We start from the raw sequence: 113,606 nt of genomic DNA on the forward strand, positions 1-113,606 counted from the left end.
AATCGAGATCCCCGAAGGACAGGGGCTCAAGGCGCGCCTGAGCCGCCGGACGCGAATCGGCCTCTGCCTGCGGCATGGTCAGGGTCCAGGCGAAAAGGCATGCGAGAACGGCTCGCCCGGCATGCCTCATTGCCCCGCTTCGGTCGCCACGAGCTGCCAGTTGGGATCGCGGCTGCCGAGCTGGCGGGCGAAGGTCCACACGTCGGTGACCTCGGCGACCTGATCGGGGCTTCCGTCCACGACCGCGCCGGACCCGTCGCGGGTCACCGTGATCAGCTGCGAGACGAAGCGCACGACGATCTGGGCCGTCTTGCCGTAGACCTCGGCTCCGGCCATTTCGGCCTTGTCGATGGACACGAAGGTTGTTTCCACACGCTCGCCGCGCTGCTCGCGCTCGGTGATGGCGCGCTCGAACCCCTCATAGACGTCCCGGGAGAGGAGGTCCTTGAGAGTCTTGCGGTCTCCGGTCGCAAAGCCCGTGACGATCATCTCGTAGGCGGCCTTGGCTCCCTCCAGGAAGCCGGCCGGGTCGAATCCGGGCTCGGCGCGGGCGATGCTGTCGAGGGCCGTGGCCATGGGGGTGCCGGGCTCGGCGAAGCCCTTCCAGCGCTCCGTGGTCTGGATCTCGGCCGCGGGTCGGGTCCCGTTGGGGCCCGGGAGATGCACCACATTGTGATCGGCCTCGGCCGGCGGATTGCCCGGACGCAGGGGCGCATCGCGGCGAGACAGCGGATCGAAGGGCGGCTGCTCGTTGCCGGTCTTCTGCCCCAACACCGATCGAAGGCGCCAGATCACGAAGATGGCGAGAACGATGAAAATAAGGGTCGTGATGTCGAAGGAATCCTGCATCGTCGATCCGTTGTCAGCCTGCCGGGACCCGGCTGGCGCCGGGCGTGACCCCGCGGTGAAAGGAGGGTTCCTTTGCATATGGGGTCCAGGGGTCGTAACATCCACCTCTCCCCGCGACAAGCACAAGGAGGCTCGCAAATCTTGCCTCCCGTGCACGGAACTGATAGCGCGAGGATCCGTGGCCCGCTGCCGATCAGGTGCCTTCATGATGTGAAGCGCCCCGTCCGGGTCGACCGATTGACCTCTCTTCGGAGCATGAAACCATGGCCGATAATCCGGCAAACAACGGAGCGCCCGGCGGTATGCCCGCGCTGAACGCCCTTGCGCAGTACTGCAAGGATTTCTCGTTCGAGAATCCCAATGCCCCCCGTTCGCTGCAGCAGCAATCCGAAGGTCCGCAGATCAACCTGCAGGTCAACGTGAATGCCAAACAGCTGGCCGAGGCCGATTTCGAGGTGGACCTCACCCTCGAAGGCAATGCCAAGGCCGGCAACGACGTGCTGTTCGCCTTCGAGCTCACCTATTCCGGCGTGTTCCGCGTGCAGAACATTCCGCAGGATCAGCTGCATCCGGTGGTGATGATCGAATGCCCGCGCCTGCTGTTCCCCTTCGCCCGTCAGATCGTGGCGGACGCGGTGCGCAACGGCGGCTTCCCGCCCCTGTACATCGACCCGATCGACTTCGTGGCACTCTACCGCCAGCGCGCCAGCGAGCTTCAGTCTCAGCCGGGCGGTCAGACCCTGTCGTAAGACGATCAAGCTTTTTCAAACCATGAAGGGCGGAGCGGGCGACGGCTCCGCCTTTTGTTTTGCCCGCGACGTCAGGAAGCGTCCGGCCCAGCCTCGCCGATATAGTCGCGCCAGACCGCGTTCGCGCCGAGCTGCTCGATGAAGGCCGCATGCGCGGCGCGTTCCGCATCGGTCAGACGCGTCATCATGGGGCGGGGTTTGACTTCGCGCCGGCTCGCCGCAGCCAGGCGGACGGCGTTGCCGCCGCCTTTCGCAGGCTGGGCGCTAAGATCGAAACCGACCTGTCGGCCGCCGATCAGCTCGATATAGACTTCGGCCAGAATTTCGGCGTCGAGCAGCGCCCCGTGTTTGGTGCGCTTGGAATTGTCGATGCCGTAGCGCGAGCAGAGCGCGTCGAGATTGTTCGCGGCACCCGGATGCTTGCGCCGGGCCATGGTGAGGGTATCGACCACATCCGCGAGATCGATGGCGGGATGGCCGGTGCGGGCAAATTCCGCATTGATGAAGCCGATATCGAAAGCCGCGTTGTGGATCACGAGCCGCGCATCGCGGATGAAGTCGTAAAACTCCTCTACGACGGCCGCGAAGACCCGCTTGTCGGCCAGGAAGTCGTCGCTCAATCCGTGCACCGCGAAGGCGCCCGGAGAGACCGGATATTCCGGATTGATATAGACGTGGTAGTTCTTGCCCGTCGGGATATGGTTGAGGAGCTCGACGCAGCCGATTTCGATGATCCGGTCGCCCTTGGCATGATCGGTGCCGGTGGTTTCGGTATCGAGAACGATCTCTCTCAGCATCGTCAAACACTCTTCCTCGGGTTCCGGCGGCCGGGACGTCCCGCCAGACACGCCATGATGGACCTCACCTGGGCCTCCGCGGAAGCGAAGCCCCGACTCGTATCGACAAGAAAATGCGCCCGGGCGCGCTTGGCCGCATCCGGCATCTGCTTAGCCAGGATCGCGTTAAAGGTCTCTTCCGTCATGCCGGGCCGCGCCATCACCCGCGCATGCTGCACATCGGGAGGCGCGGTCACGACGAGAACGGCGTCGCAGCGGTCCTCCCCGCCCGTTTCGAGAAGAAGCGGGATGTCGAGCACGGCGAAAGGCGCGGTCGCGGACACTCTCCTCAGGAAATTTTCCTCCTCCTCCCGCACGAGCGGATGCACGATGCTCTCCAGCCGCTTCAATTTTTCCGCGTCGTTGATCACGGCCTGACCGAGCTTGCGGCGATCCACCGCACCGCCGGCGACCGTGCCCGGAAAGGCGTCCTCGATCAGGGGCGCGGCGCGCCCGCGATAGAGCGCGTGGACGGCCGCGTCCGCATCGTGCACGGGAACGCCGAGACGCCGGAAGAGAGCGGCGGTAGCCGATTTTCCCATGCCGATGGAGCCCGTCAGTCCGAGCACGAAGGTCATCGTCCGGCCTCGAGATCGGCGACGATCCTGGCGCGCAGGTCCGGCGTGACTTCGGGCCGGATTCCGAACCAGCGCTCGAAGCCCGGCGCCGCCTGGTGCAGCAGCATGCCGAGCCCGTCGACGGTCCGCAGGCCTTCGGCCTCGGCAGCCGCGAGCAGCGGCGTGCGCAAGGGGACATAGACGATGTCCGTGACGACGGCGCCGCGCGGCGCCTTGGCGAGATCGAGCATGAGCGCTGGCTGTCCCGCCATGCCGAGGGACGTGGTATTGACGATGAGCGCCGCTTCGGGAAGCGCGCGATCGAGATTCTCCCAGGCGAGGGCCTCGAGCCTCGCCGAGCCGTAGCGCTCGAAATCGCGCACGAGATCCTGGGATTTCGAGAGCGTGCGGTTGGCGACGAGGATCCGCTTCACCGGACGATCCTGCAGGCCTGCGACGACGCCGCGCGCCGCTCCTCCCGCGCCGAGAACCAGCACGGTATCCACATTTTTCTCCCAGCCTGTCCCCAGGCTCAGGTCGAGATTGGCCATGAAGCCGAGCACATCCGTGTTGTCGCCCCACACGATGCCGTTCTCGACCCAGAGCGTGTTGACCGCCCCCAGGCGCTCGGCCCGCTCCGTTCTGCGCATGACACCCGCGAAGGCGGCTTCCTTGTGCGGGATCGTGACGTTGCCACCGGCAAAACCCTGACCCGGAAAGCTTTTCAGAAAAGCCCCGAAATCCACAGGCTCAACATCGATGCGCTCGTAGGAGCCGCTCAACCCGTATCGTTCCAGCCAGAAGCCGTGAATGAGCGGGGAGCGGGAATGCTTGATCGGGTGGCCGACGATGAAGGCCTTCGTCATGATGGTGGAATCCTAAAGTGCGAGGCATCCGAGGCGGCGCAACGCCGACAGGAGCGGGAGCAGGGGAAGCCCCAGAATGGTGGAGTGATCGCCCTCCACGGAATCGAACAGATGAACGCCGAGGCCTTCGTAGCGATAGACGCCGACGCTGCGGAGCACGGCCGGGTCGGCGAGTTCCAGATAAAGGTCGATCACCTCGCTCGTGAGCGGCCGCATGGTGAGAGTCGCGGTGGCGACGAAACTTTCCACCACGGCGCCGCCGATGGCGAGCGCCCCCGCCGAATGAAGCGCATGGCTCTTCCCGGACAGGGCCTGCAACTGGTCCTTGGCGGCCTCGCGGTCCGCCACCTTGTGAAACACGGCCCCACCGCAGGCGAGAACCTGATCGGCGCCGAGAACGATCCGCTGAGGGTGACGGCGGCTGACCGCCAGGGCCTTCTCGGCGGCGAGCCGGCCCGCGAGGGCGGGCGGCTCGAGCCCTTCGCCTCCGGCGGCCTCCTCGATCCGGCGTTCGTCCACGTCCGGGGCTTGCGTTTCGACCGAGAGCCCGGCGCTCACGAGGAGCGCGAGCCGCGTTGCGCTCGTGGAGGCGAGAAGCAGGTTGTCCGGTGCGGTCCAGAGCGCGGGCATCGGTCTATTCCACGATGAATTTCATGCGGTGGTCGCGGTACAGATCGATGATCGCGGCCGCCGTCTCCTCGATGGAGCGGCGCGTCACGTCGATCACCGGCCAGCCGTGGCGGGCGAACAATCGCCGCGAGGCCGCGATTTCCTCCGCCACGGAATCGCGATCCACATAGGACGTGTCGTCGTCCGCCTTCAGGCTGAGCAGGCGATTCTGCCGGATCTGCACGATGCGTTCCGGCGTCGCCACGAGACCGACCACCAGCGATTTCCTCGCCTCCTGGAGCTTGGGCGGCAGGGGCATGCCCGGAACGAGGGGAAAATTGGCGGTCTTCAGTCCGCGGTTGGCGAGATAGACCGCCGTCGGCGTCTTCGAGGTGCGGCTCACGCCCATGAGGATCACATCGGCCTCGTCCAGATCGTCGGGCAGGTGCCCGTCATCGTGGAGGAGGGTGAAGTTCATGGCATCGATGCGCTTGAAATATTCCGCGTTCAGCATGTGCTGGGCGCCCGGCCGGGCGGTGGAATGCGTTCCCAGATAGGACGAGATCATCTGGTGCACGGGCTCGAGCACCGAGAGATAGGGAGAGCCCGTGGCGCGGCAGACCTCTTCCAGGCGGCTCGTCAGGTCGCTGTCCACAAGGGTGTAGAGCACGATCCCGGGCGCAGTTTCGATCTCGGTGAGCACGCGTTCGAGCTGCGTGGTGGAGCGCACCAGCGGATAGACATGCTCGATGGCGGCCACGCCTTCGTATTGCGCCACGACCGCGCGGGCCACGGTGATCAGGGTCTCGCCGGTGGAATCGGAGACGAGATGGAGGTGGAAGTAGCTGCGTCCCGGCAAAGCGGATCCCCCGGAAGAAGGAGTCGATAAATGTGGATAGAACGGCTCCTTCCCGAGGTCCAGGGCAGGGCCCCTGTGATTTGCCGCGATGGCCATCAACAGGGCAGCTCGATGTGCGAGTCTGGAATCCCTCGTTTGGGAGAATCCGGCACGAATCACTCGGGATCGGGCCGTTAACGTTCCGTTCAAATTCCTTAACGGGCTGTTAAGGTTTAAGAATTCGGAAAGGATTGAGGCGACCCTGCCTCATCCGTTAATGAATGGTTAACGGGCCGGCCCGTGTGGAAGGGTTGTGGACGGGGTTGCGGCTTTGCGATTCACGGCCCAAGAGAAACATCAGATTCTTAGATTCAAAGATTATTCTTATTAGAGAGGGCCTGTGAGCGAGCGTCCCACCAAAGCGATCCTGCGCGTGCTGAACGGAGAACCGGTCTGGCCTCTGCCGATCTGGATCATGCGCCAGGCCGGCCGCTATCTGCCGGAATATCGGGAGACCCGGAAGCAGGCGGGCTCCTTTCTCGATCTCTGCTATACGCCGAGGCTTGCCGAGGAAGTGACCCTTCAGCCCATCCGGCGGTTCGGCTTCGACGCCTCGATCCTGTTCTCCGACATCCTGGTCATTCCCCATGCGCTGGGCCAGGACGTGCGCTTCGTCGAGAACGAAGGGCCCAAGCTCGATCCGGTCACGTCGGAGAAGGATTTTGCGAGGCTTTCCGAGGAGCTGCCGCTGGAGCGCCTCGATCCGGTCTTCGAGACCCTGGATCGGCTGAGCAAGAGCCTGCCGAAGGAAACCACCCTTCTCGGCTTCTGCGGCGCGCCCTGGACCGTGGCGAGCTACATGATCGCCGGCAAGGGCACGCCCGACCAGGCGCCGGCCCGCCTGACCGCCTATCGCGACCCGGCCTTCATGGACCGGCTCATCGAGAAGCTGGTGCGGGCCTCCACCGCCTATCTCATCCGCCAGATCGATGCGGGGGCGGAAGCGGTGCAGATCTTCGAGAGTTTCGGCGCGGCGCTTCCGCCGGCTCTCTTCGACCGGCTGTCGCTCGATCCGATCCGCCGCATGGTGGAAGGCCTGAAGGCTGCCCGTCCCCAGGCCAAGGCCATCGTGTTCGTGCGCGGCGGGGGCGCCAATCTCCATCGCTTCGCCTCGGCCGGGATCGGGGATGCGCTGGCCCTCGACTGGACGCTCGATCCGGCTCTGGTGCTCCCCACGCTGCCGGGCACCGTCCCGACCCAGGGCAATCTCGATCCGCTCGCGCTGATCGCCGGCGGAACCCCGATGGAGCAGGGGATCGACCATATCCTGAAAAGCGTGCGGGGTCGTCCGCACATCTTCAATCTCGGCCACGGGATTCTGCCGGAGACGCCGATCGCCCATGTCGAGCAGATGATCGCCCGCGTTCGAGGAGCCTGAAAAGAATGCTGTATCTCTGGCTGAAAGCGTTTCACGTCATCGCCGTCATCGCCTGGATGGCGGGCATGCTCTACCTGCCGCGCCTCTTCGTCTATCACTGCGATGCGCCGAAGGGCTCGATCCAGTCCGAGACCTTCAAGATCATGGAGCGCAGGCTTCTGAAGGCGATCATCAATCCGGCCATGATGGTGACCTGGGTGCTCGGTCTCTATCTCGTCTGGGACGGCGGCTGGTACACATCCGGCTGGCTGCACGCGAAGGTTCTTCTCGTGCTGATCCTCTCCGGCCTGCACGGGGTCTATGTGCGGCGCCTCAAGGATTTCGCCGCCGACAAGAACACCAGGCCTGCGAAATATTATCGCATCCTCAACGAGGTGCCGACCGTCCTGCTGATCGGCATCGTGATCCTCGTGATCGTGAAGCCGTTCTGAGGTTCCCGAACGCGATGCCCGGCTCCGGGCCGGGCATCCGGGTCCGATGGCTCGACGGCTCCGCTTGAGGGGAGAACCGAAACTTTTTCTCGGAAAATGATCCTGTACGAGGGAGAAGCCTTTCGTATGGGAAACCCTCCCGAAAGGGTTATTCAAACAGCACTTGAGAAAAGCCGCGAAGGCGGATATAAAGAAAGCCCCTTCCATAAAAGACAGGTTGCGCTGCACGGGCCCCCCGGGCTCTCTCAAGTCACCTCTAGTGATCTGGGCGGCCCTGTCGAACGTTCCCCCGATCTCCCCCCCGCGTCCAGTCAACCTGCCCGCGAATTTTACTCCGAGAGTGTTCCCCGATGAGGGAAATCAAACTTCAAGATCTCAAGTCCAAGACGCCGACCGAACTCATTGCCTTCGCCGAGGAGCTCGAGGTCGAGAACGCCAGCACCATGCGCAAGCAGGAGCTCATGTTCGCCATCCTCAAGCAGCTTGCCGCGCGCGAGGTGGAGATCATCGGAGCAGGCGTCGTCGAGGTGCTGCAGGACGGCTTCGGCTTCCTCCGCTCGGCCGATTCGAATTACCTGCCGGGGCCGGACGACATCTATGTCTCCCCGAGCCAGATCCGCCGCTTCGGCCTGCGCACCGGCGACACGGTGGATGGCCCGATCCGCGGCCCGAAGGAGGGCGAGCGCTATTTCGCCCTTCTGAAGGTCAACACCATCAATTTCGAGGATCCTGAGAAGATCCGGCACAAGGTTCACTTCGACAACCTGACGCCGCTCTTCCCGCAGGAGCGCTTCAAGCTCGAGCTCGAGGATCCGACCCGCAAGGATTACTCGCCGCGCATCATCGACATCGTGTCGCCGATCGGCAAGGGCCAGCGCGCATTGATCGTCGCCCCGCCGCGCACCGGTAAGACGGTGCTCATGCAGAACGTGGCGCAGTCGATCACCACGAATCACCCCGAGTGCTACCTCATCGTGCTGCTCATCGACGAGCGTCCGGAGGAAGTGACCGACATGCAGCGCTCCGTGAAGGGCGAGGTCGTGGCCTCCACCTTCGACGAGCCGGCGACCCGACACGTGCAGGTCGCCGAGATGGTGATCGAGAAGGCCAAGCGCCTCGTGGAGCACGGCCGCGACGTGGTCATCCTGCTGGATTCGATCACGCGTCTGGGCCGCGCCTACAACACGGTGGTGCCGTCCTCCGGCAAGGTGCTCACCGGCGGTGTGGACGCCAACGCGCTCCAGCGTCCGAAGCGCTTCTTCGGTGCCGCGCGCAACATCGAGGAGGGCGGTTCGCTCACCATCATCGCGACCGCGCTGATCGATACCGGTTCGCGCATGGACGAGGTGATCTTCGAAGAGTTCAAGGGCACCGGCAACTCGGAAATCATCCTGGACCGCAAGGTCGCCGACAAGCGCACCTTCCCGGCCATCGACATCACCCGCTCCGGCACCCGCAAGGAAGAGCTGCTGGTTCCGAGCGACACGCTCAAGAAGATGTACGTGCTGCGCCGCATCCTCAACCCGATGGGCACGGTGGACGCCATCGAGTTCCTGCTCGACAAGCTGCGTCAGACCAAGTCGAACCAGGACTTCTTCGACTCGATGAACACCTGAGGCGCACCGCCCGTTTACGACAACCCAGCCCCATCCTCGTCAGTGAGGGTGGGGTTTTTCGTTATGCGTCACCCATAAGGCGTTTCCTCTCGTCCGACACCGAATTCCCTCAGATCGCCCGCATCAGCCAGAGGACGAGAAGAGTCAGAGCGGCCGAGATCAGAAGCGAGCCCAGGCAGCCGACCCGGTTCGAAAAGAAGAAGAACATCGATAGCCCCGTCCGCGTTCGGGCCGGTTACAGCCCCAGCATCTCCCGCACCTGATCGCCCAAGGCCTCGGGCGTCTCGACCGGGAGCGAGCAGCGCGTGCCGGCACAGACGAGCGCCCGGGCCTGGTTTTGGGATGCGACGAGGGCTCTCGCCGGATGATCCTCGTCCAGGGTGTCGCCGGGCCGCAGCCACCGCACGCTGCGGTCGAGATAGGGCACGCGCAGGGCAGCCGCTCGAAGCGGTTCCGGGTCGTCGCCCGCGACGAGGATGCTCAACCCCCTCAGATGCAGGTCGAGGGCGTTGAGAATGGAGGTGTGGCCGAGCGGGGACGCGCGGGCGATCCCGACGAGCCTTGCGAGGATCTCGTCCGCCTGCCGATGATCGCTCGGCTCTTCGGTGATCTGTGAAAGCCGCACGAGCGCCTCCGCGAATACGCCGTTGGCATTCGGCACCGCCTCGTCGTGGGTGGGCTGAGGCCTGACCACGAGGGGATCGGCTCCCTTGGCCGTCATGGCGAGGCAGCCGGTCTGCCCGGTCATGAAGTCGTCCAGGAGGACTTCGCGCCAGGTTCGGGCGTCGGTCAGGTAGGCGTCGTCGTTCGTCGCCTCGTAAAGGGCGAGGGCCGCCCGCATCATGGCGGCGTGGTCCAGGGCGAAGCCTGGAAAGACGAGCGAATCGGCGCGCCAGGAATGGCCGAGCCGCCCGTCCCGGTTCATGGAACCATGGATGAAGCGATAGGCGCGCTGCGCCAAGGCGATCCAGTCCGGCCTCTCCAGCAGGGGAGCCGCCCGCGCGAGGCTCGCCATCATGAGCCCGTTCCAGTCCGCCAGGATCTTGTCGTCGAGCCCGGGCCTGATCCGGGTCGCCCGCCGCTCCAGAAGCTTTTCGCGCATGGCGGCGAGCCGCTGCTCCACCGGAGGAGGGGCTTCGCCGGTAATCAACCGGTTCGGGATGTTGAGGCCCTCGAAATTTCCCTCCCTGGTGATGTCGTAGACCTTGGCGAAGAAGGCGGCGTCTTCCTCGCCCAAGACCTCGCGGATCTCGTCGAGGCTCCAGACGTAGAAGCGGCCTTCTTCGCCTTCCGAGTCGGCATCGAGGCTCGCGGCGAAGGCGCCCTCGGGCGTCACCATCTCCCGTTCGAGCCAGGCGACAATTCCCTCGGCCGCGTCCTTGTAGAGCGCGCGGCCGGTTTGCGCGTAGGCGAGCGCGTAGAGTTCCAGGAGCTGCGCGTTGTCGTAGAGCATCTTCTCGAAATGCGGCACCATCCAGCGCTCATCCACCGCGTAGCGCGCGAAGCCTCCGCCGAGATGATCGCGGATGCCGCCGAGCGCCATCTGCTCCATGGTGAGGAGAAAGCGGCGGCGTGCCTCCCCGTCGCCGGTGCGCCGGGCATGGCGAAGGAGATATTCGAGAATCGGCGGGTTGGGGAATTTCGGTGCGCCCTGAAGTCCGCCATGCTCCGTATCGATCAGCTCCGTCAGCCTGCGGCCCAACTGGTCGAGATCGGCGAGGCTCAAGCTTCCACCGTCGGATTCCGCCCCTTTGGACAGGTGTTCCCTCAGGACGTCCCGGTTCTTGAGGATACGGTCCGGCTCGGCGTGGTAGAGGCGGCTGATCTCCCGCAGGATCGGGACGAAGCCGGGGCGGCCGAAGTGCGGCTCCTTCGGGAAATAGGTGCCGCCCCAGAAGGGCTCGGCCTGCGGGGTCAGGAACATGGTCAGGGGCCAGCCGCCCTGTTCGCCCAGGAGGTGGAGGGCGCTCATATAGACATGGTCCACATCCGGGCGCTCCTCCCGGTCGACCTTGATATTCACGTAGAGCTCGTTCATCACCGCCGCCACGTCCGGGTCCTCGAAGCTCTCGTGGGCCATCACGTGGCACCAATGGCAGGCGGCATAGCCGACGGAGAGCAGGATAGGCCTGCCGAGCCTTTGGGCCTCGGCCAAGGCGTCGGGTCCCCATTCCCACCAATGGACAGGATTGGACTTGTGCTGCAGGAGGTAGGGCGAACTGGCATTCCTGAGGCGGTTCATGGATCCTGCTCCGATAGGGTGGGGCTCATGCGAAGATTGAAGCGGACCGATTCCGATCGGACCCGTTCCTGATTCGCGCCGCCCATTGCCGTGTCACATGTTCAAGTCTCTCATGGTGCCGGAGGTCCATGCCCATGCGTTCGGATGATACCATCTTCGCCACCGCTTCCGGCCACGGCCGTGCGGCCGTCTGCATCGTCCGGATCAGCGGGCCGCAGAGCCGGACGATTCTCGAGATGCTGGGCAGGAACGTGCCGGAGCCCCGTCATGCCGCGGTGCGGGTTCTCAGAGACCCCGCTTCGGGCGAGCCCCTCGATCAGGCCCTGGTGCTCTGGATGCCGGGGCCGCGGAGCTTCACCGGCGAGGATCAGGCGGAACTCCATATCCATGGCGGCTTGGCCACCCGCGCGGCGGTCCTGAAGGCGCTCGGTGCGGTCCCGGAATGCCGGCCGGCCGAGGCGGGCGAGTTCACCCGCCGGGCCTTCCTCAACGGGCGGATGGACCTGTCCCAGGTAGAGGGCCTCGCCGATGTGATCGATGCGGAAACAGAGGCCCAGCGCCGCCAGGCCATGCTCCAGCTCGAAGGCCGCCTCGGCGATGCCGCGGAGGGATGGCGCGAAGGGACCCTGCAGGCTCTTGCGCTTCTCGAAGCGAGCCTCGATTTTTCCGACGAGGGCGACGTTCCGGAGGATCTGGAAGCCGACATCCTGAATCGGCTCGATCGTCTCGGGGGCGAGATCGGCCGGGCGCTCGCGAACCGCAGCGGCGAGCGTCTGCGCGAGGGTTTTACCGTCGTGCTCGCCGGCCCGCCCAATGCGGGAAAATCCACCCTGCTCAACGCGCTCGCCCGGAGGGATGTGGCCATCGTGTCCCCGATTGCCGGGACGACCCGCGACGTCATCGAGGTGCATTGCGATCTGGGCGGCCTGCCCGTGATCATCGTGGATACGGCGGGCCTGCGCGAGAGTGGCGATATGATCGAGCAGGAGGGCGTCTCCCGTGCCCGCGCTCGGGCCCAGGACGCGGATCTCGTGCTCTGGCTGGTGCCGCCGGAAGGCCAGGAGACGGGAGCTCCGCCGGCGCGTCGGCTACTCAAGGTCGGCACCAAGGCCGATCTGAACCGCAGCGGTCGCGGGTGCGATCTTCTGATTGCGGCCTCGACGGGGGAAGGCCTCCCCGGCCTGATCGCCGCCCTCGAGCAGGAAGCGGAGGCGGCTTTAGGCCAGGGTGACGCGATCTTAACCCGCGAGCGTCATCGTAAGGCTCTGGAACGAGCCCATCGTTCCCTGGCCGCGGGACGGGAGCTCCTCGCCGGCCACGGTCCGCTCGAACTGGCCGCCGAGGAAGTCCGTCTCGCCGCGCGCGCCATCGGCGAGATCACGGGACGGGTCGATGTGGAGGATGTGCTGGATCGGCTGTTCTCCAGCTTCTGCATCGGCAAATGAGCCGGTCCGGTCACGAGCGGGCAGAACTGCGGAAGTTTCTTCGAAAGGCTGTTCACGAATCGGTGCAATGATGCTGAATCCATGTTGCATAGGCTGTGGGAATCGTGTGCAGAACGTGGGGTCCCGGCGGATGTTTCACGTGAAACATTTTGCCCTTTTGACCTCTCTGCTCCGAAGACCTAAAGCATCGTTCGCAGCAGTGAATGCCGATTCCACGGTCGATCCGCCGCCTCCTTCAGGAAGGCCCCATCGGATGGACAGAAAACCCGGTGCGCTTTTATCGGCGTAGCGCTTCGGCCCGCATTGCAGCGAGACCCAAGGCATGGAGATCAGATTCCGTGAGTCAGCTTTCAGCGCATGACATGTTCGATGTGGTCGTGGTCGGTGGCGGTCATGCGGGCGCCGAGGCAGCCGCCGCGTCCGCGCGGATGGGTGCGCGCACGGCCCTCGTGACCCATAAGCTTGCGACCGTCGGCGCGATGTCCTGCAATCCGGCGATCGGCGGGCTCGGCAAGGGCCACCTGGTCCGCGAAATCGACGCCCTCGACGGCGTCATGGGCCGCATGGCCGACAGGGCGGGAATTCAGTTCCGTCTGCTGAATCGTCGCAAGGGCCCGGCCGTGCGCGGTCCCCGCACCCAGGCCGACCGCAAGATCTATGCGCGGGCCATCCAGGCCGAGCTGCTCCAGACCGCCAATCTCACCATTGTCGAAGGGGAGGCGGACGATCTCCTCGTGCAGGAAGGGCATATTGCCGGGCTTCTCCTGGCTGACGGGCGGCGGCTCGCGGCGGGCGCCCTGGTCATCACCACGGGCACCTTCCTGTCGGGACTGATTCATATCGGCGAGAAGAAGATCCCGGCGGGACGTATGGGCGAGCGCCCTTCCTTGGGTCTCCCGAAGACCTTCGCGCGGCTCGGCTTTACCCTCGGACGTCTCAAGACGGGCACGCCGCCGCGCCTCGACGGGCGCACCATCGACTGGGCCGGGGTGGACAAGCAGGCGGCGGACGACGATCCGGTGCCCTTCTCTCTCCTGACCGACAGGATCAGGACCCCGCAGATCGAATGCGGCATCACCCGCACGACGGCCAGGGTTCACGAACTGATCCGGGGCAACCTGCACCGTTCGGCGATGTATTCCGGCGATATTCAAGGCACGGGTCCGCGCTATTGCCCGTCCATCGAGGACAAGGTGGTGCGGTTCGGCGACCGGGACGGACATCAGATCTTCCTGGAGCCCGAGGGCCTCGACGACTTCACTGTCTATCCCAACGGCATTTCGACCTCACTTCCCGAGGACGTGCAGCTCGAATTCCTGAAGCATATTCCAGGGCTCGAGAAAGTGCGGATGCTCCAACCCGCTTACGCGATCGAATATGATTATGTGGATCCCCGTAACCTGACGGCCGGGCTTGAGACCAAGGCCGTGATGGGTCTCTTCCTGGCCGGGCAGATCAACGGGACCACCGGCTACGAGGAAGCCGGCGCCCAAGGCCTCGTTGCGGGAATTAACGCCGCCCGGCGCGCAGCAGGGCAGGGGAATGTCGTGTTCGACCGCGCCGAATCCTATATTGGCGTGCTGATCGACGACCTGATCACGCGCGGCGTCAGCGAGCCGTATCGGATGTTCACGTCCCGGTCGGAATACCGTCTGAGCCTGCGCATCGACAATGTCGACGAGCGTCTTACCGGGAAGGGGCTGGAGATCGGCTGCGTCGGCTCTGCGCGCGAGGCTCATTTCCGTTCCTCGCAGGCAGAGATCCAGTCTGCCCGCGAGATGATCCAGGCCTTGAGCATGACGCCCCAGGAAGCATCGCGCCACGGATTCGGCCTCAACCAGGACGGCATCCGCCGCAGCGCCTACCAGCTTCTATCCTATCCGGCCATCGGCTGGGATGATCTCGCGAAGGCCTGGCCCGAGCTTGCAGCCGTGTCGCTTCAGGTCCGAGAGCGGTTGGAAACGGACGCGACTTACGCGGTCTATCTCGACCGCCAGAAGGCCGATATCGCTGCGTATCGGCGCGATGAGGGGGTCGTTCTCGACGAGGCGCTCGATTTCCGGAGCCTTCCGGGTCTGTCCAATGAGATCAAGGCCAAGCTCGAGCGGGTCCGTCCGAGAACCCTCGGACATGCGGCCCGGATCGAGGGGATCACACCGGCGGCGCTGACGCTTCTCGCTGCCCATGCCAAGAAGGCGGGATCCCGCGTTGTCCTCAACGACGAGGCTTTGGCGTCATGAGCGTCCCTCTGTCGAATCGTTCCGGGCTCGATGTTTCACGTGAAACACTGGCGAAGCTCGAGTTGCTGGAGCGCGAACTGCGCCGCTGGCAATCGATCAAGAACCTCGTCGGCCCGGCCACCCTCGACCGGATCTGGGATCGGCATATCGTCGATTCTCTCCAGCTCCTCGACCTCGCGCCCGAAGCCAAGACCTGGGTCGATCTCGGCTCAGGCGCGGGTTTCCCGGGCCTCGTCATCGCGATCGCAGGGCAGGAGAGGGGACTGAACGTGCATCTCGTCGAGAGCAATTCCCGCAAATGCGCGTTCCTTCGCCAGATCGCCCGCCTGACCGGATCCTCGGCGACGGTGCATGAGGCGCGGCTGGAAACCGTCATTCCCGGCTTCGTCGGCAAAGCCGATGTCGTCTCGGCCCGGGCTCTCGCTTCCCTCGATCAGTTGCTGAAATGGACCGAGCCCATGTTGAAAGCGGGGACAATCGGCCTCTTTCCCAAAGGGCGGGATGTGGAGACCGAATTGACCGAGGCCCGGAAAAAGTGGACATTCAAGACCGACATCCTGCCGAGCCGTACCGATTCCGAGGCCAGGATTCTTCGCATAACCTCCATTGAGAGCCATTCATGATGACAGACCGCAGCGAATCCGAAGCCGGAGCGCGTGGGGCCAAGCCGCGCATTCTCGTGCTTGCCAATCAGAAGGGCGGCGTCGGAAAGACGACCACGGCCATCAATCTGGGTACGGCACTGGCGGCGATCGGGGAAAGGGTGCTCATCATCGATCTCGATCCGCAGGGTAATGCTTCGACAGGCCTCGGCATCGACCGGAAGAACCGCCCCGTCTCGACCTACCACGTCCTGGCCGGCGAAGCGTCGTTGTCCGAGAGCATCACCGAGACGGTTGTGCCGGGTCTTTGGCTCGCACCCTCGACTCTCGACCTTCTCGGCGTCGAATTGGAGATCGCGAACGAGCGCAACCGGGCCCACCGCTTGCGGGCCGCGATTCAGGGCTTGGCGGACAGCGAGGTAACGGAAGCTTTTACCTATATTTTGATCGATTGCCCGCCTTCGCTGAATCTTCTGACCATCAATGCCTTGACCGCATCTGATGCAGTTCTGGTCCCCCTCCAATGCGAATTTTTTGCTCTGGAAGGCCTCAGCCAGTTGCTCAAGACGGTCGAACAGGTCCGCACGGCCCTTAATCCGAAGCTGACGATCCACGGCGTGGTGCTCACCATGTTCGACCCCCGCAACAACCTCTCGGGGCAGGTGGTCGCCGATGTCCGCCAGTTCATGGGCGACAAGGTCTACGAGACCATGATCCCGCGAAACGTGCGCGTGTCCGAAGCGCCATCCCACGGCAAGCCGGTCCTGCTTTACGACATCAAGTGCACGGGCTCGCAGGCCTATCTGCGTTTGGCCTCGGAAGTGATTCAGCGCGAACGTGCCCTGCGTGCCGCGTAACGAGAGTTGAGAAGAGCAATGGCGAAAGAAGTAAAGTCGCTCGGCCGGGGCCTGGCCGCGTTGATCGGCGAGGTCGGTGATGAGATCGGTACCCTGCAGAGCAACAAGGGGGGCGCGAGGAAAGTGCCCGTCGAGTTCCTGCGCCCGAATCCGCGCAACCCCCGGAAGGTCTTCGAGGATGCGGAGCTTCAGGAGCTGACCCAGTCCATCAGGGATCGCGGCATCATCCAGCCCATCGTGGTCCGGCCCGTGCCGAACACCTCCGATTCTTACGAGATCGTCGCCGGGGAACGCCGCTGGCGCGCCTCGCAGAAAGCCGGCCTGCACGAGGTGCCGGTGGTCGTCGTCGATATCGACGACAAGACGTCCCTCGAATACGCCATTCTCGAAAACGTCCAGCGCGCCGATCTCAATCCCATCGAAGAAGCGGAAGGCTACGGCCGGCTGATGGTCGAGTTCTCGTACACGCAGGAAAACCTCTCGAAGATCATCGGCAAGAGCCGCAGCCATATCGCCAACATGATGCGCCTCACCGATCTGCCCGATCCGGTGAAGAAGCTGCTCGTCGACCGCAAACTCACGGCAGGCCACGGCCGCGCGCTTCTGGCCGTGAAGGATCCCGTCACGGTCGCACAGCATGTGCTCGACGAGGGCATGAGCGTGCGCCAGGTCGAGGCTCTCGCGCAGGCGGAAAGCGCCATGCCGCCCGGGCCCGACACGAAATCCGCCAAGCCCAAGCCGGAGAAGGATCCGGATACCCGCGCCCTGGAGCGTGTCCTCCAGGACGTGCTGGGCCTTACCGTGACCATCGACCACAAGGGCAATGGCGGCGAGTTGCGCATCCGCTACAAGACCTTGGAGCAACTCGACGGGCTCTGCCGCCGATTGAACCCATAAACGACCCGGCCGCTCAGCATGCGGACAATGTGCCGTCACCGGCCCTGTGCCGGTGATCGCGCTTTCGATAGGTCCTCGTTCTGAGCGAGCGCAGAGGTGAGGGTGGGAAAAACATCCCCGGGTCGCCGGGCAGGCTGAACCCGGCATTCATGGAGCCTCGGACGTGAATAGTGGATTCCACTATTCACGTCCGACGCTCTAACGCCGCGCCATGCGGGCGAGATCGAGCAGGGCCTTGGCCGCAATCGTGTCGTCGAGATTCGACAGGCGGCGTGTGTCGAGCAGGCTTGCCTGGAGGATGGTGATCGCGGCCTTCAGGCTTTCGCTCGTCCAGCGCTGAAGATGGCGTTCGACCAGGGGCTTTCGGCGAAAATGCAGGCTGCGCAGGGTCTCCATCACGGCGGGGATCGGACGTCCGTCCTCGACCGAGAGGCGGGCGGTGAGCAGCATCAGGGCATGGCGGAGCGCGGCTCCCAGCACCACGGAAGCGTGAACGCCTTCGGCAGCCAGGCGCCGTGAGCCGATTTCAAGGCTCGTGCCTTCTCCGCCGAATGCCGCATCGACCACTGCATCCATGGCAAGGCTGGAGACGTCGCTCATGATCGCATCGACGTCCTCAAGGGTGATCTCGCGCTTCCCATGCGCGTAGAGCATGAGCTTCGAGAGTTCGCCCCGGGTCGCCAGACGATCGCCGCCGAGGCTTGCGACCAGCGCCGTGCGCGCCTCGCGGCCGATCGAAGAACCGTTGTTTTTCAAGGTCTCGTCCACGACGGCCCCGAGATCGCGGCCGGTATCGGCATAGCAGGGCAGGGCGAGAGCCTTCTGCGAACGCTCGCAGAGGGTGCGCAGAGGCGAGGATTTCTGCAGATCGCCGCCTTCCAGGATGATCACCGTATCCTGCAGGCTGCCCTTGAGGGCGATATCGACCGCGGGCGCGATGTTGCGCGACGTGGATTTCACCCAGATCGCCCGCTTGGCTCCGAACAGACCCATGGTGCCGGCCTCGTCCGCCAGGCGGGCCGGGTCGGAGGCGATGTCGTCTCCATCGATCCGGATGAGCTGAAAGGGATCGGAGGGATCGTCCACGGAGCGTTCCGCCACGGCGCGGGCCCGCTCGTTGATAAGGCCCATGTCGGGACCATAGAACAGATAGACGCCGATGCGCGGATCGGGGCGACGCAGCACCCCGTCCACGTCGGCGGCCTTGACGGCGACCATCGGGTCAGCTGCCGGCGGAGAGCGTCGCAGCCAGCCGGGTCTTCACCTGCTCGGCCAGAACCCTGGCGAGCCTGATTTCCGCATCGCGGCCGGCGCGCACGGTGGCGAAACGCTGCTGATAACGGTCATAGGTCGTCGTGGAGGTGGCCGTCCCTTGAGTCAAGATCTTCGTGCCCTCGAGATTCGTCAGCGTATAGGAGAGCGAGCCACCCAGGATGGCCGAGCTCGCGCGCCCGGTTTCCGTGTCCACGACGGGCGTCGAAAGCGACTCGGTGAGGGCGAGCTTCAGCACATAGCGCTTCGGCGTATCGGAGCCGGAGCCGTTCAGGGCATAGATCAGGTCGCTGCGCAGATAATGGCCGATCACCGCCTGCCGGTCCGGCCAGGTGACCTCGGGAACGTCGATGGCGGCCAGAACCGCCTCGAGCGGTTCGCCCGAGGCCGTCGGACCGTAGAGCGGCTTGAAGCAGGCGGACAGGCCGACCATAAGGCCCGCCACGACGGCGAGGCGGGCCAGGCTCTTGAAGTTAAGCGACGACATTCACGATCCTTTGCGGAACGACGATGATCTTGCGGGCAGGCTTTCCTTCCATAGCCTTTTGCACGGCCTCAAGCGAGAGCACAGCCGCCTCGACCGCAGCCTGATCCGCGTCCCGCGCCACGGTCACGTCGGCACGCTTCTTGCCGTTGACCTGAACGGGCAGCGTGATCGTGTCCTCGACCAGGAGCGAGCGGTCGAGCGCCGGCCAGGGAGTGTCGGTCACGAGCCCCGGCTGGCCAAGGGATGCCCAGCATTCCTCGGCGAGGTGCGGCATCATCGGAGCGAGCAGCTGCACGAAGATGCGGCCGGATTCCGCGAAAGCCGTGGAAAGCCCGGCCTCGTCGGACGTCTTCGCCTGGTTCGCCAGATCCTGCAGGCTGTTGGCGAGTTCGTAGAGATGCGCGACGCAGCGGTTGAAGCGCAGGCGCTCCACGTCGTCCTCGACGGCGGCAAGCACCTTGTGGGCGGCCTTGCGCACGCTCAGGCCGATCGGGCCCTGCGAGGCCGCGCCGTCGCCGCCTTCCATGCGGTCGGCGATCTCGCCCACGAGGCGCCAGACGCGCTGCACGAAGCGGCCCGCGCCCTGCACGCCCTCCTCGGTCCAGATCACGTCGCGTTCGGGGGGCGAGTCGGAGAGCATGAACCAGCGGGCGGTATCGGCGCCGTAGGATGCGATGATCTCGTCCGGATCGACCGTGTTCTTCTTCGACTTCGACATCTTCTCGATGGAGCCGATCTCGATGGGCGCTCCGGTTTCCACATGGAAGGCCCTGCGCGCATTGTCCTGCGTCTCGAAGCGCACGTCGCTCGGCAGCACCCAGGCGCCGCCCGCATCCTTGTAGGTCTCGTGCACCACCATGCCCTGCGTGAACAGGCCCGCGAAGGGCTCGTCGAGGCCCGTGTGTCCCGTCTTCTTCATCGCGCGGGTGAAGAAGCGCGAATAGAGCAGGTGCAGGATCGCGTGCTCGATGCCGCCGATATATTGATCGACCGGCAGCCAGGAATCGACCGTGGCCCGGTCCGTCGGCTCGTTCTCGAGGGTCGGGTCCGTGAAGCGGGCGAAATACCAGGACGAATCCACGAAGGTGTCCATGGTGTCCGTCTCACGGCGGGCCGCCTTGCCGCATGTCGGGCAATCCACGTGCTTCCAGGTCGGGTGACGGTCGAGCGGATTGCCCGGCACGTCGAAGGACACGTCGTCGGGCAGCACCACGGGCAGCTGGTCCTTCGGCACGGGAACCACGCCGCACGCGTCGCAATGGATGATCGGGATCGGGCAGCCCCAGTAGCGCTGGCGCGAGATGCCCCAGTCGCGCAGGCGGAAATTCACCTTGCGCTCGGCCACCGGACGGTTGTCGCGGCTCTCCGACTCGAGGCGCCCGGCGACCTCTTCCTTGGCCTGCGCGATGGTCAGGCCGTCGAGGAAGCGGGAATTGATCATCCGGCCTTCCCCGTCGTAGGCCGTGTCGGTGACGACGAAGGTCGCGGGATCCTGGTCCGGCGGGCAGACGACGGGCGTGTTGCCCAGGCCGTACTTGTTGACGAAATCCAGGTCGCGCTGATCGTGCGCCGGGCAGCCGAAGATCGCGCCGGTGCCGTAATCCATCAGGATGAAGTTGGCGACGTAGACCGGCAGCGTCCAGTTCGGATCGAACGGATGCACCGCGCGCGCCCCCGTGTCGAAACCGAGCTTCTCGGCCTTCTCGATGGCCTCCTGCGCGGTGCCGATGCGCTTGGCCTCCTCGATGAACGCGGCGAGTTCCGGATTCGTCGCGGCGGCGGCTCGCGCCAGCGGGTGGTCGGGGGCGACCGCCATGAACTTGGCGCCGAAGAGGGTGTCGGGCCGGGTGGTGTAGATCTCGAGCTCGGTCTCGCCGTTCGGAGTGGTCTCCGGCTTCAGGGCGAAGCGCACCAGCAGGCCTTCCGAGCGGCCGATCCAGTTATGCTGCATCAGGCGCACCTTGTCCGGCCAGCGGTCGAGGGTGGCGAGCCTGTCGTCGAGATCCTGCGCGAAATCCGTGATCTTCAGGAACCACTGGGTCAGCTCGCGCTGCTCCACGAGGGCGCCGGAGCGCCAGCCGCGCCCGTCGATCACCTGCTCGTTGGCGAGCACCGTATGGTCCACCGGGTCCCAGTTCACCTTGGCGGTCTTGCGGTCGACGAGCCCCGCTTCGAGGAAATCGAGGAACATGCCCTGCTGATGCTTGTAGTAGCTCGGATCGCAGGTGGCGATCTCGCGGCTCCAATCGAGCGACAGGCCCATGGATTGCAGCTGGGAGCGCATGGTGGCGATGTTGGCGTAGGTCCATTCCTTGGGGTGGACCTTGTTCTGCATGGCGGCGTTCTCGGCCGGCATGCCGAAGGCGTCCCAGCCCATCGGATGGAGCACGTTGAAGCCCCTGGCCCGCTTGTAGCGCGCCACCACGTCGCCCATCGTGTAGTTGCGCACGTGACCCATATGGATGCGCCCGGACGGGTAGGGGAACATCTCAAGCACGTAGTATTTCGGACGCGGGTCGTCGTTGTCGGTCTTGAACAGGTCGCGGTCGTTCCAGACCTTCCGCCATTTCAGCTCGGCTTCCTTGGCGTTGTAGCGCTCGGGCCTCATTTTTCCTAAGTCATCCGTGGTTTGGAGATTCAAGCGGCTTGCGCCGCCACGTTGCGGCGGACTAGGACACAGCTCTCCCGCGCGGTCAACGGTCTCGCGCGAAGGAAGTCGGCTTTGAGAGGGTCCCATGAGCGAGAACAATGCGGTCGAAGGCCTGAGAGAGGTGCGGGAGGCCATTCGCCGCGCCGCCTCGGATTACGAGCGCGATCCCTCGGACATCACCCTGGTGGCCGTGTCCAAGACCTTTCCGTCCGAGGCCATCGAGCCGGTTCTGGCCGCGGGCCAGCGCGTTTTCGGCGAGAACTACGTCCAGGAGGCCAAGGCCAAGTGGCCCGCGCTGCGGCAGCGCTACCCGGATGTGGAGCTTCACATGATCGGGCCGCTCCAGTCCAACAAGGCGAAGGAAGCGGTGGAGCTCTTCGACGTGATCCACACCCTCGACCGGCCCTCGCTCGCCAAGGAGATCGCCAAGGAGATCGCCAGGCAGGGCAGAAGGCCGCGCCTGCTGGTTCAGGTCAATACGGGCGAGGAGCCGCAGAAGGGCGGGGTGATCCCGACCGAGGTCGACGCCTTCCTGGAGGCCTGCCGCACGACATACGGCCTCGAAATCGAAGGCCTCATGTGCATTCCCCCGGCCGAGGACCCTCCGTCCCCCCATTTCGCGCTCCTCAACACCATCGCCAAACGGCACGGCCTGACGGTGCTCTCCATGGGCATGAGCGCCGATTTCGACGAGGCGATCCAGCTCGGCGCCACCCATGTGCGGATCGGCAGCGCGATCTTCGGAGCCCGCCCGAAGCCCCAGGCGTGAAATCCAGGCGTGAAATCCAGGCGCGAAATGATGTGGAGCCGGGAGGGCGCGCGCCGTTCCGGCCTATCGGCCCCGCTCCCGCCTGCGTAGGCTTTCATCGGATCCGACGTGGTTTGACGTGACGCACGAAACAGCCAACCGCCAGCGCATCGTTCCGGCCGAGGCGGCCGGGGAAGGCGCATTGCCGCCCGACGGTGTGCTCGCCGGAGACTCGGTCGCGCTCGTCAGGTCCCTCCCCTCGGCGAGCGTGCACCTGATCCTCAGCGACATCCCCTACGGCATCGGGGCGGAGGATTGGGACGTGCTGCACACCAACACCAATTCGGCCTATCTCGGGGCCAGCCCCGCGCAGGCGAAGGCGGGCGCGGTGTTCAAGAAGCGCGGCAAGCCCATCAACGGCTGGTCGGAGGCGGACCGCGCCATTCCGCGCGAATACTACGATTGGTGCCTCACATGGGCGCCGGAATGGCTGCGCGTCCTGAAGCCCGGAGGCTCGGCGCTCGTCTTCGCCGGCCGCCGCCTCGCCCATCGCTGCGTCGCCGCGATGGAGGATTCGGGCTTTTCCTACAAGGATATGCTCGCCTGGATGCGGGCCCGCGCGCCCCACCGGGCGCAGCGCCTGAGCGCGGTCTACGAAAGGCGCGGCGACGCAGCGGCGGCACGGACCTGGGACGGGTGGCGCGTCGGCAACCTGCGCCCCACCTTCGAGCCCGTCCTGTGGCTCACCAAGCCCTACCGGATCGGCGCGACGCTGGCCGACAACGCGCTCATCCACGGAGTCGGGGCCTACAACCAGGAGGCGCTCATGCAATACGTCTCCGGTCCCGAGAACGTGCTCGACATGGGCTTCGCCCCGAAGGAAGGCGGCCTGCACCCGACGCAGAAGCCCGTCCGCCTGATGCAGGCCCTGATCGAGCTCACCACGCAGGAGGGCCAGACTGTGCTCGACCCCTTCTGCGGCAGCGGCACGACCCTGGTGGCCGCCAAAGCCCTCAAACGCCGCTTCATCGGCTTCGAAGCCGACGAAACCTATGTCGAGACGGCCCGGAAGCGGCTGAGGGACGAGGGCTGATGCGCTGCTGGAGCTGAGGAAACAGCTCTTCTCTTTGGGCTGTCGCAGTTTTGGCGGCGAACCGGATCAACGTCGCCGAAAAATGCCCTATCCCACGATCTCGATGCGGGTCTTCGGCCCGATCCGTTCCAGGAGGCGGCGGATCATGCGCGGCTCCACCGCCACGCATCCTTCCGTCGGTTGAAAGCCCGGGCGGGCGAGGTGAAGGAAGATGGCGCTGCCGCGGCCCCGGACGACGGGGCCCCGGTTCCAGGCGATGTCGATCACCACGTCGTAGAGATGGTCGTCCCGCCACATCGCCTCGTGGCTCGTCGGGCAGGGGAGCGGAACGAGGCGGTTGTAGCGCCGGTCTCGAGAATCGTCCGACCAGCCGTCGTTCGGGCGGATAGGTCGCAGCATCAGGCCCGTGCGGGGGCGCGGCCCGCGATCGGCCCGGTAGAAGGCCTGCAGCAGGTCAAAGCGCCCGACCGGCGAGGCGCCGTCGCCCTCCCGCTTCGCATGGCTCGTTCCCGAGCGCCCGAGGGCGCAGGGCAGGGTGAGATTGCCGGCCTTCAGCCATCCCCGCCGGTGGTCGAGCGGGGAGCGGCAAACGCGGATGACATCGACACTGGTGCGCTTCATAGCCGTGGAAGGGAAGGGACTGCCCCTTGTTGTCAAGCTGGGAATGACTACTCTAAAGCAACGAGCGTGATCCGAAAGCGAGAAGCTTGGCCGAGACGTTCGGCCTCGACCGGGCCCAAGGTTCCGGCCGGTTGACTGGACGATCATGAGCGAAGTCAGGAGCAGGTTCCGGTTCTGCCTCCTGAACTCCGCCCCATTGCTTTGCTGTTCACCAATTGAAGGGTTTGAGATGTCGAATGCCAGCCGCCTCCTCGTCGTGGACGACGATCAGGATCTGCGCGACACCCTGGCCGAGCAGCTGGGGCTCCACGAGGAATTCCAGGTGGCGACCGTGGACACGGCGACGGCCGCCATCGAGGCGGTCAAGGGCGACCGGATCGATCTCGCCATCATGGATGTGGGCCTGCCCGACATGGACGGGCGCGAGGCCGTGAAGGTCATGCGCCAGAACGGCTTCCGCAGCCCCATCATCATGCTCACGGCGCAGGGGTCGGACAGCGACACCGTGATGGGCCTGGAGGCGGGCGCCAACGACTACGTGGTGAAGCCCTTCAAGTTCGCCGTGCTGCTCGCCCGCATCCGCGCGCAGCTGCGCCAGTACGAGGCGAGCGAGGACGCGGTGTTCCAGATCGGCCCCTATACGTTCCGCCCCGGCTCGAAGCTGCTCACCAACGAAAAGGGCTCGAAGCTCAAGCTGACGGAAAAGGAAACGGCGATCCTGCGCTATCTCTACCGGGCCGGTCAGGCGGTGGTGGGGCGCGATACGCTCCTCACCGAGGTCTGGGGCTACAATTCCAACGTGACGACGCATACCCTGGAGACGCATATCTACCGCCTGCGCCAGAAGATCGAGGCGGACCCGTCCAACGCCCGGATCCTCGTGACGGAGCCGGGCGGCTACAAGCTGATCCCGTAGCAATCCATGGCACTCGACGACGACATCGCGGTTCTCTCCCAGGCTCCCCTGTTCAACCTGCTGGGGCGGGACGCCCTGCGTCTCGTGGCCTTCGCGTCGGAAAACCGGTCTCTCCGGGAGGGCGACGTGCTCTTTCGCAAGGGCGATCATTCGGACGGGGGCTATGTGGTCAGCCGGGGAGCGATCGCGCTCGACGCCAGCGACGACGGCTCGCCGACGGCCTTCGTGGCCGGGCCCGGCTCCCTGATCGGCCAGGCCGCTCTCTTCACCCGCATCGTCAGGCCCGCGACCGCCAAGGCGCAGGAAGCCTCCACGGTGATCCGCGTCACCCCGAGCCTCATGCGCCGCGTCCTGGAGGAATTTCCCGCCGCCGCCGCCGCCATGCACGACGCCATGGCGGCCGAGCTCGACCGGCTGACGGAGGGTCTCGAGCAGGTGCGCCGGAAGCTCATGGCCATCGACGGCGAAGAGAACCCCGCAAAGGCTCCCGACGGCGAGTGAGGGTCTGGAGCCTCGGACGCGGGAAGTGGGAACCGGTTTTGCGCGAAAAGACGCTCGAAAACAGAGACTGACAGTATCGGACGTGCGTTCGATGTCACGTCCGACGCTTTAGCGGATATGGATCCAGGGCTCTCGCTGCGCGCGCCCCGGAATGACGGCGCGGAGAATGCGCGATCCCGCCATCCTGGCGTCCTTACGCGGCCTTTACGCCCGACAGGAACGAGCCGACCTCGCGGGTGAGCGTCTCGGAGTGGCGGGCCAGCGCCTGCGCCGAACTCAGCACCTGCGAGGCCGCCTGGCCCGTTTCGCCCGCACCCTGGCGGACATCGTTGATGTTGCCGGTCACCGCCTCGGTGCCGCGCGCGGCTTCCTGCACGTTGCGCGAGATTTCCGCCGTCGCCGCGCCCTGCTCCTCCATGGCGGCCGAGATCGACACGGAGATCTGCGACATCTCGCCGATCGTGCGGGCGATGTCGTGGATCGCCTGCACGGCTTCGGCGGTCGCCTGCTGCACCGCGCCGATCTGGGTCGAGATCTCCTCGGTCGCCTTCGAGGTCTGCGTCGCGAGGTTCTTCACCTCGGAGGCCACGACGGCGAAGCCCTTGCCGGCTTCGCCCGCACGCGCCGCCTCGATGGTGGCGTTGAGCGCCAGGAGATTGGTCTGCGACGCGATGGTGTTGATGAGCTGCACCACGTCGCCGATGCGCTCGGCCGAGGCCGCGAGCGCCTGCACGGTCTCGTTGGTGCGCCGGGCATCGGACACCGCCTGCTCGGCGATGCGCGAGGACTGGCCGACCTGAGCGGCGATCTCGCGGATCGAGATCGACAGCTCCTCGGTCGCGGCCGCGACCGTCTGCACATTGGCCGAGGTCTGCTCCGCCGCGGAGGCGACGCTCACCGACTGGCTCGTGGTCTGATCGGCCACGGACGTCATCGACTGCGCGGTCGTTTCCATCTCGGTCGCCGCGGTGGAAAGGTTGCCGGTGAGAACGGAGACATTGGCCTCGAACTGCCTGGTGAGCTGGTCGAGCATCTGCGCGCGGCGCATCTTCGCGTCCGCCTCGACGGCGGCGGCCTCGTCGGCCTCGCGCTTGGCGATCAGGGCTTCCTTGAAGATCTGCACGGCCCCGGCCATCGCGCCGATTTCGTCGGCGCGGTCGGTATCGGTGACCTGAACGCTCGTGTCGCCCTGGGCCAGGGTCTTCATCGTGGCCGTCATGCGCGAGATCGGGGTGGCCAGGGAACGGGCCGCCCACCAGGCGCCGATCAGGGCCAGGACGAGAAGGCCGGCCGCCACCGCCAGCATCAGATTGCGCGCCTCGATGGCTTGCGCGATCATCGCGTCGGCCGGAACCGTGATGGCCAGGAGCCAGGGTTCCTGGATGCCCGGGAAGGTGACCGGAACGACGGCGCGGTAGACGGTCGCACCGGCGGCGTCCTGGACCATCTCGTCGGCGAAACCGTCCTGCGAGGCCTCGGCCTTGGCCTTCAGATCGGCAATGAACTTGTCGTCGGCGGCCTTGCCGAGAAGTCCGGCGTTCTGGTGCGCGACCCACAATCCTCCCGCGCCGATGAGGCTCACGGTTCCTTCATCGAACGGCCTGAGCGCGCCGATCCGTTTGGAGATCGAATCGAGACGCATGTCGGCCGTGACGATGCCGACCGGCACGGTATCGCGGCGGACGACGGCGCTCACGGTCGACAGCAGCATCTCCTCGCCGTCGATCTGATAATTGTAGGCGGGAACGATCTGGTCGCGGTTGTCGCGCAGCGGCTTGGTGTACCAGTTCGCGATCGCCTCCGGCTTCCTGGTCAGCTCGATCGGTTCGACCTCGACCTTCCCGTACTTGGACCAGTAGAAATAGGGCGCGAACCGGCCGCTCGAGTCCGAATAGGTGTCGGCCAGATAGATCTTGTCCTGCCGGTCCATGGCATCGGGCTCGAAGGCGAGCGTCATGCCGACGAGGCTGGGCTGGCCCTCCACGGCTCTGGCGAGGATCTCCGCAACCTCGCCGCGCTCCACCTTGTAGTCGTAGACGATGGCTTCCGCGGTCGATCGCGTGATCGTCGCGGCCGAGATGGCCCGGCCGATCTCCGCCTGCACGAGCCCCTTGTATTCGTTGAGCAGCGTCTTCGCCGTGTCGATGGCCTCGCTGCGTCCCGCGCTCATCATGATCTGGGTGCCCGCGAAGGTCAGGATCGTGCAGGCCCCTATGAAACCCGCCCCCGCCAGAAGCAGGACGCGGCTTTTGATCGAACGCAGTCTGAGAACCATTCGTGCCCCCGAGGCATGACGAGTTGAGTCTCCTCGCCTCTACGACGGCTGGCTTGCGTCTAGCTTGCCGGGATGGCGCGTCTCCTGTCTCGAGTGGCTGCGAATCGCTTCAGGGACTCAAAGCTCCAGCTCCACCGTCACCGGCGCGTGGTCCGAGGGGCGCTCCCAGCCGCGGGTGTCGCGGGTTACGTCGATGGAGCGCAGCGAATCCTTCAATCCGTCCGAGAGCCAGATGTGGTCGAGCCTGCGGCCCTTGTCGGCGGCGGCCCAGTCGGGAGAGCGATAGCTCCACCAGGAATAGATCTTTTCAGGCTCCGGGCGGAGATGCCGCATGGCGTCGATCCAGCCGGCCTCCTGGCGCAGCTCCTCCAGGGCCGCCGTCTCGACCGGCGTATGGCTCACCACGTCGAGGAGCTGCTTGTGGCTCCACACGTCGTGCTCGAGCGGCGCGATGTTGAGATCGCCCACCAGGATCGCGGGGCCGGAGGCGGGCTTCGCCTTCGCCCCCCAGGCGCGCATCTCTTTCAGAAAATCGAGCTTGTGGCGGAATTTCTCGTTGAGCTCGGGGTCGGGAATGTCGCCGCCCGCGGGCACGTAGAAATTATGGATCGTGACCCCGGACGCGGCCTTCGCCTGCGGGCTCAAGGTCACGGTGATGTGGCGCGCGTCCTGGCGGTCGCACATATCCATCACGCTCGTATCCGCAAAGGGATAGCGCGACAGGATGGCGACGCCGTTATAGCCCTTCTGGCCCATATGGACCACGAAGGGATAGCCGAAGGATTGCAGCTCCTTGAGGGGCAGCTTGTCGTTGGGACACTTGGTCTCCTGGAGGCACAGGATGTCGGGACGCCGGTCCTTCAGGAAGCGGGCGACCTGGTCGATGCGCAGGCGAACGGAATTGATGTTCCAGGTGGAGACGGTGAGTTTCACGGAAAACAGCCCCTCGATAGACCGTCCCGGGCTACGACAGATTTTCGCCTGAGGGAAGGGTGTAAGGCCGTCGCGGCAAAGGAATTGACGCAAGTCCCGGGCTACAAGTCCCGGGCTGCAACTCGCGGGTTGCCGGACGGGGCTATTTGTTGTCGCCCCGGATTTCCTCGTACTGGATCCGGAACATGTCCTGGTCGATGCGCCGGCCCCTCTGGACCTGGTTGAGCACCACCACCGTCTGGAACCCTTGCGCATCCAGGATGCGCCATTGATTGAGGTTCTGCACTTCGGGATCGAAGAACAGGGTGATCCGCGACGTGCCGCCCAGCGTGCTGGAATCCTCCAGATTGATGCGGACCGCGTTGGGTTCGCTCGAGATGCCGGTGATCTTGATGTCCCGGCCGAGATTGACCTGCTCGCGCAGCAGGAACTTCAGGGGTGTCTGCGAGATCGAATAGAGGTCCTGCGTGGCGAGGTTGCGGTCGCGCACGGCCACGGAGCGACCGTCGGCGATCACCTGGAGGGTCGCCGGAGGATCGTATTCGAAGCGCACCCTGCCGGGACGCTGGAGATAGAGCGTGCCGCCCGTCCGCCGCCCGTCCCCGCCCACCTGCGTGAAGTCGGCGACCAGCGTGTTGAGGTTGGTGAAATAGGCGTTCGCCCGATCGACGATCACGCTGTTCGGCAGAGGCTGGCCATCTCCGACCGACCCCATCGACGCCACGACGACGGGCTTGGGGGCGACGTCGACCGGCTTCGCTTCGGAGGCGTGAGGGGCTTCCGCCGAAGCCGGGCGGGCAGGGGGCAGGGGTGGAGACAGGGACGGGGGGGCGGTGGCCGCGAGAACCTGCTCGGCATTGACCGGGCGGGAGGCGGACTGCGCCGGCTCGGCCGCATCCGCGGGATCGGCCGCCGACGCCTGATGGAAGAACGAGGTCGGAAGCGATGGCGCCGAGGCCGCGAATCCCTCGGCGACCGGATGCCTGGGCGGCAGGATCATGTCCATGGGCAGCACCTGAGCGGCGGCCGGCAGCGGGCCCGCGAGAGCGGACACCACGGTCGCCAGACCGGCAATGCTGACAGGGCGCATGGAAATCATCCTTTCGGAACCAGTATGACCGCAGCCGCGCTTTTTCCAAAGCGCCGAGGCAAAGCGCCGAGGCAAAGCGCTGAGGCAAAGCACTTAGAAATGACGCGGGGCTGCGGTTAAGGTTCCGGCCGATGCTCCCTTCCCGGAAAGAGAGCGTCGTTCTGGCGAAAAACCGGGACCACTGTTTCGCACGATGCGCTAATCGTCTCCTCCGTGGGGACTTTCAAGCAGGATTTCGCGTTTTCCGGCGTGGTTGGCGGGTCCGACGATGCCTTCCTGCTCCATGCGCTCCATGAGCGAGGCGGCGCGGTTGTACCCGATCTGCAGCCGGCGCTGGATGTAGCTCGTCGACGCCTTCTTGTCGCGCAGGACCACCGCCACCGCCTGATCGTAGAGATCGCCGCCGGGCGATCCGAACTCGCCCTGGTCGAAGACGGCCGTATCGCCGCCGGCTGCTCCCTCGTCGTCCTCGGCGGTGACCGCCTCCAGATATTGCGGGCGGCCCTGACGCTTCAGATGCGCCACCACATGCTCGACCTCCTCGTCGGAGCAGAAGGGGCCGTGGACGCGGGTGATGCGTCCGCCGCCGGCCATGTAGAGCATGTCGCCCTGGCCGAGCAGCTGTTCGGCGCCCATTTCCCCTAAGATCGTGCGGCTGTCGATCTTGGACGTGACCTGGAACGAGATGCGGGTCGGGAAGTTGGCCTTGATCGTGCCGGTGATCACGTCGACCGAGGGACGTTGCGTCGCCAGGATCACGTGGATGCCGGCGGCGCGCGCCATCTGGGCGAGGCGCTGGATCGCGCCCTCGATGTCCTTGCCGGCCACCATCATCAGGTCGGCCATCTCGTCCACGATCACCACGATGTAGGGCAAGGGATCGAGATCCATCACCTCGTCCTCGTAGATCGCCTCGCCGGTCTCGCGGTCGAAGCCGGTCTGTACCGTGCGGGTGATGGTCTCGCCGCGCGCTTTCGCCTCGCTCACGCGCGCGTTGAAGCCGTCGATGTTGCGCACCCCGAGCTTCGACATCTTGCGGTAGCGGTCCTCCATCTCGCGCACCGCCCATTTGAGCGCCACCACGGCCTTCTTCGGGTCGGTCACCACGGGCGTGAGCAGGTGCGGGATGCCGTCATAGACGGACAATTCGAGCATCTTCGGATCGACCATGATCAGGCGGCACTCGGCCGGGGTGAGCCGGTAGACGAGGGACAGGATCATGGTGTTGATCGCCACCGACTTGCCCGAGCCGGTCGTGCCGGCGACCAGCAGGTGCGGCATGCGGGCGAGATCGGCGATCACCGGTTCGCCCCCGATCGTCTTGCCGAGGCACAGGGCGAGCTTCTGCTTGGTGGTCTCGAAATCCTGGGAGGCGAGGAGTTCGCGCAGATACACGGTCTCGCGCTTGTGGTTGGGCAGCTCGATGCCGATCGCGTTGCGGCCCTGGACCACGGCCACGCGGGCCGAGACCGCGCTCATGGAGCGGGCGATGTCGTCGGCGAGCGAGATCACCCGCGAGGACTTCGTGCCGGGAGCGGGCTCGAGCTCGTAGAGAGTCACGACGGGACCGGGGCTCACCTTCGTGATCGCGCCGCGCACGCCGAAATCCTCCAGGGTGCTCTCGAGCAGATTGGCATTCTGCTCCAGCGCCTCCGCGGAGATCAGGGGAACGGCCGATTTCTTCGGCTCGGCGAGCAGGTTCAACTGCGGCAGCTGGTACTTGTCGCCGTCCAGCATCGAAGGCTGCGCTTCACGCGCCATGCGCTTGCCGGGCTTCGGGGCGGCGGGCGCGGGCGCGACCCGGGCCGAGACGGGCTCGGGCCGCATGGCGGCGCGGGGCACCGCCTGCGCCATGGGCTCGTCCTCGTAGGCTTCGTCCTCATCGCCGTCGTAGGTCGGCGCGGCGACCGTCCGGGCCGGACGGGCCTGGGGAGCGTCGAGCACCGGCTCGCGGCGCATGCCGCCGGTCCGGCCGGCTCGGCGCGGCTGCGGGATGGTTTCGAGCTCCTCGTCGTCCTCGGGGGGATGGCGTCCCTCGCGCCAGCGCTGCGCGCTCGCGCGAAGGCTCATGAGGCCGTGAGCGAGCGCGCCCAGGGACACGATGCCCCAGCCGGGCTCGTCGTGACCGGCATCCTCGGCCTCGTCCGGATCGGCGATCTGGCGGCGTCGCGTCGGGCGGGGCGCGTCGTCCTCCTCCGGCTCCTCGTAGGGGCGCTCCTCGGTGGGGCTCAGGCCGCAGGCGGCGGTGAGGCTCAGGATGGCGATTCCGGCGCACAGGAAGCCCAGCACGGCGCCGGCCGAGCCGCTGGAGAGGCCCGTCACGGCCTTGGCGCCGGTGAGAACCGCGTCGCCGGCCACGCCCCCGAGGCCCGTCGGCAGGGGCCAGCGGTCGGTGGCCGGCATGGCGCTGGCGAGCGCCGTCGCGGCGCCGGTGCCGATCACCCAGAGGGCGAAGCGCAGCTGCAGGCGGCCGAGTTCGCCCGATTTCATGAGCCGCCAGCCCCAGAGCGCGAGGGGCAGGAGGGCCGCGATGGCCCCCAGCCCCAGGAGCTGCATCAGCAGGTCGGCCACGATGGCGCCGGGCCAGCCCAGCATGTTGTGCACGGGAATGTCCGTGGCGTTGTTGAGGCTCGGATCGTCCACCGACCAGGTGGCGAGCGCCACCGCGATCGCGCCTGCGACCGCGATCAGGCACAGGCCGGTCAGCTCCTGCGTCCGCCGGGCGAGGAACGTGCGCAGGCCGCTGAAGAGGCCGTCATAGGCGGACGAGGAGGAACGGCGTGCCGTACGCATCAAACCACTCTGGAAACCATGTCAATCGAGGCTGTCTTGCCCGGACTGTATGGGGTGCGGGTTAAGGGTCCATTAACCCTGACCCGCCGGGAAGGGGCCGGCTTTCCGCCGGGCCGGCGATCGCGGGCCTTTTGCGCTGTTGACGGATCGGGCCGGACGGACCAGTGTCCCGCCATGTTGCGCAAGGTCTCCATCGTCGGCTGGAAGCGCGCCGTTCTCACGGCGCTGATGGCCTATGCCCTGGTGCTGCAGACCCTGCTCGCCTCCGTCGGCGCCGCCGCCCGTGCCGCAGAGTTCGCAGGGCCGCAGGACGTGCTCTGCCTGACGGGCAGTCCCTCCCGGCCCGACCACGCCCCGGCCAAGGCCCATGACGGGTTGTGCTGCACCTTGAGCTGCCACGGCAAGGGATCGGCGGGCCCCGCGCCCGAATTCGTGTCGGTCGAGCGCCTGTCCTCCGTCACGCCCGAGCGGCGCGTCCCGGACCCGTCCCCGGCCGGCCGCCATTTCTCGAACGTCCTCCCGGTCGGATCGCGCGCCCCGCCGTTCCTCGGCTGATTGTCCTTATCGCCGATCACCCGAACTCTGGAACAGGAATCCGACCCATGTCGCCGTTTCGCCCGCGCGGTGCGCTCGCCGCCGCTCTCTTCGCCGTTTCCACGCCCGCCTTCGCCCATGTCTCGTTCGAGACGGCCCAGGCCACGCCCAATTCGACCTACAAGGCGGTCCTGCGCATCCCCCATGGCTGCGACGGCAAGCCGACCCTGAAGGTGCGCGTGCGCATTCCCGAGGGCGTCGTGGCCGTCAAACCCATGCCGAAGGCAGGCTGGAAGCTGGAGATCGCCAAGGGCGCCTATGTGCGCGCCTATCAGGTCAACGGCGAAACCGTCTCGGAAGGCGTGACCGACATCGTCTGGACGGGCTCGCTCGACGACGCCTTCTATGACGAGTTCGTCTTCCAGGCGCGCTTTACCGAAGCCTATCAGCCGGGCGCGGTCGTCTATTTCCCCGTGGTGCAGGAATGCGAGAAGGGCACGCAGGAATGGGTGCAGGTTCCCGCCGCCGGAGAGGATCCCCACGGGCTCGCGGCGCCCGCGCCGGGCGTGAAGATCGTGGCGGCCGCGAATGCCTCGCCGGTGGCCCAGAAGGTCGGCGCGCTCACCATCGACCAGCCCTGGTCGCGCGCGACGCCGGGCGGCGCGAAGGTCGGAGGCGGCTATGTGCGGATCACCAATGCCGGGCCGGAGGCCGACCGCCTGACCGGCGGCACCTTCCCGGGCGCTTCGCGCGTCGAGGTGCACGAGATGAGCATGGACGGGGATGTCATGCGCATGAAGCCGATCCAGGGCGGGCTCGAGATCAAGCCGGGCGCCACGGTCGAACTGAAGCCCGGCGGGAACCACCTCATGTTCATGGACCTGAAGGAGCCCCTGAAGGAAGGCCAGACCGTGAAGGGCACGCTCACGTTCGAGAAGGCCGGCAAGGTGGAGGTCGAATACGCCGTCCGCGGCATGGGCGGCGAAGCGCCGGGCGCCGGCGAACACAAGCATTGAGGAGGCGACGATGGCTTTCAATCGCTCCATCCTCGTCCCGCTGGCGGTGTTTCTCGTCGGCCTCGGAGTCCTTCTCGCCACCGCCCTGTTCATCTTCCAGCCAACGCAGCAGCAGAGCGCCGGGCGCGTGCCCATCGGCGGCCCGTTCCGCCTGACCTCGCATGAGGGCAAGCCGTTCACGGATGCGGACCTGAAGGGCAAGCCCTTCGTGGTGTTCTTCGGCTTCACCCATTGCCCGGAGGTGTGTCCGACGACCCTTTACGATCTCACCCAGGATCTGGTGGCCCTCGGACCCGACGCGGACAGGCTGCGCGTCGCCTTCATCACCGTCGATCCCGCCCAGGACACGCCGGAGCTGATGAAGACCTATCTCTCGTCCTTCGATCCGCGCATCGTCGGCCTGACCGGAACGGACGAGGAGATCGCCGCCGTCGCGAAGGAGTACCGGATCTATTACCGCAAGGTGCCCACCGATTCCGGCTACACGATGGACCACACGGCCACGATCTTCCTCATGGACAGCAAGGGCGATTTCTATGGAACCTCGAACTTCCAGGAAACGCAGGACGTACGCCGCGCCAAGCTGAGGCAGCTGGTCAAGAACGGCTGACGCCTGTCGTCTCCCCGCCGTCATCCCGGGGCGAGCGGTTGCCGCTGCGCTCTTTCCCGGATCGTCGCGGATAGGGGTCCCCGCCTGCGCCATCCCACGAGAAAAGCCCCGGCCTTGCGGTCGGGGCTTTTCCCTTTCGAGCCTCTGGAAGGCTTCGTTAACGCACCGTCCGGCGAACGGGATGGCCGTCGGGCGATGCGGGTTACGGCTCAGTAATTGTAGGCGCGCTCGCCGTGATCGGCGAGGTCGAGGCCCTCGCGCTCGGCGTCCTGCGTCACGCGCAGGCCGGTGATCATGTCGGTGACCTTGAAGAGGATCACGGAGCCGATGCCGGTCCAGACCAGGGTGACGACGACCGCCACGATCTGCGTGACGACCTGGCCGCCGATGCTGAAATCGGCCGCGCCCGTGCCGCCGAGCGAGGGCGCCGCGACGATGCCGGTGCCGATGGCCCCGACGATGCCGCCCACGCCGTGGATACCGAAGACATCGAGCGCATCGTCATAGCCGAGCGCATTCTTCACGGCCGTCACGGCGAAGTAGCAGACCGCGCCGGCCACGAGGCCGAGCACGATGGAGCCCATGGGGCCGGCAAGGCCCGCGGCCGGCGTGATGGCGACGAGACCCGCGACCGCGCCCGACGCGATGCCGAGCAGCGAGGCCTTGCCCTTGCCCATGGCCTCGACGGTCATCCAGGCCAAGCCCGCCGCGGCAGGCGCCACGATGGTGTTGAGAAGCGCCAGGGCCGCGCCGCCCGTCGCCTCGAGATTGGAGCCGGCATTGAAGCCGAACCAGCCGACCCACAGAAGGCACGCGCCCACGAACGTGAGGGTGAGCGAATGCGGCGCCATCAGGTCGCGGCCGTAGCCGATGCGCTTGCCGACCAGGAGCGCGCCGACGAGGCCGGCCACGCCGGAATTGATGTGCACCACCGTGCCGCCCGCGAAGTCGAGGGCGCCGAGGCCGAACAGATAGCCTTCCGAGAACCACACCATATGGGCGATCGGCAGGTATACGAAGGTCAGCCAGAGACCGGTGAACAGCATCACGGCCGGAAACCTGATGCGCTCGGCGAAGGCGCCGACGATCAGGGACGGGGTGATCGCCGCGAAGGTGAGCTGGAAGGCGATGAAGGTGAATTCCGGAATCGCCACGCCCTTGGTGAAGGTGTCGGCGGTGGAATCGCCGCTCACGCCGCCCAGGAACGCCTTGGAGAAGCCCCCGATGACGGCGCCGAGCGCGCCTTCGGGGCCGGACGTGAAGGCGAGCGAATAGCCGTAGGTTACCCACAGGATGGCGACGAGGCTGAACACCGCGAAGACCTGCATCAGCACGGACAGCATGTTCTTGGTGCGCACGAGGCCGCCGTAGAACAGCGCGAGGCCGGGGATCGTCATGAGGATCACCAGGATCGTCGACACGAGCATCCAGGCGGTGTCGCCCTTGTCGACGGTAGGAGCGGCGGCGGCCGCGTCCTGCGCGAGGGCAGGTTGGGCGGCGGCGAGGCCGAGAGCCAGCGCACCGAGCGCAGGCACGAGAAGATGACGGAACTTCATCGGATCGGTACTCCGGAAAATGGCTGGAAAAGGGGAATCAGAGGGCGTCGGCATCGGTCTCGCCCGTGCGGATGCGGACCGCCTTCTCGAGCGACGTGACGAAGATCTTGCCGTCGCCGATCTGGCCCGTGCGTGCGGCCGCCGAGATCGCATCGATCACCGGGTCGACCAGTTCCGACGCCACGGCCACCTCGATCTTGAGCTTCGGCAGGAAGCTCACGGCGTATTCCGCGCCGCGATAGATTTCCGTATGGCCCTTCTGCCGGCCGTATCCCTTCACTTCGGTCACCGTCAGCCCGTACACGCCGAGGGTGGTGAGCGCGTCGCGCACCTCCTCCAGCTTGAACGGCTTGATGACCGCCATCACGATTTTCATGGGTCAGGCCCCCTTTGAGACGCTGGCCCGAAAAGGCTCGGGCCGTGGTTTCGGAACGAACCCGCCTCTCGAGGCAGGTCTCGGTGGGGGATAAGCAATAATCGTGCCAAGTCCGCGCGGCAGGGCGTGATGGCACTGCCTCTTTCCTGGGCAGGCCGGAAATGGGCAGAAAACGTCCTGGCTGATGAATTCTTGGGCAGGTTAGTTCTTGAGCAAAAGAATTCTTGAGCAAGCCGGTTCGCGGCACTCGGCTCCGGGGGCTGTCCCGAAACGCGCGGCCGGCGCTTCTCTCCTCCCGGGAAGGAGAAAAGGGGCGCTCGATCGTGAAGCCGTCAGGCGCTGCGGTCGCGGATGAGTCCTTCCTGTGCGACCGAGGCCACGAGGGTGCCGTCCTGCTTGAAGATCAGGCCGCGGGAGAAGCCGCGCGCGCCCGAGGCGTTGGGGGTGTCCTGCGCGTAGAGCAGCCACTCGTCGGCCCGGAAGGGACGGTGGAACCACATGGCATGGTCGAGGCTCGCCGCCTGGACCATGGGATCGAACACGGTCAGGCCATGGGGGATGAGCGACGTATCCAAGAGCGTCATGTCCGACGCGTAGGCGAGAACGCATTGATGGATGGCGGGATCGTCCGGCAGCCGGCCGGTGGTCTTGATCCAGACATGGAAGCGCGGCTCGCCGGGAGCCCGGGAGGTGTAGCGGTTGATCTCCACGGGACGGATCTCGAGGGGCCGTTCGCGCTCGTAATAGGTGCGCATGGGCTCCGGCATCTGAAGCAGCAGGCCGCCCTTCACCTCCTCCTCGGACGGAAGCTCGTCGGGACCCGGCACCTTCGGCATCTCGGCCTGATGCTCGAACCCGCCCTCGTCGACCTGGAACGAGGCCGACATGGCGAAGATCGCCTGTCCGTGCTGGGTGGCCACGACGCGGCGGGTGGTGAAGCTCTTGCCGTCGCGGATCCGGTCCACCTCGTAGATGATCGGAACCTTGGGATCGCCCGGCAGCATGAAATAGCAATGGAGCGAATGGGGATGGCGAGCGTCCACCGTGCGGGTGGCGGCGACCAGAGACTGGCCGATCACCTGCCCGCCGAAGACCCGCTGCCAGCCGCTCTTCGGGCTCTGGCCGCGAAACAGGTTCACCTCGAGCTGTTCGAGATCGAGAATGGAGAGAAGGTCTGTCACGGCGCCGGACATGAATCGGTCATCCTCTGCAGGAAAGCATCATCCATCGACGAGGGCCGCGGGAAGGTCAAGCTTGACGCTGGCCGATGGATCGCTGACACCCAAACTAATAGGGTCAACGCGGCGCATCGCGAGGCGGTGCGCCCACGGACCCCATTTCGAGAGGCAGGAGAACACCATGGCAGCAGGCACGGAACGGTCGCGCATCGTCATCGCGGGCGGCGGGTTGGCCGGGCTCTCCCTCGCGCTGGCCCTCAAGCGCGCGCTGGCCGACGGAGTCGACGTGGTCATGTGCGATCCCGCGCTCGCCCGCGATCCGCACGGCGACCGGCGCTCCTTCGCGATCGCCGCGGCCGCGCGCCGGATGTTCGAGGCACTGGGGCTCTGGGAGGCCGTTTCCGCCAAGGCGCAGCCGATCCTCGACATGGTGATCACGGATTCGAGCCTTCAGGACCCGGTGCGCCCCACCTTCCTGACCTTCGAAGGCGCGGTCGACGGCGAGCCCTTCGCCCATATGGTGACGTCGGGCGACCTGACGGCGGTCCTGCTCGACGCCTGCCGGTCCGGCGGCGTGTCCTTAAGGCCCGAAGGCGTGACGGGCTTTACCGTGCGGGGCGGGCACACCGACATCGCCCTGACGGGAGGCGAGACGCTCCCGGCCGCCCTTCTGGTCGCCGCCGACGGGGCGCGCTCGCGCCTGCGGGAGCAGGCGGGCATCGGCTGGATCTTCTGGCCCTACCGGCAGTCCGGCATCGTCGCCACGATCTCCCACGAGCGCGACCACGAGGGCAGGGCGGTCGAGCATTTCCTGCCCGCGGGCCCCTTCGCGATCCTGCCCCTGGCGGACGAGGTCCGGGCCGACGGATCCGTGCAGCACCGCTCCTCCATCGTCTGGAGCGAGCGCAGCGAGAACGTGCCCGCCCTGCTCGAATCCCATCCGGAGGACCTGCTGGCGGAACTCGAGAAGCGGTTCGGCCTGCAGCTCGGAGCAATCGCCTTCGAGACGAAGCCGCAGGCCTATCCCCTGGCCTTCGGCGTCGCCCGCTCCTTCGTGGGCGAGCGCCTCGCGCTTCTCGGGGATGCGGCCCATCTCATCCACCCGATCGCCGGCCAGGGCCTCAATCTCGGCCTCCACGACGTAGCGGTCCTGGCGGAGATCATCGCCGATTCCATGCGGCTCGGCATGGATCCGGGCGGCGCCGACGTGCTCATGCAGTACGAGCGCGCCCGGCGGGCGGACATCACCGCCATGGGCATCGTGACCGACGGCCTGAACCGGCTGTTCTCGAACGACATGCTGCCGGTGCGCCTGGTCCGCGATCTCGGCCTCGGCCTGGTCGACCGCATGCCGGGCCTCAAGCGATTCTTCATCCGTGAGGCCGCGGGCTTGAGGCGTGACGACGCGCCGCGCCTGCTGAAGGGCGAGGCGCTCTGAGCGGGACGGACCGGCCTGTCGGGCTTTTCGATGCGCCGGAAGAAAAGGTCGCAGGGCTCGTCTCCTTGACGCACGTCTCGAGAAAAGGAGCGGCCGCTTCGGCCTCAAACGACCGGTTTTCCTGAGGCGTTCGCGGTTTCCCGGCCGGGCGCGGCGAATTTGTCCAATCCGGGACCTTTCCGTTTCGTATGAAATAACGTATCGATTGCGGCCACAGATCCTTTGCTCTCCGGAGGAGACCCATGGCCGAGAACTACTTTTTCGATCCCGACAACCTCCCGACCCGCGAAGCGGACGGCAGCGTGGCGCTGCTCGATGGGACCGCCTTCGTCGGCGTGACGATCAGCAACCGCACCGCGGGCAAGAATGCCATCAACGCCACCGGGATCCAGGACATCACGCTCATTCCCGGCGTGACGATCTTCGGCCAGAACGACGGCATCGCCTTTGCGGCCGAGGGCTCCGCGACCAAACCGAACCGGATCTTCAACGGCGGCGGATTCATTTCCTCCGTCGCGGGCGCGGCGATCCATTTCTCGGCCGGCGGAGAGGGCATCGTCACCAATCAGGGCACGCTGACCGGCGTCACCGGCATCAGGATGGACGGCAACGGCAAGCTCGATGTGCTGAACACGGGCACGCTGATCACTTCCGGAAAAGCCATCGTGAGCGGCTCCGCCGGCGACCGGGTCGTCAATGCCGGGCTCATCCGCTCCACGGGGCCGGAGGGGATCGCGGTCGACTTGGGCGACGGCGACGACGTCTATGACGGCAGCGGCGGAACGATCATCGGCAGGATCGTGCTGGGCGACGGCAACGACCGGGCCTTCGGTGGCGCCGGCTCCGAGGTCTTCGTCGGCGGCAAGGGCAACGACGTCTACGACGGCGGCGCGGGCAGCGACACGGTCGACTACTCGGCCGCGACCGGCGGCATCACCGTGGACCTGTCGCAGACGGGCCAGCAGGTGATCGGTGGAGGCTACGACTCCAATACGCTGGTGAATATCGAGAACATCGTCGGCGGCGCCAACGGCGATTGGATCAAGGGCAACGCCGCGGACAACCTGCTCCAGGGCGGCGCCGGCAACGATACCCTCGACGGCGGCGCCGGCAACGACACGCTCGAAGGCGGCGAGGGCGAGGATACGGCGAATTATTTCGGAACGGCCGCCGTCAAGGTGAATCTCGGGCTCAACGGTGTGTCCCAGAACACCTTCGGGTCCGGCTGGGACACGCTGAAGGACATCGAGAACGTCAACGGCAGCAGCAACTGGGACACCATCGACGGCAGCGACGGCGCGAACAAGCTCTGGGGCTGGAGCGGCAACGACAGTCTCAGCGGCCATGGCGGCGCCGATACGCTCGAGGGCGGCGACGGCAACGACACGCTCGACGGCGGCGCGGACAACGACAGCCTCAACGGCGGTCTCGGCCATGACAGCCTCGTCGGCGGCGCAGGCGCCGACAAGCTGATCGGGGATGCCGGCAACGACACCCTCTGGGGCGGCGACGGCAACGACACCCTGGAGGGCGGCGACGGCAACGACATGGCCGTCTTCTCGGGCTCCAGGAACAATTACCTCGTGTCGGTCACGACCGGGACCGAGAAGACGTCCTATACGGTCAAGGACACGCTCGAAGGCGGAACCGGCGGCGAGGACAGCCTCAAAGGAATCCGCCTGCTGAAATTCCTCGGCAATCCCGATACGGCGACCGACGACGAGACCTATGCTCTCACCAACTCGGCGGCTCCGACAACGGTCGGCCTTTCGGGCAGCGGCATCCGGGAGAACAGCGCCGTCGGCGCCCTCGTCGGGGTTCTCTCGGCCACCGATGCCGACGGCGACGCCCTGACCTTCACCCTGCAGGAGAACGACCTCTTCAAGCTGGACGAGGACGGCAAGACCATCCGGGTCAAGGACAAGGATCTTCTCAATTTCGAAACCCTGAGCAACGGACACACGACCGCCACCTACACGATCCATGTGACGGTGAGCGACGGCCTCAAGAATCTCAGCGACGGCGCCATGACGGGCACCGCCACGCGGGACGTGGTGATCACGATCGTCAATGAATACGAGGATGCCCCCGTCGTCCGACACGGAACCAATGCCGGCGAGCAGGTCATCGGCGAATTCGGCAACGACAGGGTCTATGGTCTGGGCGGCAACGACCAGGTCTTCGGCCGCAAGGGCAACGATCTCCTCGACGGCGGAGCAGGCAACGATACCGTTGTCGGAGGCGACGGGACTCGCGATGCCGGATTGATCAATACCGGCAACGATACCCTCTATGGCGGGGCCGGGAACGACTCCCTCGTCGGAGGTGACGGCACCGACATACTCTACGGCGGCACGGGCAACGATACGCTCGAGGGCGGTGTCGGCGACGATGTCTTTTACGGCGGCACCGGCAAGGATACCCTGTATGGCGGCGCCGGGAAGGACAGCTTCGTGTTCAACGCGTCTCCGGCGGGTTCGAACATCGATTACATCGCCGATTTCAAGCCCGCCGACGACACGATCAGGCTGTCGCATGCGATCTTTTCCAAGATCGCCAGAGGCACTCTCTCGTCCAAGGCTTTCGTGGTGGGCGACCACGTGAAGGACAAGGACGACCGGATCATCTACTACAAGGCGGCGGGTGCCCTGTTCTACGATCCGGACGGAACCGGCAAGGCGGAGGCGGTTCAAATCGCATTCATCGGCAAGAACCTGAGCCTGACCCACAACGACTTCGTCATCTTCTGAGCAAGGCCGAAACGAAAAGCCCGGCTTGTTGCGCAAGCCGGGCTTTTCGAGAAACGCGGCGGCCGGAGGATCTCCCCGGCCGGTCTCATGAGGACGGCGAGCTTACTTCTGCTTGGCCCGCTCGACGCCTTCCAGGATCAGGCGCCGGGCGTCCGCCGCGTCGCCCCAGCGGATGATCTTGGCCCATTTGCCGGGCTCGAGATCCTTGTAATGCTCGAAGAAGTGCTCGATCTGCTTGAGGGTGATCTCGGGCAGGTCGGTGTAGTTCTGCACCCGGTCATAGCGCTGGGTCAGCTTGCTCGACGGAACCGCGATGATCTTTTCGTCCTGGCCGCCGTCGTCCTCCATCACCAGCACGCCCACGGGACGCACGTTCATGACGGCCCCCGGCGCGATGGCGCGGGTATTGGCGATGAGAACGTCGCAGGGATCGCCATCGCCGGACAGGGTATGGGGAATGAAGCCGTAATTCCCGGGATACCGCATGGCGGTATACAGGAAGCGGTCGACGAAGAGGGCACCCGACTCCTTGTCCATCTCGTACTTGATGGGCTCGCCGCCGAGCGGCACTTCGACGACGACGTTCACGTCCTCGGGCGGGTTCTTTCCAATCGGGATCGCGTCAAGGCGCATAGAGCTGTTCTCCGGAACAAGGCTTGAGGCATCGACCTCGGTGAAGAATGGGCTGTTTCACCGAACAATGCAGCAAAAAGAAGCCCTCCGGGGCGGCCGCAGCCGGATGGTTCGCCGCGCGCCCTGCAAGGCTTTGGCGCTTCACTAGCTGGACTGGGCTCCCGCAACAAGAACCAAAAATCGGTTTTCAGCGAAAGAGATAGGCGACTTTGGCGAGCGGAGTGCCGCCGATGCGCTCCTCGACATGGGCGATGCTGCGTCCGCCGAGGCTTTCGTAAAAGGCGCGGGCGCGTGCGTTCTCGGCCAGGGCCCACACCGCCACCCGCGGCATGTCGCTGTGGCGCAGATCGTTGAGAACGGCCTTGAACAGGCGCCGACCCAGTCCGATCCCCTGGTATTCCGGCAGCAGATAGATCTCGTCGATTTCGCCTTGAGCTGGAAGCGAGCGGTCGCGGCAGCGGCCGTAGGACGCATAGCCGGCGATCCCCTGGCCGATATCCAGCACCACGAGAGGGCGGCCCCGGGTCACGGTGGAGCGCCACCAGCGCTCGCCCCGGCGGGCGAACATCTTGTCCAGGGTCACGCCGGGAATGATGCCGAGATAGGCCTCGCGCCAGGCGGCGTCGAACACCCGGGACAGGGCGGGGGCATCATCGGGCTTGGCGTGACGGATACTGACGAGAAGGTCGCTCATGGCTTTATGGCAATATCTTCAGGAAGCAATGACGGGAGCTTCGCCGGTTTATGGTTAACGAGCCGTTAACGGCCCGACGACCCCGCGTGGGCAATAGGTTGCTTCTTTAGGCCAACGGGACGCCATACGGGACGGGCAAAACGCCGCAACGCTTTGGCCCGGCTGGAAATACGCGAGTCAATTCTCGTGATTGCTCGACGTGCTGGGACGTCCCGGAGGTGCGCCCGCGCCCAGACAGACGCCAGGCACTGCGGATATCCGGCGTCCTCGAGCCTCAGCTTGCCGCCAAGCCTTAAAGACATAACGTACGCGAAGGATATCACGGAACGGCCAGCCCACAGATCTTGAAACTCAGCTTTTTCGCAAGAGCTCCCAACCAGGGAGTCCTCATCGACGCTGACCAAAGCGCGCAGGTGCTGCAGGGCGACCGCCTCCGAGTTCGTCATCCGAGGATGGGGCGAGCGGCTGCAGCCGAGAGTTCAACCTTCACTCGCAGACCTTGCAATCCTTCCATGTCGTGAAAAACCCCATTCAGCAAAAAGCCCGGGCGATGAATTCATCGCCCGGGCTTCTTCCGTCAGGCCTACAGCATCGGATGTGACATCGAACCCACATCCGAGGCTGTAATCACTGTTTTTTGAGCATCTTTTCACGCAAAACCGGGTCCCACTTTTGCGTTCGATGCTCTAAGCCCGCCCCTCGCGTGAAGGGCGGGCGATTTGACGGATGCCTTACGCCGCGAGCTGGCGCAGGACGTATTGGAGGATGCCGCCGTTGCGGAAGTATTCCACTTCCTCGAGCGTATCGATGCGGCAGAGCACCGGGACGCGCTTCACCGAACCATCCGGGGAGGTGACTTCCAGCTCCATGCGCTGACGCGGCTTCAGGTCGCCGGACAGGCCCTTGATGGTGATCGTCTCGTCGCCCTTCAGGCCCAGCGACGCCCAGGAATCCTCGCCCTGGAACACGAAGGGAGCGACACCCATGCCGACCAGGTTCGAGCGGTGAATGCGCTCGAAGCTCTCGGCGACGACGGCCCGGATGCCGAGCAGGCTCGTGCCCTTGGCCGCCCAGTCGCGGGACGAGCCGGTGCCGTATTCCTTGCCGGCCAGGACGATCAGCGGAACGCCCTCCGCCTTGTAGCGCATGGCGGCGTCGTAGATGTACATCCGCTCGCCGCTGGGCTGGTGGATGGTATAGCCGCCTTCGACCACGTGCCCGCTCTCGTCCTTCACCATCTGGTTCTTGATGCGGATATTGGCGAAGGTGCCGCGCATCATGACTTCGTGGTTGCCGCGACGGGTGCCGTACTGGTTGAAGTCGGCGACGCGCACCTGGTGCGACTGCAGGTATTCGCCGGCCGGCGAAGCGGCCCGGATATTGCCTGCGGGCGAGATGTGGTCGGTGGTGATCGAGTCCTGGAAGAGACCGAGGATGCGGGCGTTCACGATGTCCGCGACCGGCTGCGGCTCCTTGGTCATGCCCTCGAAATAGGGCGGGTTCTGCACATAGGTCGAACCGGTCGGCCACTCATAGGTGAGGCCCGGCTCGAAGGTGACCTTCTTCCAGTTCTCGTCGCCCGCGAACACGTCGGAATAGCGGGACTTGAACAGCTCGCTGGTGATCGTGCGGTCGATGAACTCCTGCACCTCCGCCGAAGAGGGCCAGATGTCCTTCAGATAGACCGGCTGACCGTCCGAGCCCGTGCCGAGCGGATCCTTCGTCAGGTCCACGTGCATGGAGCCGGCAAGCGCGTAGGCCACCACGAGCGGAGGCGAAGCGAGATAGTTCGCGCGCACGTCGGGGTTCACGCGGCCTTCGAAGTTGCGGTTGCCGGAGAGCACCGACACGGCCACGAGGTCGTTGTCGTTGATCGCCTTCGACACGTTCTCGGGCAGCGGGCCCGAATTGCCGATGCAGGTGGTGCAGCCGAAGCCGACGAGGTTGAAGCCCAGGGCGTCCAGGCTCTCCTGGAGACCGGCCTTCCTGAAATATTCCTCGACGATCTGCGATCCGGGCGCGAGCGAGGTCTTCACCCACGGCTTGGACTTCAGACCCTTCTTCACCGCGTTGCGGGCGAGGATCCCTGCGCCGATCATCACGCTCGGGTTCGAGGTGTTGGTGCAGGAGGTGATCGCCGCGATCACCACGTCGCCGTGGCCGAGATCGAAATTGGCGTTCTCCACGCTCACGCGCTTGCCGATCTCCTTCGCCTTCCGGAACTCCTTCTCCATGGCGTCGACGAACGAAACCTTGGAGGTGTCGAGGGTCACGCGGTCCTGCGGACGCTTGGGGCCGGCGAGCGAGGGAACCACGTCGCCGAGGTCGAGCTCGAGGGTGTCGGTGAAGACCGGGTCCGGCGTCTCGGCCGTGCGCCACATCCCTTGCGCCTTGGCGTAGGCCTCGACGAGGGCCACGCGCTCATCCGTGCGGCTGGTGGTCTTGAGGTAATCGACGGTCTTCTCGTCGACCGGGAAAAAGCCGCAGGTCGCGCCGTATTCCGGAGCCATGTTGCCGATCGTCGCGCGGTCGGCCACCGACATGTCGGTGAGGCCGGGGCCGTAGAATTCGACGAACTTGCCGACCACGCCCTTCTTGCGCAGCATCTGGGTGACGGTGAGCACCAGGTCGGTGGCGGTCACGCCTTCCTTCAGCTTGCCGGTGAGCTTGAAGCCGATGACTTCGGGGATCAGCATGGAGATCGGCTGGCCGAGCATGGCGGCCTCGGCCTCGATGCCGCCCACGCCCCAGCCGAGAACGGCGAGGCCGTTGACCATGGTGGTGTGCGAATCGGTGCCGACGAGGGTGTCCGGATAGGCCACTTCCTGACCCGAAGCCACGTCCTTGCGGGTCCAGACGGTCTGGGACAGGAATTCCAGGTTCACCTGGTGGCAGATGCCGGTGCCGGGAGGAACGACCGAGAAGTTCTCGAACGCGGTCTGGCCCCATTTCAGGAAGCGGTAGCGCTCGCCGTTGCGCTGGTATTCCAGCTCCACGTTGCGGTCGAAGGCCTTCGGCGTGCCGAACTCGTCAACGATCACCGAGTGGTCGATCACGAGATCGACCGGGACGAGCGGGTTGATCTTGCGCGGATCGCCGCCGAGGCTCCTCATGGCGTCGCGCATGGCGGCGAGGTCCACCACGGCGGGAACGCCGGTGAAGTCCTGCATCAGCACGCGGGCGGGGCGATAGGCGATCTCCTTCTCGTCCTTGCCCTTGTTGTCGAGCCAGGCGGCCACGGCCTCGATATCGGCCTTGGTGACCGTGCGGCCATCCTCGTAGCGGAGCAGGTTCTCGAGCAGCACCTTCATGGAGAAGGGCAGCTTCGAGGCGCCCTTGAGGCCGTTCTTCTCGGCCTCGGCGAGGGAGTAATAGGTGTAGGTCTTGTCGCCGACATGGAGTGTCTGGCGGGCGTTGAAGCTGTTGGTGAGCGTCACGGCGAATCCTCGCGTGCATTTGGGTTACGAACAGTTTGTTCGGCCGAAAGCGCGATATGCGCGCGCCGCTCCGGGGGCGCCCGGACAGGGGAAAAGCGCGCGAGGCGGATTGGACGCCTTGGCGCGCGGCGCAGCCGAGGGTGCTATAGATCATTTCCAACCATCCCGCTACACGGTTTAGAACCATTCTGGGGTGCAATGAGGGCAGGGGCCGAGTTTGGGGCAAGGTTTGCGTCTGAGCGTTAACGATTTGGCATGCGAGCGGGGCGGCCGCCGGATCTTCGACGGCGTGTCCTTCACGCTGCGATCCGGGGAGGCCCTGGTGATCACCGGCCGCAACGGGGCCGGGAAATCGACCCTGCTGGAGCTCCTGGCAGGCCGGCTGACGCCTGCGGGCGGAACGGTCCTGTGGGAGGGCGCCGGCGAGCGCAGCCTGCCCGAAAGCCTCCATTATGTCGGCCACCGGGACGCGCTCAAAAGCGCCCTGACCGCCCGGGAAAACCTGGATTTCGCCCGCGACTTCCTCGGGCATCCGGCTCTGTCTTCCGTCGAGGCGCTGGAGGCGGTGGGGCTCGCCCATGCGGCCCGGCTGCCGGTAGGGTATCTCTCGGCGGGGCAGCGCCATCGGGTGGCGCTCGCGCGCCTGCTCGTGGCGCATCGTCCGCTCTGGCTCCTCGACGAGCCGACCTCCGCCCTCGACACCGCATCGCAGGACACCCTCCGCCGGCTGCTGGAGAGCCACCGCTCGACCGGCGGCATGATCGCCGCCACGACGCATGCGCCCCTGTTCCTGTCGGACCCGAAGGAAATCCGGATCGAGCGTCCGTCCCGCCTCGCAGAGAGGGACGCCTGATGTTCCGGTCCTTCCGCGCCCTCCTGGTCCGCGACCTGAAGCTCGCCGCCCGCGTGGGCGGCTCGGGCGTCATGGGCCTCATCTTCTTCCTGATGATCGTGACGCTGATTCCCTTCGCGCTCGGTCCCGATCTGAACCTGTTGTCGCGAATCGGCCCGGCGATCCTCTGGATCGCGGCCCTGCTCGCGACCCTCATCGGCCTCGACCGGCTGTTCCAGGCGGACCAGGAGGACGGCTCCCTCGAGCTTCTCCGGCTCTCGCCCGCGCCCCTCGAAGTCGTCGTGCTCGCCAAGGTGATCGCCTATTGGCTCACCACCGGCCTGCCGCTCGCCATCGCGGCGCCGCTCTTCGGCCTGCTCGTCGCGCTGTCTCCCGAGGGCATGCTCGCCATGGTGGCGACCCTTCTCGTCGGCACGCCCGCGCTCACCTTCATCGGCGCCGTGGGGGCGGCTCTGACCGCCTCGCTGCGCCGCGGCGGCCTGATCCTGGCGATCCTGGTTCTGCCCTTCATGATCCCGACCCTGATCTTCGGGGTCTCGGCCGCGAATGCGGCGCTGGGCGGCACGATTCCCTTCGCGACGCCTTTCCTCATCCTGACCGCGCTCTCCCTCATCGCGGCCGTCGTCGGCACGGTGGGCGCGGCGGCGGCGCTCAGGTCGGGGGAATAATTCACCCTGTGTCGACCAGGGGCCGTGCGGGGATGACACGAGCGGCCGGATGACGGGGAATGGGGCCTCACGGCCCCAGGCTGATCCCGAAGGCCTGCTCGATGGCGGGCTTGCCGTCGCGCTCGACGCGATAGATCGCCCGGTAGAGGCCGGGGCGGAAGCCGCCTGCAGGTTGCTTGATTCCGGCGAACATCATCCATTGCGCCTTGTCGCGGTCGAGGGGCGGGGCCGTGTTGCGGGCAAGCGGCTTCCCGTCGCTGTCGAACAGGGTGAGGCTCTGCACGTCGCCGCCTTTGAGCCCGATGGCGCGCACATAGGCCACGAGGGCCGGGGAGGCGGTGGCCGGAACGCTCTGCTCCGCCGCACCCGATTCGATGGCTTCCATCGTGACGGGGCCGGGGGCGAAGCCCTTGTTCAGGACGCTGCCGGGCTGATAGGCGAGGGCGCGTTCGACGGAAGGTTCCCAGAGCGAGGCCGTCTGTTTCGTGCCGCAGGCCTCGGCCGCCGGGCCCGAGGTGAACGGATCGACGACCCGTCCGTCCTTGCGCACGGTGAAATGCAGATGCGGAAATTCCGTCATGCCCGACAGGCCGATCCGTCCGATCGGATCGCCCGCCCGCACCGCGTCGCCCGGCTTCACGGACAGGCTGCCCTTGGCCATGTGGCAGTATTGCGTCTGCCATCCGTTGCCGTGGTCGATCACGGCGCCGTTGCCGCATTCGGCATTGGCCACGCTGTCGCGGCTCCGGCTCGCGACGGAGACATCCTCCATGCCGTCCCGGATGCGCAGGACCCTGCCGTCGGCCGAGGCCACCACGGCGACGCCTGCCTTCTGGGCCGCCAGGGTCGGAAGGCGGATGTCGGTCCCGTCGTGCCCGTCATAGGTCAGGGTCCCGCACCGGTAGTCGCGAGCTGCCGTGCTCGAATCGTGGTCCGCGTAATGCTGGATGATGCAGGTGCGCCCGATCTCGCAGGCGACGGGCAGACGCAGCGAGATCTCCTGCGCGGAGGCGGTGCCGGACAGGCCCAGGGCGATCAGGAGGACAGGAAGACGCATGGCTTGCTCCGCAACAAAGATACGCCTAACCATAGGGCGGATCCCGTGGCGATTGAAAGGCGCGGGCACCGGAGAGCGAAAGGGCGGATGCGCCGATGCGTCTTAAAGCCATACGGGCAACACCGGATTGCCGGAGCAGGGCTAGGCGGCTAGAGAACGGCCACTCTGGCGAAATCGTTATTGGGCCGAAAAGCTGCTCCTCGTTGCAGGCGTCGGCGAAGGCCGCTACATCGTGCGTATGATCCGTGAGCTTGCCAATCCGTCCCGCTTCATGAGCTTCAGCGGCAGCCTGCTGCCCTGGGTGACGGGCCTGGCCGTGCTGTCGCTCGCCCTCGGCCTCTACATGGTCTGGTTCGTGGCGCCCGCCGACTACCAGCAGGGCGAGACCGTGAAGATCATGTACATCCATGTGCCGGCGGCCTGGCTGTCCCTGTTCTTCTACGTGATCATGGCGTCGTCCGCGATCGGCACCCTGGTATGGCGCCATCCCCTGGCGGACGTGTCGCAGAAGGCGGCGGCGCCCATCGGCGCGGCCTTCACGCTGATCTGCCTCGTCACCGGTTCGCTCTGGGGCAAGCCCATGTGGGGCACCTACTGGCAATGGGATGCGCGCCTCACCTCGATGCTGGTGATGCTGCTCATCTATCTCGGCATCCTGGCTCTCTGGCGCGCCATCGAGGAGCCGAACCGTGCCGCCCGGGCCGTATCGATCCTCACGCTCGTGGGCGCCGTCAACGTGCCGATCGTGAAATTCTCCGTCGATTGGTGGAACACGCTCCACCAGCCCGCATCCGTGTTCCGCCTCGGCGGGCCGACGATTCATCCTTCCATGCTCGTGCCCCTGCTCGTGATGGCGGTCGGCTTCACGTTCATGGGGGTGGCGCTGCATCTTTCGGGCATCCGCACGGAAATCCTGCGCCGCCGGGTGCGCACGCTCCATCTTCTCGAGGCCGAGCGCCTCGACGCACAGGCCGCCTGATGACCCATACGTTCTTCATCGTCTTGTCCTATGCGGTCACGGCCCTGGTGGTCGCGGGCCTCGTTCTTCGCGCCGTGATCGATCATCGCGCGCAGGTCCGCACCCTCGCCGAGTTCGAAGCCCGCGGCATCGGCCGGAGGTCGCGCCGTGGCTGAGGCGACCGCGCCGCGCCCGCGGCTGATCTTCATCCTGCCGGTTCTCGTCTTCGTCGTGCTGGCGGTGCTGTTCTTCCTGCAGCTCACATCGGGCCGCAATCCGTCGGACCTGCCCTCTGCGCTCATCAACAAGCCGGCGCCCACCTTCACTCTCGCGCCGCTGGAGGGCCTCCTGGCCGAGGGCAAGCCCGTGCCGGGCTTCTCCAACGAGGACCTGAAGGGCCGCGTCACCATCGTGAACGTCTTCGCCTCCTGGTGCGCCCCCTGCCGCCAGGAGCACCCGCTCCTCGTGGAGCTGGCGAAGGACCCGTCCGTGCGGCTGGTGGGCATCAACCAGAAGGACAATCCCGACAACGCCCGCCGCTTCCTCGGCGCGCTCGGCAACCCGTACAGCGCCGTCGGGGTCGATCCGAACGGCCGCGCCTCCATCGACTGGGGCGTCTACGGCGTGCCTGAAACCTTCATCGTGGGCCCCGACGGCATGATCCGCTACAAGCATATCGGGCCGCTGACGCCCGGGAATCTGGCGGCTTTCAGGGAGAAGCTCAGCCAAATCCCGCGCGCTTGAGGCGGTTGATCGCCACGTCCAGGGCCGAGAGAAAGGCCGACCTGTCCTTTTGCGAGAACGGCTTCGGTCCGCCGGTCACGTCGCCCATGGCGCGCAGATCCTCCATCAGGTTACGGGTGGCGAGCGCCATGCCGATCGAGGCTTCCGTGAACGGCTTGCCGGTCGGGCCGATCACATCGGCGCCGGCCGTCACGCAGCGATGGGCCAGGGGGATGTCGGCGGTGATCACGACGGCGCCGCGGCGCGCCCGCTCCGCGATCCAATCGTCCGCCGCATCGAAACCGGCGCCCACCACCACGCGTTCGACCAGGGGGCCCTGGGGCACGAGGAGGAAGCTGTTCGACACCACGAAGACCTTGACTTCGTGGCGTTCCGCGACCTTGTAGACCTCGTTCTTCACCGGGCAGGCATCGGCATCCACATAGATCGCGATAGCTTGAGAGGTCTCGGTCATGAGCCATTTATTCCTTCGGCATGGTCTGTCCTGAAGCGCGAGCCAATCCGCTCTTCCGGCGCCTGTTCGTGATAAACCCGAGATCGGACGAAGAGAACCCGTGGATCAATTGTCGCGCTTCCGCTCCGCCTGGATCTCGCTCCTCAGCCGCCGGAGATCGCGGGAGCTGAGCGACACGACCCATCGGCTGATCCGCGAGGCCGATGCCGGAGCCCTCCAGAGGGCCGGATTGGTCCGCATGGTGGTGGCGGGATTGCTGCTCCTGACCGTCATCGCCGTGACCGGCGGCATCGAGGTCACCAACCCCGTCGCCGTGAGGCAGATCTGGATCGCCGAGCTCACCCTGACCCTGTTCGGGGCGCTCGGATGGTGCGGGGCCTGGCTCGCGTCCAAGCGGATCGCCGTGGACAGGCTGCCCATGATCACGGCCGTGCTCGACGCCCTGCTGATCCTCGGCAATCTCGCCTACACCCATTGGGGCTTAGGCATTCCCGGCAACCTCTTCGCGGCCTTTCCGGCCGCCTGGGTGGTGCCCATCACCATCGCGGCGGCGGCCATCCATTATCAGCCGCGCCTTCAGGCCTTCGTGGCCTTGATCTATGTCGTCGGCCTGTCGCTTCTCGCCTATGGCGGCGGCTCCCTCACCCCCGCGCAGCGGCAGCAGGACCTGTCGGAGATCTCCGGATTGTTCTCCGAACAGGCCAATATGGTGCGCATCGCCATGGTGCTTTCGCTCGCGATGATCCTGATCCTCGTGGCGCGGCAGAGCCGGGTGCTTCTGGAGCGGGCCGTGCGGGAGACGACGCTTCGCCTCAATCTCACCCGCTACCTGCCGCGCGAGCTGGCGCCCATCCTCACGGAGGAATCCTTCGCGTCCCTGAGACAGGGGCGGCGCACCCGCATCACCGTGCTGTTCGTCGACATACGCGCCTCGACCTCGTTCGGCGAGACCATGGATCCGGCGCAGCTCGCCGTGTTCATCACGTCGTTTCGCCGCCGCGTGCTGCGGGCGGCGAGCCGCCATGGCGGCGTGATCGACAAGTTCACCGGCGACGGCGCACTGATCCTGTTCGGCGTACCGGGCGCGCAGGACGGCGATGCGGGCCGGGCGCTCGCCTGCGGACGCACGATGCTGGAGCTGATTCAACGCTGGAACGCGAAGCGGCGCTTCGATCCGCCGGTGCGCGTGGGAATCGGCATCCACTCGGGCGAAGTCTTCTGCGGCGTCGTGGGCGACGAAAGCCGCCTGGAATTCACCGTCGTGGGCGAAACCGTCAACATCGCATCCCGCATCGAGCAGGCCACCAAGAACGCAGGCTGCGACATGCTGGCCTCGCGGGAGGCGGTGCAGGAGGCCGGCGAGGACGCCCTCTGGACGGAGATCGCGCACGAGCCCTTGCCCGGCGTCACGCGCACCATGGTGCTGATGCGGCCGGCCCAATGACGGCTCACGACCGTCATCGCTCTCCCGTCATCGCTCTCCCGTCATCGCTCTCCCGTCATGGCCGCACTGACAGCATTGGACCGAAACGCGGATTCCACTTTTGGGATCGATCCGATGTTTTAGGCCTCTTCCGCCTTCTTCACCTCGTAGCGCAGCAGCAGCGGCGTCTGCGCGAGGGCGAACGCGATGGTCAGCGGCATGATACCGAAGACCTTGAAGCTCACCCAGAAATCCGTGGTCTGCGTGCGCCAGACGATCTCGTTGAGGGCGGCGAGCGCGAAGAAGAAGAGGGCCCAGCGGAGGGTGAGCTTGCGCCAGCCCTCTTCCGTCAGCTCGAACATGCTGTCGAGGACGATCTCGAGCAGGGGCTTGCGGAAATAGAGCCCACCCAGAAGGATCAGGCCGAACATCGAGTTCACGATGGTGGGCTTGAGCTTGATGAAGGTCTCGTCGTGCAGGAAGAGCGTGAGACCGCCGAACACCACCACGACCACGCCCGATACCAGCGGCATGATCGGCAGCTTGCGCAGGAGCGCATAGGAGGTGGCCAGCGCCGCCAGCGTCGCGGCGATGAAGAGGGCGGTTGCCACGAAGATGCGCTGGCTCTCCGCGACGCCGAATTTATCCGCATAGGCGTTTGCTATGAAGAACAGAGCGAGCGGCCCCATTTCGAGGGCGAGCTTGAGAACGGGCGGGAGGCGCTTTTCGTCGGTCATGGTGTCGCTTCTATCCCGGCGATGGCTTTTGCGAAATCCCCTGCGGTGAATGGCTCCAGGTCCTCCACGCCTTCGCCGACGCCGATGAAGTGGACCGGCAGGCCGAATTTGGCCGCAAGCGCCACCAGGATGCCGCCGCGCGCGGTGCCGTCGAGCTTGGTCATCACGAGGCCGGTCACGCCCGCCGCCTTCTGGAACAGCTCGACCTGGCTCACCGCGTTCTGACCCACGGTGGCGTCGAGCACGAGCAGGGTGGCATGAGGCGCGCTCTCGTCGAATTTCCGGATCACGCGCACGATCTTTTCCAGCTCGGCCATGAGCCCGGCCTTGTTCTGCAGGCGGCCAGCCGTGTCGATGAGCAGCACGTCCGTGCCGTTGGCCTGCGCTTCCTGGAGCGCATCGAAGGCCAGACCGGCCGCGTCCGAGCCCTGCTCGCGGGCGAGAACCGGCGCGCCGACCCGCTCGCCCCAGACCTTGAGCTGCTCGATGGCGGCTGCCCGGAAGGTGTCGCCCGCCGCCAGCATCACCTTGAGGCCCTGGCGCCGGAATTTTTGCGAGAGCTTGCCGATGGTGGTGGTCTTGCCGGCGCCGTTCACGCCGATCATGAGGATCACGAAGGGCTTTTTGGCGCGATCGATCTCGAGAGGACGCGCCACGGGCTGCAGCGTCTTCTCCACTTCGCTCGCGAGAATGGCCTTCACCTCCTGCGGCGAGATCTCCTTGTTGTAGCGGCCCGCCGAGATCGCCTCGGTGATCCGCATGGCGGTCGGCACGCCGAGATCGGCCTGAATGAGCGCGTCCTCGAGATCCTGCAGGGTGGCATCGTCCAGCTTGCGCTTGGTGAAGAGGCCCGTGACGCTGTCCGACAGGGACGTGGAGGTGCGGCGCATGCCCTCCGTGAGGCGCTGCCACCAGCCCCGCTTCTCCGCCGGGGCAGATGTGGCTGGGGCAGATGTGGCTGGGGCAGATGTGGCTTCGGGCAGGGGAGGTGGAACCACCTCGGCGGGAGCAGGCTCGGGAGAGGGCAGATCCGCGGCCGCGATGTCGAGGCGCAGTTCGGGACCGGCTTCGGTGAGGATGTGCGGGATCGGCTCCTGCGGGCTGCCGCCTCCGGGCTCGCGTGTCTCGACGGGCTGCAGATCGGCCCCGGCGAGCTCGGGAGCCGTCTTGTTCTCCTCAGGCGTGTCCGGCGAGGCCGTGGTGACGCTCGGCGGAGCCGCCGTCAGATCGTTCGCCGCCGTCGCCGGCGGGGACGGCATGGTCTCCGGCTCGCTGCCGACATCGGAAATCCGGGGAATCTCGGGTGTCTGGGGCGTCTGCGGCGAGGGTTCCGGCTGGGGTTCGGCCTTGCGCCCGAAGAGACGGGACAGGAATCCGGGCTTGGTCTCGGCCATGGGTCTTAGCTGCCTCGTGAATGCTTGTGCTTGATTTAGTGCCTGTGCCTCGATAGCCGAGGCGTCATGAATGCGGAAGAGATAGTGAGCCGATTGCTGTATCGCGATGCCCTGATGCTCGTGATCGACAAACCCGCCGGTTTGCCGGTGCATCCCGGCCCCAAGGGTGGAGAAACGTTGTTTCATCATCTCGATGCCCTGCGCTTCGGCCTGCCCCGCCGTCCGGAGGCGGCGCACCGCCTCGACAAGGACACGTCCGGCTGCCTGATCCTGGGGCGGCACCCGAAAGCCATCGCCCGCCTCAACGAGCTGTTTCGTAAAGGTGAAGTCGACAAGGTCTATTGGGCCGTGGTCGAGGGCGGGCCCGAGGCGGAGGAGGGAGAGATCGATCTGTCCCTGGGGCCGAAATCGCCCGATCGCGGCTGGTGGATGAAGGTGGATCCCAAGGGCCAGCCTTCGCTGACGAAATGGCGGGTGCTGGGCCGCACGGACGGCCTCGCCCTGCTCGAACTGCGCCCCGTCACGGGCCGCACCCATCAGCTGCGCGTCCATTGCGCCGCCATGAACTTTCCCATCCTGGGCGATCCGATCTACGGCACGGCCCCGCGATTTCACGGCCCGGGCCTGCATCTTCATGCCCGCAGCGTCATGGTGCCGCTCTATCCCAAGAAGCCGCCGATCGTCGTGGAGGCACCGGTGCCGGAGCACATGCGGGAGCGGGTGAGAATGTGCGGTGTGATCGCGGACGGCGAAGCCCATCCGGGATTGCACGACTGATATGTCCTTCGTCATCCCCGGCACAGGGCCGGGGATGACGGGCGTCTCACGCCGCCAGCAATTCCTTGCCGTCATGGCCCGCGATGGTGACCGGCACGATTGCGCCAGGCGTCACGTCGCCGGCAAAACGCACGAGCGTAAAACCTTCCGTGCGGCCGAGCCGGTCGGTCTCGACCAGCACGTTGCGCCTGGCGCCGACTTCGTCACCGAGATGCTTCACCAGGGCCGCCTCGCCCTTCGCGCGCAGGCGGCGGGCGCGGTCCTTCACGAGGTCGCGGGCGACCTGCGGCATGCGCGCGGCCGGCGTGCCGGGGCGGGGCGAGAAGGGGAAGACGTGGAGATGCGTGAGGCCGCATTCCTCGACGATATCGAGGGAGCGGGAGAACATCTCTTCCGTTTCCGTCGGGAAGCCCGCGATGATGTCCGCCCCGAACACCATGTCGGGGCGAAGCCGCTTCACCTGCTCGCAGAACGCGATCGCGTCGTGCCTGAGATGCCGGCGCTTCATGCGCTTGAGGATCATGTCGTCGCCCGCCTGGAGCGAGAGATGCAGATGCGGCATCAGCCGGCTCTCGTTCGCGATGGCGTCGAGCAGGTCGTCGTCCGCCTCCACCGAATCGATGGAAGAGATGCGCAGGCGCTCCAGTTCCGGCACGTGGCGCAGGAGGCTCTTGACCATGGTGCCGAGCTTCGGCTCGCCGGGCAGGTCCTTGCCGTAGCTCGTGATGTCGACGCCGGTGAGCACCACTTCGCGCGAGCCGTGCTCCACCAATGTGCGCACCTGCTCCACCACCGCGCCCATGGGCACGGAGCGGGAATTGCCGCGGCCATAGGGGATGATGCAGAAGGTGCAGCGGTGGTCGCAGCCGTTCTGCACCTGCACGAAGGCGCGGGTGCGCCCGCGCATGCCGTCGATGAGATGCACGGCGGTTTCCTTCACGGCCATGATGTCGTCGACGAGAACCTTTTCGGATGCGCCCACGCCGAAATCGCGCATGGCGCTCCAGGTTTCGGCCTGCATCTTCTCGTGGTTGCCGAGAACCTGGGACACCTCCGGCATGGACGCGAAGGTTTCCGGCTCGACCTGGGCGGCGCAGCCCGTCACGATGATGCGCGCGTCGGGTTTTTCGCGGGCGATCCGGCGGATCGACTGGCGGGCTTGGCGCGTCGCCTCGGAGGTGACCGCGCAGGTGTTGACGATGACGACCTCGCCGAGCTCTGCCGCTTGGGCGTGGCGCTGCATCGCCTCCGACTCGTAGGTGTTGAGCCGGCAGCCGAAGGTGACGACCTCGACGCCCATCACGCCGCTCCCGCGAAGAGGGCCGGGGACAGGAAGCCCTCGTGCTCCAGCTCCGTCGCGCCGGTCATGAGCACATGGCCGTCGCCCTCGCGCCATGCGATGACGAGATCCCCGCCGGGAAGCGAGATCGTGGCCCGGCGGCCGGTCAGGCCCTTGCGGGCGCCCGCAACCAGCGTGGCGCAGGAGGCGGACCCGCAGGCGCGGGTCTCCCCCACGCCGCGCTCCCAGACGCGCAGGATCACGCGATCGGGACCGACCACTTGAGCGAAGGAAATATTGGCGCGCTCGGGAAAAACCGGATCGTGTTCCAGCACCGGGCCGATGGCGGCAAGATCGTAGGCTGCGCTATCCTCGACCCAGAAGACGGCGTGCGGATTGCCCATGCCGACGGCGGAGGCGGTCCTGAGTTCGGGATGTCCGGGCAGATGCGTGTCCACCGCGACGGCGCGGGTGTCGGGATAGGGATCGCGCAGGGGAATCTCGTTCCAGTCGAGGCGCGGCGGGCCCATGTCGACGGTAAAGACCGTCTCGGAAACCTGCGTGACCGGCAGAAGGCCCGCCCTGGTTTCGAGCACCAGCCCCCCGTTTGCCGGGCGGCTCATCACCGGGTCGGTCACCATGGCCCAGGCCACGCAGCGGGTGCCGTTGCCGCAGGCGCCGGATTCCGAGCCGTCCGTGTTGTAGATGCGCAGATAAGCGTCCGTTCCGGGGGAAACCGGATCGTGGAGCACCATGAGCTGGTCGAAGCGCGAGCCCGGATCGGCCGCGATCGCGCGGGCCTCCGCCGCCCCGACCCTATGGGCCGAGCCGCGCAGATCGAGCACGGTGATCTCGTTGCCGAGACCGTTCATCTTCAGGAAGCGGTGGTTTGCGAGGGGGCTCATCGGGGGCTCGTGCAGGCGCTCATGGGCCCGTATATGGCAAAAAACGTCGAAAACCGCGAGAGGGGATGTCGGGCTGCTACCATCCGTCCTCCACAGAGGTTTCGGGACGCCCTCGCGACCGGACCAAAACCCTCCTATGCTCCGGCCCGTGATCCCTTCGTGATTCGACGCTTTAAGGCACTCTCCCATGCGGCTGCGCTCCTCCTCCATCGTTCTCGTGCTTGCCCTCTGCTCGGGCGTGGCTCTGGCGCAGACGCCGCCCGCGAGCCCGCCTCCGGCCGATCCGGCGCCCGCCCAAACGGCCCCCGCCCAAGCGGCCCCCGCCCAAGCAACCCCTGCCGCCCCCGCGAAGCCGGAGGCCGCGCCTGCGAGCCCGGCCCCCGAGGCGGCCCCGGCCGCTCCCGCTCCGGAAACGCCGGCCCAGAACCAGCCGCCCGCGACGGCGCAGCCCGCGCCCGCGAGCCCGGCTCCGGCGAGCCCCGCCACGCCGGCACCGGCTCAGCCGTCGGCGAGCACGACGCTCTTCCCCAATCCGAGCGATGCCAGCGGCGTGGAGGAGGGCGTGCTCACGGCGAAGCCCGCCGCCGTGCTGTCCGGCACCAGCACCTGGGACGAGGCCTTCGTCAATCTCAAGAATGCCGTGGCCAAGCTCGACGGCGAACTGAAGAAGGCCGGGATCGCCCCGGCGGGCCGCCCCATCGCGATCTTCATCGATACCGACGACAACGGCTTCAAATACGAGGCCATGATCCCGGTCGCGCAGGTGCCGGAGGGCAAGACCGAGCTGACCCCCGAGATCAAGTTCGGCAAGACCCCGGAGGGCAAGGCGCTCCGCTTCGTGCACAAGGACGCCTATGACGAGATCGACGGCACCTACGAGACGATCACGGCCTATCTCGACATCAAGGAAATCGTCGCCAAGGACGCCTTCATCGAGGAATACGTGAGCAATTTCACGGATGCGCAGGACACCGATTTCGAGGTGAACATCTACGTTCAGCCGAAGTGATCCAGCCCGATTGATCAGCCCGGCGGCGATCCAGCTTCCCAGGCCTCGCCGGGCCTGAGAGGCTTGAACCGCCCATCCGGAATGTCCGCCGCCCGCAGCGCCGCCGCCAAATCGGCAGGCGGCTCCTCGACGCCCTCGTTGGTGAGTCGGAAGGTGCCCCAATGGTGGCCGAGCGCCTGGTCCGGTTGGACGATTCGGAACGCCTTCACGGCATCCTCTGGGTTCATGTGCTGCGGCTCCATGAACCAGCGCGGCTCGTAGGCTCCGATAGGGAAATGGGCGAGGCGGATCTTGCCGAAGCGCTCGCGGACGGCGTGGAAGATCCGGCCGTCTCCGAAGCCCGTATCGCCAATATGGTAGATCGTGCCTTCGGGCGTCGTGAGCAGATAGGCGCACCAGAGCGCCATGCGGCGGTCGTTGATGCCGCGCGCGGACCAGTGATAGGCGGGTTCCAGATGCACGGTGACGCCGTGGCCGAGATCCACCGAGCCGCCCCAATCCCGGGTCTCGACGGCGATCTCCGGGTGCGCCGTCCGGATCACCGCATCGTTGCCGAGCGGAGCGACGAAGCGGGGCCGGTGAACGTGCCAGAGGCGCCCGAGAGTGGCGGTGTCGAGATGGTCGTAATGGTTGTGCGTGATCAGGACCGCATGGATCGGCGGCAGGTCCTCGAACGCGATGCCGGGCGGATTGAGCCGCTTCGGTCCCGAGAAGGAGACCGGGCTCGCCCGCTCCGAGAAGACCGGGTCGATGAGGATGTTGAGCCCCGCCACCTGGAGCAGGAAGGAGGCATGCCCGATGAGGGCCGTCCGCAGGCCCCCGACCGCGCCGGGAGGGCGATCCCGAAAGGGGCTCGGAAAGGTCTCCGGCCACGGCTTCCTGCCACCGCCGAGCTGCCAGCGCAGCAATTCGACGAAGCCCTTGTCCTGCGGCTGGCTGGGCGAGAAGAACCGCACCCCGTCGAAATGGTCGGTCACGGGGCCCTGGTAGTAGCGGTTCTTACGGGAAAAGAATTTTAGGACTTTATGCACGAACATGCTTCTGATAGGATGAAATTGCTGGGCGACAATGACCTCGCGCTTCAAGCAGAAGCCAGCGTCATAGTATCCGGCCTAACCCGAAAGCTTCGGAGTAAGCATATGTCACTATCTTTTAGCATCAGCCGTTCGGCTGTGCCTGAGTTTGATCCTGCTAAGGTTGCGCGGATTTTATCCAAGACCTTCAATGCAGACTGGTCAGGTAAACCACGCGGCAGGTTTATCCTGTCACACAAGCAACTGTGCCGGCTGGCTAATCGCAAACGCCTCCATCAAGCGCGGCTAGAGGAAATCCTCGAAGAATGTGAAGGGCTGGGCCTCTGCCTGGTCGACCTTGACGGCGACTGGCTTGTTCTTTCGACAAAATGGGTTGAACGCTCCCGGCGAGCGAGCAACCAAATTCTGAGCATTTCCGGTTCAGAAAGCAACGAAGATCAAGACGACACGGACGAGGAATGATTCTTCGGAGGGGCGCTCAAATGCGCCCCCTTTGCTTGCGGAAGCAGCTCTTTCCTTGACTCCGATCCCCCTTTCCTCTATCGGCTGACCGCAAATCTGTAGAGCGAGCCCTTTGAGCCGCCGACCAGCCCGAGAGGCTGGAGGTCAACGTCCGACAGCGCGATGCGCCCTCGGGCGCGTTTCTCTTTGGGTCTTCCGCTCGCCCGTCGCGGCCGGGTCCGTCCCGGCCGTGGCGAAGAAGGGATGGACGAGGCGATGGCCGACGAGACATTGCGCATCGAGGACGCGGTCAACGAGACCTGCCCGTGGTCGGGAAAGCCGATCGCGGCGGATTCGCTCACCCGTTACCGCGGAGAGGTCGTCGGCTTCTGCAATCCCGGCTGCCGCGACAAGTTCGAGGCGGCAATCCAGCACTTTGAAAAGGCCATCGCGGATCGCGATGTACCACTCATCGCAAAAGGAATTGAGTGAACATGTTCGAAGGCCTTTCCGACAAGCTCTCCAATATCCTCAATTCGCTCACGCGCCGTGGCGCGCTGACCGAAGAGGATGTGAACGCCGCTCTGCGCGAAGTCCGCCGGGCGCTGCTCGAGGCCGACGTGGCGCTCGAGGTCGTGCGCTCCTTCACGGACAAGGTGCGGGCCCGCGCGGTCGGCGCGGAGGTCGTCAAGTCGGTCTCTCCCGGACAGCAGGTGGTGAAGATCGTCCACGACCAGCTCGTGGAGATGCTGGGTTCGGACGCGGAGGTGATCAGCCTCAAGGCGGTCCCGCCGGTCGGCATCCTCATGGTCGGTCTCCAGGGCTCCGGCAAGACGACGACCACCGCCAAGATCGCCCGGCGCCTGAAGGATCGCGAAGGCCGCCGCGTGCTCATGGCCTCGCTGGATACGCGCCGTCCGGCCGCCATGGAGCAGCTCGCCGTGCTCGGCAAGCAGGTGGGCGTCGACACGCTTCCCATCGTGGCGGGCCAGAGCGCGGTGCAGATCGCCCGGCGCGCCATGGAGGCCGCGCGTCTGGGCGGCTACGACGTGGTGATGCTCGACACCGCGGGCCGCGTGACCGTGGACGAGGCGCTCATGGTGGAGGCCGCGGACGTGCGCGCCGCCACCAACCCGCACGAGGTTCTGCTCGTCGCCGACGCGCTCACCGGTCAGGACGCGGTCAACACCGCCCGCGCCTTCGACCAGCGCCTCGGCGTCACCGGCATCGTGCTGACCCGCATGGACGGCGATGCGCGCGGCGGCGCGGCTCTGTCGATGCGCGCCGTGACGGGCAAGCCGATCAAGCTCATCGGCACGGGCGAAAAGGTCGATGCGCTGGAGGAGTTCCATCCCTCGCGCGTCGCCAACCGCATCCTCGGCATGGGCGACATCGTCTCCCTCGTGGAGAAGGCTGCCGAGAATTTCGACGCCGAAAAAGCCCAGCGCATGGCCGACAAGATGCGCAAGGGCAAGTTCGACCTCGAGGATCTGCGCGATCAGCTCAGCCAGATGGAGAAGATCGGCGGCATCGGCGGCATGCTCGGCATGCTGCCCGGCATCGCCAAGATGAAGTCGCAGCTCGAGAACGCGAATATCGACGACAAGGTCATCAAGCGTCAGTGCGCCATCATCGATTCCATGACCCGGGCCGAGCGCCGCAATCCGGACATCCTGAAGGCCTCGCGCAAGAAGCGCATCGCGGCCGGTTCCGGCGCGAAGGTCGAGGACATCAACAAGCTCCTCAAGATGCACCGCCAGATGGCCGACGTCATGAAGGTGATGGGCGGTGGCAAGGGCAAGGGCATGGCGGGCGCGCTCGGCAAGATGTTCGGTCTCGGGGGCGGCATGGGCGGCATGCCCCAGCCGACGCCAGAGCAGATCGAGGCCCTGCAGAAGCAGATGGGCGGCAAGCTCCCGGATTTTCCGGGCGGCGCGGGCGGCGCTCTGCCTCCGATGCCGAAGGGCGTTCCGGGCCTGCCGGGCCTGGGTGGCTCGAAGATGCCTGGTCTTCCGGGCATCGGCGGCTTCCCGTTCGGGGGTAAGAAGAAGTGACGCCATCAGCCAGCAGGATCGGCCTTGCGCTCAGTGTCCTGTGGCTGGGACTGACAGTGTGGATTGCATACAAGCAGGAGTGGAGACTTGGCCGGTACGCCAACACATTCGAAGGCGAATATGCAGCCCACTGCTGGAAAATGTACGAAGTTGAATTTGGACAGCAGAGAGTGGACGCGTGCATCGCGGGACAGCTCTCTCCTGAAGAGAACGAGGAGCTAAAGCAGCGAACGATCAATAGCTACGCCTCAAATGCGTGGAAGCCGTTCGCCTTGATCCTGTCCGTTCCTCTCCTGACTTTCGGTTTCCTTGCTCTCTGGAGCCTTCTGCAAGGAAGCCGAACATATTCCCGGCTCCATAAAAACTGAAACTGAAAGGTTGAACCCATGTCCCTGAAGATCCGTCTCACCCGTGGTGGTGCGAAGAAGCGTCCCTATTACCGCATCGTCGTCGCCGATTCGCGCTCCCCGCGCGACGGTCGCTTCATCGAGAAGGTCGGCACCTACGACCCGATGAAGCCGAAGGACGATGCAGGCCGCGTCGTTCTCGAAGCCGAGAAGATCCAGGCCTGGCTCGCCAAGGGCGCCCAGCCGACCGACCGCGTCCTGCGCTTCCTCGACGCTGCCGGCCTCCTGAAGCGTTCCGCCCGCAACAACCCGCAGAAGTCGGTTCCGGGCAAGAAGGCCCAGGAGCGCGCTGCCGCCAAGGCTGCCGCTGCCGGCGAAGGCGAGGCTGCGTAAGCACCATGACGAAGAAGGAGCGCTTCAACCAGCGCTCCGCCTCACCCCTCCCCCTTGCGGGGAGGGGCAGGGGTGGGGGTGTGAGCGTCAAGACATCAGGACGTGGCGCTGGCACCCCCACCTCCATCTCCTCCCCGCAAGGGGCAGGAGGGGTCGCTCTCTCGCAAAGCGACGATCTCGTCCTCGTGGGCGAGTTCGGCCGTGCCCACGGCCTGAAAGGCGAGGTGCGGCTGAAATCCCATACCGGGGATCCGCAGGCGATCGCCGGCTACAGGCCGCTCGCCGGATCGAACGGCAAAAACCATTCCCTCAAGACCGTCCGCCCCGCTCCCGGGGGCGCTGCGGATCTTCTCATCGCCGTCGTCGACGGCGTGACCACGCGTGAGGCGGCCGAGGCCCTCAACCGCGTGCAGCTCTTCGTCGAGCGCGCCAAGCTGCCGCCGCCCGACGAGGAAGACGAATTCCTGCTCGCCGACCTCATCGGGCTGTCCGTTCAAGACGAAACTGGCGAGACCATCGGGACCATCGTCGGCGTGCCCAATTACGGCGGCGGCGATCTTCTCGAAGTCGCGCCCGCTCAGAAGGGGCCGACCGTGCTCCTGCCGTTCACCAAGGCCTTCGTCCCGCTCGTGGACCTGGCGGGAAAGCGCGTCGTCGCCGCGCTCCCGGACGATTTCTTCGAGGTCGGAAAGCCGGAGCCCGGCGAGGATCGCGCGTGAGCTTTTCCGCCACCATTCTGACCCTTTACCCCGAGATGTTCCCGGGCCCCTTGGGCCTGTCGCTCTCCGGCGATGCGCTGTCGCGCGGCGTGTGGTCGCTCGAGGCCAGAAACATCCGGGATCACGGCCTCGGCCGCCACCGCGCGGTCGACGACACGCCCGCCGGCGGCGGACCCGGCATGGTGATCCGCTGCGACGTCCTGGGCCAGGCCATCGACGCGGCGGTTCCCGCCGAGGACCCGCGCCCGAAACTTCTCATGAGCCCGCGCGGCAGGCCGCTTACCCAATCTTACGTTCGCGAACTCGCGGCCGGTCCCGGGGTCGTGATCGTCTGCGGCCGCTTCGAGGGCGTGGACGAGCGCGTGATCGAGGCGCGCAACCTGACGGAAGTGTCGATCGGCGATTACGTGCTCTCCGGCGGCGAGATGGCCGCGATGATCGTGCTCGATTCCTGCGTGCGCCTGCTTCCGGGCGTCATGGGCAAGGAAGCTTCCGGGACGGAGGAGAGCTTCGAGACGAACCGCCTCGAATACCCGCACTACACGCGTCCCCGCGAGTGGGAGGGCCGCGCCATTCCCGACGTGCTGCTCTCAGGCAACCACGCCGCCATCGAGCGCTGGCGGCGCCAGGAATCGGAGCGCATCACCCGGGAAAGACGGCCGGATCTGCTGGAGGATCAATAATCCGACCAGACGGGATGGCCGTTCTTACCCCAGTAGCGGCACCAGCGGGCGGTCGAGAGGATAATCAGGAGCAACTCCTCCTCGTGTGAGATCTCGTCCCCCACCTTAAGGCTCATGACATCACGCGTGATGTCATGCTCCTGCACGTAATGTCGGGCAGCTTCCTCAAGCTGATCACTGTACTCAATCAGCTCCTGGGGCGTGAAATGCATCCAGGCTTGGATATGCAGATCCGATCCAAGGATCTCTTCAATGCCGTCCTCCGTCAGCGCCTTGCCGCGAAAAGCATAACCTTCCACGTACCTGCCAGGGCCGCTGGCGTAACGCGGCAAGCCATCACTGGGAGGAGCGAGCGCAAGCACGTACTCGCCATGAAGCTGACGCTTAAATTCTTCGAACGACAGGCCCTCGCGCTTTTCAGCGCTCTTGTCATAGGCCATCTCGGCCCACGTATCCGCAGCAGGGTCGATGCCGACCTGAGGGCATCCTAAAGTCTCGTATGGAGAGATGGAGATGCCTTCCAACTGCTTAAGAAGGATCGGCCCATCCGCCTGCCGACCCATGCTGACGTCGGATTTCGCTCTGAGCCCCAGGAGCACCTGAAGCTTTTGCTTCATTCTCACCAAAGCCGATGGGGACGGTATGTCGACGAAACTGGCTGATTTGAGTGCTTCGAACAGTCGCGCGTGCTCATTCTCATGGCTTGGCTTAGGCTTTCCAAGCGGGATCAAGTCCAAGCCCATCGTTGACTCCCCTGGCGAATTTTATGTTCCTAAGTAACAATCTGGATACAAGAAACTCGTCGGAGTGAGAATGTGCCTTGCAGGGCCATGAACAAAAATTATGCGAGCTGCGCTCCATACGTCCGAAGATACTTCATCCCCGTATCGCACATCACGGTGACGATGGCGGCGTGAGGCCCCAGGCGCTCGGCGAGCCGCAGGGCGGCGATCACATTGGCTCCCGTGGACGTCCCGGCGAAAAGGCCCTCCTCGCGCGCGAGCCGGAACGCCATCGCGGTGGCTTCCTCCGTGGAAACCCGTTCGATCTCGTCGGCGACGTTCTCCTGCCAGAGCGGCACCACGTAGCCCGCGCCGATCCCGTCGATCCTGTGGGCGCCGGACGGGCCGCCGGACAGGACCGCGGATTCGGTGGGCTCCACGGCGGCGACGAGAATATTCCGGTCGCGCCGCCGCAAGCCTTCCGCGATCCCGCGCAGGGACGCCGCCGTGCCCACGCTCTGCACGAAGCCGTCGATCCCGCCGCCGGTCTGGACGAGGATTTCCTCGGCCATCCGGTGATAGGCCGAAAGCTGGTCCCGGTTCTTCATCTGGTCGGTCCAGAAGGCCCCGGTCTCCCGGGCCACGATCCCGGCCGCCTCGATCATGTCGCGGGTGAGCTTTTCCGTCATGCGCCCGGAATCGCTCGCGATGACCTGGAGCTTCGCCCCGAGGATCCTCATGTGATCGCGCTTTTCGCGCGCGAACGCATCGGACGTGACGATGTGGAGAGGATGTCCCTTCACGGCGCAGACGAGGGACAGGGACACGCCGGTGCTGCCGCCGGTATATTCGACGACGGGGCCGCCGTAAGGCAGGCGACCGTCCGCCTCCGCCGCCTCGATCATGGCGAGCGCCATGCGGTCCTTCATGCTGCCCGTCGGGTTCTCGTTTTCCAGCTTCACCAGGATCCGGGCGCCGTTGGGCGGGACGATCCGGCGCAAGGCCAGGAGGGAGGTGCCGCCGATGCGGTTCAGGATGCTCGGTTGCGTCTCGGTCATGATCGGGACTCGTGTCGTGATGGGCTCGATGTCGTGAATAAGCCGGCGCGTCCCCTTCGTCAGGTCCAAAATCCGGACTTCTCCGTGGCCCGGCGCCGTGGTAGCGCTCGCCCATGTCGGGCTCTGGTCAGTTCTGTTCGGTCGCGCGCGCCCATGAGGCCATCGGGGGGCGCTGGACCTTGCTCGTCGTGCGCGAGCTTCTCTGCGGCAGCCGGCGCTTCAACGACATCCGCCGGGGTATTCCGCGCATCTCCCGCACCATGCTGTCGGAACGGCTGCAGGAGCTGGTCCATCTGGGAGCCGTCACGCGCATCGCGGGCGAACATGGTCCGGAATACGAGCTGACCGAGGCGGGGCGGGATCTCATGTCCCTGGTCGGTGCCCTCGGCGCCTGGGGCCAGCGCTGGCTGCCGCGACACGCGGAGGTCGAGGATCTCGACCTGGAACCTCTGTTCGTCGACATGCAAAGGCGGATCCGCTCCGAAGCGCTGCCCAAGGACCCCCTCGTTGTCCGGTTCGAAATCGACGGGCAGCACAAGCCCCGCTTCCTGCTGCTGAGGGCGAGAGAGGTCTCCCATTGCACGCAAAATCCCGGATTTCCGGAGCCGATATGCGTCCGGACGTCTCTCTCCGTCCTGGCCGCATGGTGGCGCGGGGACGTGGGCTTCACAGAGGCTCGCCGGATGGGCATGAACCTCGAAGGGCCGAAGGAGCTCGTCCGGGCGTTTCCCGACTGGTTCGAGCGCTATCTTTTTGCCGATATCGGTCCTGCGATCGGTCGCTGAGCGGTTTTCGACCTCCCGGGCCCGCTCGACAATTCTCCAAAACTCCTGTATAGGCGCGGCCTCAACTTAAAACAGGACGCCGAAATCCCGCTGGTCTGGGGCGAGCCCCAGGGTCAAGCAACGGCAGGAGTAGAACTCATGAACATCATTCAGCAGCTCGAGCAGGAGCAGATTGCCAAGCTCGGCAAGAACATCCCGGATTTCCAGCCCGGCGATACCGTGATCGTCAACGTGAAGGTGAAGGAAGGCGAGCGCAGCCGCGTGCAGGCCTATGAGGGCGTCTGCATCGCCCGTTCCGGCGGCGGCCTCCAGGAGAGCTTCACGGTCCGCAAGATTTCCTACGGCGAAGGCGTGGAGCGCGTGTTCCCGGTCTACTCGCCGAACGTCGATTCCATCAAGGTCGTGCGCCGCGGCGCCGTCCGTCGCGCCAAGCTGTACTACCTGCGCGACCGCCGCGGTAAGTCGGCCCGTATCGCCGAGCGCGTCGAGAAGAAGACGGACGCCACGGCTGCCAAGTAAGGCTTTCCGTTCAGCACGTTTTTACGAAAGCGCGGTTTCACGGCCGCGCTTTTTGTTTATGGCGGCGCGCCTTGCCGCCAGAGCATCGGGCCCAAAAGTGGATCTGCCCTTTCGGGATTGAATCCGATGCTCCCTTCTTAGGTGAACGCATCGTTTGAGCGGCCCGCCGGGTCCGCACGATGCGCTGGTCCGGAGCGAAAGAATTTTATTGCGCATCCCGGGCAATCAGCTATGCGATCCTTTCAAAGCGGTGCGCGTTCGGGACACCTTTTCCTCCCGCTCGGGTGCCGTTAGAAGACGTCCGAAGACCTTTCTCATTGCTGGAAGATTCCCATGGCCAAAGCCCGCACCCTCTACGACAAGATCTGGGACGACCACGTCGTCGATCAGCAGGATGACGGGACGTGCCTTCTCTACATCGACCGTCACCTCGTCCATGAAGTGACGAGCCCGCAGGCCTTCGAGGGCCTGCGCACCGCGGGCCGCAAGGTGCGCCAGCCGCAGAAGACCCTCGCGGTGGTCGACCACAACGTGCCGACCTCCGACCGGTCGCAGGGCATCGAGGATCCCGAATCCGCCACCCAGGTCGCGACCCTCGCCCAGAACGCCGAGGAGTTCGGCGTCGAGTACTACAACGAGCTCGACACCCGTCAGGGCATCGTCCACGTGGTGGGACCGGAGCAGGGCTTCACCCTGCCGGGCATGACCATCGTGTGCGGCGACAGCCACACCTCCACCCACGGCGCCTTCGGGTCGCTGGCCCACGGCATCGGCACTTCGGAAGTCGAGCACGTGCTCGCGACGCAGACGCTGATCCAGAAGAAGGCCAAGAACATGCGCGTGACGGTGGACGGGCAGCTGCCCTCCGGCGTCACGGCGAAAGACATCATCCTGGCCATCATCGGCGAGATCGGCACGGCGGGCGGCACCGGCCACGTGATCGAATTTGCCGGCGAGGCGATCCGCTCGCTGTCGATGGAAGGCCGTATGACGGTCTGCAACATGACCATCGAGGGCGGCGCCCGCGCGGGCCTCGTCGCGCCGGACGAGAAGACCTATGCCTACCTGAAGGATCGCCCCAAGGCCCCGAAGGGCGAGGCCTGGGAGGCCGCCGTGCGCTACTGGGATTCCCTGCGCACGGACGAGGGCGCGTTCTTCGACACCGAGATCAGGCTCGATGCCGCCAACCTCCCGCCCATCGTCACCTGGGGCACGTCACCTGAGGACGTGATCTCGGTCGCCGGCGTCGTGCCGAACCCGGACGACATTCAGGACGAGAACAAGCGTCTCTCCAAATGGCGGGCGCTGGAATATATGGGCCTCACCCCGGGCAAGAAGATCACCGATATCGAGCTCGACCGCGTGTTCATCGGCTCCTGCACCAACGGCCGCATCGAGGATCTGCGCGCCGTCGCGAAGGTGGTCGAGGGCAAGCGGGTGAACGAGCGCGTCAACGCCATGATCGTGCCGGGCTCCGGCATCGTGAAGATGCAGGCGGAGGCCGAAGGCCTCGACAGGATCTTCAAGGCCGCGGGCTTCGACTGGCGCGAGCCCGGCTGCTCCATGTGCCTGGCCATGAATGCCGACCGTCTCGCTCCCGGCGAGCGCTGTGCGTCCACCTCGAACCGCAACTTCGAAGGCCGCCAGGGCTTCAAGGGCCGCACCCATCTCGTCTCCCCCGCCATGGCGGCGGCGGCGGCGATCGCGGGCCGGTTCGTGGATATCCGCACCTTCGGCTGATCCGGTTTTTCTCGAGACCAACGAAAAAGGCGGCGGGCCTCAGGGTCCGCCGCCTTTTTCATGCCGATCCGTGCCGGGGGGGGGCCGGTCCGCTCGGCTTCGTCGATCAGTCCACGTAGGCCCGGCGGCCCGCGACGATACGGCGGCAGACCTCGACCGGACGGCGCACCACCACGCCGCCGGGGCGCACGCGCTCACGCATTTCCGTGCGGCACACGGTACGGGACCGGACGGGACGCACCACGCGGCGCTCGACGACCCGCTCGCGATAAACCGGACGATGATGCCGCTCCTGCACCACATGAACGCCCGCCGGGCCCACATGCACGCCCACGCCCTGAGCCGATGCCGCACCGGCGCCGAGAACCGTCAGCCCGGCCACGGCCAGGATACCAAGAATCTTACCCATTGTTGCCTCGTTTCGAGTTACCTATTCCGAGAGCATCAACGGCCAAGCCGGCAAGACGTTCCGTTGAGGCAAGTCGTTCCGTTAAGGCAAGTCGTTCCGTTGAGGGAAGCGGGAGCCGGGCTTATGGTTTCGAGAATCTTGCGTCGAAAAGGACATAGATAAAAGGACATGGATCATGAACGATGAGGAGCGCCAACGCGAAGCCCGGGAGGCCTTGGAGCGCGTGCGCCGCGACACGGAATCCGTCGGCTCCTCGGCGCTCGCCCGCATGAGCCGGCAGGCGCAGGAGCATTTCGGCGCCCGCGATGCCGTCGGGGCCGGCGAGGACGGCGGCACGGATCCCATCGAGCTCTGGGGCCGGCGGATCGGACGGGCGCTGTCTCTCGTCGGCGTCGTCGTCCTGGGCTTGTGGCTCCTGATCCAGCTTGGCATGCTCTGATCCCATGACAGACTGGTCCTCTCTCCACGCTCCGTCCCTCGCGACCTTCGAGACGCTCGCCGAGGCGGCCTATGCGCGCCTGCCGGAAGAGTTCCGGGCGCTGTGCGAGGGCGTCGTGATCCGCGTCGAGGATTTTCCCGATGACGAGACCCAGGAGGAGATGGGCTGCGAGACGCCTTTCGATCTCCTGGGCCTCTTTCGCGGCATCGGCCTCGCGCAGGGCGGTGCGACGATGCAAACGGGCCAGTTTCCCAACATGGTCTGGCTCTACCGCCGCCCGATCCTCGATTACTGGGCCGAGCACGAAGAGAGCCTCGGATCGCTGGTCACCCATGTGCTGGTGCACGAGATCGGCCATCATTTCGGCCTCTCGGACGACGACATGGAAGCCATCGAAGCGGCGGCTTCGTGATCTCGAGCTTCAGGAGGATTCTTTCTGCAGGTATCGCCAGAGCGCAAGAAGCGGGACCGCCAGGACAAGCGCGGCAACAGCCGTCAGAAGAATGCCATACGACTGAGGGGCCAGGAGCGAGATGCACCCTCCCGCCAAGCCAAGCGCCAGCAGCCAGACAGCGAGCATGGCCATTCCGATCAGCTGGATGGCAACCTCCTCCAGGAGGCCGGACAGGATTTTGCGAAGACGCCGTCTCATTGCAATAAAGTTGCCGAAGAGCGCCTTCGAATCAAGCACGGAATGACGAGGTTTGGCAGGACGCTGGCGGCTCGTATCAGATCGTTGCGTCAGGCGCCCTCCCGACGACAAATTCTTGCCGGGCGCGACCATCGCGAGGCTAGTCGTGTCGTGACGCCTTTGCTAAGAGGCATCCACGAAGCCCTTTGCCGCCTGAAGGAAGTTTGAGACCATGGAAAAGTTCACCGTGCTGGAAAGCGTCGCGGCACCGCTGCGGATCATCAATATCGACACCGATATGATCATCCCCAAGCAGTACCTGAAGACCATCAAGCGCACGGGTCTCGGCACGGGACTCTTCTCCGAGATGCGCTATCGCGAGGACGGTTCCGAGAATCCGGACTTCGTGCTGAACCAGCCCGCGTACCGCAATGCCCAGATCCTGGTCGCCGGCGACAATTTCGGCTGCGGCTCTTCGCGCGAGCATGCCCCCTGGGCGCTGCTCGATTTCGGCATCCGCTGCGTGATCTCCACGAGCTTCGCCGACATCTTCTACAACAACTGCTTCCAGAACGGCATCCTGCCGATCAAGGTCTCGCCGGAGGATCTGGAGAAGCTGTTCGACGACGCCAGCCGCGGCGCCAACGCCACGCTCACGGTCGATCTCGAGACCCAGGAAATCCGCGGCCCGGACGGCGGCAGGATCACCTTCGATATCGATCCGTTCAAGAAGCACTGCATGCTCAACGGCCTCGACGGCATCGGCCTGACCCTCGAAAAGGCCTCGACCATCGACAGCTTCGAGGAGAAGCTCTCGGAACGCGCCTGGGCCTGAGCGTTCCGTATCCCGCTTCTCTTTCCAGGCTTCACGCCTCTCGTCATGGCCGCACCTGGTGCGGCCATCGACGTCTTGGAAGCTCTGCGCCAAAAAGGCTTAGATACCCGGCCCAAGGCCGGGCATGACGGGGAGAGCAGTCCCGTTACCATAAGTTTAACCAAATTGCCTGCAAGGTCGCGGGCATGAAACGCATCCTTCTTCCCGCGATCCTCGGCGTGCTGTCCCTGGCCGCCGCCTCCTCGGCCTCGGCCCAGGCCGATTTCCGCTCGTGCCTGTCGTCCCTGCGCGCCCAGGCGGCCGCCAAGGGCATTTCGGGGCAGGCCTTCGACGCCGCGACCCGCGGCATCCAGCCGGATCTGTCGATCCTCGACCTGATGAGCAACCAGCCGGAGTTCAAGACCCCGATCTGGGACTATCTCTCGGCCCTGGTGGACGACGAGCGCGTGCAGGATGGCAAGGCCGCCATGCGGCAATGGGGGCAGGCCCTGGCCTCCGCCGAGGCGCGCTTCGGGGTCGACCGCTATGCGATCGCAGGCGTGTGGGGCGTGGAATCCAATTTCGGCAAGGATATCGGCGGGCGGCCCCTCGTGCAGTCGCTCTCGACCCTGGTCTGCTACGCGCCGCGCCGCAACGAATACTTCAAGGGCGAGCTGATGGCGACGCTCAAGATCGTGCAGGACGGGGACATGGACCCGGCCTCCCTGCGCGGCTCCTGGGCCGGAGCCTTCGGGCATACGCAGTTCATGCCGTCCACCTTCCAGCGGCTCGCCGTCGACGGCGACGGCGACGGGCGGCGCGACATCATGGCCTCCGTGCCGGACGCGGTTCACTCCACCGCCAACTTCCTGAAGAAAGCCGGCTGGGTGAACGGCATGCCCTGGGGCTACGAGGTGCGCCTGCCGCGGACCTTCAACGCCAAGCTCGCCGGCCGCAAGAGCAAGCGTCCGGTCTCGTCCTGGGCCTCGATGGGGGTGACCCGCATCGACGGGCGTCCGCTCTCGGGCGGTTACCAGGCCGGCATCATCATCCCGGCGGGCATCGACGGACCGGCCTTCCTGGTCACCAAGAACTTCGACGCGGTCTATTCCTACAACGCGGCCGAATCCTACGGCCTCGCCATCGCGCTGTTGGGCGACCGGATGAAGGGTCTGCCCGGCATCCAGGCCGCATGGCCGACGGACGACCCGCCGCTGTCCCGCGCCCAGCGCCGCGAGCTGCAGAGCCTGCTCGCCGCCCGCGGCTACGATATCGGCGACGTGGACGGCAAGATCGGCTCCAAGACCCGCGAGGCCATCAAGGACGTGGAGCGCCGGATCGGCCTCGAACCGCGGGGACGTCCCGGCGGCAAGGTCCTGGAAGCACTGAGGTGATGGAGACCATGTCGGGGAGTGCGCTGCTTCTGTTCGTTCCGGCATGCTTTGCACTCAACATGGCGTTCGGACCCAACAACCTGCTCTCCCTGACCTACGGCTTGCGGGAAGGGGTCCGCACCGCCGTGATGGCATCCTCCGGCCGTCTCGTCGCCTTCGCGCTCATGATCGCCCTGACGGCGCTCGGGGTCGGAGCCGTGCTGGCCGCTTCCGAAACGGCGTTCTCGTTCCTCAAATGGCTGGGGGCCGCCTATCTGATCTGGCTCGGCGTCAGGATCCTCAAGGGAGGCGCCGCCATCGACGCGCCGGCGGCCACCGTCCGCCGGCCCCTGAAGGCCCTGGCCCTGCAGGAATTCTGGACCGCCATCGGCAACCCCAAGGCGATCCTCATCTTCACCGCCTTCCTTCCGCAATTCATCGAGCCCGGCGCCTATTGGCTCAGTTTTGCGATCGTGGGCGCGATCTTCCTCGCGCTCGAAGTGGTCGCGGTCTTCGTCTATTCCGTGCTCGGCCACCGGCTCAACCGGCTCTCCCGCAACGGACGGGTGTTCGGCTGGCTGAACCGTCTGTCCGGCGTCACCATGATCGGCTTCGGGATCGCGCTTCTGTTTACCAGGAAAGCGTCTTGAGGGGGAAAACCCGTTTCCTGCCGGCCCCGGCGAGGTTGCGTTAAGGAAAGGTTAGGGGTTTAGTGCGCGCATGCTCATCGCGCTCCTGACCGACATCCATGGCAATCGCGAAGCCTTCTCGGCCTGCCTCGCCCATGCCCGCTCGCTCTCGGTCGACCGTTTCATCCTCCTGGGCGATTATGTCGGCTATGGGGCCGACCCGGCCTGGGTCGTCGATATGGTCAGAACGCTCGTGAACGAAGGCGCCGTCGCGCTCCTCGGCAATCACGACGCGGCCATCGACGGCTCGGACGAGGACATGAACAGCCTCGCCCAGGAAGCGATCCGCTGGACGAGAGGCCAGCTCGGCATGGAGCAGCGCGCCTTTCTCGCGGACCTTCCCCTCGTGCACGAGGAGGGAAGCGTCCTCTACGTCCATGCCAACGGCTACGCGCCGCGCAGCTGGAACTACATCACCGACACGCTGGAGGCCGCACGGCATTTCAGCCGGGTGGATGCGCACATCACCTTCTGCGGGCATGTGCATGTACCGATGCTCTATCACATGAGCACGACCGCGAAGGTGGGCTCCTTCGCGCCCGTCGGCGACAACGAGATTCCGCTTCTGGCCACCCGCACGTGGCTGGCCGTGATCGGCGCCGTGGGACAGCCGCGCGACGGCGTCCCGGCCGCGAATTACGCCGTGTTCGACGCAAGCCGCCAGAGCCTGCGCTATTTCCGCGTGCCCTACGACACGGTCACGGCGGCCCGGAAGGTGCGCGAGGCGGGTCTGCCCGAAAGGCTTGCCCAGCGTCTCGAGGAGGGTCGCTGAGCATGCGCCTTCGCCTCGTGCCGGGCATGGTGATCGACGGGTTCACGCTCAAGGAGCATCTGAGCACCGGCGGCATGGCCGAGATCTGGTCGGCGGAGCGGGAGGACGATCCCGCGCCTCTGGTCATGAAATTTCCCAGGCTCATCGACAGCGACGATCCCATTCCCATCGTGTGCTTCGAGACCGAGCAGATGATCATGCCGCGCCTGTCGGGCCCGCACGTGCCCCGCTTCGTCGCTGCGGGACCGCTCGATCCCCAGGCCTATGTCGCGATGGAGCGCATTCCGGGCGAATCCCTGAAGGCGCGCCTCTCCCATGCGCCGCTGCCGTGGCAGGAGGCGGCCCGGATCGGCGCGAAGGTCGCCCGCGCCCTGCACGACCTGCATCTCCAGAAGGTCATTCATCTCGATGTGAAGCCCAGCAACGTCATGTTCCGCGAGACGGGCGAGGCGGTGCTCGTCGATTTCGGCTTCGCGCGGCACGAGCAGCTTCCCGACCTTCTGGCGGAGGAGTTCCGCGAGCCTCTGGGCACCACGCCCTACATGGCGCCCGAGCAGGTGCTGGAGGATCGCGCCGACCCGCGCAGCGACCTCTTCGCGCTGGGCGCGATGCTGTATGTCTTCGTGACCGGCGAGCGCCCCTTCGGCGTACCGAAGGGCGGTCAGATCCGCCGCCGCCTGTGGCGTGATCCGGTGCCGCCGCGGGCGATCAATCCCGATTGCCCGCCCTGGCTGCAGGAGATCGTCCTGCGCTGCCTGGAGGTGGACCCGAACGACCGCTACGCGACGGCGGCGCAGCTCGCGCTCGACCTCGAACACCCGGATCAGGTCACGCTCACGGAACGCGCCGGGAGGCTGGAACGCAACGGCGGCATGCAGACCTTCCGGCGCTGGCTGAAAGCGCGCCGGGCTCAGCCGCTCGAAACCCCCAACATCGCGCGCCAGCTCTCGCAGGCGCCGATCATTCTCGTCGCCATCGATCTCGCGCCGGGCAGCGAGGATCTGAACGAGGCGCAGCGCGTCCTTCTCGGGCGCATCCTGTCCATGGAGACCGAGGCGCGGGTGGCCTGCGTGAACGTCCTCAAGCTCTCGCGCCTGACCGTCGACGTGCTCGAGGACGAGGAAGGGCGCAGCCTGCACGTCCAGCGCCTCATCCAGCTCAAGCACTGGGGCGCGGGCCTCGAGATTCCGAAGGAGCGGATCACCTACAGCGTGCTGGAGGCCGTCGATCCGGCCGACGCCCTCGTCGACTATGCGCGCCACAACGATGTGGACCACATCGTCATCGGGGCGCGGGCCTCCTCGGCGCTCCGCCGCTATCTCGGCAGCGTCTCGTCCCAGGTGGTGGCGCAGGCGCCCTGCTCGGTGACGGTGGTGCGAACGCCCCGCGACCGGCGGCCGGCGGAACAGTGAAAGAGAGCGGAAGCGCGGCTTCCGGCGCGGTTACGCCTAACGGCCAAGGTGGAAACGCTTGCCAATCGGGCTATTCGGCCGTTTAAGAACCCGGCACATCACTGTTTGAACAACAAGGGGCCTCTCCCATGGCAACGCACAAGCTTCTCCTTCTTCCCGGCGACGGCATCGGTCCGGAGGTCATGCGCGAAGTCGAGAAGGTCGTGGGCTGGTTCCGCCAGCGCGGCGTCGGCTTCGAGACCGAGACGGATCTCGTCGGCGGCGCGGCCTATGACGCGCACGGCAAGTCCATCTCCGAGGAGGCCATGGGCCGGGCTCAGGCCGCCGACGCGGTGCTCTTCGGCGCCGTGGGCGGCCCGAAATGGGACGGCGTGCCTTATGACGTGCGCCCCGAGGCCGGTCTTCTGCGCCTGCGCAAGGATCTGGGCCTCTTCGCCAATCTCCGTCCGGCGATCTGCTATCCGGCCCTCGCCGACGCCTCCTCGCTCAAGCGCGAGATTGTGGAAGGGCTCGACATCGTCATCGTGCGCGAGCTCACCGGCGGCGTCTATTTCGGCGAGCCGAAGGAGCTGGTGACCCTGGAGAACGGCCAGCAGCGCGCGGTCGACACGCAGGTCTATACGACCGGAGAGATCGAGCGCATCGCCCGCGTCGCCTTCGACCTCGCCCGGAAGCGCCGGAACAAGGTGTCCTCGTCCGAGAAGATGAACGTGATGAAGACCGGCGTGCTCTGGCGCCAGGTGGTGTCGCGCGTCGGCAAGGCGGAATTCGCGGACGTGGAGCTCGAGCACGTGCTCGCCGACAACTGCGCCATGCAGCTGGTGCGCAATCCCAAGCAGTTCGATGTGATCGTCACCGACAACCTCTTCGGCGACATCCTGTCCGACATCGCCGCCATGCTCACGGGCTCGCTCGGCATGCTGCCCTCCGCGTCCCTCGGACTGGAGGATCCGGCCACCGGCCGGCGCAAGGCGCTCTACGAGCCGGTGCACGGTTCGGCCCCCGACATCGCCGGCAAGGGGCTCGCCAATCCGATCGCCATGATCGGCTCCTTCGGCATGGCGCTGCGCTATTCCTTCGGCCTGGTCGACGAGGCGGATCGCCTGGAGAAGGCCATCGCCAACGTGCTGGCCTCCGGCATGCGCACCAAGGACATCGCGGCTCCCGGCATGAATGCGGTCGGCACGCAGGACGTGGGCGACGCCATCGTGAGGGAGCTGGAAGCTCAGTCCTAATCGCGGACAACGTCGGAACAAAAAAAGCCCCGGATCCTACCGGGGCTTTTTGCCGATGATCGGGATCATCGGATCGATCCCGTCGCCTCCACATCCGGAACGCCGAATTTCGGGAAGGGATTGCGCGCGCCGACGAATGGCCCGCCAAGGGGATCGGGAAGGGGATCGGGAAGGGGATCGGGAAGGGGATCGGGAAGGGGATCGGGAAGGGGATCGGGAAGAGGATCGGCAGAACGCCTTCGCCGAACGTTCGCGCTGGCCGATCCAGGGCGGACTCGACAGGTAGGACAGAATGCCCTGCGTGGCATCGTGGTTGAGGGAGCCCACCGGCACTTCGGTTCCGGGGTCCAGGAGGCTGCGGGGCTGAACGCGGAAGACGAGCGGACGTTCCTGAGTCTGCGCTTCCGCCGCTGGGCAGTGTGATGGAATCCAGAAGCTGTCAGAACAAGGCAATCTGCCTAAATTGATTCCTTCGAATCGCGAGGTTCACCGGAGGCGAGGTTCACCGGAGGAGTGAGAGGCAAACCGCATGCAGGAACGGATGAAGGCCCTTGGGCTGTTCAGGAAGGATCGCCTCTCGGTGCTGGGGGAAGCGCCCTTCGTGGCCGAGACGCCGGAAGCGCTGCTCGACGACGAAACGACCCCGGTTTCCCGCTTCTTCATCCGCAACAACGGCCTTCTGCCCGAGCCGGCGGAGGATCCGGAGGCATGGCGCCTGACGATCGACGGAGAAGTGGAGCGCCCGCTCGATCTGTCGCTGGCCGAGCTGAAGAGCCGGTTTCCGGCCAGGACCTTCCGCATGGTGCTCGAATGCGGCGGCAACGGGCGCTCGTTCTTCGAGCCGCCGGCGGAAGGCAATGCCTGGACGAATGGCGGCGCCGGCTGCGCGGAATGGACGGGCACTTCCCTGGCCGACGTTCTACGGGCGGCGGGCCTGAAGAAAACGGCGCGCTTCACCGGCCATTTCGGAGCCGATCCGGACAAGACGGGAAGCCGGGAGCAGCAGGCCATGTCGCGCGGCATGCCGATGGCGAAGGCACTGGACGAGCATACGCTGCTCGTCTGGGCCATGAACGGCGAGCCCCTGCCGTTCGTTCACGGCGGCCCTCTGCGGCTGATCGTGCCCGGCTGGCCCGGCTCCTTGAGCCAGAAATGGCTGACGCGGATCTGGATCCGCGACCGGGAACATGACGGCCCGGGCATGACGGGTCTGTCCTATCGCGTTCCGGTCCGGCCGCTGTCGCCCGGTTCCGATGGGCGGCACGTGGAGACGCGGATTCTCGAATCGATGCCCGTGCGCAGCATCGTCACGGCTCCGGCCCACGGCTCGCGCCATGCCTCGGGGACGAAGAGCATCGCGGTCCGGGGAGCGGCCTGGGCCGGGGACGATGCGGTGACGGGCGTGGAATGCTCCATCGACGGCGGCGCGACGTGGCTTGCCGCACAGATGACGCCGCCGCGCAACCGCTACGACTGGGTGCGCTGGACCGCCACGGTCGCGCTGCCCGGAGACGGCTATTACGAGATCATGGCCCGTGCGACCGATTCACAGGGCCGCGCCCAGCCGTTCCGGGCCGTCAACTGGAACCCGAACGGCTATGGCTGCAATGTCATGCACCGGGTGGCGATCACGGTCGGGGAGGGGGCCTGACGCCGGTCGAGGACGTCCGGGCCGCGATGGCGCAGGCCCCCGTCCGGTTCCGCTCGACGTGCAGGAACAGGGCTTTCAGCGACGGGGTTCCCGCCCCGGAGAGCACGATGCCGTCGATGAGGCAGGCGAGTTGCGCATCGTCCGGGGCATTGGCCTCCCCATCGCAAAGCCAACCCTGGAATCCGAAGCCGGACCCGCCGTCGGAGAACCGGAAGGCCTGGCATTCCTGGTCCCGAGACCCGACGAGGGTCACGACGGCGGCCTCGACGGGACCGAACTTGGTCGCCACCATCCGGCTTTGCGCGAGGCGCGAGACGGCCAGGCCCGCCTGAGCGGCGCGGCGCGCCGCGTCGACGAAGAAGCTGCGGGGCGGCTCCGCCGGGCCCTGGACCAGGGTGAGCCTGGCATAAGGGGAATTCCCGAAGCGGCCGAGGATCAGGGTATCCTCCCGTGCTCCGCTCGCGTTCTGCCGCGCCTCGACGGCGAGAGCACCCGCGGCCTTCTCGATCGCATAGAGAGCCGGCGCCGGCGCAAGTGGCGTCCAGACGGGAGCGGGTGCGATCAGAACGGACGGGGGAGCGCTCCCGCGGGCAGCAACCCTGGGCTCGTCGGTCTTCTGCCGGGCGAAATAGACGAGCCCGGCGATGATGAGGCCGGACATGAGCGTTGCGCGAAACCACCGGGTCGGCCTCCTGCGCGCGCGGCGGGCCGGGCGTTCGTCGAAAAACGCCTCGTCCTCGTTCCACGCGGGAGAGCCGGCCTGTGCCATCTCGCTTCAAACACCTGTCGGTTGGATCCGTCTCACCATGTTCTAGCGTATCAGAGCGTTATCCCGGAAGATTTTGCCCACCAAGGTAAACGAAAGCTTATTGCTCGATCCGACCGCCGGACGTGCCGTTCTTGCAGACAGTGCTTGACGAACACGCGCCTTTGGTGTGTTGCTGGGCGCATCGAGGTCCGGACCGGGCCTGGAGCGTTTTTTGGCGAAGCGGACCCCGGTTCGCCGCCGAACAATGCGGCAATAGAGAGATCAAGAGCCGATTGCACGCCCGTGAAGGCGGCTCTGGATGGACGAAGGCAAATGGCGCTGCTCACCCTCACGACGAGCAAAACGAAAACCGCCACGACGGCCGTGAAAACGACGGCCGAATAAGCCTCGTCGTCCCCGGTCCTCTCTCCCGTCGGGGCGAGAGGCGACACCCGAAAAGGGTTCATGACAAGTCCCGGGGAGAGCGATAACAGGAGAAGTCCAATGGGTTACAAGATCGCCGTCGTCGGTGCGACCGGCAATGTGGGCCGCGAAATGCTGAGCATTCTGGCCGAGCGGGCGTTCCCGGCCGACGAGGTGGTGGCGCTGGCCTCCCGCCGCAGCCAGGGAACGGAAGTGTCCTACGGCGACAAGACCCTGAAGACGAAGGCGCTCGATACCTACGACTTCTCCGACGTCGATCTCTGCCTCATGTCCGCCGGCGGCGAGGTGTCCAAGGAATGGTCGCCGAAGATCGCCGCCCAGGGCGTGGTGGTGATCGATAACTCGTCGGCCTGGCGCTACGATCCGGAGGTGCCGCTGGTGGTGCCGGAGGTGAATGCCGAGGCGCTGCGCGAGATCAAGAAGGGCATTGTCGCCAATCCGAACTGCTCGACCGCCCAGCTCGTCGTGGCGTTGAAGCCCCTGCATGACCGCGCCACCATCAAGCGTGTGGTCGTCGCCACCTATCAGTCCGTGTCCGGCGCGGGCAAGGACGGCATGGACGAACTCGACCGTCAGACCAAGGCGCTCTATTCCCTGCAGGACGTGCAGGAGAAGAAGTTTCCCAAGCGCATTGCCTTCAACCTGATCCCTCACATCGACGTGTTCATGGAGGACGGCTACACGAAGGAAGAGTGGAAGATGATGGCCGAGACCAAGAAGATTCTCGACCCGAAGATCAAGCTCACTGCCACTTGCGTGCGCGTGCCGGTCTTCATCAGCCATTCCGAAGCGGTCAACGTGGAATTCGAGAAGCCGATCACGGCGGACGAGGCTCGCGAGATCCTGCGCGCCGCGCCCGGCATCATGGTGGTCGATAAGCGCGAGCCCGGCGGCTACATCACGCCCCACGAGGCGGCGGGCGAGGACGCCACCTACATCTCCCGCATCCGCGAGGACATCACCGTCGAGAACGGCCTCGCCTTCTGGTGCGTCTCCGACAACCTGCGCAAGGGCGCGGCGCTCAACGCCGTGCAGATCGTCGAAGCCATGGCCAATCGCGGCCTCCTGAAGGCCAAGAAGCAGGCGGCCTGATCCTTAAAAAAGGCGGGAGCGGGCCAGTGCCGCGTTCCCGCCGGTTTCCGGCTCTGCGGCGCGGGATCCCGCGCCGCCGCACCTGGCGCTACAGCATCGGACGTGACATCGAACCCACATCCGATGCTGTCGGACTTTGGACTTGAGCATCTTTTCACGCGAAACCGGTTCCCAGTTCCCGCGTTCGATGCGCTGTTCCATCGTGGGAGCATCATTCTCGTCATGCCCGGCCTTGAGCCGGGCATCCACGTCCTTGTGGCGCAGTCGTTCCCAAGACGTGGATGGCCGGGACTGATCCCGGATCAAGTCCGGGACGACCATGACGATGAATGGCTACAGCGTCGGACGTGTGAAACCGAACCCACGTCCGACGGCTTCAACAGTGAGGCCCACCGCTGGGCCAACCAATTGGACGATTTGTGCCTTCGGATTGCTCCCCGCTTCAGCCGGATCGAGCCGCGTCGACGGGCCCGTGCCTATCTGCAGGGATTGCTCGCCCCGCTTGAGCGTAAGAACGGCTGGCATCTGGCGGAAGCCGCCGGCGATGTCACTCCTGATGGCGTGCAGGATTTCCTGTCCCGCATGCACTGGGATGCCGATGCTGTGCGCGATGATCTGCGCGCCTACGTGGTCGCGCATCTCGGCGACCTCGAGGCCGTGCTGGTGCTCGACGAGACGGGCTTCTTGAAGAAGGGCGACAAGTCTGTCGGTGTCAAACGCCAATACTCCGGCACCGCAGGCCGCAACAAGAACAGTCAGATCGGGGTGTTTCTCGCCTATGCCAGCCGGCATGGCCATGCGCTCATCGATCGGGCACTGTACCTGCCCGAGGCTTGGGCCTTCGATGCGGCGCGCCGCACGCAAGCCGGCGTGCCGGAGGAGGTCATGTTCACCACCAAGCCGAAGCAAGGGCAAGCCATGCTGAAGCGGGCGTTGGCGGCCGGCGTGCCGTGCGCCTGGGTGGTGGGCGACAGCCTCTATGGCGCCGATTCCCAGACGCGGCGCCTGGTCGAGGCGCATGGGTGTGGCTATGTGCTGGCGGTGACCTCGGCCCAGCGGCTCGGCTTTAAGCACGTCGAGGATTGGCTTGAGGACGTGCCGGCGAGAGGCTGAGCGCCGGCGATGGCGCCGAAGGGCCGAGGCTGTATGACTGGGCCTATCTGCCCTACGGCATCCCGCCGACCGGCTGGAAGTCCGGCTTCTTGATCCGGCGCAAGAGGGGCCGGCCGCATCAGTTCACGTTCTATCTCACCTGGGCGCCTGCCGACACGGCGCTGACCACGCTGGTTCGCGTGGCAGGCCAGCGCTGGACGATTGAACGTTGCTTTGAGGAAGCCAAGGGGGAAACCGGGCTTGATCAGTATGAGGTGCGCTCGTGGACGGGCTGGCATCGCCACATCACGTTGGCGATGCTGGGGCATGCGTACCTCACCGTCGTGCGACGGCACGCCATCGGGGGGAGAGGAGCTCGTCGTGCACGCGGCGGGACTGGTGCCCTTCACCGTACCGGAAGTGCGACGGCTGCTTTGGTATCTGGTGTGGGAGCAGCCACCTTCGGTTGAGGCTGTCGCGCATTGGTCTGTATGGCGACGACGGCATCAGCAACGGGCCCGTGACTGTCACTGGAGCAAGCGAACCCGACACCGGCGCAAACCCCGGCTGTAGTATTAGGAGCCCCTTTCAGACCTGATGTTGAAATGCCCAGCCCTCGGCTCCGGCATATGTGATGGTATTATATTTCATTCAAGGGCGAGCCGTAAAGCCCACCCTCGACATGTCCCGCGTTAGATGAGATGGAAGTACTCGTTTGTGAGAGCCGGCTTGGTCGGGCTGATGATCGTGGCGATCAAGTTGGCCGCCACTCCGACCCCGAAGCCATCCCGGTCATACCAGATCTCCCCTGTCGCCTGATTGTAGACGATGCGGTGGTTCGCCTGCGCGGTTGCGAGCGTCCCCGCATGGAAGACGCTGGCCTTCAAGATGCCATTGTCCACGTCGGCCGCCGTGATCCCCGTAAACCGGGTCTGAGCCAATTCGATGCGGTCGCCGTTGACTGCCGGATTACCGGGATCCTTCAGATCGAACTGCACGATCTTGTCCGTGTTCAGATTCGTGATTGCCGCATCGAACCGGAATGCATCGTCACCAGCGCCCCCGTTCAGGCGATCGGATCCGCCGCCTCCGCTCAGGGTGTCGTTGCCGATGCTGCCGTTCAACGTATCGTCGCCGGCCCCTCCCCTGAGATAGTCGTCGATGCCGATCCCCGGGATATTGGTCGACAGGCCGTTCACCGTCTCCTTCTGAAGATTCAGTATCGTAAGAGTCTTCGTGAACCGTACGGTGGTGGTACCGTCGAAAACATCGACCACGACATCGAAAGTGGGGGCGAGTTCGCTGTCGATCTTCGTCTGGTTCTTCACGAGCAACTGCCCGTTGCCGCCCAACTCGACACGCCCTCCCGCATCGTCGACCAGGGTCCAGGTCAGCGCATCCGTGTCCGTTGCGGTGAACCGGCCGATGATGTTGCCGCGCCCCAAATTCTCGCGGACGGTGTTGTCCGAGAAGGCGATGTTCGACGGCGGCGCGTTTTCGTCCGCACCAAGGACACGGACGACATGTTCGACGACCGGGCTCGCCAAGTTCCCGTCATAGGCCTGAACCTTCAGCGTATGATTGCCTGCATCGGCAACCGTCGCATCGCGGTTCAGTTCGATCAGACCGGAGTTGGCGTTGATCTTGAACAGACCATCCGCACTGATCAAACCGCTTGACCCGTCCTGAGAATCGGTGAACCGGAACTTGTTGACCTGGAACTCGGGATGGAAGGTGTCCGGATCCTGCGCCGTCGCGGTCGTGACATCGTCTCCAGCCCTGCTGTTGACGCGGACGACATTCGCCGGGCCGAACGAAACGCCGGTCGCCGCCTCGTTCTCGTCCGTGACATAGACCCTAAGGGTCGTCGTCTGCGTCTCCCAGCCGGTCGCGGTTTCGGTCCCCTTCACGGTGAGCAGGTAGAACTTGCGCTCCTGGGGCGTACCGCCGAACTCGGTCTGCAGATCCGGATCCTGGTTCGGCCCCGCCTCGTAATCGACCGGGCCGATCAGCGTGATGGCCCCGCCCGCCGGGTCGATCGCGAACTTGTTTCCCGGATTGCCGACGAGGGAATAGGCGATCTCGCCCGCCGCGACATCGGGCGATCGCACCATGGCGACGGCCGTCTGCGGGTCGGCGTTTTCGTCGATCGTGCGGATTGTGCCCTGCACGACAGGCGCTGCCGGCGAGGAGGGCGACAGGGAGATCGTCCCGTCCGCGAATTGCAGGGACTCGATGTTGCTTAAGGTATCCTGGCCGTCGCCGCCGGCGCGGCTGTCGGTCACGGTGAGGGTGCCGTCGGATTGCCGGACGATGACGTAATGGGTCCGTGCCCCCGAAAACACCGCCACATCCCGACCCGCTCCGCCGTCCAGGCGATCGTCGCCTCCTCCTCCGGTCAGCGTGTCGGCGCCTGCGCCGCCGTCGAGGGTGTTGTTGCCGGCATTGCCCGTGATCGTGTTGTCGAGACCGTTGCCGGTGCCGCTGAGATGGCCCGTTCCGGTCAGCACGAGATGCTCGACATTGGCTCCGAGCGTGAAGGAGACGGAGGCCTCGACCGTGTCGATTCCCCCGCCGGCACTCTCGGTCACCACATCGCCCGTGTCGTCGACGATATAGGTGTCGTCGCCGCGCCCGCCGATCAGCGTGTCGGCGCCCGCGCCGCCGTCGAGGGTGTTGTTGCCGCCGTTGCCCCTGATGGTGTTGGCGAGGCTGTTTCCCGTGCCGGCGATATGGTCGCTCCCGCTCAACGACAGGCGTTCGATATGGGCCGCGAGCGTAAACGAGACGGTGGCGATGACGAGGTCGTCGCCGGCATCGGCTTCCTCGATGACGATGTCGCCCTCATGATCAACGACATAGGTATCGTTACCGAGACCGCCTGCGAGCGTGTCGGCGCCCGCGCCGCCGTTGAGCGTGTTGTTGCCGCCGTTGCCCGTGATGGTGTTGGCGAGGGCGTTCCCGTTGCCCCTGATATGGCCCGATCCCGTCAGGACCAGGCTTTCGACTTCATCGGCGAGGGTGAACGACACGGAGGCCCGGATCGTGTCGTGCCCTTCGCCGGCATTCTCGACGATGACGTCGCTCGTACTGTCGACGATGTAGGTGTCGTCGCCGAGCCCGCCGATCAGCGTGTCGGCGCCTGCGCCACCATCGAGCGTGTTGTTGCCGCCGTTGCCCGTGATGGCGTTCGCGAGATCGTTGCCGGTGCCGCCGATATCGGCGGCTCCGGTCAGGACGAGGTTCTCGACATGGGCCGCAAGGGCGTAGCTGACCGAGGCCCGGATTGTATCGGTTCCTTCACCGGCATTCTCGACGACGACGTCGCCTTGATCGTCGACGATATAGGTGTCGTTGCCGAGACCGCCCGCGAGCGTGTCGGCACCGAGGCCGCCGTCGAGGATGTTGTGGCCGTCATTGCCCGTGATGGTGTTGGCGAGAGCATTGCCGGTGCCGCTGACGTCGTCCTCGCCGGTCAGGACGAGGTTCTCGACATTGTCCCCGAGCGTGAAGGAGAGGGAGGTCTCGACCGTGTCGGTGCCTTCTCCGGCATTTTCGATGATGATGTCGCCGATATCGTCGACGATGTAGGTGTCGTTGCCGAGACCGCCGATCAGCGTGTCGGCGCCTGCGCCGCCGTCGAGGGTGTTGTTGCCGGCATTGCCGGTGATGACGTTGGCGACTTCGTTGCCCTCGCCGCGCAGATGACCCGATCCGGTGAGAACGAGGTTTTCCAGGGCGGAGAAAAGGCCGAGACTGTAGGAAATGGACGCCCGGACCGTATCGGTTCCTTCACCGGCATTCTCGCCGACGACATCGCCGGCGTCGTCGACGATGTAGGTGTCGTCGCCCGCGCCTCCCGCGAGCGTGTCGGCGCCGGCGCCGCCATCGAGCGTGTTGTTGCCGGCATTGCCGATGATCGCATTGTCGAGGGCATTGCCGGTGCCGCTGATGTCGTCCCCTCCGATCAGGAAGAGGTTCTCGATGTGATCTCCCAGCGTGAAGGAGATCGAGGCGGCGACCCCGTCGGTCCCCTCCCGGTCGTTCTCGATGACGACGTCGCCCACGTCGTCGACAAAATAGACGTCGTCGCCGAGCCCGCCGATCAGCGTGTCGGCTCCCGCAGCCCCGTCCAGAACGTTGCTGCCCGCATTGCCGGTGATGACGTTGGCGATGTCGTTGCCGGTGCCGGAGAGATCCCTCGTTCCCGTCAGGATGAGGTTTTCGATATGCGGCCCCAGCGTGAAGGAGATCGACGCGTACACCGTGTCGGTGCCTTCCCCGGCCTCTTCCTGGGCCCAATCGCCGTCGTCGGCGACGATATAGGTGTCGTCGCCGAGACCGCCCGCCATGTCATCGATACCCGAGCCGCCGTCGAGGGTATCGTTCCCGGCGCCGCCTTCGAGAACGTCGTTCCCGCCCTCGCCGTAGAGGGCATCGTCACCATCGCCGCCGATCAGGGTATCGTCCCCGTCGCCGCCATGGGCCGTGTCGTCTCCGTCGCCGAGATCGATCATGCCGATCACCGTTCCGCCGCGCCCGTCGAACATGTCGTCGCCCCCGAGAAGATGGATGTCGCCTGCGATCATGCCGCCGTTGCGGATCGTCTCCCGTCCGTCGCCGCCCTGAACGGCGGTGCCGCCGATGATCCTTCCCGTGTTGGCGAGCGTCGCCAGGGAGGCGGGCAGGCCGAAGAGGGAAGCCCTGGTGCCCAGCCACACGCCGATGCTGTCCGGGCCTCCGATCGCCTGAATCGTGCCCGCATTGGTGGTCCGGCTGCTCTTGTCGAGCCAAAGGCCGTGGGTGATGCCGACGATCGTGCCGGTATTTTGGACTTCCGTCCTGTCGACATCGAACGACGCGAGACCCTGAAGGCCGATTTCGCCGAAGATCACGCCGCTGTTCGCAACGGCGACGTCGGCATAACTGGCGAAGATCCCGACCCGGCCGCCCTGAACCTGGCCGTTGTTGAAGACCCGGCCCCGATTGCCGATGTCGATGCCCATCTCGCCCCCATGGACGAAGCCCGTGGAGCCTATGAAAGCCGTGCTGTACTGGTTGCTGAAGTTGATCCCGGCGATCGCCCCCGAGATCTGCCCGAACACGGTGACGGAGGAATGGTCGTTGAATTCGACATAGGAGACGGCATAGGCGAGATCGTTGCCGGGGTTGAGGATGAGACCCGCCTGGGCGACGATGAGATGGTCGCCCGATCCGATATATTGCGTCTCCCTCTGGAGGTCCAAGACGTAGAGGATTGTCATGACGGGTGCTCGCGATCATAGGCATCAAATCGAAATCGATTATATGTTATATAATATCAATAAATCGTCAACGCACGACCTGAAACACCTTCGGCAGGACGAAGCATCCATTCCTATCGGCGGCGGGCTGCGCGCCGCCCGGACAGTAAAACCACAGATGAGCCTATGGTGTATCCGCGAAGCCCGGTCTCACGCGTTGCCCCTCCCACAACGGCCGCAACCTGCTCAGGCTAAGGGGGCCAGCGTCTCCGGGCGGCCACCTTGCGGCTATGGCCTTGCTGCACGGCCCGGGCTCGTTCCCTGAGAAGGCTCGGCCGTGGCCGCTGCTCCCATCGCTCCCCCGACAAGGGCGCCGAAAGGTCCTCCGAGGAGGGCGCCCGCGAGGAAACCGAAGAAGATCCCGAAGGTCTGCTGCTCCGTGGCGCACGGGAGCCCGTTAGGGCAAGCGGCGGCCGGCGGCGCCGCGCGAGAGACTGCCCCGGCTCCGGTGCGGATCGATGCGGTGGCGGCCACGTGTCGCGCCTGTCGTTTCACCGCGCCCTGCCGGGCGCCGTGCTTCGCGGCCGGGTTCTTCGGCGTCTTCCTCGACACGTTCCTTGACACATGCGCCGGAGCCGGGCGGGGTGCCGCCTTCGCGGTTTCGCGCGGCGGGCTGATCGACGAAACGGCGATATCGGGAGGGTAGGGCGGCGGCGGGATCTCGGGCTCCGCCTGCGTCTCCGGAACGGCCGCAAGGGCGGCAGGAGGGCCTGAGGTCGGACCCGGAGCTCCTGCCGATGCCGAAGGCGGCAGCGAGGCGATCAGTGCCTGGATGTCGGGGCGGGTGAAGACCGGCTGAGCCCGGATGCCGGGAGAGAACCGCTCCTGGAACTCGATGCCGGGATCGGCCTGCGGCTGATCGGCGGCTGAGGGCAAAGGCTGCGCGCCCAGTGGCAGCGATGCGGCATGCAATCCGCAGGCGAGACTGGCGACGGCGATGGCACAGGTGCCCGAATGAGTCCTGCCGCGACGCGACACGGATCGACTCCCGACACGATCTCCGTGGTGTCGGTGAACCCGGGGCGGAACCGATCGTTCCGTGGCGGCCGCCGCGGCGACCGCTTGTCACGCGCTGTTGAAAAAACGGGCCGTCAGCGCATCGTGCGAAAAAGTGGCCCCGGTTTTTCGCACAAACGATGCGCTCTTTCCAAGAAGGGAGCATCGGATCGATCCCAAAAGTGCAAATCCACTTTTGGGTCCGATGCTCTAGGACGAATCCACATTCAGCACAGCCAGAGCATGATGGCGGCGAGGTGGATGAAGGCGAGGAAGTGGCAGGCGCGCCGGTCGTACCGGGTTGCAAAGCGTCGGCAGTGCTTGAGCTTGTTGAAGCAGCGTTCGATCCGATTGCGCAGTTTGTAGGCGGTGGCGTCATGGGCAATCGGCTGCTTGCGCGATCGGCTTGAGGGAATGACCGCCTCGGCGCCCATCGCCGCGATGGTCTGGCGCAGCTCGTTGGTGTCATAGGCCCGATCGGCCAGGACGGACCGGGCCTGGAAGCCGTCGAGCAGCGCCTTGGCGCCGAGGCAGTCGTGGCGCTGGCCGGCGCTCAGCAGGAAGCGCAGCGGTCGGCCGAGGCCGTCACAGATCATGTGGATCTTGGTGGTCAGACCCCCGCGGGAACGCCCCAGCGCCTGAGTGGCGGCCCCCCTTTTCCGGCGGCGGCCTGCTGATGGACGCGCACCAGGGTGGTGTCGAGCATGAGATAGTGATTGTCGCGATCCTTGATCAGCTCGGCAAACACCTGCTCCCAGACCCCGGCCTTGGTCCAGCGGGTAAAGCGGGCGTGGACGCTCTTCCATTTGCCGTAGCGCTCGGGCAGATGCTGCCAGAATGCTCCAGAGCGCAGCACCCACAAGACGCCGTTGACGAACAGGCGGTTATCCGCCCCGCTGCGGCCGGGGTCGCCCACCTTGCCCGGCAGCAGGGGGGCGATGCGCCGCCACTGGGCTTCGCTCAGTTCGTATCGCTTCACACCCATCGTCCGGCTCCGAATCAAACCACCTGCAACCCAGTGAGTCAGCTTTCTTCGCTCGTGTGAATCCTGAATGTGGATTGGCCCTAGCGCGGCCCCGCATCCCTGGCGGAGAACATCGACACGCGTGCGGGAACGTCCTCCACGGCGGGCTTGAACTCTCCGGTTTCGGGATCGCGCACCAGCAGGACGCCCGTGGCCACGCCGAAATAGGCGCCGTGAAGCTGAAGCTTCCCGCGCTCCACCAGAATGCGCACGCAGGGGAAGGTCATCAGATTCGTCAGGCTGTTCTCGACGGCGGCCAGTTCGAGGCGCGGCAGGTACTCGTCGAGCTTGCCGGGAGGGGGGCCGAGGCGTTCACCCGCGGGCTTGATCAGGGACATCCACCGGCCGATGAAATCGCCCGGCGACAGGGGGGCGGTGTCGTCCGCGAAGGCACGCACGCCGCCGCACCGGGCATGGCCGAGCACCACGATGTGTTTCACGCGAAGCGCCTGCACGGCGAATTCCAGCGCCGCCGAGGTTCCGTGAAAGTCGCCTCCGGTCTCGAAAGGCGGCACGAGGTTCGCCACGTTGCGCACGACGAACAGCTCGCCCGGGCTCGCGTCGAAGATCACCTCCGGCGAGACCCGGCTGTCGCAGCAGCCGATCACCATGGTCTCCGGCGACTGCCCCTTTTCCGCGAGAGCCTCGAAACGCCCCTTCTCTCGCGGAAAGCGGTCGTCGAGAAAGGAGCGGTAGCCGTCGGTGAGGCGCTGGGGAAACATGGGCAGTTCCTTGGCTGTTAGTGGGTCAGTTCGGCGAGCCTGGCGAGTTCGACATTGGCTCCGCACAGGAGAATCCCGATCCGCTCGCCGGCCCGGGGTTTATAGGCCCCCGAGATCAATGCCGCCAGTGCGGCACCGCCGCCGGGTTCCGCGGCGATGCGGTAGTCGCGCCAGAGAACCCGCTGCGCATCGCGGATGGCCTCGTCGGCGACGAGCGCCACATGGTCCACCGTCCGGCTGCAGATCCCATGGACGAGATCGCCCGTGTTGCGGGCTCCGAGCGAATCGGCCGCCACCGAATCGACCTCCACGTCGACGGGCCCGCCCGCCTGCAGGGCGGCATGGAGCGCGCGCGAGCCCTCCGGCTCCACGCCCACCACCTTCACGCGGTCCGCCCACCAGCTCGCGATGCCGCCGATGAGACCGCCCCCGCCGACCGCCACCAGAACCGTGTCGAGGGCGGGGCCGTCCTGCTCCCATTCGAGGCCCACCGTGCCTTGGCCCGTCATGGTGCTCTCGGCCGCGAAGGGGTGGACGCGAAGGGCGCCGCTCTCGGCGACGTAGCGGTCGCAGGCATCCTGCGCATCGGCGTAACGGGCGCCGCCGATCACCACCTCCGCCCCGTGGGAGCGGATCACGGCGATCTTCGCCGGGCTCGAGATCTCGGGAACGAAGATGCGGGCCGCCACGCCGAGCCGGCGTGCCGCATAGGCCACCGCGGCGCCGTGATTGCCGCCGGAGGCCGCCGCGACCCCGGCGGCCGGAATCGGCATCGACAGAAGCGTGTTGAAGGCGCCGCGGGTCTTGAAGGAGCCCGCATGCTGCAGAAACTCCAGTTTCAGGCTCACCGGTCCGTCATGTCCGAAGGCGCCCGGCACATTGAGGAGCGGGGTGCGGCGGATATGGGGGGCGATGCGGGCATGGGCTTCTTCGATATCGGCGCGGGTGATGGTCATGGCGGGTCCCTGAGCGTCCAGATGGCGACCGGCAGGCCGTGGGCGTCACGGTCGGGCGGATCGGGAAAGGATCGCCCTCCACCTGTCGCGAGATCGAGCGCCACGGTCAACCCCGCCAATGCGTCGAGCAGGTCGTCGGCCGCGGCGCCCCTCGGCGGGGGCGCATCGACGAGTGCCTTGTCCAGGAGGCCGGACAGCGCCAGCAGCGAGCGGCGCAGGCCCAGGCCGGGCGCGAAGGGGACGCCCTTCACCTTCTTGGGCTGGTCGAGGGCCCTTCGTCCGTTCAGGGCCCAGAAGACGAGTTCGGGATGCACCTCGAAGATCGTCTCCGCCAGGACGGGCCTGGTCCGCAGCAGCGCGTCGATCTCGCGGATCTTGGGAAAGATGCCGAAACCCTGCCGCGAGACCTTTCGCGGCGGATCGGATGTGGCGAGCGCCAGGGCGCAGGCTTCGCCGTAATCCTCCGCATAGACCGCCCGCCGCGAGGGAATGGCGAAGACCGAGGATTGCCGCTGCCCGAGGAGCGGGCGGATGAGCTGTTCCGGGATCCGGCCCGACCCTTTCGTGTCCTCGGGCAGGCCGATGGGCATGTCGACGGCGATCACGGCGGGCCGCTCCGGCGCGTCGACGATGGCGGCGAGATCGGGCGCGACGGCGATCCGGGCCGAGGCGGGACGGCCCACCTGCATGAACGCCGCGATCCATCCGGCCCGGCAGCCATCCACGCCCGCGACCCACATCGCCTGCTCTCCCTTTGCGTCCACCCGCGCACCTGATTACAACCGTTTGCGCAACGAGGAACCATCATGATCGCGATCCGTCCCCGCCGCAGCGCCCTCTACATGCCGGGCTCGAATGCCCGCGCCGTCGAGAAGGCCAAGGCGCTTGCCGCCGATATCGTGATCTTCGACCTCGAGGATGCGGTCGCGCCCGACCTGAAGGCGCAGGCGCGAGAAGCGGTTTGCGCCGCCGTGACGGCGGGCGGCTACGGATCGCGGGAACTCGTGATCCGCGTCAACGGCCTTCAGACGCCCTGGGGCGAGGCGGATCTCGCCGCCGCCGCCGGGGCCGCACCCGATGCGGTCCTGCTTCCGAAAGTCTCCTCGCCCGAGGACGTGCTGGAGGCGGGCCGGCGTCTCGATGCCCTCGGCGCGTCCGAAAGAGTCCGCATCTGGGCCATGATCGAGACGCCGCTCGCGATCCTGCAGGCGCAGGCGATCGCGGCGGCGGCGCGAAACGGCCGGTCGCGTCTCGCCTGTTTCGTCATGGGCACGAACGATCTCGCCAAGGACACCCGCGCGCGCCTCAACCCCGGACGCGCGACGATGCTGCCCTGGCTCATGACGGCGCTTGCGGCGGCGCGCGCCTACGGCCTCGATATCCTCGACGGCGTCTACAACACCCTGTCGGACGAGGCGGGCCTGCGGGCGGAATGCATCGAGGGACGCGATTGCGGCTTCGATGGCAAGACGGTGATTCATCCCGGCCAGATCGCGGCGGCAAACGAGGTCTTCGCGCCGTCGCCCGAGGAGGTCGAGACCGCGCGCGAAATCGTGGCCCTGTTTGAAACGCCGGAGAATGCCGGCAGGGGCGCCGTCAGCCATAACGGCCGCATGGTCGAACGGCTGCATGCGGATATGGCGCAAAGGACGCTGGCTCTGGCGGAGGCGATCGCGCGGAAAGGATCGTGAGCGCGGTGATCCCGGCCCGGACGGAGCGGCCTGTCGCCCGCTCGTCTCGCGAGCCATAATTTCCTATCTGGCGCCGGCCGGCAGCCTTGCTATAAAAGGACACGGCTTTCCGGGGAGCAGGATCATGACACGGGACAATTCACCGACGACGCTGACCGACGAGGACCTCGCGCAGGTCGTCGGGGGCGCCGGTCCTTCGAACGCGTCTCATCTTCCGGACCGTTCGGGCGAAGGGTTCCCGGGCATCGATGCCGCCGATCTCCGCTCCGTCATGGACAGGGAACTCACCCTTCCGGCGCGCTTCGCGCAGGCCGTGGCGCACGCGAACGAGGAATGGAGGCAAGCCGCCGACGAGGGGGCTTCGCGACCCGTGCTTGAGAGAGAGCCGAGGGTGGCCGAAGAGGCGGCCAATTTCCAGAAGCTCGTCAGCGACTACCGCAACGCCCTTTCGAAGGATTAGGTCGCGAGGCTTCCGTCCCGGTCGGGCGGGACCGACGAGGGGGCACGGCCCGTCAGTCGCTCCCGAGCCCCAGGAGAACCGGAAGCTGGCTCATATCCGTGAAGGGATGCGCGCCTTCCGCCTCGAGCTGCTCGCAAGCGAGCTCCTTGGCGAAGCCGAGCACCCGGCAGCCTGCGGCTATTCCGGCGCGCACGCCGGGCAGGCTGTCTTCGACGACCACGCAATCCTCAGGGGTGGCCGCACAGGCCAGCGCCGCGGCGAGATAGATGTCCGGCCAGGGCTTGGGCCGCGGCACGTCCTCGAAGGAGAGGACGCGCCCTGAAAACAGGCTCGTGAAGCCGAGGCGATGCAGCTTCGTCTCAAGCTCCAGGCGGGTCGAGTTGGACGCGACGGCAATCGGAACTCCGCACGACGCAAGGGCCTGAAGCGCTTCCGGGGCCCCCGAGACGGGCTCGACCTCCTCCTTCATGACCGCGGCCACGCGGTGCGAGATCAGGGTCATCCAGTCCGCCGGCAATGCCCCGACAACCGCCTCGATCCGCGGCACCATGTCGGGCAGCGCGGTTCCGAGAAAGGTGCGCCCCGCCGCGTCCGGCGTCATGGGCCAGCCCCGGAGCGTCAGGTCCGCCGCGATCACCCGGTTCACGAGGGGTTCGCTGTCGGCCAGCACGCCGTCGCAATCGAAGAGAACGGCCGCAGGGCGGCGCGCCGGTCGAGGGGAATTCATCGAGCTTCTCTGCCTTCGTGTTTCGCAAAACGAAGGGCACGGCCCGATGACCGCGCCCTTCAGGATGTCGCCTATGTTACTGCATCAGCGCGGTCGTTTCCTTGGTAAGCTTATCCAGGCCCGCTTCGGGGGAGGTCTCGCCCCGCATGACGCCGTTGATGATGTCGCGCTGCAGGCGCCAGATCCGCACCGAGCTGCCGCCCGGATAACCCTGCCAGGGGACCGAGCGGTCCGTCTGGTAGGTGATGGTCTTGAAGTTCGGATTGGCATCGTAATACGGCCCGAGGAATTCAGGACCCGACGCGCGCCGGTTCGTCGGGAGATAGCCTGTGATTTCCACCACGATCTTCTGTGCCTCCGGGCCGGTCATGAACTTGACGTATTCCCACGCGGCCTTCTGCTTGGCCGGATCCCGCGCCGTGATGACCGCCGAGCTGCCGCCGGTGGGCAGGCCGCCCTTCGCCTTGTCGTCGACGGGGAAGACCGCGGTCCCGAGGGTGAATTTGTTGCCGATGAGGTCCGTGATCTGGCGCAGCCGGGCAGGGGTCTCGAAGAGAATGCCCGTCTGGCCGGCGGTGAATTGCTGGCGCGACGAGTCGAAGTCGATCAGCGGCATGCCCGTCTCGGTCACGAAGCGGCGCATGGTGGTCAGCGCCTTCAGGCCCGGCTCGCCTCCGAAGGCGACCTTCGTGCCGGATTCGTCGAGCATGTTCGCACCGCCCTGGTGGATGAGGGCGCGGAACAGCCAGTCGTCGGGCCAGTCGTGGACGTTGTAGGACAGGCCCGCTACGCCCGGCGAGGCGTCGCGGATCTTCGCCGCGAGCGCGATCACGCCCTCCCAGGTGTCCGGCATCTTGCGCGGATCGCCGCCGGCCTTCGTCACGAGCTCCTCGTTGAAATACATCAGCGGCGTCGAGGCATTGACCGGCATGCCGTAGAGCTTTCCGTTGACGCGGCCGAGATCGATGACCTTCTCGGAGTAGTTGGCGTTGCGCCATTCCGCCGGCTCGGCGTCGAGCAGCGGCCCGAGCTCGGTGATCTGCTTACGCTTCAGGAGCGCGTTGACGAGTTCGGTCTGCAGGTGGAAACCGGAGAAGTATAAATCCGGCAACTGGTTCGTGACCGCCTGCCGCAGCATGACCTGGTGGCCTTCGTCATAGTTCGCCACGGGGGCCCGGAAGGTGATCTTGATGTCGGGATGACGCTTCATGAATTCCTGAGCGATGGGCTCATGGAACTTGGCGAAGGAAGGCTGGGGATACAGAACGTCCAGCGTCGTTTCCGCCAGCAGCGGGGTGGCGGTCACGCCGCCCGCGAGCGCCATGCCCGCGAGCGCCGCCGTGAATTTCGAATAATAGCCCATAAGCTGTCTCCTCCCAGGGTCCGTCGTGCAGATGTCGGAAGCTGCCGTTGCACCGGCAGTCGTTATTTGACGCCCGTCATCGTGATGCCTTGAATGAACTGACGGCGGGCGAAGAGAAACGTGATGACGAGGGGCGCGGTCAAAATCGCGGCGGCCGCGGTCAGCGCGCCATAGTTCGAGCCGGTCTCCGCATTGGCGAAGAACATCATGCCGAGCGGGGGCGGAGCCAGAGCCGCGTCGGTGATGACGATCAGCGGCCAGTAGAGGTCGTTCCAATGCGCGACGATCGAGAATACCGAGAAGGCCGCGATGGCCGGCCAGGCGCTCGGCGTCACGATGCGCCAGACGATCTCGAACTCGCTCATCCCGTCGAGGCGCGCCGCGTGGATGATGTCGTCCGGAAAGCTCTTGAAGAACTGACGAAGAAGGAAAATGGCGAAGACCGACAGGAAGAACGGCACCATCATGGCGAAATAGGTGTCCAGAAGCCCGAGATTCGCCAGGCCGATATAGAGCGGCAGGGCCGGCACCTGCACGGGAATCGCAAGCCCGAGCAGCACCAGGACGAAGAGCAGGTCGCGCCCGGGGAAACGCAGCTTCGCCAGCGCATAGGCGCATGGAATGGCCACGAGCAGCTGCACGGCCAGGATGCCGCCGCAGAGGATCACACCGTTCAGGGCGAACCGGAGGAGCGGCGCCGCCGTCAAGGCATAGGAATAGTTCTCGACGCCGTAGAACCGCTTCGGCCACAGGCTGAAGGTGGCGGTGAACACCTCGTCGGGGGGCTTGATCGATGTGACGAGCATCCACACGAACGGCATCAGGATGAACACGGCGCCCGCCAGCAGGAAACCGTGCGTGAGCACGAGGCCGAGGGCGCGTCGCGCGCGGGCGAGCCCGGGTGAGGGCCGGGCGGCGGAGGGGAGCGGGAACTGCGTGCTCATCAGTAATGCACCCGGCGATCGAGAACGAAGGTCTGGATGACGGAGAAGATGAGGATGAAGACGAGAAAGATGATCGTCAGCGCGGCCGCGTAGGCCGTGTGGAAGTACTGGAAGCCTTCCAGATAGACCGCGTAGAGCAGCACCTCGGATGCCCCGGCCGGCCCGCCGCGGGTCATCACCGCGACCGTGTCGAAGACCTTGAAGGCGGTGATCGAGGTCGTGACGATCACGAACATGGTCGTCGGTCCGAGAAGCGGCCAGGTGATCGTGAGGAAGCGATCGATCCCGCTGGCGCAGCCGTCGATCTCGGCGGCCTCGTAGAGGTCCTTCGGAATGGCCGAAAGGCCCGCCAGGAACAGGACCATGTTGAAACCCACGAGCTGCCATATGCCGATGACGGCGAGCGTCGGCAGCGCAAGGGACGGATCGCTGAGAAAGGCGACCTCGCCGATGCCGATTTCGCGGAGAAAGGCATTGATGGGTCCGAGCCGCGGATGGAGCAGGACCTGCCAGACCGTCGCCATGGCGATCAAGGTCGAGGTCACCGGCAGGAAATAGATCACCTCGTAGAAGGAGCGGGTTCTCCTGCGGCCATGGACGAGCACCGCTACCAGGAGACCGAGTCCGACCGCGCCGGGCAGGACGATGGAGACGTAAAGGACCGTGTTCCAGAGAGAGCGCCTGAAGACCGGATCCGACATCGCCTTCTGGAAATTGCCGAGGCCGACATTCGCGACGTCCAGCGCGCCGAGTTCGTAATCGGTGAGGCTCAGATAGAAGAGAACGATCAGCGGCGTGATGGTGATGACGAGGAGAAGCAGGAAGGCCGGGAATGCGAATCCCATCCCGACGAGCTTCTCGATCAGGGCCTGCCGGTTGACGCGGGCCCGCGGCGGCACGGCCTCGATGGGGGATGCGGCTGTCGCGGCCATCACGCGGATCCTCCGCCCGTGACGAGCGTGAGAGGACGCGCGAGCGGCTTGCCGTCCGACGGGTCAGGCTCGGCGCGTTCGCCCCGCTCGTCGAAGATATGGCAAGCAGCGACGTCGAAGCTCAGCTCGACGTCGCCGCTGACGGCTTGAATCTCAGGACCGGCGGGAACGCGCGCGACCACCGATGCCGGCCCGGCGGCGTCGAAATGGAGGATGAATTCCGAGCCGAGATTTTCCTTGCGGCGCAGCCTCGCCGGCAGCGACGCGCGGCCGGGGCGCGCCTCCCCGGGCGCGGCCGGGGACACCGCCTCCGGCCTGATTCCGAGCGTCACGTCCGCGCCCGGCGCCAGTGCGGTTTTGAGCGAAAGCCGTCGGCCCATCAGCGCGATGCAGCCGTCAGGGCCCACCTTCGCTTTCAGGAGATTGATGGCGGGACTTCCGATGAAGGACGCGACCTTGATGTTGACCGGCCGCTCGTAGAGTTCGGTCGGGGTGCCGAGCTGAAGGATGCGTCCGGCATCCATCATGGCGACGCGGTCGGACATGGTCATCGCTTCGACCTGATCGTGGGTCACGTAGATGAACGTCGTCTTGAGCCGCTGATGAAGCTCCGCCAGTTCTGTCCGCATATGGACGCGCAACTTGGCGTCGAGATTCGAGAGCGGCTCATCCATGAGAAACACGTCGGGATGGCGCACCATCGCGCGCCCGAGCGCGACGCGCTGGCGCTGCCCTCCCGAGAGCCGCGCCGGCCGTCGGTCGAGCAGGTGCTCGATCTGGAGCTGCTCGGCGATGGCGCGCACCTCGCGCGCGATCTCGGGCATGATCCTCCGGCGGCGGCTCGAAAAATGCTTGATCAGCGGCAGCCGCTCCCACAGCGACAAGCGCTGCATCGTCAGCGGAAGCGCGATGTTGGAAAACACCGACATATGCGGATAGAGGGCGTAGGACTGGAACACCATCGCGACCCGCCTCTCGTGCGGGCGAAGATGGTCGATGGGCGCGCCGCCGATGGACATGGAGCCCGACGTCTGCGGCTCGAGCCCGGCGATCATTCGGATGAGGGTCGACTTCCCGCATCCCGATGGACCGATGAGCGTCAGGAACTCCCCGTCGGCGATGTCGAGGTCGACGCCGCTCAGGACCGGAACCGCCCCGAAGGACTTGGCAAGGGCACGCAATTCAACTCGGGCCATCTCGGGCTCCTCTACGCTGGCAGCACGTCGTCAGGCCGCTTGCCGCGGCGGATAGACCTCGTGCACCACGTCGTCGATCCAGTATGTGGTGAGCCCGGGCACGTCCTCGCGGGTCGCCGTCACGTCGGAATCCGCGAAGTCGTATGTCACCGCGCCGAGGCGGCACTCTCCCGGCATCGGCGGCTGCATCTCGGGTCCCACGACGAAGCCGGAGGACGGACCCCAGATGTAGCGGCAGCCATCCGCGCGCAGATCGTGGGATTTGTGGAGATGTCCCGTCGCGATGAGCGCGACGTCGAACTCACGCGCGAGGTCCAGAAGCGCCTTGCGCGGCCCGGGTTTGACCGACCAGTAGCCCGTATCCGGCTCGTCCGGTCCTTCGAGAAAGAGCGGCTTGTGCGTGAACCAGGCGATCCGGCGCCCCGGGGCGTCGGCCATGGCCTTCCTAAGCCAGGCGAACTGCTCCTCCTCGTCGGGCAGGTCCGAGCCGAACAGCATCGCGTTGAGACCCAGCAAGCGCCAGTTTTCCATGTCCCGGAGCCACCAGTCGCCACCGAAATGACGGCGCCATCGCTCGAGCCGTGCCCGGTCGACGGGCTGGTGCGGATGATAGGCCTCGCCGACATCGTGGTTTCCCGGCACCGACAGCACGGGCGCCGGGAGATCCCTGAAGATCGAAGCGCAGTAGGCCAGATCCTCCTCCTGATCCGCCCCGTCGACCGACACGTCGCCGGTATGGATGATCAGATCCGGCCGCTGCTCCCTCGCCCATGCCAGAAGCGCCGGCCAATTGGCCGCGAAGTGTCTCTTCGTGGGACTCAGATGGGTGTCGGAGATCTGAAGCACGCGCGTCATGGCGTCCACCCTCTACGTTTTAGAGAGCGCAAATCGATCCGCCGCGCCCGGCCCGCATCCGATCCAGGCTCGAACGGCATCGACGTGCCTCTCGATCTTGCTGGGTCCGCGACCGGCTCTTTCGGCTGATCGGCAACGGCCGATCTCGCGAACCTTCAAACCTTCTTGAATTCAGAATACATATGCATTCCAAAATTTACAAATGAATAGTTCGTTGAATATGCGATGTCCGGCGTCCGGACGGGGCCATGGGCGCCAGGGCTTTTTCGCGGCCTCGATGAAGCAGCGCTCGTGGGCGTTGCTCGCCCTGTCAGGGTCTATCCGGGAGGCAGGCCGCGCCGGCGGATGTGCCATGCAAACCTTCGAGGATCTGAGGAGCGAAGCGGCGTCAGCGCCCGCCGCGCCGCCGCTCCGGCTTCGCCCGAGAGGCCTTGCCGGCGCCGACCAGAGCGCAGGCGCCTCTGGCCGTCTCCTCGTCGCAGACGATCACCGAGGCGAAGCGCGCCTTCAGGGCTCCCGCGATGGCTTCCGTCTTGTTCTTCCCGCCGGATGCGAGAATGACGGTGGGGATCCGCGAAAGCTCGTCGAGCGGGAGAGCGATGGCGCGGCGGTTCAGCGGATGATCGATCATCCGTCCATCCGCATCATAGAACTGTCCCAGGATGTCCCCGACCGCGCCGCACGCCGCGAGATCGTCGACGATCACGTCGCGCGGCAGGCCGTAGCGGATCAACAGCGAGCGGGGGGACAGATCGCCGATGCTGAGCACCGCGACGTCGTTGGTGGCGATGCGCTCGAACGTCTCGCGGAACACGTCCTGCGCCAGAATGATGTCGCGGGACTGGGGGCTTCCCGCGTAGATGGGCGCGGCCAGATATTGGCATTCGGCATTCAGGAGGTTGGCCAAGCTGCTCGCGGTCTCGAAGGTGTTGAGTTCCAGCCCATGCGTCAGGCCGCCCATCATCGAGTTGACGCACAGGTCCGGGTAGCGTCCGGCGCGCGTCTTGCGGATGGTTTCCCGAAGCGTTGCGCCCCAGCCCAATCCCAGGCCCGTGACCCGGTTCGTCTCAAGAAGGCTCGACAGATACTCGCCCGTGGCCTGCCCGATCAGGACAGGCACGAGATCGGGGTCGCCGGGCGTCGGGACGATGACGGCGTCCTTCAGGCCGAATTCGCGAACGAGGAATTGCTCGAGTTCGACACAGGTCGCGAATTGCGAATTGAGGGTGATGTTCACGAGGCCGCTCGCGCGGGCGTCCACCAGCATCCGGTTCACGCGCAACCGGGTCATGCCGAGTTTTTCCGCGATCTCGGCCTGCGTCAGCCCTTCCATGAAATAGAGCCATGCGACGCGGGTCTCGAGAGAATTGTCTGCCGAATTGATCATGGGCTCAGGGCTTCAGCAGCCTCCCTCATGTGGCGGCAGGTCCCGGAGTGTTCGGCCTGCGACGGTCTTGGCTCGGTCATTCTCTAAACCCTCTGCGAGAGCGGTGGAAGCAGTGTCGGGCCGTTGCCAGTGGTATACATATGTAATACACATTATTCAAATGTATCGTCAGTGAGGAAGCCATGACAGATCAGGCGCAGGTTCTCGGCGACGCGATCCGGACGGCGGCAACGACGCGCTTCGTGCGGGTCGCTCCGTCCGCTCTGGCCGCGCTGCCGGACGCCGTCAGGGTCGCCGGAGACCGGCCGCCCATGATTGTCGCCGACCAGAACACGATGGCGGCGGCCGGGCGCGATGCGCTCTCCATCCTGGAGCAGGCAGGGCTCGTCACGGAGGCCCCGGTCATCCTGGAAGGAAAACCGCGCCTGAAGCCGAATGCCGATATCGCGCGCGACATGGCGCGATCGATCAAGGAGCGGGGCGTGATTCCGGTCTCGGTCGGGTCCGGCGTCGTCAACGATCTCACCAAATACGCCGCCGAGCTGGCGGGCGTTGCCTATGTCGGCGTCGCCACGGCGGCGTCCATGGACGGCTATGCGGCCTCGGGCGCCGCACTGCTCGACAACGGGTTCAAGCGCACGCTCGCCTGTGCTCCGCCCGTCAGCATCGTTGCGGATCTCGACGTGATCGCCAGGGCCCCGTCCCGCATGGCCGGCTGGGGCTACGGCGACCTTGCCGGCAAGATCGTCGCGGGTGCCGATTGGACGCTGGCCGATGCCCTTGGCGAGGAGCCGCTCAACCAGGAGCCGTTCGCGCTCGTTCAGGAGAATGTGCGTGCGTGGCTGTCGAAGCCCGCCGACATCGGCAGAGCGGATCCCGCGGCGCTCGGCGGACTGATGGACGGTCTGCTCGTCTCCGGGTTCGCGATGCAGGCGCACGGCAATTCCCGTCCGGCGAGCGGCGCCGAGCATCTCATGTCCCATGTCTGGGAGATGGAAGGGCTGACCCATCAGGGTGAGCCGGCCGCACATGGCGCCTGTGTCGGGATCGGAACGGTGGCGATCCTGGCGCTCTACGAATGGTTCCTGGCGCAGGACATCGATGACGAGGTCGTCCGCCGCGCGGCCGGCAGGGCGGCCTCGCCTGACAGCATCGAGGCCGAAATCGCCGCGGCGTTTCCGAACCAAGCCATCGCCGAGAGCGCCCGCGTGGAGATGCGCGCGAAGCTGGGGCAGGCCACGAGACGGGCCGGGCGGCTCTCCACGCTTCGCGCGACCTGGCCGAGCCTGCGGGACGACCTGCGTCGTTTCTGCGTTTCGCCGGGCGAAGTCGAAGGCTGGCTCCGGGAGGCCGGCGCGCCGACCCATCCCGAGGATCTCGGGGTGCCTTTGCAGAGACTGGCGGCGGAGTATCGGCGGGCCCGCCTGATCCGCCGGCGGTTCACGATCCTCGACCTTCTCGACGATCTGGGATGGCTCGACAGGGGAATCGCCGCGCTCTTTGCCGAGGATGGCTTCTGGGGCCGTCGCTCCAGGGCGCGAGAGCGGCCTGCCGCGTCGGCGCAAGGCCGCTAAAGCATCGGACGTGAAAAGTTGAATCCACTTTTGGGATCGGATCCGATGCTCCCCCTATGCGCTAGCACGCGATGAGATGCCGGATGCGCTGCAAGGGGTGGAGCGCTTCGGCCTTCGCCAGAAGGCTGCTCTGGCAGCGGCAGGAAAAGCCGGTTGCCAGGATCGCCCCGCCTGCTTCGTCCACGTGCCGCCTCCAGGAGAGATCGAAAATCCTGGCTGACGTACCGGCATTGCGCACCTCGTGTCCCCAGGTTCCCGCCATGCCGCAGCAGCCCGCGTTCGGGACCGAGATCTCTTGCCCGAGCGCCTCGAAGATCGAAACCCATTCGCCCTTGCCGCCCGGGTGGAGCGTGCGCTCGGTGCAATGCAGCATGAGGGTGAGCCTCTCTCGCGCCTTGTTCCCCGCGCAAGCGATCAGGGCTTCGGTCTGCGTGGCGAGCCATTGCTGCGGCAGCAGAACCGGGACGCCCTCGGGGATCACGTCCCGGTATTCGTCCCGATAGGCGAGAGTCATGGCGGGCTCGATGCCGACGAGCGTGAAGCCGTCCTTGGAGAGCCTTTGCAGGCTGGCGCCCGTTCGGCGCGCCTGTCTTTCGAAGGCCTTGAGGCGGCCGAGCACATGCAGCGGCTTTCCATTCGGGCGGAAGGGCAACAGGTAGGGTTCGAAGCCGAGGGCCCTGACGACGAAAGCCAGATCGAGCACCAGGTGGGGCTCGAAATACCGCGTGAAGGCATCCGGCACGATCACGACGGCCCTGTCGGGGCGCGGCAGAGCCGCAAGGTTCAACGGCTTCAGTCCGGCGGCCGCCAGATCGTTCCGTCCGAGGGCTTTCGGCAGCGCCGGAACATGGGTCAGGCCGAGGATCTCGAGAAGCGGCGAGAACGGTCCCTTCAGGGCGAGGTTGGCGAGCCTTGGAAAGGCCGACGCGAATGGCAGAAGCCTCTCGAGGCGGCCGAGGAGATGATCGCGGGCGGGGCGTGGATTGCGGGCGTACCAGCTTTCCATGAATTGTGCGCGAAAGCGCGGCACATCCACCTGCACCGGGCAGGCGCGCGCGCAGGCCTTGCAGGAGAGGCACTCGTCGAGGGCGTCCTTGACGTCCCGTTCGAAGCCGGGATCGGCGCGGCCCTCGGGGCCTCCCTGGCGCAGCCACTCGCGCACCAGGGCCGAGCGGCCCTTGGGCGAGTTACGACGGTCGTTCGTGGCCTTGTAGGACGGGCACATGACCTCGTGATGCGCTTGATTGAAGCAGGCGCCGTTGCCGTTGCACGACACCGCTCCCTCGTATTGAGCGCGCTGCGCCTCCGGGATCTGCCGGTCCGCCGCGCCGCGCAGGGGCACTTCGTCGATCTTGAGAAGCGCCGCCCCTCGGGCGGAGGCGATCTTGCCCGGGTTCAACTGGTCGCCAGGATCGAAGGCGCGCTTGATCTCCTCCAGGGCCGGGTAGAGCGGCCCGAAGACCTTGGGCACGAATTCCGAGCGCACGCCCTTGCCGTGCTCGCCCCACAGAAGCCCGCCGTATCGGCGCGCCAGCGCCTCGACCCGCTCGGTCACGCGGCGCACGAGCGGCTCCTCCGCCGGATCGACGAGATCGAGGGCGGGGCGCACATGCAGCACGCCCGCATCGACATGGCCGAACATGCCGTATTGCAGCCCCTCTTCGTCGAGCACCGCGCGGAATTCTCGAATGAAGGGCTCGAGGTTCTCGGGCGGGACGGCGCAATCCTCCACGAAGGGCATCGGCCGCCGCTTGCCCGCGGTGCGGCCGAGGAGGCCCACGGCCTTCTTGCGCATCTCCGTGATCCTGGCGACGTCGTCCCCTCGTGCGAGGGTATGGCCGCGGCGCCCGTCCGCCGGTTCGCGCAGCCGGGCCAGGGCGGCCTGGATTTGCGCCTCGACGGATGCCTCGTCGTCGCCCGTAAACTCGACCAGGTTCACGCCCTTGGCCTCGGCGTCGGGGAAGAATGGGGAGACGTATTCCCACACCGGATCGGCTTGAGCGAGACCCAGCACGCGGCTGTCCACGGTCTCGACGGCGGCGGCGCCAAGGCCAGCCAGGATCCGGGCATCCCTCAAGGCAGCCTGAAAATCGTCATAGAAGACGTTGATCTGCCGCGAGACCTTCGGGATCGGCACGAGATTGATCCTGGCCTCGGCCAGCATCGCGAGGGTGCCTTCGGAACCGCAGAGAACGGCGCGGGGATCGATGCGCCCGTCCGCATCGCGCAGATGCGCCAGATCGTAGCCCGTGAGCGAACGGTTCAACTTCGGGAAGCGTTCCGCGATGAGCCCGGCATTGTCGCGCGCGACCCGCTCGAGGGTGCGCAGGATGTCGCCCTCGCGGCCTTCGAGGGTGGCGATCTCCCGGGCCGTGCGGGGCTTGGTGTCGAGAACCTCGCCGCCCACCAGAACGGCCTTCAGCTCCAGAACGTGGTTCGACGTCTTGCCGTAGAGGCAGGAGCCCTGGCCGCAGGCATCGGTCGAAATCATTCCGCCGATCGTGGCGCGGTTGGAGGTCGAAAGCTCGGGCGCGAAGAAAAGGCCGTGCGGCCGGAGCGCCTCGTTGAGCCTGTCCTTGATTACGCCGGGCTGCACCCGTGCCCAGCGCTCCTCGACGTTGATCTCCAGGATCCCGGCAAGATGGCGCGAGAACTCGACCACGACGCCATGACCGAGGGACTGGCCGTTGGTGCCGGTGCCGCCGCCGCGCGGGCGCAGCACCACGTCGTCGAAGCGGGGCTCGGCGAGAAGGCGGCCGATGCGTTGCAGGTCCTGAACGGATCTCGGAAAGACGACGATGTCGGGCAGGACCTGATAGATCGAATTGTCGGTCGCCAGGACCTGGCGCTCGGAGCGTTCATCCGAGAGGTCCCCCTCGAATCCTTCCGCCTTCAGGGCCGCCAGAAATTCCGCATAAGGTTCCATAGCTCTGTCGTTCGTCACATGTGTGCGGAGGCGGCTAGAGCATCGGACGTGAAAAGTGGATTCCACTTTTCACGTCCGATGCTCCCTTCTTGGAAAGAGCGCATCGTGCGAAAAACCGGATCCACTTTTTCGCACGATGCGCTAGGCCGCCCCCGTGCCGTCCGGCGTCACTTGCCGTGGGCAAGACCGTGGGCAAGACGCTTTTCGACGATTTCGGAAATCGCATCGCTCAGTTCGGTTTTCCGGAGTTCCCTGGCATCGATCGTGCCCTGGCTCTCCTGAACATCGGCTACGGCATCCGCGAGGCGTCCAACGAAGCCGAGCTCGTCGTAGGTCTTCGCCACTTCCCGCATTTCCGCCGCACGGCGGATACCATGGCGGAGGGTGCGTTCAAACATGTATTCGATGTTTTTCGGCCAGCCGAGGCCCGGGAAGGTTTCCGCGAGCGAGCCCATCACGCGGTCGAGGCAGCCCGAAGCGCGCGCGGCCAGCATGGTCTCCACCGTGAGCGCTTCGAGGCCCTTCACGAAGAGCGAGCGGACCATCTTGATGGCGGTGGCGGCACCGACCTCGTGACCCACGGTTTCGAACGCGAAGCCGTGAGCGGCAAGAACGGGCTCCAGTGCGGCGGCGGCTTTGCCGGCGATGAGAACCGGGGTCGCATGGCCGCGCGGGTGCACGGGTGCCATCACGGCCATGTCGAGGTAGGACGCGCCCGTGGCCTCCACGAGTGCCGCCGTCTCCCTCTTGCGACCCGGCGAGACGGAGTTGATGTCGATGTAAAGCTGACCCGGCTTCAGAGCGGACAAAGCCGATTTCGCGGCCTCGAGGGACTGGTCGGCCGTCACGGCGGCGAAAACCCAGTCCGCGCCTTCGATGGCCGCTTTCGCGGACGATTCGAACCGCAATCCGCGCGAATGGGCCTCGGCCGCCATGGCCTCATCCTGCCTGAGGTCATAAGCTGCGACGAATTCGGCCTCGCCCTTGCCCTTGAGGGTGTCCGTGAAGGCGCGTGCGGCCTCGCCAAAGCCGATGAACGCAATTTTCATGTGGTGACCTCGGTTCTGAGTGCAGGATCGGCCTGCCTTGAAAAGACCTCCAGGGCCGCCCCTTCGCCGCAACGGAAAGGCCGCCCTCTAACGAAGACCGATTTGTGCACTCGAAGCCATGGAAGCGCTTCATCGGAAGTCGTCGATCCTCTATAAAAAAATGTGAAAGGGCGCTATTTCGGCGGGACGAAGCCTTCGATCTCCTCGGAGAGCACCTCGTAGAAGCTCTCCAGGAAAAGCAGCTGCGTCCGGCTCGGCAGCCAATCGCTTCTCATGGTGATGCCGATGGCGCGCCCCCCGGCGGAGACGTGAAAGCGCAAGGGCGTGAGCAGACCCAGCTTCACCTCCAGGGCCACTTGGCGCACGGAAAGAACCGCGAGCGCGTCGCTGTCGAGAAGAATGGAGCGCATCAACAGGGTCGAGGGCGCTTCGATCCTCACCCGGGGCCCTTCCTGCCGCCCCGCGAAAAGAGCGTTGAGGGCGTTGCGCACGGGCGTGCCCTCGCGCTGGGCGACCCATTCGCACGATGCCAGATCGTCGATGGACACGTCCTTCCCTTCGAGCGGATGTCCCTTGCGGGCGATGATCGTATAGGGGTCGCTGAAAAGGTACGTCTCGGTCACGTCGTTGGCGGGCGGGGGATGGCGGATAGCGCCGATGAGCATATCGGCCTCGCCGGAACGCAACGCCCTCAGCATCGTATCGTACACCCCCTCCAGCACGACGAAATCCACCTGCGGGGCCCGCGCCCGGGTGCGGTTGATGGCCTTGCCCAGGATCGCCGACCGGATCATGGGAAGCGAGGCGATGAGCACACGCCCCTTCAGCGATCCGTCCGCGCCCTTCAGCTCCTCTTCCGCCGTGACGATTTCGCGAAGGGCGATCTGGAATTGCCGCGCCAGTTCCGCGCCCGCCCGGTTCGCGGCGAGGCCCTGCCGGGTCTTGGTGTAGAGTTCGTATCCGAGATTGCTTTCGACATCGCGTGCCGAACGATGAAGCGCGGACACGGAAATGCCGTCCGCCTTCGCGGCCAGGAGCAGAGAGCCGTGATGGCTCACCGAGACATGGGCGAAGATCTGCGACGCCGTGAGGCGCGCGACAATGTGATTGCTCTGCGACAAGGTCGGCGCGACCGCGCGTTCGGACGCGACCATGATTCCCCGTTGGAGGATGCGGAAGAAGCGGTCGCAGCGTTGCCAGAGAACATGGCCTTCCCGGGTCGGCTGACTGCCGCCGCTTCGTCGCGTCAGGAGCGGCACCGCGTAATGCTCTTCCAGGCGGGAAATGGCCTGCGTAATCGCCGGCTGCGCGATGTTCAGGTCCTTCGCCGCCGCGTTCAGCGATCCGAGCTCGCAGACCGACAGAAACATCCTCAGGTGGCGCAGGTTCGGGAAGTGGGCAGGCCGTTTCATCAAAACTTATATCACATTTCGTCACTTCTATTATCGCCGCGCGACCGTTCCGACGCAATATGACCTGAGTTTTATCCTATGTGCCCGAGGACAAGGCAAGCGGCGTGTGCGCTTGAACGAAAGTCCGTTTTCTCACAAACGTAGATAGGCATAGGAGATCCCAGGGAGGGAGGAAACATCATGTCTGAGCTTCGGCCGTTCAACCTGCCCGGGCAGGATCGGTGTCCTGAAACGAGACTCGCTCATCAACGGCGCCCTGACGCGATCTAAGGCTTCATCATGCAAATATTCGTCGACACCCTTGGTGTGCTGTTTTCATTGTCCGGCCTTTTGTCGCTCATCGCCGGCACGGCGATCGGGATCGTCGTAGGGGCTCTGCCGGGCCTGGGCCCATCGATCGGCGTCAGTCTTCTGATCCCGTTCACCTATACGATGACGCCCGAGAACTCGATGCTGCTGCTGATCTCCCTCTATATGGCGGCGGAATACGGCGGCTCGGTTTCGGCAATCCTGCTTTCGACCCCGGGAACGGCCGCCGCCGCCGCCACGACGATCGACGGCTTTGCGATGACGCAGCGCGGCCAGGCCAACAAGGCGCTCGCCATTTCGCTCTCGGCCTCGACCGTCGGCGGCCTTTTCGGCGGCGTCGCCCTGCTTTTTCTGGCGATGCCGCTGTCCACGCTCGCCTTGCAGTTCGGCCCCGCAAGCTACTTCGCGGTCGGGCTGTTCGGCCTCACCTCGGTCGCTGCCCTGTCCGGCGGATCCCTCATCAAGGGGCTGATCGGCGCGGCCTTCGGTCTGCTGCTCGCCTTCGTGGGCATCGATCCGATCGCCGGCATGCCGCGTTTCACGTTCAATCAGATCGCGCTCTTCGAAGGCATTCCGATGCTGGCCGTGCTGATCGGCCTCTTCGCGGTCTCCGAAGGCTTCGTTCTGGCGGAAAGCGCCGGCAAGGCCCGGGATCGTGTCTCCAAGGGGGCCGTGCGCGCGGTGTATCTGACGCTGACCGAGTGGAAGGAGCTGATCCGCACCATGATCTCGGGTTCGGTGATCGGCACCTTCCTCGGAATCCTGCCCGGTGTGGGCGGCAACATCGCCTGCTGGGTGGCTCGCGACTACGCGATGCGGCGCAATCCGAAGCTCGCTTTCGGCAAAGGCGAGCCGCGCGGCATCGCGGCGCCCGAATCGTCGAACAACGCCACCGTGGGCGGCGCGATGGTTCCGCTTCTCGCGCTCGGTGTTCCCGGTTCGCCGACGACGGCCGTCATCGTCGGCGCGCTTGTGCTCCATGGTTTGCGTCCCGGCCCGCAGCTCTTCACCGAGCAGCCCGTCCTCGTCTACACGATCCTTCTCGGATTGCTGCTCGCATGCGTGATCATGTTCCTTCTGGCGTCGCTCTCGCTGCCCTGGATGGCGCGCGTGATCAACCTGCCCGATTCGGTGCTCGCCGCAGGCATCCTGATCTTCGCGATCCTGGGCGCCTACTCGCTGCGCAACCTCGCCTTCGACGTCTGGCTGACCATCGCGTTCGGGGCTCTCGGGTATCTCATGAAGAAGCTCTCCTTCCCGGTTGCGCCCGTCGTCCTGGCGCTGGTCTTGGGATATTTGGTCGAGACGAACTTCCGCACGGCTCTCGTGACCTCGCGCGGCTCCTACAGCATCTTCTTCACCGATCCGGTCTCGGTGATCTTCCTGGTCCTCAGCCTGGCGAGCATCCTCTATCCGGTCTGGCGGTCCTGGCGCGAAAAGACACTCAAAACAGCATGAAAACATCTCTCGGAGGAAAAGGCACCATGACGTTCAACCCATCACGCCGCTCGCTCCTGGCCGCTCTGGGCGCTACCCCGCTCGTGCTCAGCGCCAAAGGCGCATTCGCGGCCGGTTTCCCGGACAAGGCGGTCAATCTCGTGGTCTGGTCCGGCGCAGGCGGCGCGCTCGACACTTACGGCCGTCAGCTCGCGGAGCTGCTCACCAAAGAGGCCGGCTGGACCGTCTCGGTTCAGAATCGCCCCGGCGGTTCGGGCGCCGTAGGCGTATCGACTGTTCTGGCTCAGAAGCCCGACGGCTACAACATTCTCGTGTGCACCGGCACGCTGACATTCGGCATCGCACAGGGCCTCATCCCCTTCAAGCTGGAGGATCTGCGCTACGTCCGCGCCATGCAGGCGGAACCGTCATCCGTGGCGGTTCGCGCCGACAGCCCGCTCAAAACCCTGGACGACTTCGTCGCCTCCATGCGCGAGAACCCGAACAAGCTCCGCGTCGGCGGCCACGCCCCGGCGGGCTTCCACCAGTTCATCCTCTATCAGCTCGGCAAGATCGGAAAATTCGAATCGGGATGGATCCCGCACGACGCATCCGGCAAGGTGCCGCTGTCCCTGCTCGGCGGCCACATGGACGTCGCGATCATGACGCCGTCGAGCGGCCTGTCCCAGGTGGAGAGCGGCGATATCCGCCTGCTCGGCATTTCGACCGAAGAACGCTCGCCCTTCTTCCCGAACGTGCCGACCTTCAAGGAGCAGGGATACGACATCGTCGACTCCGTCTGGCGCGGCATCGCCGTTCACGGCAAGACTCCCGACGACGTCATGGGCAAGATCCAGGAGGCGATCGACAAGGTCGAAGCGTCCCAGGACTGGCTCGAGTTCCAGAAGCGGGAAAAGCAGGAGAACATCAACCTCGGCGAACAGGCCTATACACAGCTGGTGCAGCGGCAGCTTGCAACCCAAGGCGAGTTCCTGAAGTCGGTGGGGCTGATTCAATGAGTTCGGTCGAGGCGATCAAAGGAGAGGGCAGCGGAACCGTCACCCTTCTGCTCATTCAGAAACTCGCCGTCACGACGGCGGCGCTCGTTTTCTTCGCGGTGTTCTTCTGGATTGCGCGGCAGATGCCGCCCGTGCGCGCGCCCGGTGACGTGGGCTCGGCTTTCCTTCCGTCGATCCTGGCCGGGTTCGGTTTCTGTCTGAGCCTGATCCATCTGTTCCAGATCGTCACGGGCCGCGACAGGACCAAGGCGCCTGTCCAACCCATAGCGCTCGCGCTCCTCGTTCTGACGCTGGCGGCCGTCGGGGCGGTCTACTGGCTCGGCATGGCCGCTGGGCTCGGGATCGGCGCGGCCCTCATGGTCCTTATGCTCGAGCGCGGGAAGCGGCCTTTCTGGGCCGTCGGAACGGGCATCATGTTCTGGGCGATGACGCAGTTCGGCTTCGGCATGCTGCTGGGCGTGCCTTTGCTCTGAACATTCCGGCCGGGTTGCAGTCTGCAAAAGCAGGGGCCTGCGAACGGCGGGCCCTTGCCAGAACGGGGCGGCCATCCTGGTGGCCGGCCTTGGACCCATGCGCCATCGGCCTGTTTCAGGAAAAGACCCCGGAGGAGCTGCGTTCCAAGCACCGACGGACTGAAATTCCGGCCCGCGAACCTCACCCGGAGGAATCATGGCGCAGCGCAATACTTGACCGCAGATGCACGGAATCGATCGATTCCATCAGATTATTCATTTGTCTTGCCTGTCCTCCCCCCGCACAACCAGTAAGGCGTCAGGGGCATCTCCACGACAGCCTTAAACCGACATGAAAGGTGTTCCGATGATCATCGACTGTCATGGCCATTACACGACGGCCCCGAAGGCGCTGGAGGACTGGCGCAAGCGCCAGGTCGCGAGCATTGCCGATCCGTCGCGGCGGCCATCGGTCTCCGAGTTGACGATCAGCGACGATGAGCTGCGCGAATCGATCGAGAGCAACCAGCTCCGCCTGATGCGGGAGCGGGGCCTGGATCTGACGATCTTCAGTCCGCGCGCGAGCTTCATGGCGCACCATATCGGCGACTTCTCGATTTCGTCGGAATGGGCCGCGATCTGCAACGAGCTCTGCCATCGCGTGTCGCAGCTCTTTCCGGACAATTTCATCGGCGCGGCCATGCTGCCGCAGAGCCCGGGCGTCGATCCCAAGACCTGCATTCCCGAGCTCGAGAAATGCGTGAAGGAATACGGCTTCGTCGGGATCAACCTGAACCCCGACCCGACGGGCGGCTACTGGAAGAGCCCGCCCCTGACCGACCGGCACTGGTATCCGATCTATGAGAAAATGGTGGAATACGACATTCCCGCCATGATCCACGTCTCGACGAGCTGCAATGCCTGCTTCCACACGACGGGCGCGCATTACATCAACGCCGACACGACCGCCGTGATGCAGCTCATTGAAGGCGACCTGTTCAAGGACTTCCCGACGCTGCGCTTCGTCGTACCCCATGGCGGTGGCGCCGCGCCCTATCACTGGGGCCGGTATCGCGGTCTCGCCCAGGCGCTGAACAAGCCGGAGCTGCGCGAGCACATTCTCAAGAACGTCTTCTTCGATACCTGCGTCTATCACCAACCGGGAATCGACCTGCTGACCAAGGTCATCCCGGTCGAGAACATCCTTTTCGCCAGCGAGATGATCGGCGCGGTGCGCGGGATCGATCCCGAGACCGAGCATCATTTCGACGACACCAAGCGCTATATCGAGGCGGCCCCGGACCTGAGTTCCGAGGATCGCCACAGGATCTATGAAGGCAACGCGCGCCGCGTCTACCCACGCCTGGACGCCGCCCTGAAGGCGCGCGGACGATAAAGGACCCCATCATGACCGAACTCGGAATCGTCAAACGCAACATCAACCGCGCGGATCGCTCGGCCGTCGATCGGCTTGCGCAATCCGGCGTCTCGACCGTGCACGAGGCGATGGGACGCGTCGGGCTCATGAAGCCCTACATGCGGCCGATCTACTCCGGCGCCCAGGTGTCGGGCACGGCCGTCACCGTGCTGCTGCACCCCGGCGACAACTGGATGATGCATGTCGTCGCGGAGCAGATCCAGCCGGGCGACATCGTGGTCGCGGCGATCACCGCCGAATGCACGGACGGCTATTTCGGGGACCTTCTCGCGACGAGCTTCAAGGCACGCGGCGCGAGAGCGCTCATCATCGACGCCGGCGTCCGCGATGTGAAAACCTTGAGCGAGATGGGTTTCCCCGTGTGGAGCAAGTGCATCTCCGCGAAGGGCACCGTCAAGGCGACGCTCGGATCGGTCAACATCCCGATCGTCTGCGCCGGCGCGATGGTGGAGCCGGGCGATGCCATCGTGGCCGATGACGACGGTGTCGTCGTCGTGCCTGCCGCCCTGGTGCACAAGACGGCCGAGGCAGCGGCTGCGCGCGAGGCCAACGAGGAGAAGAAGCGCGCCACGCTGGCCGCCGGCACCCTCGGCCTGGACCTGTACCAGATGCGCGAGCCGCTGGCCCGGGCGGGGCTGAAATACGTCGACTGAGCTCGATGGAGCAGGTCCCGCACGGGAGGAGGTCCCCATTGGCCGATCACATCGACGGCGTGTCATCCATGGCGACCCGCCAGATCCTGGCCGAACTCGCCGCGCTCTATGAGCAAGCGACCGGGTCGCGGGTTGCGATCCGGCCCATGGGGGGCGTCGAGGCGGCAAGGCTCGTGCGCGCCGGCGAGCCGACCGATATCGTCATCCTCGCGGCGAACGCGATGGAGCAACTGGAGGGCGAGGGGCATATCCTTCCGGGGAGCCGCGCCGGCTTCGCGCGCTCGGGCATCGCGATGGCGATCCGCTCCGGCGCGGAGCGGCCGGCCATCGACAGCGAGGAGGCCGTGAAGCAGGCTCTCACGGCGGCCCGGAGGATCTGTTACTCCACAGGGCCGAGCGGCGATCATCTCCTGCGTTTGCTGGACCGGTGGGGACTAGCCGAAACGGTGTCCCGGCGCCTGCTTCAGGCGCCTCCGGGCGTACCGGTGGGCGCCATGGTGGCAAGAGGGGAGGCGGAGCTGGGTTTGCAGCAGCTCAGCGAATTGCTGCCCATC

Annotated in this window: 104 protein-coding genes and 1 pseudogene (2 of these 105 running past the window's edge); 55 read left to right on the forward strand and 50 right to left on the reverse strand. The window is 65.8% G+C overall.

The window, feature by feature from the left end; translation table 11 throughout:
* Together RE429_RS01120 and RE429_RS01125 are read right to left on the reverse strand one after the other, a co-directional pair.
* On the reverse strand, nt 1–76 hold the 5' end (the start) of the coding sequence (locus tag RE429_RS01120) for a murein transglycosylase A (RefSeq protein WP_414472570.1). It extends 1,040 nt beyond the left edge of the window; the window shows 76 of its 1,116 coding nt (coding positions 1–76); the start codon lies at nt 74–76; the stop codon falls past the left edge of the window.
* A 50-nt stretch (nt 77–126) separates the two neighbouring features.
* Nucleotides 127–849 carry a Tim44/TimA family putative adaptor protein gene (locus RE429_RS01125; RefSeq protein ID WP_414472571.1) on the reverse strand — a complete coding sequence of 241 codons (723 nt, stop codon included), beginning with the start codon at nt 847–849 and terminating at the stop codon, nt 127–129.
* A 263-nt stretch (nt 850–1,112) separates the two neighbouring features.
* On the opposite strand from RE429_RS01125, the gene secB reads away from it, so the two are divergent.
* Complete coding sequence (gene secB, locus RE429_RS01130; RefSeq protein ID WP_414472572.1) at nt 1,113–1,598, forward strand: protein-export chaperone SecB; 486 nt, start codon at nt 1,113–1,115, stop codon at nt 1,596–1,598.
* A 71-nt stretch (nt 1,599–1,669) separates the two neighbouring features.
* Here the strand turns inward: secB and dnaQ are convergent, their stop codons facing one another.
* Genes dnaQ through RE429_RS01155 form a run of 5 tightly spaced genes read right to left on the reverse strand, consistent with a single transcriptional unit; the run spans nt 1,670 to nt 5,325 of the window.
* Nucleotides 1,670–2,395 carry a DNA polymerase III subunit epsilon gene (dnaQ, locus tag RE429_RS01135; protein ID WP_414474272.1) on the reverse strand — a complete coding sequence of 242 codons (726 nt, stop codon included), beginning with the start codon at nt 2,393–2,395 and terminating at the stop codon, nt 1,670–1,672.
* Between the two features lie 2 nt (nt 2,396–2,397).
* Entirely contained in the window at nt 2,398–3,012 is a 615-nt protein-coding gene (gene coaE / locus RE429_RS01140; RefSeq protein ID WP_414472573.1) for a dephospho-CoA kinase, read from the reverse strand.
* Complete coding sequence (locus RE429_RS01145; protein ID WP_414472574.1) at nt 3,009–3,857, reverse strand: shikimate dehydrogenase; 849 nt, start codon at nt 3,855–3,857, stop codon at nt 3,009–3,011. The genes coaE and RE429_RS01145 overlap by 4 nt, the downstream gene beginning before the upstream one ends.
* 12 nt (nt 3,858–3,869) lie before the next feature.
* Nucleotides 3,870–4,487, reverse strand: a complete 618-nt coding sequence (locus tag RE429_RS01150; protein ID WP_414472575.1) for a Maf family protein — start codon at nt 4,485–4,487, stop codon at nt 3,870–3,872.
* Nucleotides 4,488–4,491: 4 nt separating this feature from the next.
* A complete protein-coding gene (locus RE429_RS01155; protein WP_414472576.1) occupies nt 4,492–5,325 on the reverse strand; it encodes a pyruvate, water dikinase regulatory protein in 834 nt (277 codons plus the stop codon).
* A 379-nt stretch (nt 5,326–5,704) separates the two neighbouring features.
* Here RE429_RS01155 and hemE point away from each other — a divergent pair, with 379 nt between their 5' ends.
* The 3 genes from hemE (at nt 5,705) to rho (ending at nt 8,789) form a co-directional block, all read left to right on the forward strand.
* Nucleotides 5,705–6,742 (forward strand): uroporphyrinogen decarboxylase, encoded by a 1,038-nt coding sequence (hemE, locus tag RE429_RS01160; RefSeq protein WP_414472577.1) that lies wholly within the window; start codon nt 5,705–5,707, stop codon nt 6,740–6,742.
* An 8-nt stretch (nt 6,743–6,750) separates the two neighbouring features.
* Nucleotides 6,751–7,173: a protoporphyrinogen oxidase HemJ gene (gene hemJ / locus RE429_RS01165; protein WP_414474273.1), complete on the forward strand. Its 423-nt coding sequence runs from the start codon at nt 6,751–6,753 to the stop codon at nt 7,171–7,173.
* A gap of 350 nt (nt 7,174–7,523) precedes the next feature.
* Entirely contained in the window at nt 7,524–8,789 is a 1,266-nt protein-coding gene (gene rho / locus RE429_RS01170; RefSeq protein ID WP_414472578.1) for a transcription termination factor Rho, read from the forward strand.
* Nucleotides 8,790–9,024: 235 nt separating this feature from the next.
* Here the strand turns inward: rho and RE429_RS01175 are convergent, their stop codons facing one another.
* Nucleotides 9,025–11,031, reverse strand: a complete 2,007-nt coding sequence (locus RE429_RS01175) for a thioredoxin domain-containing protein (protein WP_414472579.1) — start codon at nt 11,029–11,031, stop codon at nt 9,025–9,027.
* A gap of 134 nt (nt 11,032–11,165) precedes the next feature.
* Between RE429_RS01175 and mnmE the strand changes: the two genes are divergently transcribed.
* The 5 genes from mnmE (at nt 11,166) to RE429_RS01200 (ending at nt 17,072) form a co-directional block, all read left to right on the forward strand.
* The gene (gene mnmE / locus RE429_RS01180) at nt 11,166–12,476 is read left to right on the forward strand and encodes a tRNA uridine-5-carboxymethylaminomethyl(34) synthesis GTPase MnmE (protein ID WP_414472580.1); all 1,311 of its coding nucleotides are present in this window, start codon (nt 11,166–11,168) and stop codon (nt 12,474–12,476) included.
* 362 nt (nt 12,477–12,838) lie between these two features.
* On the forward strand, nt 12,839–14,716 hold the full coding sequence (mnmG, locus tag RE429_RS01185; protein ID WP_414474274.1) for a tRNA uridine-5-carboxymethylaminomethyl(34) synthesis enzyme MnmG: 1,878 nt from the start codon (nt 12,839–12,841) through the stop codon (nt 14,714–14,716).
* Complete coding sequence (rsmG, locus tag RE429_RS01190; protein ID WP_414472581.1) at nt 14,713–15,339, forward strand: 16S rRNA (guanine(527)-N(7))-methyltransferase RsmG; 627 nt, start codon at nt 14,713–14,715, stop codon at nt 15,337–15,339. The genes mnmG and rsmG overlap by 4 nt, the downstream gene beginning before the upstream one ends.
* On the forward strand, nt 15,339–16,175 hold the full coding sequence (locus tag RE429_RS01195) for a ParA family protein (RefSeq protein ID WP_370439234.1): 837 nt from the start codon (nt 15,339–15,341) through the stop codon (nt 16,173–16,175). The genes rsmG and RE429_RS01195 overlap by 1 nt, the downstream gene beginning before the upstream one ends.
* Nucleotides 16,176–16,193: 18 nt before the next feature.
* The gene (locus RE429_RS01200) at nt 16,194–17,072 is read left to right on the forward strand and encodes a ParB/RepB/Spo0J family partition protein (protein WP_414472582.1); all 879 of its coding nucleotides are present in this window, start codon (nt 16,194–16,196) and stop codon (nt 17,070–17,072) included.
* Nucleotides 17,073–17,270: 198 nt separating this feature from the next.
* On the opposite strand, the gene holA is transcribed toward RE429_RS01200, so the two are convergent.
* Genes holA through leuS form a run of 3 tightly spaced genes read right to left on the reverse strand, consistent with a single transcriptional unit; the run spans nt 17,271 to nt 21,439 of the window.
* Complete coding sequence (gene holA, locus RE429_RS01205) at nt 17,271–18,290, reverse strand: DNA polymerase III subunit delta (protein ID WP_414472583.1); 1,020 nt, start codon at nt 18,288–18,290, stop codon at nt 17,271–17,273.
* Nucleotides 18,291–18,294: 4 nt separating this feature from the next.
* Nucleotides 18,295–18,831, reverse strand: coding sequence for an LPS assembly lipoprotein LptE (lptE, locus tag RE429_RS01210; RefSeq protein ID WP_414472584.1), 537 nt, complete (start codon nt 18,829–18,831; stop codon nt 18,295–18,297).
* Entirely contained in the window at nt 18,818–21,439 is a 2,622-nt protein-coding gene (gene leuS / locus RE429_RS01215) for a leucine--tRNA ligase (protein ID WP_414472585.1), read from the reverse strand. Before leuS ends, lptE begins: the two co-directional genes overlap by 14 nt.
* A 127-nt stretch (nt 21,440–21,566) precedes the next feature.
* Between leuS and RE429_RS01220 the strand changes: the two genes are divergently transcribed.
* On the forward strand, nt 21,567–22,250 hold the full coding sequence (locus tag RE429_RS01220; protein WP_414472586.1) for a YggS family pyridoxal phosphate-dependent enzyme: 684 nt from the start codon (nt 21,567–21,569) through the stop codon (nt 22,248–22,250).
* A 118-nt stretch (nt 22,251–22,368) separates the two neighbouring features.
* Nucleotides 22,369–23,322 carry a DNA-methyltransferase gene (locus tag RE429_RS01225; protein ID WP_414472587.1) on the forward strand — a complete coding sequence of 318 codons (954 nt, stop codon included), beginning with the start codon at nt 22,369–22,371 and terminating at the stop codon, nt 23,320–23,322.
* Nucleotides 23,323–23,409: 87 nt separating this feature from the next.
* On the opposite strand, the gene RE429_RS01230 is transcribed toward RE429_RS01225, so the two are convergent.
* Nucleotides 23,410–23,943 carry a L,D-transpeptidase family protein gene (locus RE429_RS01230; protein ID WP_414472588.1) on the reverse strand — a complete coding sequence of 178 codons (534 nt, stop codon included), beginning with the start codon at nt 23,941–23,943 and terminating at the stop codon, nt 23,410–23,412.
* 229 nt (nt 23,944–24,172) lie between these two features.
* Here RE429_RS01230 and RE429_RS01235 point away from each other — a divergent pair, with 229 nt between their 5' ends.
* Complete coding sequence (locus RE429_RS01235) at nt 24,173–24,859, forward strand: response regulator transcription factor (protein WP_414472589.1); 687 nt, start codon at nt 24,173–24,175, stop codon at nt 24,857–24,859.
* A 6-nt stretch (nt 24,860–24,865) separates the two neighbouring features.
* Nucleotides 24,866–25,360, forward strand: a complete 495-nt coding sequence (locus RE429_RS01240) for a cyclic nucleotide-binding domain-containing protein (RefSeq protein ID WP_414472590.1) — start codon at nt 24,866–24,868, stop codon at nt 25,358–25,360.
* 193 nt (nt 25,361–25,553) lie between these two features.
* Here RE429_RS01240 and RE429_RS01245 read toward each other — a convergent pair whose 3' ends face one another.
* From RE429_RS01245 to RE429_RS01260, 4 genes are all read right to left on the reverse strand, one after another.
* On the reverse strand, nt 25,554–27,635 hold the full coding sequence (locus RE429_RS01245; RefSeq protein ID WP_414472591.1) for a methyl-accepting chemotaxis protein: 2,082 nt from the start codon (nt 27,633–27,635) through the stop codon (nt 25,554–25,556).
* Nucleotides 27,636–27,752: 117 nt separating this feature from the next.
* Complete coding sequence (xth, locus tag RE429_RS01250) at nt 27,753–28,568, reverse strand: exodeoxyribonuclease III (protein ID WP_414472592.1); 816 nt, start codon at nt 28,566–28,568, stop codon at nt 27,753–27,755.
* Nucleotides 28,569–28,710: 142 nt separating this feature from the next.
* Nucleotides 28,711–29,658 (reverse strand): outer-membrane lipoprotein carrier protein LolA, encoded by a 948-nt coding sequence (locus RE429_RS01255; RefSeq protein ID WP_414472593.1) that lies wholly within the window; start codon nt 29,656–29,658, stop codon nt 28,711–28,713.
* A 198-nt stretch (nt 29,659–29,856) separates the two neighbouring features.
* Nucleotides 29,857–32,451 carry a DNA translocase FtsK 4TM domain-containing protein gene (locus RE429_RS01260; protein ID WP_414472594.1) on the reverse strand — a complete coding sequence of 865 codons (2,595 nt, stop codon included), beginning with the start codon at nt 32,449–32,451 and terminating at the stop codon, nt 29,857–29,859.
* Nucleotides 32,452–32,625: 174 nt separating this feature from the next.
* Here RE429_RS01260 and RE429_RS01265 point away from each other — a divergent pair, with 174 nt between their 5' ends.
* Genes RE429_RS01265 through RE429_RS01275 form a run of 3 tightly spaced genes read left to right on the forward strand, consistent with a single transcriptional unit; the run spans nt 32,626 to nt 34,611 of the window.
* On the forward strand, nt 32,626–33,006 hold the full coding sequence (locus tag RE429_RS01265) for a hypothetical protein (protein WP_414472595.1): 381 nt from the start codon (nt 32,626–32,628) through the stop codon (nt 33,004–33,006).
* A gap of 47 nt (nt 33,007–33,053) precedes the next feature.
* Nucleotides 33,054–34,001, forward strand: coding sequence for a DUF1775 domain-containing protein (locus tag RE429_RS01270; RefSeq protein WP_414472596.1), 948 nt, complete (start codon nt 33,054–33,056; stop codon nt 33,999–34,001).
* A gap of 10 nt (nt 34,002–34,011) precedes the next feature.
* On the forward strand, nt 34,012–34,611 hold the full coding sequence (locus RE429_RS01275; protein ID WP_414472597.1) for an SCO family protein: 600 nt from the start codon (nt 34,012–34,014) through the stop codon (nt 34,609–34,611).
* Between the two features lie 209 nt (nt 34,612–34,820).
* On the opposite strand, the gene RE429_RS01280 is transcribed toward RE429_RS01275, so the two are convergent.
* The 3 genes from RE429_RS01280 to tesB form a co-directional block, all read right to left on the reverse strand.
* Nucleotides 34,821–36,167, reverse strand: coding sequence for an ammonium transporter (locus RE429_RS01280; RefSeq protein WP_414472598.1), 1,347 nt, complete (start codon nt 36,165–36,167; stop codon nt 34,821–34,823).
* Nucleotides 36,168–36,204: 37 nt separating this feature from the next.
* Entirely contained in the window at nt 36,205–36,543 is a 339-nt protein-coding gene (locus RE429_RS01285) for a P-II family nitrogen regulator (RefSeq protein ID WP_414472599.1), read from the reverse strand.
* 332 nt (nt 36,544–36,875) lie between these two features.
* Entirely contained in the window at nt 36,876–37,736 is an 861-nt protein-coding gene (gene tesB, locus RE429_RS01290) for an acyl-CoA thioesterase II (protein WP_414472600.1), read from the reverse strand.
* A gap of 166 nt (nt 37,737–37,902) precedes the next feature.
* On the opposite strand from tesB, the gene RE429_RS01295 reads away from it, so the two are divergent.
* Nucleotides 37,903–39,159 (forward strand): ubiquinone biosynthesis hydroxylase, encoded by a 1,257-nt coding sequence (locus RE429_RS01295; RefSeq protein WP_414472601.1) that lies wholly within the window; start codon nt 37,903–37,905, stop codon nt 39,157–39,159.
* A 242-nt stretch (nt 39,160–39,401) separates the two neighbouring features.
* Complete coding sequence (locus RE429_RS01300; RefSeq protein ID WP_414472602.1) at nt 39,402–41,909, forward strand: calcium-binding protein; 2,508 nt, start codon at nt 39,402–39,404, stop codon at nt 41,907–41,909.
* 102 nt (nt 41,910–42,011) lie between these two features.
* Here the strand turns inward: RE429_RS01300 and ppa are convergent, their stop codons facing one another.
* The 3 genes from ppa to acnA all read right to left on the reverse strand — a co-directional run bounded on the left by ppa (nt 42,012) and on the right by acnA (nt 46,673).
* Entirely contained in the window at nt 42,012–42,542 is a 531-nt protein-coding gene (gene ppa / locus RE429_RS01305; RefSeq protein WP_414472603.1) for an inorganic diphosphatase, read from the reverse strand.
* A gap of 187 nt (nt 42,543–42,729) precedes the next feature.
* Complete coding sequence (locus RE429_RS01310) at nt 42,730–43,236, reverse strand: N-acetyltransferase family protein (RefSeq protein ID WP_414472604.1); 507 nt, start codon at nt 43,234–43,236, stop codon at nt 42,730–42,732.
* 731 nt (nt 43,237–43,967) lie between these two features.
* Nucleotides 43,968–46,673 carry an aconitate hydratase AcnA gene (gene acnA, locus RE429_RS01315; protein ID WP_414472605.1) on the reverse strand — a complete coding sequence of 902 codons (2,706 nt, stop codon included), beginning with the start codon at nt 46,671–46,673 and terminating at the stop codon, nt 43,968–43,970.
* Nucleotides 46,674–46,902: 229 nt separating this feature from the next.
* Between acnA and ccmA the strand changes: the two genes are divergently transcribed.
* Entirely contained in the window at nt 46,903–47,526 is a 624-nt protein-coding gene (gene ccmA / locus RE429_RS01320) for a heme ABC exporter ATP-binding protein CcmA (RefSeq protein WP_414472606.1), read from the forward strand.
* Nucleotides 47,526–48,194 (forward strand): heme exporter protein CcmB, encoded by a 669-nt coding sequence (ccmB, locus tag RE429_RS01325; protein WP_414472607.1) that lies wholly within the window; start codon nt 47,526–47,528, stop codon nt 48,192–48,194. The genes ccmA and ccmB overlap by 1 nt, the downstream gene beginning before the upstream one ends.
* A 67-nt stretch (nt 48,195–48,261) precedes the next feature.
* On the opposite strand, the gene RE429_RS01330 is transcribed toward ccmB, so the two are convergent.
* Nucleotides 48,262–49,251 carry a M23 family metallopeptidase gene (locus tag RE429_RS01330; RefSeq protein WP_414472608.1) on the reverse strand — a complete coding sequence of 330 codons (990 nt, stop codon included), beginning with the start codon at nt 49,249–49,251 and terminating at the stop codon, nt 48,262–48,264.
* A gap of 238 nt (nt 49,252–49,489) precedes the next feature.
* Here RE429_RS01330 and RE429_RS01335 point away from each other — a divergent pair, with 238 nt between their 5' ends.
* The 3 genes from RE429_RS01335 to RE429_RS01345 are packed head-to-tail and all read left to right on the forward strand — an operon-like array spanning nt 49,490 to nt 50,953.
* The gene (locus tag RE429_RS01335; RefSeq protein ID WP_414474275.1) at nt 49,490–50,230 is read left to right on the forward strand and encodes a heme ABC transporter permease; all 741 of its coding nucleotides are present in this window, start codon (nt 49,490–49,492) and stop codon (nt 50,228–50,230) included.
* On the forward strand, nt 50,230–50,385 hold the full coding sequence (gene ccmD / locus RE429_RS01340; protein ID WP_370435659.1) for a heme exporter protein CcmD: 156 nt from the start codon (nt 50,230–50,232) through the stop codon (nt 50,383–50,385). The genes RE429_RS01335 and ccmD overlap by 1 nt, the downstream gene beginning before the upstream one ends.
* On the forward strand, nt 50,378–50,953 hold the full coding sequence (locus RE429_RS01345) for a DsbE family thiol:disulfide interchange protein (RefSeq protein ID WP_414472609.1): 576 nt from the start codon (nt 50,378–50,380) through the stop codon (nt 50,951–50,953). Before ccmD ends, RE429_RS01345 begins: the two co-directional genes overlap by 8 nt.
* Here the strand turns inward: RE429_RS01345 and RE429_RS01350 are convergent.
* Nucleotides 50,931–51,407 (reverse strand): YaiI/YqxD family protein, encoded by a 477-nt coding sequence (locus RE429_RS01350; protein WP_414472610.1) that lies wholly within the window; start codon nt 51,405–51,407, stop codon nt 50,931–50,933. The two genes, RE429_RS01345 and RE429_RS01350, sit on opposite strands and share 23 nt — an antisense overlap.
* A gap of 100 nt (nt 51,408–51,507) precedes the next feature.
* On the opposite strand from RE429_RS01350, the gene RE429_RS01355 reads away from it, so the two are divergent.
* Entirely contained in the window at nt 51,508–52,851 is a 1,344-nt protein-coding gene (locus tag RE429_RS01355; RefSeq protein WP_414472611.1) for an adenylate/guanylate cyclase domain-containing protein, read from the forward strand.
* 119 nt (nt 52,852–52,970) lie between these two features.
* Here RE429_RS01355 and RE429_RS01360 read toward each other — a convergent pair whose 3' ends face one another.
* Nucleotides 52,971–53,567: a septation protein A gene (locus RE429_RS01360; protein WP_414472612.1), complete on the reverse strand. Its 597-nt coding sequence runs from the start codon at nt 53,565–53,567 to the stop codon at nt 52,971–52,973.
* Nucleotides 53,564–54,961, reverse strand: a complete 1,398-nt coding sequence (gene ftsY, locus RE429_RS01365) for a signal recognition particle-docking protein FtsY (protein WP_414472613.1) — start codon at nt 54,959–54,961, stop codon at nt 53,564–53,566. Before ftsY ends, RE429_RS01360 begins: the two co-directional genes overlap by 4 nt.
* A gap of 66 nt (nt 54,962–55,027) precedes the next feature.
* Between ftsY and RE429_RS01370 the strand changes: the two genes are divergently transcribed.
* Complete coding sequence (locus tag RE429_RS01370) at nt 55,028–55,738, forward strand: RluA family pseudouridine synthase (RefSeq protein ID WP_414472614.1); 711 nt, start codon at nt 55,028–55,030, stop codon at nt 55,736–55,738.
* Between the two features lie 46 nt (nt 55,739–55,784).
* Here RE429_RS01370 and mtaB read toward each other — a convergent pair whose 3' ends face one another.
* Nucleotides 55,785–57,038 (reverse strand): tRNA (N(6)-L-threonylcarbamoyladenosine(37)-C(2))-methylthiotransferase MtaB, encoded by a 1,254-nt coding sequence (mtaB, locus tag RE429_RS01375; protein ID WP_414472615.1) that lies wholly within the window; start codon nt 57,036–57,038, stop codon nt 55,785–55,787.
* Complete coding sequence (dapF, locus tag RE429_RS01380; protein ID WP_414472616.1) at nt 57,038–57,922, reverse strand: diaminopimelate epimerase; 885 nt, start codon at nt 57,920–57,922, stop codon at nt 57,038–57,040. Before dapF ends, mtaB begins: the two co-directional genes overlap by 1 nt.
* 187 nt (nt 57,923–58,109) lie before the next feature.
* Between dapF and RE429_RS01385 the strand changes: the two genes are divergently transcribed.
* Nucleotides 58,110–58,931: a GyrI-like domain-containing protein gene (locus tag RE429_RS01385; RefSeq protein WP_414472617.1), complete on the forward strand. Its 822-nt coding sequence runs from the start codon at nt 58,110–58,112 to the stop codon at nt 58,929–58,931.
* Nucleotides 58,932–58,945: 14 nt separating this feature from the next.
* Here the strand turns inward: RE429_RS01385 and RE429_RS01390 are convergent, their stop codons facing one another.
* Nucleotides 58,946–59,962, reverse strand: a complete 1,017-nt coding sequence (locus RE429_RS01390; RefSeq protein WP_414472618.1) for an MBL fold metallo-hydrolase — start codon at nt 59,960–59,962, stop codon at nt 58,946–58,948.
* A 108-nt stretch (nt 59,963–60,070) separates the two neighbouring features.
* Here RE429_RS01390 and RE429_RS01395 point away from each other — a divergent pair, with 108 nt between their 5' ends.
* From RE429_RS01395 to trmD, 6 genes are all read left to right on the forward strand, one after another.
* The gene (locus RE429_RS01395; protein ID WP_414472619.1) at nt 60,071–60,427 is read left to right on the forward strand and encodes a hypothetical protein; all 357 of its coding nucleotides are present in this window, start codon (nt 60,071–60,073) and stop codon (nt 60,425–60,427) included.
* A gap of 243 nt (nt 60,428–60,670) precedes the next feature.
* Nucleotides 60,671–60,898, forward strand: coding sequence for a glutathione S-transferase (locus RE429_RS01400; protein WP_414472620.1), 228 nt, complete (start codon nt 60,671–60,673; stop codon nt 60,896–60,898).
* 2 nt (nt 60,899–60,900) lie between these two features.
* The gene (gene ffh / locus RE429_RS01405) at nt 60,901–62,460 is read left to right on the forward strand and encodes a signal recognition particle protein (RefSeq protein WP_414472621.1); all 1,560 of its coding nucleotides are present in this window, start codon (nt 60,901–60,903) and stop codon (nt 62,458–62,460) included.
* Nucleotides 62,461–62,846: 386 nt separating this feature from the next.
* Nucleotides 62,847–63,200, forward strand: coding sequence for a 30S ribosomal protein S16 (gene rpsP / locus RE429_RS01410; protein ID WP_414472622.1), 354 nt, complete (start codon nt 62,847–62,849; stop codon nt 63,198–63,200).
* Between the two features lie 5 nt (nt 63,201–63,205).
* Nucleotides 63,206–63,919: a ribosome maturation factor RimM gene (gene rimM, locus RE429_RS01415; RefSeq protein WP_414472623.1), complete on the forward strand. Its 714-nt coding sequence runs from the start codon at nt 63,206–63,208 to the stop codon at nt 63,917–63,919.
* Nucleotides 63,920–63,954: 35 nt separating this feature from the next.
* Nucleotides 63,955–64,602, forward strand: a complete 648-nt coding sequence (gene trmD / locus RE429_RS01420) for a tRNA (guanosine(37)-N1)-methyltransferase TrmD (RefSeq protein WP_414474276.1) — start codon at nt 63,955–63,957, stop codon at nt 64,600–64,602.
* On the opposite strand, the gene RE429_RS01425 is transcribed toward trmD, so the two are convergent.
* Together RE429_RS01425 and RE429_RS01430 are read right to left on the reverse strand one after the other, a co-directional pair.
* Nucleotides 64,596–65,345: a hypothetical protein gene (locus RE429_RS01425; RefSeq protein WP_414472624.1), complete on the reverse strand. Its 750-nt coding sequence runs from the start codon at nt 65,343–65,345 to the stop codon at nt 64,596–64,598. The genes trmD and RE429_RS01425 overlap by 7 nt on opposite strands.
* A 98-nt stretch (nt 65,346–65,443) precedes the next feature.
* Nucleotides 65,444–66,382 carry a PLP-dependent cysteine synthase family protein gene (locus tag RE429_RS01430; RefSeq protein ID WP_414472625.1) on the reverse strand — a complete coding sequence of 313 codons (939 nt, stop codon included), beginning with the start codon at nt 66,380–66,382 and terminating at the stop codon, nt 65,444–65,446.
* A gap of 113 nt (nt 66,383–66,495) precedes the next feature.
* Between RE429_RS01430 and RE429_RS01435 the strand changes: the two genes are divergently transcribed.
* The 3 genes from RE429_RS01435 (at nt 66,496) to leuC (ending at nt 69,426) form a co-directional block, all read left to right on the forward strand.
* Nucleotides 66,496–67,167 (forward strand): winged helix-turn-helix transcriptional regulator, encoded by a 672-nt coding sequence (locus RE429_RS01435; protein WP_414472626.1) that lies wholly within the window; start codon nt 66,496–66,498, stop codon nt 67,165–67,167.
* A 138-nt stretch (nt 67,168–67,305) separates the two neighbouring features.
* The gene (gene rplS / locus RE429_RS01440) at nt 67,306–67,686 is read left to right on the forward strand and encodes a 50S ribosomal protein L19 (protein WP_414472627.1); all 381 of its coding nucleotides are present in this window, start codon (nt 67,306–67,308) and stop codon (nt 67,684–67,686) included.
* A 333-nt stretch (nt 67,687–68,019) separates the two neighbouring features.
* Nucleotides 68,020–69,426, forward strand: coding sequence for a 3-isopropylmalate dehydratase large subunit (gene leuC / locus RE429_RS01445; protein WP_414472628.1), 1,407 nt, complete (start codon nt 68,020–68,022; stop codon nt 69,424–69,426).
* A gap of 106 nt (nt 69,427–69,532) precedes the next feature.
* Here the strand turns inward: leuC and RE429_RS01450 are convergent, their stop codons facing one another.
* Nucleotides 69,533–69,835, reverse strand: coding sequence for a hypothetical protein (locus tag RE429_RS01450; RefSeq protein WP_414472629.1), 303 nt, complete (start codon nt 69,833–69,835; stop codon nt 69,533–69,535).
* Between the two features lie 175 nt (nt 69,836–70,010).
* Between RE429_RS01450 and RE429_RS01455 the strand changes: the two genes are divergently transcribed.
* A complete protein-coding gene (locus tag RE429_RS01455; RefSeq protein WP_414472630.1) occupies nt 70,011–70,274 on the forward strand; it encodes a hypothetical protein in 264 nt (87 codons plus the stop codon).
* Between the two features lie 4 nt (nt 70,275–70,278).
* Nucleotides 70,279–70,686: a metallopeptidase family protein gene (locus tag RE429_RS01460; protein WP_414472631.1), complete on the forward strand. Its 408-nt coding sequence runs from the start codon at nt 70,279–70,281 to the stop codon at nt 70,684–70,686.
* Nucleotides 70,687–70,695: 9 nt separating this feature from the next.
* On the opposite strand, the gene RE429_RS01465 is transcribed toward RE429_RS01460, so the two are convergent.
* Nucleotides 70,696–70,926, reverse strand: a complete 231-nt coding sequence (locus RE429_RS01465) for a hypothetical protein (protein WP_414472632.1) — start codon at nt 70,924–70,926, stop codon at nt 70,696–70,698.
* Nucleotides 70,927–71,137: 211 nt separating this feature from the next.
* Here RE429_RS01465 and leuD point away from each other — a divergent pair, with 211 nt between their 5' ends.
* From leuD to RE429_RS01500, 7 genes are all read left to right on the forward strand, one after another.
* Complete coding sequence (gene leuD / locus RE429_RS01470) at nt 71,138–71,740, forward strand: 3-isopropylmalate dehydratase small subunit (RefSeq protein ID WP_414472633.1); 603 nt, start codon at nt 71,138–71,140, stop codon at nt 71,738–71,740.
* Nucleotides 71,741–71,925: 185 nt separating this feature from the next.
* A complete protein-coding gene (locus tag RE429_RS01475; RefSeq protein ID WP_414472634.1) occupies nt 71,926–73,113 on the forward strand; it encodes a lytic murein transglycosylase in 1,188 nt (395 codons plus the stop codon).
* Entirely contained in the window at nt 73,113–73,742 is a 630-nt protein-coding gene (locus RE429_RS01480) for a LysE family translocator (protein ID WP_414474277.1), read from the forward strand. Before RE429_RS01475 ends, RE429_RS01480 begins: the two co-directional genes overlap by 1 nt.
* Before the next feature lie 70 nt (nt 73,743–73,812).
* Entirely contained in the window at nt 73,813–74,553 is a 741-nt protein-coding gene (locus RE429_RS01485; RefSeq protein ID WP_414472635.1) for a metallophosphoesterase family protein, read from the forward strand.
* Between the two features lie 2 nt (nt 74,554–74,555).
* Complete coding sequence (locus tag RE429_RS01490) at nt 74,556–75,965, forward strand: serine/threonine protein kinase (protein WP_414472636.1); 1,410 nt, start codon at nt 74,556–74,558, stop codon at nt 75,963–75,965.
* A 128-nt stretch (nt 75,966–76,093) separates the two neighbouring features.
* Entirely contained in the window at nt 76,094–77,200 is a 1,107-nt protein-coding gene (leuB, locus tag RE429_RS01495) for a 3-isopropylmalate dehydrogenase (protein ID WP_414472637.1), read from the forward strand.
* 529 nt (nt 77,201–77,729) lie between these two features.
* On the forward strand, nt 77,730–78,851 hold the full coding sequence (locus RE429_RS01500; RefSeq protein ID WP_414472638.1) for a sulfite oxidase: 1,122 nt from the start codon (nt 77,730–77,732) through the stop codon (nt 78,849–78,851).
* Here RE429_RS01500 and RE429_RS01505 read toward each other — a convergent pair.
* Nucleotides 78,829–79,620, reverse strand: coding sequence for a hypothetical protein (locus RE429_RS01505; RefSeq protein ID WP_414472639.1), 792 nt, complete (start codon nt 79,618–79,620; stop codon nt 78,829–78,831). The genes RE429_RS01500 and RE429_RS01505 overlap by 23 nt on opposite strands.
* Before the next feature lie 483 nt (nt 79,621–80,103).
* Between RE429_RS01505 and RE429_RS01510 the strand changes: the two genes are divergently transcribed.
* On the forward strand, nt 80,104–81,135 hold the full coding sequence (locus RE429_RS01510; RefSeq protein ID WP_414472640.1) for an aspartate-semialdehyde dehydrogenase: 1,032 nt from the start codon (nt 80,104–80,106) through the stop codon (nt 81,133–81,135).
* 408 nt (nt 81,136–81,543) lie between these two features.
* Nucleotides 81,544–82,697, forward strand: a pseudogene (locus RE429_RS01515) (IS701 family transposase).
* Nucleotides 82,698–82,919: 222 nt separating this feature from the next.
* Here RE429_RS01515 and RE429_RS01520 read toward each other — a convergent pair.
* The 6 genes from RE429_RS01520 to RE429_RS01545 form a co-directional block, all read right to left on the reverse strand.
* Entirely contained in the window at nt 82,920–87,491 is a 4,572-nt protein-coding gene (locus RE429_RS01520) for a beta strand repeat-containing protein (RefSeq protein WP_414472641.1), read from the reverse strand.
* Nucleotides 87,492–87,758: 267 nt separating this feature from the next.
* A complete protein-coding gene (locus tag RE429_RS01525; protein ID WP_414472642.1) occupies nt 87,759–88,508 on the reverse strand; it encodes a hypothetical protein in 750 nt (249 codons plus the stop codon).
* A gap of 245 nt (nt 88,509–88,753) precedes the next feature.
* Nucleotides 88,754–89,511 (reverse strand): IS5 family transposase gene (locus RE429_RS01530; RefSeq protein ID WP_414471476.1). Its coding sequence is split into 2 segments (ribosomal slippage): nt 88,754–89,175 and nt 89,175–89,511, totalling 759 coding nucleotides; the frame shifts between segments, so codons are not numbered across the junction.
* Between the two features lie 80 nt (nt 89,512–89,591).
* On the reverse strand, nt 89,592–90,272 hold the full coding sequence (locus RE429_RS01535; RefSeq protein ID WP_414472643.1) for a carbonic anhydrase: 681 nt from the start codon (nt 90,270–90,272) through the stop codon (nt 89,592–89,594).
* A gap of 17 nt (nt 90,273–90,289) precedes the next feature.
* A complete protein-coding gene (locus tag RE429_RS01540; RefSeq protein ID WP_414472644.1) occupies nt 90,290–91,228 on the reverse strand; it encodes a threonine/serine dehydratase in 939 nt (312 codons plus the stop codon).
* Entirely contained in the window at nt 91,225–91,992 is a 768-nt protein-coding gene (locus RE429_RS01545) for a DUF429 domain-containing protein (protein ID WP_414472645.1), read from the reverse strand. The genes RE429_RS01540 and RE429_RS01545 overlap by 4 nt, the downstream gene beginning before the upstream one ends.
* Nucleotides 91,993–92,034: 42 nt before the next feature.
* Here RE429_RS01545 and RE429_RS01550 point away from each other — a divergent pair, with 42 nt between their 5' ends.
* Nucleotides 92,035–92,919 carry an HpcH/HpaI aldolase/citrate lyase family protein gene (locus RE429_RS01550; protein WP_414472646.1) on the forward strand — a complete coding sequence of 295 codons (885 nt, stop codon included), beginning with the start codon at nt 92,035–92,037 and terminating at the stop codon, nt 92,917–92,919.
* Between the two features lie 124 nt (nt 92,920–93,043).
* The gene (locus RE429_RS01555; protein ID WP_414472647.1) at nt 93,044–93,379 is read left to right on the forward strand and encodes a hypothetical protein; all 336 of its coding nucleotides are present in this window, start codon (nt 93,044–93,046) and stop codon (nt 93,377–93,379) included.
* 52 nt (nt 93,380–93,431) lie between these two features.
* Here RE429_RS01555 and RE429_RS01560 read toward each other — a convergent pair whose 3' ends face one another.
* The 7 genes from RE429_RS01560 to RE429_RS01590 all read right to left on the reverse strand — a co-directional run bounded on the left by RE429_RS01560 (nt 93,432) and on the right by RE429_RS01590 (nt 100,783).
* A complete protein-coding gene (locus RE429_RS01560) occupies nt 93,432–94,106 on the reverse strand; it encodes an HAD family hydrolase (RefSeq protein WP_414472648.1) in 675 nt (224 codons plus the stop codon).
* A 76-nt stretch (nt 94,107–94,182) separates the two neighbouring features.
* The gene (locus RE429_RS01565) at nt 94,183–95,469 is read right to left on the reverse strand and encodes an ABC transporter substrate-binding protein (RefSeq protein WP_414472649.1); all 1,287 of its coding nucleotides are present in this window, start codon (nt 95,467–95,469) and stop codon (nt 94,183–94,185) included.
* Nucleotides 95,470–95,531: 62 nt separating this feature from the next.
* Nucleotides 95,532–96,413: a carbohydrate ABC transporter permease gene (locus RE429_RS01570; protein WP_414472650.1), complete on the reverse strand. Its 882-nt coding sequence runs from the start codon at nt 96,411–96,413 to the stop codon at nt 95,532–95,534.
* Complete coding sequence (locus tag RE429_RS01575) at nt 96,413–97,345, reverse strand: carbohydrate ABC transporter permease (RefSeq protein WP_414472651.1); 933 nt, start codon at nt 97,343–97,345, stop codon at nt 96,413–96,415. Before RE429_RS01575 ends, RE429_RS01570 begins: the two co-directional genes overlap by 1 nt.
* Nucleotides 97,345–98,541: an ABC transporter ATP-binding protein gene (locus tag RE429_RS01580; RefSeq protein ID WP_414472652.1), complete on the reverse strand. Its 1,197-nt coding sequence runs from the start codon at nt 98,539–98,541 to the stop codon at nt 97,345–97,347. Before RE429_RS01580 ends, RE429_RS01575 begins: the two co-directional genes overlap by 1 nt.
* A 30-nt stretch (nt 98,542–98,571) precedes the next feature.
* A complete protein-coding gene (locus tag RE429_RS01585; protein WP_414472653.1) occupies nt 98,572–99,396 on the reverse strand; it encodes a metallophosphoesterase family protein in 825 nt (274 codons plus the stop codon).
* Between the two features lie 388 nt (nt 99,397–99,784).
* Nucleotides 99,785–100,783 (reverse strand): sugar-binding transcriptional regulator, encoded by a 999-nt coding sequence (locus RE429_RS01590; protein ID WP_414472654.1) that lies wholly within the window; start codon nt 100,781–100,783, stop codon nt 99,785–99,787.
* A gap of 182 nt (nt 100,784–100,965) precedes the next feature.
* On the opposite strand from RE429_RS01590, the gene RE429_RS01595 reads away from it, so the two are divergent.
* Nucleotides 100,966–102,357 (forward strand): sn-glycerol-1-phosphate dehydrogenase, encoded by a 1,392-nt coding sequence (locus RE429_RS01595; protein WP_414472655.1) that lies wholly within the window; start codon nt 100,966–100,968, stop codon nt 102,355–102,357.
* Between the two features lie 61 nt (nt 102,358–102,418).
* On the opposite strand, the gene RE429_RS01600 is transcribed toward RE429_RS01595, so the two are convergent.
* From RE429_RS01600 to RE429_RS01610, 3 genes are all read right to left on the reverse strand, one after another.
* Entirely contained in the window at nt 102,419–105,283 is a 2,865-nt protein-coding gene (locus tag RE429_RS01600) for an FAD-binding and (Fe-S)-binding domain-containing protein (RefSeq protein WP_414472656.1), read from the reverse strand.
* A 167-nt stretch (nt 105,284–105,450) separates the two neighbouring features.
* On the reverse strand, nt 105,451–106,332 hold the full coding sequence (locus tag RE429_RS01605) for a DUF1932 domain-containing protein (protein ID WP_414472657.1): 882 nt from the start codon (nt 106,330–106,332) through the stop codon (nt 105,451–105,453).
* Nucleotides 106,333–106,505: 173 nt separating this feature from the next.
* Nucleotides 106,506–107,744, reverse strand: coding sequence for a LysR family transcriptional regulator (locus tag RE429_RS01610; protein WP_414472658.1), 1,239 nt, complete (start codon nt 107,742–107,744; stop codon nt 106,506–106,508).
* Nucleotides 107,745–108,023: 279 nt separating this feature from the next.
* Between RE429_RS01610 and RE429_RS01615 the strand changes: the two genes are divergently transcribed.
* From RE429_RS01615 to RE429_RS01640, 6 genes are all read left to right on the forward strand, one after another.
* Nucleotides 108,024–109,511, forward strand: coding sequence for a tripartite tricarboxylate transporter permease (locus tag RE429_RS01615; RefSeq protein WP_414472659.1), 1,488 nt, complete (start codon nt 108,024–108,026; stop codon nt 109,509–109,511).
* A gap of 26 nt (nt 109,512–109,537) precedes the next feature.
* Entirely contained in the window at nt 109,538–110,509 is a 972-nt protein-coding gene (locus tag RE429_RS01620) for a Bug family tripartite tricarboxylate transporter substrate binding protein (protein WP_414472660.1), read from the forward strand.
* Entirely contained in the window at nt 110,506–110,982 is a 477-nt protein-coding gene (locus RE429_RS01625) for a tripartite tricarboxylate transporter TctB family protein (RefSeq protein WP_414472661.1), read from the forward strand. The genes RE429_RS01620 and RE429_RS01625 overlap by 4 nt, the downstream gene beginning before the upstream one ends.
* 346 nt (nt 110,983–111,328) lie before the next feature.
* Nucleotides 111,329–112,357, forward strand: a complete 1,029-nt coding sequence (locus RE429_RS01630) for an amidohydrolase family protein (protein WP_414472662.1) — start codon at nt 111,329–111,331, stop codon at nt 112,355–112,357.
* 11 nt (nt 112,358–112,368) lie between these two features.
* Entirely contained in the window at nt 112,369–113,052 is a 684-nt protein-coding gene (gene ligK / locus RE429_RS01635; protein ID WP_414472663.1) for a 4-carboxy-4-hydroxy-2-oxoadipate aldolase/oxaloacetate decarboxylase, read from the forward strand.
* Nucleotides 113,053–113,090: 38 nt separating this feature from the next.
* Nucleotides 113,091–113,606: the 5' portion of a substrate-binding domain-containing protein gene (locus tag RE429_RS01640; RefSeq protein ID WP_414472664.1), read on the forward strand. Its footprint extends 174 nt past the window's final position; 516 of the gene's 690 nt are visible here — the first part of the coding sequence; the start codon lies at nt 113,091–113,093; the stop codon falls past the right edge of the window.

It is taken from the genome of Microvirga sp. M2 (assembly GCF_047497095.1).
In the GTDB taxonomy this organism is placed as follows: domain Bacteria; phylum Pseudomonadota; class Alphaproteobacteria; order Rhizobiales; family Beijerinckiaceae; genus Microvirga.

Bases quoted from the DNA above. Each gene is read 5' to 3' on its own strand.
- RE429_RS01125 (WP_414472571.1), bottom strand. From the start codon at position 849: ATGCAGGATTCCTTCGACATCACGACCCTTATTTTCATCGTTCTCGCC.
- secB (WP_414472572.1), top strand. From the start codon at position 1,113: ATGGCCGATAATCCGGCAAACAACGGAGCGCCCGGCGGTATGCCCGCG.
- dnaQ (WP_414474272.1), bottom strand. From the start codon at position 2,395: ATGCTGAGAGAGATCGTTCTCGATACCGAAACCACCGGCACCGATCAT.
- coaE (WP_414472573.1), bottom strand. From the start codon at position 3,012: ATGACCTTCGTGCTCGGACTGACGGGCTCCATCGGCATGGGAAAATCG.
- RE429_RS01145 (WP_414472574.1), bottom strand. From the start codon at position 3,857: ATGACGAAGGCCTTCATCGTCGGCCACCCGATCAAGCATTCCCGCTCC.
- RE429_RS01150 (WP_414472575.1), bottom strand. From the start codon at position 4,487: ATGCCCGCGCTCTGGACCGCACCGGACAACCTGCTTCTCGCCTCCACG.
- rho (WP_414472578.1), top strand. From the start codon at position 7,524: ATGAGGGAAATCAAACTTCAAGATCTCAAGTCCAAGACGCCGACCGAA.
- RE429_RS01175 (WP_414472579.1), bottom strand. From the start codon at position 11,031: ATGAACCGCCTCAGGAATGCCAGTTCGCCCTACCTCCTGCAGCACAAG.
- mnmE (WP_414472580.1), top strand. From the start codon at position 11,166: ATGCGTTCGGATGATACCATCTTCGCCACCGCTTCCGGCCACGGCCGT.
- mnmG (WP_414474274.1), top strand. From the start codon at position 12,839: ATGTTCGATGTGGTCGTGGTCGGTGGCGGTCATGCGGGCGCCGAGGCA.
- rsmG (WP_414472581.1), top strand. From the start codon at position 14,713: ATGAGCGTCCCTCTGTCGAATCGTTCCGGGCTCGATGTTTCACGTGAA.
- RE429_RS01195 (WP_370439234.1), top strand. From the start codon at position 15,339: ATGACAGACCGCAGCGAATCCGAAGCCGGAGCGCGTGGGGCCAAGCCG.
- RE429_RS01200 (WP_414472582.1), top strand. From the start codon at position 16,194: ATGGCGAAAGAAGTAAAGTCGCTCGGCCGGGGCCTGGCCGCGTTGATC.
- holA (WP_414472583.1), bottom strand. From the start codon at position 18,290: ATGGTCGCCGTCAAGGCCGCCGACGTGGACGGGGTGCTGCGTCGCCCC.
- lptE (WP_414472584.1), bottom strand. From the start codon at position 18,831: ATGTCGTCGCTTAACTTCAAGAGCCTGGCCCGCCTCGCCGTCGTGGCG.
- leuS (WP_414472585.1), bottom strand. From the start codon at position 21,439: ATGAGGCCCGAGCGCTACAACGCCAAGGAAGCCGAGCTGAAATGGCGG.
- RE429_RS01220 (WP_414472586.1), top strand. From the start codon at position 21,567: ATGAGCGAGAACAATGCGGTCGAAGGCCTGAGAGAGGTGCGGGAGGCC.
- RE429_RS01230 (WP_414472588.1), bottom strand. From the start codon at position 23,943: ATGAAGCGCACCAGTGTCGATGTCATCCGCGTTTGCCGCTCCCCGCTC.
- RE429_RS01235 (WP_414472589.1), top strand. From the start codon at position 24,173: ATGTCGAATGCCAGCCGCCTCCTCGTCGTGGACGACGATCAGGATCTG.
- RE429_RS01240 (WP_414472590.1), top strand. From the start codon at position 24,866: ATGGCACTCGACGACGACATCGCGGTTCTCTCCCAGGCTCCCCTGTTC.
- RE429_RS01245 (WP_414472591.1), bottom strand. From the start codon at position 27,635: ATGGTTCTCAGACTGCGTTCGATCAAAAGCCGCGTCCTGCTTCTGGCG.
- RE429_RS01255 (WP_414472593.1), bottom strand. From the start codon at position 29,658: ATGCGCCCTGTCAGCATTGCCGGTCTGGCGACCGTGGTGTCCGCTCTC.
- RE429_RS01260 (WP_414472594.1), bottom strand. From the start codon at position 32,451: ATGCGTACGGCACGCCGTTCCTCCTCGTCCGCCTATGACGGCCTCTTC.
- RE429_RS01265 (WP_414472595.1), top strand. From the start codon at position 32,626: ATGTTGCGCAAGGTCTCCATCGTCGGCTGGAAGCGCGCCGTTCTCACG.
- RE429_RS01270 (WP_414472596.1), top strand. From the start codon at position 33,054: ATGTCGCCGTTTCGCCCGCGCGGTGCGCTCGCCGCCGCTCTCTTCGCC.
- RE429_RS01275 (WP_414472597.1), top strand. From the start codon at position 34,012: ATGGCTTTCAATCGCTCCATCCTCGTCCCGCTGGCGGTGTTTCTCGTC.
- RE429_RS01280 (WP_414472598.1), bottom strand. From the start codon at position 36,167: ATGAAGTTCCGTCATCTTCTCGTGCCTGCGCTCGGTGCGCTGGCTCTC.
- RE429_RS01285 (WP_414472599.1), bottom strand. From the start codon at position 36,543: ATGAAAATCGTGATGGCGGTCATCAAGCCGTTCAAGCTGGAGGAGGTG.
- tesB (WP_414472600.1), bottom strand. From the start codon at position 37,736: ATGTCCGGCGCCGTGACAGACCTTCTCTCCATTCTCGATCTCGAACAG.
- RE429_RS01295 (WP_414472601.1), top strand. From the start codon at position 37,903: ATGGCAGCAGGCACGGAACGGTCGCGCATCGTCATCGCGGGCGGCGGG.
- RE429_RS01300 (WP_414472602.1), top strand. From the start codon at position 39,402: ATGGCCGAGAACTACTTTTTCGATCCCGACAACCTCCCGACCCGCGAA.
- ppa (WP_414472603.1), bottom strand. From the start codon at position 42,542: ATGCGCCTTGACGCGATCCCGATTGGAAAGAACCCGCCCGAGGACGTG.
- RE429_RS01310 (WP_414472604.1), bottom strand. From the start codon at position 43,236: ATGAGCGACCTTCTCGTCAGTATCCGTCACGCCAAGCCCGATGATGCC.
- ccmB (WP_414472607.1), top strand. From the start codon at position 47,526: ATGTTCCGGTCCTTCCGCGCCCTCCTGGTCCGCGACCTGAAGCTCGCC.
- RE429_RS01330 (WP_414472608.1), bottom strand. From the start codon at position 49,251: ATGCGTCTTCCTGTCCTCCTGATCGCCCTGGGCCTGTCCGGCACCGCC.
- RE429_RS01335 (WP_414474275.1), top strand. From the start codon at position 49,490: ATGATCCGTGAGCTTGCCAATCCGTCCCGCTTCATGAGCTTCAGCGGC.
- ccmD (WP_370435659.1), top strand. From the start codon at position 50,230: ATGACCCATACGTTCTTCATCGTCTTGTCCTATGCGGTCACGGCCCTG.
- RE429_RS01350 (WP_414472610.1), bottom strand. From the start codon at position 51,407: ATGACCGAGACCTCTCAAGCTATCGCGATCTATGTGGATGCCGATGCC.
- RE429_RS01360 (WP_414472612.1), bottom strand. From the start codon at position 53,567: ATGACCGACGAAAAGCGCCTCCCGCCCGTTCTCAAGCTCGCCCTCGAA.
- ftsY (WP_414472613.1), bottom strand. From the start codon at position 54,961: ATGGCCGAGACCAAGCCCGGATTCCTGTCCCGTCTCTTCGGGCGCAAG.
- RE429_RS01370 (WP_414472614.1), top strand. From the start codon at position 55,028: ATGAATGCGGAAGAGATAGTGAGCCGATTGCTGTATCGCGATGCCCTG.
- mtaB (WP_414472615.1), bottom strand. From the start codon at position 57,038: ATGGGCGTCGAGGTCGTCACCTTCGGCTGCCGGCTCAACACCTACGAG.
- dapF (WP_414472616.1), bottom strand. From the start codon at position 57,922: ATGAGCCCCCTCGCAAACCACCGCTTCCTGAAGATGAACGGTCTCGGC.
- RE429_RS01385 (WP_414472617.1), top strand. From the start codon at position 58,110: ATGCGGCTGCGCTCCTCCTCCATCGTTCTCGTGCTTGCCCTCTGCTCG.
- RE429_RS01395 (WP_414472619.1), top strand. From the start codon at position 60,071: ATGTCACTATCTTTTAGCATCAGCCGTTCGGCTGTGCCTGAGTTTGAT.
- RE429_RS01400 (WP_414472620.1), top strand. From the start codon at position 60,671: ATGGACGAGGCGATGGCCGACGAGACATTGCGCATCGAGGACGCGGTC.
- ffh (WP_414472621.1), top strand. From the start codon at position 60,901: ATGTTCGAAGGCCTTTCCGACAAGCTCTCCAATATCCTCAATTCGCTC.
- rpsP (WP_414472622.1), top strand. From the start codon at position 62,847: ATGTCCCTGAAGATCCGTCTCACCCGTGGTGGTGCGAAGAAGCGTCCC.
- rimM (WP_414472623.1), top strand. From the start codon at position 63,206: ATGACGAAGAAGGAGCGCTTCAACCAGCGCTCCGCCTCACCCCTCCCC.
- trmD (WP_414474276.1), top strand. From the start codon at position 63,955: ATGTTCCCGGGCCCCTTGGGCCTGTCGCTCTCCGGCGATGCGCTGTCG.
- RE429_RS01425 (WP_414472624.1), bottom strand. From the start codon at position 65,345: ATGGGCTTGGACTTGATCCCGCTTGGAAAGCCTAAGCCAAGCCATGAG.
- RE429_RS01430 (WP_414472625.1), bottom strand. From the start codon at position 66,382: ATGACCGAGACGCAACCGAGCATCCTGAACCGCATCGGCGGCACCTCC.
- RE429_RS01435 (WP_414472626.1), top strand. From the start codon at position 66,496: ATGTCGGGCTCTGGTCAGTTCTGTTCGGTCGCGCGCGCCCATGAGGCC.
- rplS (WP_414472627.1), top strand. From the start codon at position 67,306: ATGAACATCATTCAGCAGCTCGAGCAGGAGCAGATTGCCAAGCTCGGC.
- leuC (WP_414472628.1), top strand. From the start codon at position 68,020: ATGGCCAAAGCCCGCACCCTCTACGACAAGATCTGGGACGACCACGTC.
- RE429_RS01450 (WP_414472629.1), bottom strand. From the start codon at position 69,835: ATGGGTAAGATTCTTGGTATCCTGGCCGTGGCCGGGCTGACGGTTCTC.
- RE429_RS01455 (WP_414472630.1), top strand. From the start codon at position 70,011: ATGAACGATGAGGAGCGCCAACGCGAAGCCCGGGAGGCCTTGGAGCGC.
- RE429_RS01460 (WP_414472631.1), top strand. From the start codon at position 70,279: ATGACAGACTGGTCCTCTCTCCACGCTCCGTCCCTCGCGACCTTCGAG.
- RE429_RS01465 (WP_414472632.1), bottom strand. From the start codon at position 70,926: ATGAGACGGCGTCTTCGCAAAATCCTGTCCGGCCTCCTGGAGGAGGTT.
- leuD (WP_414472633.1), top strand. From the start codon at position 71,138: ATGGAAAAGTTCACCGTGCTGGAAAGCGTCGCGGCACCGCTGCGGATC.
- RE429_RS01475 (WP_414472634.1), top strand. From the start codon at position 71,926: ATGAAACGCATCCTTCTTCCCGCGATCCTCGGCGTGCTGTCCCTGGCC.
- RE429_RS01480 (WP_414474277.1), top strand. From the start codon at position 73,113: ATGGAGACCATGTCGGGGAGTGCGCTGCTTCTGTTCGTTCCGGCATGC.
- RE429_RS01485 (WP_414472635.1), top strand. From the start codon at position 73,813: ATGCTCATCGCGCTCCTGACCGACATCCATGGCAATCGCGAAGCCTTC.
- RE429_RS01490 (WP_414472636.1), top strand. From the start codon at position 74,556: ATGCGCCTTCGCCTCGTGCCGGGCATGGTGATCGACGGGTTCACGCTC.
- leuB (WP_414472637.1), top strand. From the start codon at position 76,094: ATGGCAACGCACAAGCTTCTCCTTCTTCCCGGCGACGGCATCGGTCCG.
- RE429_RS01500 (WP_414472638.1), top strand. From the start codon at position 77,730: ATGCAGGAACGGATGAAGGCCCTTGGGCTGTTCAGGAAGGATCGCCTC.
- RE429_RS01505 (WP_414472639.1), bottom strand. From the start codon at position 79,620: ATGGCACAGGCCGGCTCTCCCGCGTGGAACGAGGACGAGGCGTTTTTC.
- RE429_RS01510 (WP_414472640.1), top strand. From the start codon at position 80,104: ATGGGTTACAAGATCGCCGTCGTCGGTGCGACCGGCAATGTGGGCCGC.
- RE429_RS01520 (WP_414472641.1), bottom strand. From the start codon at position 87,491: ATGACAATCCTCTACGTCTTGGACCTCCAGAGGGAGACGCAATATATC.
- RE429_RS01535 (WP_414472643.1), bottom strand. From the start codon at position 90,272: ATGTTTCCCCAGCGCCTCACCGACGGCTACCGCTCCTTTCTCGACGAC.
- RE429_RS01540 (WP_414472644.1), bottom strand. From the start codon at position 91,228: ATGACCATCACCCGCGCCGATATCGAAGAAGCCCATGCCCGCATCGCC.
- RE429_RS01550 (WP_414472646.1), top strand. From the start codon at position 92,035: ATGATCGCGATCCGTCCCCGCCGCAGCGCCCTCTACATGCCGGGCTCG.
- RE429_RS01555 (WP_414472647.1), top strand. From the start codon at position 93,044: ATGACACGGGACAATTCACCGACGACGCTGACCGACGAGGACCTCGCG.
- RE429_RS01560 (WP_414472648.1), bottom strand. From the start codon at position 94,106: ATGAATTCCCCTCGACCGGCGCGCCGCCCTGCGGCCGTTCTCTTCGAT.
- RE429_RS01565 (WP_414472649.1), bottom strand. From the start codon at position 95,469: ATGGGCTATTATTCGAAATTCACGGCGGCGCTCGCGGGCATGGCGCTC.
- RE429_RS01570 (WP_414472650.1), bottom strand. From the start codon at position 96,413: ATGAGCACGCAGTTCCCGCTCCCCTCCGCCGCCCGGCCCTCACCCGGG.
- RE429_RS01575 (WP_414472651.1), bottom strand. From the start codon at position 97,345: ATGGCCGCGACAGCCGCATCCCCCATCGAGGCCGTGCCGCCGCGGGCC.
- RE429_RS01580 (WP_414472652.1), bottom strand. From the start codon at position 98,541: ATGGCCCGAGTTGAATTGCGTGCCCTTGCCAAGTCCTTCGGGGCGGTT.
- RE429_RS01585 (WP_414472653.1), bottom strand. From the start codon at position 99,396: ATGACGCGCGTGCTTCAGATCTCCGACACCCATCTGAGTCCCACGAAG.
- RE429_RS01590 (WP_414472654.1), bottom strand. From the start codon at position 100,783: ATGATCAATTCGGCAGACAATTCTCTCGAGACCCGCGTCGCATGGCTC.
- RE429_RS01595 (WP_414472655.1), top strand. From the start codon at position 100,966: ATGACAGATCAGGCGCAGGTTCTCGGCGACGCGATCCGGACGGCGGCA.
- RE429_RS01600 (WP_414472656.1), bottom strand. From the start codon at position 105,283: ATGGAACCTTATGCGGAATTTCTGGCGGCCCTGAAGGCGGAAGGATTC.
- RE429_RS01605 (WP_414472657.1), bottom strand. From the start codon at position 106,332: ATGAAAATTGCGTTCATCGGCTTTGGCGAGGCCGCACGCGCCTTCACG.
- RE429_RS01610 (WP_414472658.1), bottom strand. From the start codon at position 107,744: ATGAAACGGCCTGCCCACTTCCCGAACCTGCGCCACCTGAGGATGTTT.
- RE429_RS01615 (WP_414472659.1), top strand. From the start codon at position 108,024: ATGCAAATATTCGTCGACACCCTTGGTGTGCTGTTTTCATTGTCCGGC.
- RE429_RS01620 (WP_414472660.1), top strand. From the start codon at position 109,538: ATGACGTTCAACCCATCACGCCGCTCGCTCCTGGCCGCTCTGGGCGCT.
- RE429_RS01625 (WP_414472661.1), top strand. From the start codon at position 110,506: ATGAGTTCGGTCGAGGCGATCAAAGGAGAGGGCAGCGGAACCGTCACC.
- RE429_RS01630 (WP_414472662.1), top strand. From the start codon at position 111,329: ATGATCATCGACTGTCATGGCCATTACACGACGGCCCCGAAGGCGCTG.
- ligK (WP_414472663.1), top strand. From the start codon at position 112,369: ATGACCGAACTCGGAATCGTCAAACGCAACATCAACCGCGCGGATCGC.